This is a genomic window from Klebsiella sp. FDAARGOS_511, from assembly GCF_003812845.1.
Taxonomy (GTDB): domain Bacteria; phylum Pseudomonadota; class Gammaproteobacteria; order Enterobacterales; family Enterobacteriaceae; genus Klebsiella; species Klebsiella grimontii.
Map to the genome: position 1 here is coordinate 57,672 of NZ_CP033824.1, position 114,697 is coordinate 172,368.

106 protein-coding genes and 1 pseudogene (2 of these 107 only partly in view) are annotated in these 114,697 nt (G+C 57.3%); 47 read left to right on the forward strand and 60 right to left on the reverse strand.

The features are described 5' to 3' along the window. A protein-coding gene (gene fdxH / locus EGY08_RS01250) for a formate dehydrogenase subunit beta (RefSeq protein WP_004120647.1) crosses the window boundary here: on the reverse strand, positions 1-342 show its 5' end (the start). It extends 543 nt beyond the left edge of the window; 342 of the gene's 885 nt are visible here — the first part of the coding sequence; the start codon lies at positions 340-342; its stop codon lies beyond the left edge, outside the window. Between the two features lie 11 nt (positions 343-353). Next, entirely contained in the window at positions 354-3,401 is a 3,048-nt protein-coding gene (fdnG, locus tag EGY08_RS01255; RefSeq protein ID WP_087829376.1) for a formate dehydrogenase-N subunit alpha, read from the reverse strand. A 226-nt stretch (positions 3,402-3,627) separates the two neighbouring features. Here fdnG and yddG point away from each other — a divergent pair, with 226 nt between their 5' ends. Beyond that, complete coding sequence (gene yddG / locus EGY08_RS01260; protein WP_004120652.1) at positions 3,628-4,506, forward strand: aromatic amino acid DMT transporter YddG; 879 nt, start codon at positions 3,628-3,630, stop codon at positions 4,504-4,506. 120 nt (positions 4,507-4,626) lie between these two features. Here the strand turns inward: yddG and EGY08_RS01265 are convergent, their stop codons facing one another. Then, entirely contained in the window at positions 4,627-6,117 is a 1,491-nt protein-coding gene (locus EGY08_RS01265) for an MFS transporter (protein ID WP_004120658.1), read from the reverse strand. A 119-nt stretch (positions 6,118-6,236) separates the two neighbouring features. On the opposite strand from EGY08_RS01265, the gene EGY08_RS01270 reads away from it, so the two are divergent. The 6 genes from EGY08_RS01270 (at position 6,237) to narI (ending at position 15,154) form a co-directional block, all read left to right on the forward strand. Then, entirely contained in the window at positions 6,237-6,812 is a 576-nt protein-coding gene (locus EGY08_RS01270; protein WP_004120660.1) for a TetR family transcriptional regulator, read from the forward strand. Between the two features lie 189 nt (positions 6,813-7,001). Further along, positions 7,002-8,396: a NarK family nitrate/nitrite MFS transporter gene (locus tag EGY08_RS01275; RefSeq protein WP_004120662.1), complete on the forward strand. Its 1,395-nt coding sequence runs from the start codon at positions 7,002-7,004 to the stop codon at positions 8,394-8,396. Positions 8,397-8,500: 104 nt separating this feature from the next. Then, complete coding sequence (locus EGY08_RS01280; protein WP_004120664.1) at positions 8,501-12,241, forward strand: nitrate reductase subunit alpha; 3,741 nt, start codon at positions 8,501-8,503, stop codon at positions 12,239-12,241. After that, positions 12,238-13,782: a nitrate reductase subunit beta gene (gene narH, locus EGY08_RS01285; protein WP_087829382.1), complete on the forward strand. Its 1,545-nt coding sequence runs from the start codon at positions 12,238-12,240 to the stop codon at positions 13,780-13,782. The genes EGY08_RS01280 and narH overlap by 4 nt, the downstream gene beginning before the upstream one ends. Next, positions 13,782-14,477: a nitrate reductase molybdenum cofactor assembly chaperone gene (narW, locus tag EGY08_RS01290; protein WP_123828086.1), complete on the forward strand. Its 696-nt coding sequence runs from the start codon at positions 13,782-13,784 to the stop codon at positions 14,475-14,477. The genes narH and narW overlap by 1 nt, the downstream gene beginning before the upstream one ends. Continuing rightward, the gene (gene narI / locus EGY08_RS01295; RefSeq protein ID WP_123828087.1) at positions 14,474-15,154 is read left to right on the forward strand and encodes a respiratory nitrate reductase subunit gamma; all 681 of its coding nucleotides are present in this window, start codon (positions 14,474-14,476) and stop codon (positions 15,152-15,154) included. The genes narW and narI overlap by 4 nt, the downstream gene beginning before the upstream one ends. A gap of 145 nt (positions 15,155-15,299) precedes the next feature. Here the strand turns inward: narI and nhoA are convergent, their stop codons facing one another. The 4 genes from nhoA to EGY08_RS01315 all read right to left on the reverse strand — a co-directional run bounded on the left by nhoA (position 15,300) and on the right by EGY08_RS01315 (position 19,702). Next, positions 15,300-16,145, reverse strand: coding sequence for an N-hydroxyarylamine O-acetyltransferase (gene nhoA / locus EGY08_RS01300; protein WP_087829387.1), 846 nt, complete (start codon positions 16,143-16,145; stop codon positions 15,300-15,302). Positions 16,146-16,221: 76 nt separating this feature from the next. Then, positions 16,222-17,877, reverse strand: a complete 1,656-nt coding sequence (locus EGY08_RS01305; RefSeq protein WP_123828088.1) for an ABC transporter permease — start codon at positions 17,875-17,877, stop codon at positions 16,222-16,224. Positions 17,878-18,032: 155 nt separating this feature from the next. Then, positions 18,033-19,001 carry an ABC transporter substrate-binding protein gene (locus tag EGY08_RS01310; protein WP_049113766.1) on the reverse strand — a complete coding sequence of 323 codons (969 nt, stop codon included), beginning with the start codon at positions 18,999-19,001 and terminating at the stop codon, positions 18,033-18,035. Next, entirely contained in the window at positions 18,998-19,702 is a 705-nt protein-coding gene (locus tag EGY08_RS01315) for an ABC transporter ATP-binding protein (protein ID WP_162626014.1), read from the reverse strand. Before EGY08_RS01315 ends, EGY08_RS01310 begins: the two co-directional genes overlap by 4 nt. A 210-nt stretch (positions 19,703-19,912) precedes the next feature. Between EGY08_RS01315 and EGY08_RS01320 the strand changes: the two genes are divergently transcribed. The 3 genes from EGY08_RS01320 (at position 19,913) to EGY08_RS01330 (ending at position 21,636) form a co-directional block, all read left to right on the forward strand. Continuing rightward, entirely contained in the window at positions 19,913-20,494 is a 582-nt protein-coding gene (locus EGY08_RS01320; protein ID WP_004120679.1) for a flavin reductase family protein, read from the forward strand. A gap of 181 nt (positions 20,495-20,675) precedes the next feature. Then, a complete protein-coding gene (locus EGY08_RS01325) occupies positions 20,676-21,188 on the forward strand; it encodes a MarR family winged helix-turn-helix transcriptional regulator (protein ID WP_087829394.1) in 513 nt (170 codons plus the stop codon). Positions 21,189-21,303: 115 nt separating this feature from the next. After that, a complete protein-coding gene (locus EGY08_RS01330) occupies positions 21,304-21,636 on the forward strand; it encodes a DUF6616 family protein (RefSeq protein ID WP_004120683.1) in 333 nt (110 codons plus the stop codon). Positions 21,637-21,755: 119 nt separating this feature from the next. Here EGY08_RS01330 and EGY08_RS01335 read toward each other — a convergent pair whose 3' ends face one another. After that, entirely contained in the window at positions 21,756-22,577 is an 822-nt protein-coding gene (locus EGY08_RS01335) for a helix-turn-helix domain-containing protein (protein ID WP_004120685.1), read from the reverse strand. 203 nt (positions 22,578-22,780) lie between these two features. Between EGY08_RS01335 and EGY08_RS01340 the strand changes: the two genes are divergently transcribed. Genes EGY08_RS01340 through EGY08_RS01350 form a run of 3 tightly spaced genes read left to right on the forward strand, consistent with a single transcriptional unit; the run spans position 22,781 to position 27,409 of the window. Beyond that, on the forward strand, positions 22,781-24,352 hold the full coding sequence (locus EGY08_RS01340) for a family 78 glycoside hydrolase catalytic domain (protein WP_123828089.1): 1,572 nt from the start codon (positions 22,781-22,783) through the stop codon (positions 24,350-24,352). 26 nt (positions 24,353-24,378) lie between these two features. Beyond that, the gene (locus EGY08_RS01345) at positions 24,379-25,761 is read left to right on the forward strand and encodes a glycoside-pentoside-hexuronide (GPH):cation symporter (RefSeq protein ID WP_087829398.1); all 1,383 of its coding nucleotides are present in this window, start codon (positions 24,379-24,381) and stop codon (positions 25,759-25,761) included. Between the two features lie 43 nt (positions 25,762-25,804). Next, positions 25,805-27,409, forward strand: coding sequence for a carbohydrate porin (locus EGY08_RS01350; RefSeq protein ID WP_123828090.1), 1,605 nt, complete (start codon positions 25,805-25,807; stop codon positions 27,407-27,409). Positions 27,410-27,449: 40 nt separating this feature from the next. Here the strand turns inward: EGY08_RS01350 and EGY08_RS01355 are convergent, their stop codons facing one another. The 6 genes from EGY08_RS01355 to EGY08_RS01380 form a co-directional block, all read right to left on the reverse strand. Beyond that, the gene (locus EGY08_RS01355; protein ID WP_004120702.1) at positions 27,450-27,896 is read right to left on the reverse strand and encodes a hypothetical protein; all 447 of its coding nucleotides are present in this window, start codon (positions 27,894-27,896) and stop codon (positions 27,450-27,452) included. A gap of 79 nt (positions 27,897-27,975) precedes the next feature. Beyond that, positions 27,976-28,272: a NadS family protein gene (gene nadS, locus EGY08_RS01360; protein WP_004120704.1), complete on the reverse strand. Its 297-nt coding sequence runs from the start codon at positions 28,270-28,272 to the stop codon at positions 27,976-27,978. A 75-nt stretch (positions 28,273-28,347) separates the two neighbouring features. Continuing rightward, on the reverse strand, positions 28,348-28,665 hold the full coding sequence (locus EGY08_RS01365) for a type II toxin-antitoxin system RelE/ParE family toxin (protein WP_049114535.1): 318 nt from the start codon (positions 28,663-28,665) through the stop codon (positions 28,348-28,350). Positions 28,666-28,933: 268 nt separating this feature from the next. Next, entirely contained in the window at positions 28,934-29,161 is a 228-nt protein-coding gene (pptA, locus tag EGY08_RS01370; protein ID WP_004120709.1) for a tautomerase PptA, read from the reverse strand. 68 nt (positions 29,162-29,229) lie between these two features. After that, positions 29,230-29,847: a glutathione S-transferase family protein gene (locus EGY08_RS01375; RefSeq protein WP_123828091.1), complete on the reverse strand. Its 618-nt coding sequence runs from the start codon at positions 29,845-29,847 to the stop codon at positions 29,230-29,232. A gap of 125 nt (positions 29,848-29,972) precedes the next feature. Next, positions 29,973-30,977, reverse strand: coding sequence for a LacI family DNA-binding transcriptional regulator (locus EGY08_RS01380; RefSeq protein ID WP_004120714.1), 1,005 nt, complete (start codon positions 30,975-30,977; stop codon positions 29,973-29,975). 304 nt (positions 30,978-31,281) lie between these two features. Here EGY08_RS01380 and EGY08_RS01385 point away from each other — a divergent pair, with 304 nt between their 5' ends. Together EGY08_RS01385 and EGY08_RS01390 are read left to right on the forward strand one after the other, a co-directional pair. Continuing rightward, positions 31,282-32,478: an L-talarate/galactarate dehydratase gene (locus tag EGY08_RS01385; protein WP_004120716.1), complete on the forward strand. Its 1,197-nt coding sequence runs from the start codon at positions 31,282-31,284 to the stop codon at positions 32,476-32,478. 232 nt (positions 32,479-32,710) lie between these two features. Then, entirely contained in the window at positions 32,711-34,021 is a 1,311-nt protein-coding gene (locus tag EGY08_RS01390) for an MFS transporter (RefSeq protein ID WP_123828092.1), read from the forward strand. Positions 34,022-34,086: 65 nt separating this feature from the next. Here the strand turns inward: EGY08_RS01390 and EGY08_RS01395 are convergent, their stop codons facing one another. From EGY08_RS01395 to EGY08_RS01435, 8 genes and pseudogenes are all read right to left on the reverse strand, one after another. Next, complete coding sequence (locus tag EGY08_RS01395; protein ID WP_177447571.1) at positions 34,087-34,980, reverse strand: ABC transporter substrate-binding protein; 894 nt, start codon at positions 34,978-34,980, stop codon at positions 34,087-34,089. Next, a complete protein-coding gene (locus EGY08_RS01400; protein ID WP_123828093.1) occupies positions 34,977-35,756 on the reverse strand; it encodes an amino acid ABC transporter ATP-binding protein in 780 nt (259 codons plus the stop codon). Before EGY08_RS01400 ends, EGY08_RS01395 begins: the two co-directional genes overlap by 4 nt. Next, the gene (locus EGY08_RS01405) at positions 35,740-36,666 is read right to left on the reverse strand and encodes an amino acid ABC transporter permease (protein ID WP_004120726.1); all 927 of its coding nucleotides are present in this window, start codon (positions 36,664-36,666) and stop codon (positions 35,740-35,742) included. Before EGY08_RS01405 ends, EGY08_RS01400 begins: the two co-directional genes overlap by 17 nt. Before the next feature lie 9 nt (positions 36,667-36,675). Beyond that, positions 36,676-37,185 (reverse strand): GNAT family N-acetyltransferase, encoded by a 510-nt coding sequence (locus EGY08_RS01410; protein WP_049113757.1) that lies wholly within the window; start codon positions 37,183-37,185, stop codon positions 36,676-36,678. Between the two features lie 11 nt (positions 37,186-37,196). Beyond that, positions 37,197-39,470, reverse strand: a pseudogene (locus tag EGY08_RS30720) (NtaA/DmoA family FMN-dependent monooxygenase). A gap of 30 nt (positions 39,471-39,500) precedes the next feature. Next, positions 39,501-40,622, reverse strand: a complete 1,122-nt coding sequence (locus EGY08_RS01425; RefSeq protein ID WP_004120739.1) for an amidohydrolase — start codon at positions 40,620-40,622, stop codon at positions 39,501-39,503. After that, a complete protein-coding gene (locus tag EGY08_RS01430) occupies positions 40,619-41,620 on the reverse strand; it encodes an LLM class flavin-dependent oxidoreductase (protein WP_123828096.1) in 1,002 nt (333 codons plus the stop codon). The genes EGY08_RS01425 and EGY08_RS01430 overlap by 4 nt, the downstream gene beginning before the upstream one ends. Positions 41,621-41,951: 331 nt before the next feature. Next, on the reverse strand, positions 41,952-42,491 hold the full coding sequence (locus EGY08_RS01435; RefSeq protein WP_004120743.1) for an AAA family ATPase: 540 nt from the start codon (positions 42,489-42,491) through the stop codon (positions 41,952-41,954). A 267-nt stretch (positions 42,492-42,758) separates the two neighbouring features. Between EGY08_RS01435 and ansP the strand changes: the two genes are divergently transcribed. Next, a complete protein-coding gene (gene ansP, locus EGY08_RS01440; RefSeq protein WP_049123303.1) occupies positions 42,759-44,216 on the forward strand; it encodes an L-asparagine permease in 1,458 nt (485 codons plus the stop codon). Positions 44,217-44,265: 49 nt separating this feature from the next. On the opposite strand, the gene EGY08_RS01445 is transcribed toward ansP, so the two are convergent. Next, entirely contained in the window at positions 44,266-44,487 is a 222-nt protein-coding gene (locus EGY08_RS01445; RefSeq protein ID WP_123828097.1) for a YgdI/YgdR family lipoprotein, read from the reverse strand. A gap of 171 nt (positions 44,488-44,658) precedes the next feature. Next, on the reverse strand, positions 44,659-45,720 hold the full coding sequence (locus tag EGY08_RS01450; RefSeq protein WP_004120750.1) for a YncE family protein: 1,062 nt from the start codon (positions 45,718-45,720) through the stop codon (positions 44,659-44,661). 263 nt (positions 45,721-45,983) lie between these two features. Between EGY08_RS01450 and pqqU the strand changes: the two genes are divergently transcribed. Beyond that, a complete protein-coding gene (gene pqqU / locus EGY08_RS01455) occupies positions 45,984-48,095 on the forward strand; it encodes a TonB-dependent receptor PqqU (RefSeq protein ID WP_004120753.1) in 2,112 nt (703 codons plus the stop codon). A gap of 73 nt (positions 48,096-48,168) precedes the next feature. On the opposite strand, the gene EGY08_RS01460 is transcribed toward pqqU, so the two are convergent. Continuing rightward, entirely contained in the window at positions 48,169-48,468 is a 300-nt protein-coding gene (locus tag EGY08_RS01460; protein ID WP_087829418.1) for a DUF406 domain-containing protein, read from the reverse strand. 293 nt (positions 48,469-48,761) lie between these two features. On the opposite strand from EGY08_RS01460, the gene rihA reads away from it, so the two are divergent. After that, complete coding sequence (gene rihA, locus EGY08_RS01470; RefSeq protein WP_123828099.1) at positions 48,762-49,697, forward strand: pyrimidine-specific ribonucleoside hydrolase RihA; 936 nt, start codon at positions 48,762-48,764, stop codon at positions 49,695-49,697. Between the two features lie 44 nt (positions 49,698-49,741). Here rihA and EGY08_RS01475 read toward each other — a convergent pair whose 3' ends face one another. From EGY08_RS01475 to EGY08_RS01485, 3 genes are all read right to left on the reverse strand, one after another. Beyond that, the gene (locus EGY08_RS01475) at positions 49,742-50,779 is read right to left on the reverse strand and encodes an NADP-dependent oxidoreductase (protein WP_123828100.1); all 1,038 of its coding nucleotides are present in this window, start codon (positions 50,777-50,779) and stop codon (positions 49,742-49,744) included. Between the two features lie 65 nt (positions 50,780-50,844). Continuing rightward, positions 50,845-51,420: a helix-turn-helix domain-containing protein gene (locus tag EGY08_RS01480; RefSeq protein ID WP_004120763.1), complete on the reverse strand. Its 576-nt coding sequence runs from the start codon at positions 51,418-51,420 to the stop codon at positions 50,845-50,847. Positions 51,421-51,585: 165 nt separating this feature from the next. Beyond that, a complete protein-coding gene (locus EGY08_RS01485; RefSeq protein WP_049115477.1) occupies positions 51,586-52,881 on the reverse strand; it encodes a porin in 1,296 nt (431 codons plus the stop codon). Positions 52,882-53,393: 512 nt separating this feature from the next. Between EGY08_RS01485 and EGY08_RS01490 the strand changes: the two genes are divergently transcribed. Continuing rightward, the gene (locus EGY08_RS01490) at positions 53,394-53,912 is read left to right on the forward strand and encodes a GNAT family N-acetyltransferase (RefSeq protein WP_004120767.1); all 519 of its coding nucleotides are present in this window, start codon (positions 53,394-53,396) and stop codon (positions 53,910-53,912) included. After that, on the forward strand, positions 53,909-54,358 hold the full coding sequence (locus EGY08_RS01495) for a DMT family transporter (protein ID WP_004120768.1): 450 nt from the start codon (positions 53,909-53,911) through the stop codon (positions 54,356-54,358). The genes EGY08_RS01490 and EGY08_RS01495 overlap by 4 nt, the downstream gene beginning before the upstream one ends. An 8-nt stretch (positions 54,359-54,366) precedes the next feature. Here the strand turns inward: EGY08_RS01495 and EGY08_RS01500 are convergent, their stop codons facing one another. Both EGY08_RS01500 and EGY08_RS01505 read right to left on the reverse strand, forming a co-directional pair. After that, entirely contained in the window at positions 54,367-54,600 is a 234-nt protein-coding gene (locus EGY08_RS01500; RefSeq protein WP_004120770.1) for a YdcY family protein, read from the reverse strand. Between the two features lie 17 nt (positions 54,601-54,617). Beyond that, the gene (locus tag EGY08_RS01505) at positions 54,618-56,216 is read right to left on the reverse strand and encodes an ABC transporter substrate-binding protein (protein WP_123828101.1); all 1,599 of its coding nucleotides are present in this window, start codon (positions 56,214-56,216) and stop codon (positions 54,618-54,620) included. Positions 56,217-56,485: 269 nt separating this feature from the next. Here EGY08_RS01505 and EGY08_RS01510 point away from each other — a divergent pair, with 269 nt between their 5' ends. Then, positions 56,486-57,919 (forward strand): aldehyde dehydrogenase, encoded by a 1,434-nt coding sequence (locus EGY08_RS01510; RefSeq protein ID WP_123828102.1) that lies wholly within the window; start codon positions 56,486-56,488, stop codon positions 57,917-57,919. 3 nt (positions 57,920-57,922) lie between these two features. On the opposite strand, the gene EGY08_RS01515 is transcribed toward EGY08_RS01510, so the two are convergent. The 3 genes from EGY08_RS01515 to EGY08_RS01525 all read right to left on the reverse strand — a co-directional run bounded on the left by EGY08_RS01515 (position 57,923) and on the right by EGY08_RS01525 (position 60,277). After that, the gene (locus tag EGY08_RS01515; RefSeq protein WP_004120792.1) at positions 57,923-59,179 is read right to left on the reverse strand and encodes a putative acyl-CoA thioester hydrolase; all 1,257 of its coding nucleotides are present in this window, start codon (positions 59,177-59,179) and stop codon (positions 57,923-57,925) included. Between the two features lie 81 nt (positions 59,180-59,260). Continuing rightward, positions 59,261-60,031, reverse strand: a complete 771-nt coding sequence (locus tag EGY08_RS01520) for an alpha/beta fold hydrolase (protein WP_087829424.1) — start codon at positions 60,029-60,031, stop codon at positions 59,261-59,263. A gap of 72 nt (positions 60,032-60,103) precedes the next feature. Further along, positions 60,104-60,277, reverse strand: a complete 174-nt coding sequence (locus EGY08_RS01525; protein WP_004120798.1) for a GhoT/OrtT family toxin — start codon at positions 60,275-60,277, stop codon at positions 60,104-60,106. Between the two features lie 198 nt (positions 60,278-60,475). Here EGY08_RS01525 and yncL point away from each other — a divergent pair, with 198 nt between their 5' ends. Beyond that, positions 60,476-60,568 (forward strand): stress response membrane protein YncL, encoded by a 93-nt coding sequence (gene yncL / locus EGY08_RS01530; RefSeq protein WP_004101822.1) that lies wholly within the window; start codon positions 60,476-60,478, stop codon positions 60,566-60,568. Positions 60,569-60,620: 52 nt separating this feature from the next. Here the strand turns inward: yncL and EGY08_RS01535 are convergent, their stop codons facing one another. Next, positions 60,621-60,905, reverse strand: coding sequence for a hypothetical protein (locus EGY08_RS01535; RefSeq protein WP_117076109.1), 285 nt, complete (start codon positions 60,903-60,905; stop codon positions 60,621-60,623). A gap of 558 nt (positions 60,906-61,463) precedes the next feature. Between EGY08_RS01535 and EGY08_RS30625 the strand changes: the two genes are divergently transcribed. Continuing rightward, complete coding sequence (locus tag EGY08_RS30625) at positions 61,464-61,586, forward strand: small membrane protein (protein ID WP_004120802.1); 123 nt, start codon at positions 61,464-61,466, stop codon at positions 61,584-61,586. A gap of 360 nt (positions 61,587-61,946) precedes the next feature. On the opposite strand, the gene patD is transcribed toward EGY08_RS30625, so the two are convergent. The 6 genes from patD to EGY08_RS01565 all read right to left on the reverse strand — a co-directional run bounded on the left by patD (position 61,947) and on the right by EGY08_RS01565 (position 69,077). Further along, positions 61,947-63,374 carry an aminobutyraldehyde dehydrogenase gene (gene patD, locus EGY08_RS01540; RefSeq protein ID WP_123828103.1) on the reverse strand — a complete coding sequence of 476 codons (1,428 nt, stop codon included), beginning with the start codon at positions 63,372-63,374 and terminating at the stop codon, positions 61,947-61,949. A gap of 22 nt (positions 63,375-63,396) precedes the next feature. Continuing rightward, a complete protein-coding gene (locus EGY08_RS01545) occupies positions 63,397-64,203 on the reverse strand; it encodes an ABC transporter permease (RefSeq protein ID WP_004120806.1) in 807 nt (268 codons plus the stop codon). Next, positions 64,193-65,122 (reverse strand): ABC transporter permease, encoded by a 930-nt coding sequence (locus EGY08_RS01550; protein WP_004120810.1) that lies wholly within the window; start codon positions 65,120-65,122, stop codon positions 64,193-64,195. Before EGY08_RS01550 ends, EGY08_RS01545 begins: the two co-directional genes overlap by 11 nt. Before the next feature lies 1 nt (position 65,123). Further along, entirely contained in the window at positions 65,124-66,134 is a 1,011-nt protein-coding gene (locus tag EGY08_RS01555) for an ABC transporter ATP-binding protein (protein WP_123828104.1), read from the reverse strand. Between the two features lie 19 nt (positions 66,135-66,153). Then, positions 66,154-67,299: a putative ABC transporter substrate-binding protein YdcS gene (gene ydcS, locus EGY08_RS01560; RefSeq protein WP_004120816.1), complete on the reverse strand. Its 1,146-nt coding sequence runs from the start codon at positions 67,297-67,299 to the stop codon at positions 66,154-66,156. A 365-nt stretch (positions 67,300-67,664) separates the two neighbouring features. Beyond that, positions 67,665-69,077, reverse strand: coding sequence for a PLP-dependent aminotransferase family protein (locus EGY08_RS01565; protein WP_032742128.1), 1,413 nt, complete (start codon positions 69,075-69,077; stop codon positions 67,665-67,667). Positions 69,078-69,860: 783 nt separating this feature from the next. Here EGY08_RS01565 and EGY08_RS01570 point away from each other — a divergent pair. The 4 genes from EGY08_RS01570 to EGY08_RS01585 all read left to right on the forward strand — a co-directional run bounded on the left by EGY08_RS01570 (position 69,861) and on the right by EGY08_RS01585 (position 72,795). Then, positions 69,861-71,258: a cytochrome ubiquinol oxidase subunit I gene (locus EGY08_RS01570; RefSeq protein ID WP_049112700.1), complete on the forward strand. Its 1,398-nt coding sequence runs from the start codon at positions 69,861-69,863 to the stop codon at positions 71,256-71,258. After that, positions 71,258-72,268, forward strand: a complete 1,011-nt coding sequence (cydB, locus tag EGY08_RS01575; protein ID WP_087829435.1) for a cytochrome d ubiquinol oxidase subunit II — start codon at positions 71,258-71,260, stop codon at positions 72,266-72,268. Before EGY08_RS01570 ends, cydB begins: the two co-directional genes overlap by 1 nt. Next, the gene (locus EGY08_RS01580) at positions 72,268-72,393 is read left to right on the forward strand and encodes a DUF2474 domain-containing protein (RefSeq protein ID WP_004120829.1); all 126 of its coding nucleotides are present in this window, start codon (positions 72,268-72,270) and stop codon (positions 72,391-72,393) included. The genes cydB and EGY08_RS01580 overlap by 1 nt, the downstream gene beginning before the upstream one ends. A gap of 168 nt (positions 72,394-72,561) precedes the next feature. Beyond that, positions 72,562-72,795 (forward strand): DUF2554 family protein, encoded by a 234-nt coding sequence (locus EGY08_RS01585; protein WP_123828105.1) that lies wholly within the window; start codon positions 72,562-72,564, stop codon positions 72,793-72,795. A gap of 11 nt (positions 72,796-72,806) precedes the next feature. Here EGY08_RS01585 and EGY08_RS01590 read toward each other — a convergent pair whose 3' ends face one another. Together EGY08_RS01590 and EGY08_RS01595 are read right to left on the reverse strand one after the other, a co-directional pair. After that, the gene (locus tag EGY08_RS01590) at positions 72,807-74,771 is read right to left on the reverse strand and encodes a peptidase U32 family protein (protein ID WP_032741860.1); all 1,965 of its coding nucleotides are present in this window, start codon (positions 74,769-74,771) and stop codon (positions 72,807-72,809) included. A gap of 257 nt (positions 74,772-75,028) precedes the next feature. After that, positions 75,029-75,556 carry a helix-turn-helix domain-containing protein gene (locus EGY08_RS01595; RefSeq protein WP_004120839.1) on the reverse strand — a complete coding sequence of 176 codons (528 nt, stop codon included), beginning with the start codon at positions 75,554-75,556 and terminating at the stop codon, positions 75,029-75,031. Between the two features lie 180 nt (positions 75,557-75,736). Between EGY08_RS01595 and EGY08_RS01600 the strand changes: the two genes are divergently transcribed. Continuing rightward, positions 75,737-76,903, forward strand: a complete 1,167-nt coding sequence (locus EGY08_RS01600; RefSeq protein WP_123828106.1) for a benzoate/H(+) symporter BenE family transporter — start codon at positions 75,737-75,739, stop codon at positions 76,901-76,903. Here EGY08_RS01600 and EGY08_RS01605 read toward each other — a convergent pair. Then, positions 76,883-77,749, reverse strand: a complete 867-nt coding sequence (locus EGY08_RS01605) for a helix-turn-helix domain-containing protein (RefSeq protein WP_123828107.1) — start codon at positions 77,747-77,749, stop codon at positions 76,883-76,885. The genes EGY08_RS01600 and EGY08_RS01605 overlap by 21 nt on opposite strands. 183 nt (positions 77,750-77,932) lie before the next feature. Here EGY08_RS01605 and EGY08_RS01610 point away from each other — a divergent pair, with 183 nt between their 5' ends. Beyond that, positions 77,933-78,841, forward strand: coding sequence for a DMT family transporter (locus tag EGY08_RS01610; protein ID WP_123828108.1), 909 nt, complete (start codon positions 77,933-77,935; stop codon positions 78,839-78,841). Positions 78,842-78,918: 77 nt separating this feature from the next. Here EGY08_RS01610 and EGY08_RS01615 read toward each other — a convergent pair whose 3' ends face one another. Together EGY08_RS01615 and EGY08_RS01620 are read right to left on the reverse strand one after the other, a co-directional pair. Then, positions 78,919-79,587, reverse strand: a complete 669-nt coding sequence (locus tag EGY08_RS01615) for a DUF3313 domain-containing protein (protein ID WP_004120852.1) — start codon at positions 79,585-79,587, stop codon at positions 78,919-78,921. A 137-nt stretch (positions 79,588-79,724) separates the two neighbouring features. Beyond that, positions 79,725-81,317: an ABC transporter substrate-binding protein gene (locus tag EGY08_RS01620; RefSeq protein WP_185762661.1), complete on the reverse strand. Its 1,593-nt coding sequence runs from the start codon at positions 81,315-81,317 to the stop codon at positions 79,725-79,727. Between the two features lie 113 nt (positions 81,318-81,430). On the opposite strand from EGY08_RS01620, the gene pepT reads away from it, so the two are divergent. Continuing rightward, positions 81,431-82,660, forward strand: a complete 1,230-nt coding sequence (gene pepT, locus EGY08_RS01625; RefSeq protein ID WP_123828109.1) for a peptidase T — start codon at positions 81,431-81,433, stop codon at positions 82,658-82,660. Here pepT and tehB read toward each other — a convergent pair. Together tehB and tehA are read right to left on the reverse strand one after the other, a co-directional pair. Beyond that, entirely contained in the window at positions 82,657-83,253 is a 597-nt protein-coding gene (tehB, locus tag EGY08_RS01630; RefSeq protein WP_004120858.1) for a tellurite resistance methyltransferase TehB, read from the reverse strand. The two genes, pepT and tehB, sit on opposite strands and share 4 nt — an antisense overlap. A gap of 2 nt (positions 83,254-83,255) precedes the next feature. Next, complete coding sequence (gene tehA, locus EGY08_RS01635; protein ID WP_123828110.1) at positions 83,256-84,254, reverse strand: dicarboxylate transporter/tellurite-resistance protein TehA; 999 nt, start codon at positions 84,252-84,254, stop codon at positions 83,256-83,258. Positions 84,255-84,364: 110 nt separating this feature from the next. Between tehA and ydcK the strand changes: the two genes are divergently transcribed. Further along, positions 84,365-85,345: a YdcK family protein gene (gene ydcK, locus EGY08_RS01640; protein WP_112165173.1), complete on the forward strand. Its 981-nt coding sequence runs from the start codon at positions 84,365-84,367 to the stop codon at positions 85,343-85,345. A gap of 126 nt (positions 85,346-85,471) precedes the next feature. On the opposite strand, the gene rimL is transcribed toward ydcK, so the two are convergent. The 5 genes from rimL to EGY08_RS01665 form a co-directional block, all read right to left on the reverse strand. Beyond that, on the reverse strand, positions 85,472-86,056 hold the full coding sequence (gene rimL / locus EGY08_RS01645) for a 50S ribosomal protein L7/L12-serine acetyltransferase (protein ID WP_004120867.1): 585 nt from the start codon (positions 86,054-86,056) through the stop codon (positions 85,472-85,474). A gap of 75 nt (positions 86,057-86,131) precedes the next feature. Further along, positions 86,132-87,787, reverse strand: a complete 1,656-nt coding sequence (locus EGY08_RS01650) for a glucan biosynthesis protein D (protein WP_049114504.1) — start codon at positions 87,785-87,787, stop codon at positions 86,132-86,134. Between the two features lie 270 nt (positions 87,788-88,057). Next, on the reverse strand, positions 88,058-88,681 hold the full coding sequence (ycaC, locus tag EGY08_RS01655) for an isochorismate family cysteine hydrolase YcaC (RefSeq protein WP_004120873.1): 624 nt from the start codon (positions 88,679-88,681) through the stop codon (positions 88,058-88,060). A 172-nt stretch (positions 88,682-88,853) separates the two neighbouring features. After that, positions 88,854-90,362, reverse strand: a complete 1,509-nt coding sequence (locus tag EGY08_RS01660; protein ID WP_004120875.1) for a carboxylesterase/lipase family protein — start codon at positions 90,360-90,362, stop codon at positions 88,854-88,856. 42 nt (positions 90,363-90,404) lie between these two features. Then, positions 90,405-91,748 carry a VOC family protein gene (locus EGY08_RS01665; protein WP_049114505.1) on the reverse strand — a complete coding sequence of 448 codons (1,344 nt, stop codon included), beginning with the start codon at positions 91,746-91,748 and terminating at the stop codon, positions 90,405-90,407. Between the two features lie 239 nt (positions 91,749-91,987). Here EGY08_RS01665 and pcaH point away from each other — a divergent pair, with 239 nt between their 5' ends. The 5 genes from pcaH to EGY08_RS01695 all read left to right on the forward strand — a co-directional run bounded on the left by pcaH (position 91,988) and on the right by EGY08_RS01695 (position 97,518). Beyond that, a complete protein-coding gene (pcaH, locus tag EGY08_RS01670; protein WP_004120877.1) occupies positions 91,988-92,728 on the forward strand; it encodes a protocatechuate 3,4-dioxygenase subunit beta in 741 nt (246 codons plus the stop codon). Continuing rightward, on the forward strand, positions 92,725-93,345 hold the full coding sequence (pcaG, locus tag EGY08_RS01675; RefSeq protein WP_123828111.1) for a protocatechuate 3,4-dioxygenase subunit alpha: 621 nt from the start codon (positions 92,725-92,727) through the stop codon (positions 93,343-93,345). Before pcaH ends, pcaG begins: the two co-directional genes overlap by 4 nt. A gap of 174 nt (positions 93,346-93,519) precedes the next feature. Continuing rightward, positions 93,520-94,443, forward strand: a complete 924-nt coding sequence (locus EGY08_RS01680) for a LysR substrate-binding domain-containing protein (protein ID WP_004120879.1) — start codon at positions 93,520-93,522, stop codon at positions 94,441-94,443. A 292-nt stretch (positions 94,444-94,735) separates the two neighbouring features. Beyond that, on the forward strand, positions 94,736-97,108 hold the full coding sequence (locus EGY08_RS01690; RefSeq protein WP_004120881.1) for a membrane-bound PQQ-dependent dehydrogenase, glucose/quinate/shikimate family: 2,373 nt from the start codon (positions 94,736-94,738) through the stop codon (positions 97,106-97,108). A gap of 173 nt (positions 97,109-97,281) precedes the next feature. After that, positions 97,282-97,518 carry a hypothetical protein gene (locus EGY08_RS01695; protein ID WP_123828112.1) on the forward strand — a complete coding sequence of 79 codons (237 nt, stop codon included), beginning with the start codon at positions 97,282-97,284 and terminating at the stop codon, positions 97,516-97,518. Positions 97,519-97,611: 93 nt separating this feature from the next. Here EGY08_RS01695 and EGY08_RS01700 read toward each other — a convergent pair whose 3' ends face one another. The 3 genes from EGY08_RS01700 to cybB all read right to left on the reverse strand — a co-directional run bounded on the left by EGY08_RS01700 (position 97,612) and on the right by cybB (position 99,725). Further along, positions 97,612-98,730, reverse strand: a complete 1,119-nt coding sequence (locus tag EGY08_RS01700) for an S-(hydroxymethyl)glutathione dehydrogenase/class III alcohol dehydrogenase (protein WP_049115543.1) — start codon at positions 98,728-98,730, stop codon at positions 97,612-97,614. A gap of 22 nt (positions 98,731-98,752) precedes the next feature. Next, entirely contained in the window at positions 98,753-99,028 is a 276-nt protein-coding gene (locus EGY08_RS01705) for a metal/formaldehyde-sensitive transcriptional repressor (protein ID WP_004101746.1), read from the reverse strand. 169 nt (positions 99,029-99,197) lie between these two features. After that, positions 99,198-99,725, reverse strand: a complete 528-nt coding sequence (gene cybB, locus EGY08_RS01710; RefSeq protein ID WP_004120888.1) for a cytochrome b561 — start codon at positions 99,723-99,725, stop codon at positions 99,198-99,200. Positions 99,726-99,950: 225 nt separating this feature from the next. Between cybB and EGY08_RS01715 the strand changes: the two genes are divergently transcribed. Both EGY08_RS01715 and EGY08_RS30725 read left to right on the forward strand, forming a co-directional pair. Further along, complete coding sequence (locus EGY08_RS01715) at positions 99,951-100,193, forward strand: DinI-like family protein (protein WP_004120890.1); 243 nt, start codon at positions 99,951-99,953, stop codon at positions 100,191-100,193. A 21-nt stretch (positions 100,194-100,214) separates the two neighbouring features. After that, positions 100,215-100,379: a hypothetical protein gene (locus EGY08_RS30725; protein WP_004120892.1), complete on the forward strand. Its 165-nt coding sequence runs from the start codon at positions 100,215-100,217 to the stop codon at positions 100,377-100,379. Positions 100,380-100,531: 152 nt separating this feature from the next. Here the strand turns inward: EGY08_RS30725 and EGY08_RS01720 are convergent, their stop codons facing one another. Then, the gene (locus tag EGY08_RS01720) at positions 100,532-100,729 is read right to left on the reverse strand and encodes a hypothetical protein (protein ID WP_004120895.1); all 198 of its coding nucleotides are present in this window, start codon (positions 100,727-100,729) and stop codon (positions 100,532-100,534) included. 279 nt (positions 100,730-101,008) lie between these two features. Here EGY08_RS01720 and ydfZ point away from each other — a divergent pair, with 279 nt between their 5' ends. Next, on the forward strand, positions 101,009-101,212 hold the full coding sequence (gene ydfZ / locus EGY08_RS01725) for a putative selenium delivery protein YdfZ (RefSeq protein ID WP_004120898.1): 204 nt from the start codon (positions 101,009-101,011) through the stop codon (positions 101,210-101,212). A gap of 66 nt (positions 101,213-101,278) precedes the next feature. Here the strand turns inward: ydfZ and EGY08_RS01730 are convergent, their stop codons facing one another. Both EGY08_RS01730 and EGY08_RS01735 read right to left on the reverse strand, forming a co-directional pair. After that, positions 101,279-102,250 carry a sensor domain-containing diguanylate cyclase gene (locus EGY08_RS01730; protein ID WP_004120903.1) on the reverse strand — a complete coding sequence of 324 codons (972 nt, stop codon included), beginning with the start codon at positions 102,248-102,250 and terminating at the stop codon, positions 101,279-101,281. Positions 102,251-102,382: 132 nt separating this feature from the next. After that, positions 102,383-103,306: a LysR family transcriptional regulator gene (locus tag EGY08_RS01735; protein ID WP_162626016.1), complete on the reverse strand. Its 924-nt coding sequence runs from the start codon at positions 103,304-103,306 to the stop codon at positions 102,383-102,385. An 89-nt stretch (positions 103,307-103,395) separates the two neighbouring features. On the opposite strand from EGY08_RS01735, the gene EGY08_RS01740 reads away from it, so the two are divergent. Then, entirely contained in the window at positions 103,396-103,890 is a 495-nt protein-coding gene (locus EGY08_RS01740) for a GNAT family N-acetyltransferase (RefSeq protein WP_004120909.1), read from the forward strand. Between the two features lie 255 nt (positions 103,891-104,145). Continuing rightward, the gene (gene gap, locus EGY08_RS01745) at positions 104,146-105,144 is read left to right on the forward strand and encodes a type I glyceraldehyde-3-phosphate dehydrogenase (RefSeq protein ID WP_004120910.1); all 999 of its coding nucleotides are present in this window, start codon (positions 104,146-104,148) and stop codon (positions 105,142-105,144) included. Positions 105,145-105,385: 241 nt separating this feature from the next. Here the strand turns inward: gap and aldA are convergent, their stop codons facing one another. Beyond that, on the reverse strand, positions 105,386-106,825 hold the full coding sequence (aldA, locus tag EGY08_RS01750; protein ID WP_123828113.1) for an aldehyde dehydrogenase: 1,440 nt from the start codon (positions 106,823-106,825) through the stop codon (positions 105,386-105,388). Between the two features lie 276 nt (positions 106,826-107,101). Beyond that, the gene (locus EGY08_RS01755) at positions 107,102-107,893 is read right to left on the reverse strand and encodes a YdcF family protein (protein WP_123828114.1); all 792 of its coding nucleotides are present in this window, start codon (positions 107,891-107,893) and stop codon (positions 107,102-107,104) included. A gap of 410 nt (positions 107,894-108,303) precedes the next feature. Here EGY08_RS01755 and EGY08_RS01765 point away from each other — a divergent pair, with 410 nt between their 5' ends. The 6 genes from EGY08_RS01765 to EGY08_RS01790 form a co-directional block, all read left to right on the forward strand. Continuing rightward, complete coding sequence (locus EGY08_RS01765) at positions 108,304-109,578, forward strand: Glu/Leu/Phe/Val family dehydrogenase (protein WP_004120918.1); 1,275 nt, start codon at positions 108,304-108,306, stop codon at positions 109,576-109,578. 177 nt (positions 109,579-109,755) lie between these two features. After that, on the forward strand, positions 109,756-110,187 hold the full coding sequence (locus EGY08_RS01770) for a MarR family winged helix-turn-helix transcriptional regulator (RefSeq protein WP_004120921.1): 432 nt from the start codon (positions 109,756-109,758) through the stop codon (positions 110,185-110,187). After that, entirely contained in the window at positions 110,187-111,839 is a 1,653-nt protein-coding gene (locus EGY08_RS01775; RefSeq protein ID WP_087829463.1) for an MFS transporter, read from the forward strand. The genes EGY08_RS01770 and EGY08_RS01775 overlap by 1 nt, the downstream gene beginning before the upstream one ends. Positions 111,840-111,858: 19 nt before the next feature. Continuing rightward, positions 111,859-112,944 carry an HlyD family secretion protein gene (locus EGY08_RS01780; RefSeq protein ID WP_004120925.1) on the forward strand — a complete coding sequence of 362 codons (1,086 nt, stop codon included), beginning with the start codon at positions 111,859-111,861 and terminating at the stop codon, positions 112,942-112,944. Further along, on the forward strand, positions 112,941-114,320 hold the full coding sequence (locus EGY08_RS01785; RefSeq protein ID WP_123828115.1) for an efflux transporter outer membrane subunit: 1,380 nt from the start codon (positions 112,941-112,943) through the stop codon (positions 114,318-114,320). The genes EGY08_RS01780 and EGY08_RS01785 overlap by 4 nt, the downstream gene beginning before the upstream one ends. 15 nt (positions 114,321-114,335) lie before the next feature. Beyond that, positions 114,336-114,697, forward strand: partial view of an O-methyltransferase gene (locus EGY08_RS01790; protein WP_049115430.1) — the 5' portion only. It continues 298 nt past the right edge of the window; the window shows 362 of its 660 coding nt (coding positions 1-362); it begins with the start codon at positions 114,336-114,338; the stop codon falls past the right edge of the window.

The following is a 114,697-nucleotide window of genomic DNA, read 5'->3' on the forward strand; positions in this document are numbered from 1 at the left end:
GGACGGGCACGCCTTCAGGCAGCCAGGGTCCTCGCAGTGCATACAGCCGTCTTTTCGAATCAACCACTCCAGCCTGCCGTTCTGCTCGGTTTCGCTAAAGCGCATTACCGTCCAGGATTTGGCGCTCAGATCGGCGGGATTGTCGTATACCCCGACGCAGTGCCCGACTTCATCGCGGATATCGTTCCACTCGGAACAGGCCACCTGGCAGGCTTTACAGCCCACGCAGGAGGAGACATCAATCAGCTTCGCCACTTCCGCCTTAAAATCCCGCGCGCGCGGCGCGGGAGTTATCGGGTTGGTGGCGGAGCGTTTAATAATGTCCTGGGTTTCCATCGCCATTGATTCGCTCCTTACGCTTTCTCGATGTTGACCAGAAACGCCTTATACTCCGGCGTTTGCGAGTTGGAATCCCCCACGTTCGGCGTCAGGGTATTAGCGATGTAACCTTTGCGGGCTACGCCTTCAAAACCCCAGTGCAGCGGGATACCGACGGTTTCCACCTGCTGGCCGTTAACGTTAAGCGTGTGCAGACGACGCGTCACCACCGCCACCGCGCGAATAAAGCCGCGTTTGCTGCTGACCGTCACCCGATCGCCGTTGGCTATCCCCTTCGCTTTCGCCAGGCCTTCGCTGATTTCGACAAACTGTTCCGGCTGCGCGATGGCGTTGAGCAGCGCATGCTTGGTCCAGGTGTGAAAATGCTCGGTCAGGCGATAGGTGGTGCCGACGTAGGGGAATTGCGCCCTCTTGCCTAAACGCAGGGCATCCTCTTCGTACAACCGCACCACCGGGCTGGAGACCACGTTCGGATGCAACGGGTTGGTGCCAAGCGGCGTTTCCATCGGCTCGTAGTGTTCCGGGAACGGGCCTTCCGCCAGCTTATTCAGCGCAAACAGCCGCCCCATCCCTTCTTGCTGCATAATAAACGGCCCGGTATTGCTGCCCGGCGGGGCGTTATTAAAGTCCGGAATATCGTTACCGACCCACTTGCTGCCGTTCCAGCGGATCAGCATCCGCTTCGCATCCCATGGCTTGCCGTTGATATCCGCCGATGCGCGGTTATACAGCACCCGCCGGTTGAGCGGCCACGCCCACGCCCAGCCGAGCGTGTTGCCAAGACCTGACGGATCGGCGTTATCGCGGTTGGCCATCTGGTTGCCCTGCTCGGTCCAGCTGCCGGTATAGATCCAACAGGATGAAGCGGTGCTACCATCATCGCGCAGCAGCGCGAAGCTGTTCAGCAACTGGCCCTTCTTCGCCAGCAGCACACCGTTGGCGTCGTATAGTTCTTCCAGTGCATAGCCGTTGTTCTCTTTGGCGATTTCCTCAGATTCGGGATGATCCGGCTGCTTGTAATTCCAGCCCATCTTCAGCAGCGGCTCGACGCCTTTGCCACCCTCGGTGCGATACATCTCGCGCAGACGGTGATAGATCCCGGCAAGGATTTCGCCATCGTTACGCGCTTCCCCCGGCGCATCCTGACCTTTCCAGTGCCACTGCAGCCAGCGCCCCGAGTTGGCGATCGAACCATCCTCTTCGGCGAAGCAGGTAGACGGCAGACGGAAGACTTCGGTCTGAATCGCCGCCGGGTCGACATCATTCGACTCGCCGTGGTTTTGCCAGAAGGTCGACGTTTCGGTCACCAGCGGGTCGATCACCACCATGTACTTCAGCTTGCTCAGGCTACGGACCACCTTGTTTTTGTCCGGGAACGAAGCCACCGGATTGAAGCCCTGGCAGAGATATCCCGTCACCTTGCCGTTATCCATCATATTGAAGTACTTGATAACGTCGTAAGCCTGGTCCCACTTCGGCAGCCAGTTAAAGCCCCAGTCGTTCTCTTTTTGCGCCGCATCGCCGTAGAACGATTTCATCAGGCTGACGAAGAATTTCGGATAGTTGCTCCAGTAGTTCACCTGGTCCGCCAGCAGCGCTTTCGGCGTATTCGCCGTCAGATAGCTTTGCAGATCCGTCTGCTGTTCCGACGGCAGCGTCAGGTAGCCCGGCAGGCTGGTCGATAGCAGCCCTAAATCGGTAAGCCCCTGGATATTGGAGTGTCCGCGCAGCGCATTCACGCCGCCGCCCGCCATCCCCATATTGCCGAGCAGCAGTTGGATCATCGCCATGGTGCGGATGTTCTGCGCCCCGACGGTGTGCTGCGTCCAGCCCAGCGCGTAAAGGAAGGTGGTGGTCCGGTCCGCCGCGCTGGTTGAGGCCAGCACCGCGCACACCTTGAGGAAATCGGCCTTCGGCGTGCCGCAGATATTCTCCACTACCTCCGGCGTATAGCGCGAAACGTGCTGCCGGAGCAGATTCCATACGCAGCGCGGATGCTGCAGGGTTTCATCGCGCATGGCGTAGCCGTTTTCGTCGAACTGATAGTTCCACGACGATTTATCGTACTGACGCTTTTCGGCATCGTAGCCGCTGAACAGGCCGTCTTCGAAGGCAAAATCGTCGCGCACCAGCAGGCTGGCGTTAGTGTAATGCTTCACGTATTCAGCGTTGATTTTGTTATTTTCGATCAGGTACAGCAGCACGCCCGACAGAAAGGTAATGTCGGTGCCGGAACGAATCGGCGCATAGATATCGGCCACCGACGCCGTACGCGTAAAGCGCGGGTCGACGACGATAAGCAGAGCGTCGTTGTTGTTTTTCGCCTCCATCGCCCAGCGGAATCCCACCGGATGGGCTTCGGCGGCGTTACCGCCCATCACCACCACGACGTTGGCGTTTTTGATATCCACCCAGTGGTTGGTCATCGCACCGCGACCAAATGTTGGAGCAAGACTTGCTACCGTTGGTCCGTGTCAGACGCGCGCCTGGTTGTCTACCGCCAGCATACCGAGGGAACGCACAAACTTCTGCGTCAGCATGCCGGTCTCGTTGCTGGCTGCCGAGGCGCACAGCATCCCGGTGGTAAGCCAGCGGTTTACCGTGACGCCCTGCTCGTTTTTCTCCATAAAGTTGGCGTCGCGGTCGGCTTTCATCAGCCTGGCGATACGCTCAAACGCCTCATCCCAGGAGATGCGCTGCCACTTATCCGCACCCGGCGCGCGGTATTGCGGGTAGCGCAGGCGGTTATCACTGTGGACGTAGTCCAGCAGTCCGGCCCCTTTCGGGCACAGCGCGCCGCGGCTTACCGGATGATCCGGGTCCCCCTCGATGTGATAAAGCGCTTCTTTCGCGTTCTTCGCGCCGTCGCCCAGGCTATACATTAATAGCCCGCAGCCTACGGAGCAGTATGTGCAGGTGTTGCGGATCTCTTTAGCGCGCAGCAGCTTGTAATTGCGCGCCTGAGCCAGGGCCATTTTGGGCGCAAAACCCAAAGCAGCGGCTGTTGTTCCGGCCATACCGCCTGCGCAGATTTTAAAAAACTTTCTGCGGCTGACGTCCATTGTTCCCCTCCATGCGGGATGTTTATTCATCGCGGAGGGCAAAACTAACAGCAATATCCCTGTTTTGTTTGCGTCAAATCAATGTCGAAAACTGACGCCCCCTTAATAGTCAGCGGCGCCAATTTTTATTACTCCGATAGTATTAAGCATGGTGGAAAATATCCCCCCGACGGCAGTAAAAAGTGTTATAAAACCCGACTGCGTTTGAACCAACATCAGGTTAAATATGGAGAAAAAGAGAGCCACGCTCATTGGATTGGCCGCTATCGTACTCTGGAGCACTATGGTGGGGTTGATTCGTGGCGTCAGCGAAGGTCTTGGCCCGGTGGGCGGCGCGGCGATGCTCTACAGCCTGAGCGGCATGTTGCTGATCTTTACCGTCGGGTTCCCGCAAATACGCCAGATTCCCCGCCCTTATTTACTGGCGGGGAGCCTGCTGTTCGTCAGCTATGAAATTTGCCTGGCGCTGTCGGTTGGCTTTGCCGGTACCCGCCAGCAGGCTATTGAAGTGGGGATGGTCAATTATCTCTGGCCCAGCCTGACGATTTTATTCGCCATTCTGTTTAACGGCCAAAAAAGCAGCTGGCTGGTTATCCCCGGTTTATTACTCGCTATATTTGGCGTCACCTGGGTATTAGGCGGTGAGCATGGTCTGAATATAGACGAAATTATCAGCAACGTGATCTCCAGCCCGCTGAGCTATATTCTGGCGTTCATCGGGGCGTTTATCTGGGCGGCCTACTGCACGGTCACCGCGAAATACGCCAAAGGCAAAAACGGGATTACGCTGTTTGTTCTGCTCACCGCCCTGACCCTGTGGCTGAAATTCCTGTTCAGCGATCAGCCGCCGATGGTCTTTAGCTGGCCGGTGACGATCAAGCTGATCGCGCTATCCGTCGCCCTGGGGTTTGGCTACGCGGCGTGGAACGTCGGAATCCTGCACGGCAACGTTAGCCTGCTGGCCGCCGCCTCTTACTTTACCCCGGTGCTCTCATCGGCGCTGGCGGCGGTACTGCTCAGCGCCGCGCTATCGTGGTCGTTCTGGCAGGGCGCCGGAATGGTCTGCGCCGGTTCCCTGCTCTGCTGGCAGGCAACCCGGCGCTAAAGCGGAGGCGGCGAACGCCTTAATGGCCGACACGATCCGCGACTGACTTCAGTCCCATCCCTGATGGCAATTCCCGGGATGGGCACCTCTTCAATCATCTGGCTGCCGGCTGGCAAAGGGTTAGTTGAGCTCCGGCGCTTTTGCCAGGCTTCGCCAGATCCCCGCCGCCAGCAACAACAGCAGGACGCCAGCCGTGGCCAGCACGGTGCTGTGCGAGTGAATAAACGCCGTCTTCGCCGCCTCAAGCAGGCTTTGCGCCGGAATGGCGGGCAGCGACTGCGCCAGCTTAATCGCCTCGCTGATGGAGGAGGACGCCTGCTCCGCCGCCGCGCCCTCAATACCCCACGGCAGGACGATTGACGAAGTGTAGCTGCGGGTCAGGATCAGGCCAAACAGAGCAATGCCCAGGCCCGCGCCCAGTTCATAGGCCATGGTTTCGATGGCCCCCGCCGCCGCCGCTTTCTCCTTCGGCGCGGCGGCCATGATCGCCGAGCTGGAGGCCAGCAGCGCGCTGGCAACGCTGAAGCCCAGCAGCGTCATCAGTCCCCAGGCCTGCCACTGCTGCGTACTGAAATCGGTCATCGACAGGCCGAGGAAGCTCAGGGCGCTCAACAGCATTCCGCCGGTGGCGACCTCGCGCAGCCCCAGACGCGACACCAGCATGCCGGCAATCGGTCCGCTGAAACCGCTCGCTACCATCACCGGCAGCATAAACAGCCCGGCTTCAAAAGGCGTTTTGCTATGCACAAACTGCAGCTCCTGCGCCATCAGCAGCTCAAAACCCACTAGCGTAATCAGCGCGGTCATCGCCATCATCACCCCGCTTAAAATAATGCGATGGGTAAACAGACGCATATCGACCATCGGACGGGTTGCCGAGAGCTGTTTGCGCACGAACCAGAACAGCATCGCAGCGCCCGATAGCGCCACCAGCCCGGTTAACCACAGCGCCATTTGCCCTTTGAGCGCCGTCTTGGCGCTAAACACCAGCATCAGGATGGCGGCGATGAGGATCAGCGCCTGGAAAAAATTAAGCGGCTGCTCGCGCCGCGCGGGCTGGCGCGGCACCACTTTGGCGTTAATCGCCATCACCAACAGCACGATCGGCACGTTGATCAGGAATACCGAACCCCAGTAAAAGTGCTCCAGCAGCATGCCGCCAATCAGCGGGCCGAATGCCGCGCCGCCGGAACCGACCGCCGCCCATAGACCCAGCGCCATATTGCGCTGTTGCGCTTGCGAAAAGGTGCTGCGGATACCGGCAAGGGTCGCCGGGACGATCATCGCCGCCCCCACCGCCAGCAGCGCGCGGGAGGCAATCAGCGTCTCTGCGGTAGGGGAAAACGCCGCCGCCAGCGACGCCGAGCCAAAAATACCGCTGCCGAGCAGAAGCAGCCGTTTAAAGCCGATTTTATCGCCCAGCGCGCCCATAGGCAGTACCATGCCTGCCATGACCAGCGAATAAATATCAATAATCCACAGCAGCTCGTTGCCGCTGGTGCCCAGCGCTACGCTTAGCGTGGGCGCGGCCACGTGGAGAACGGTGGCGTCAATCGCCACCGGGATATAAACCAGCAAAATCGCCATCAGCGTCAACCATTGCCGAGACATACTACATTTCCTCAAAGTTAAATATTGGACAGCTGTCCAGGAAAGCGATCCTGCCGGAATGTTGAACGAGTGTCCAACTTTTTGTTACTATCGGCAAAAAAACCAGGGTCACAAACGTTATGAGCTACTTAAATCGCGATGCGCGTCGGGAAGTTATTGTGCAGGCGGCCATGCGCGTGGCGCTTCAGGGCGGGTTTAGCGCCATGACCGTTCGCAATATCGCCGCCGAAGCCGGCGTTTCCGCCGGCCAGCTGCACCACCATTTCACCTCCGCGGGTGAGTTAAAGGCCCATACCTTCGTGCGCCTGATTCGCGAAATGATGGATATGCCGCTGGTCGCCGACGATGCTACATGGCGCGAACGCCTGTTTTCTATGGTGGGCAGCGATGACGGCAGGCTTGAGCCCTACATTCGTTTATGGCGCGAAGCGCAGCTGCTGGCCGATAGCGATGCTGATATTAAAGGCGCGTATCTGCTGACGATGAGCATGTGGCATGAAGAGACGCTGAAGATAATCCAGCGCGGCACCGAAGCGGGTGAGTTCAGGCCAAGGGACCCTGCGGAAAGTATCGCCTGGCGGCTTATTGCCCTCGTCTGCGGTCTGGATGGTATTTACGCCCTGGGAATGAAGGAAATTGATGATGCCGCCTTTAATCAACATATCAATCATTATATTTCGATGGAATTATTTTAATCAGGGTTACACTTTGTAACAAATAATTCCCACCTATTCTCCGCGCGTCTCTTTTAGATGCGCTTTTCTTATCTATTCTTCATTCATTACAACAAATACATCCCCCATCCCCTGGTTTTATTTCTTTTATTAATTTGCTGTTTTACAAGTTTATTCTTTTTGACTGACGACTGTTCATTCGAGGGCAATATGCAGAGCAAAAATGAGAAAAAGAATCATTATCTTTTAAAAGAGTGGAAACCGGAAAACGCGGCATTTTGGGAGAATAAGGGAAAGAAAATAGCCCGCAGAAATCTTTGCATTTCCGTAGCTTGTCTGCTACTCGCTTTTTGCGTCTGGATGCTATTCAGCGCCGTCGCCGTTAATCTCAATAAGGTTGGTTTTAATTTTACCACCGATCAGCTTTTTTTATTAACCGCCCTGCCTTCGCTCTCTGGCGCAATATTACGCGTGCCCTACTCCTTTATGGTACCTATATTTGGCGGGCGCTACTGGACGGTATTAAGCACGATTATTCTGGTAGCGCCCTGTATCTGGTTGGGAATAGCCATACAGAATACCGCTACTCCTTTTTGGGTATTTATTACGATTGCATTACTCTGCGGTTTTGCCGGGGCGAACTTTGCTTCCAGCATGGGAAATATCAGTTTTTTCTTTCCTAAAGCGAAACAGGGCAGCGCTCTGGGCATCAACGGCGGCCTCGGTAATCTTGGCGTCAGCGTGATGCAGATGATCGCCCCGGCAGCGATTTTTGTGCCCATTTTCGCCTTTCTTGGCGTACACGGCGTGCCTCAGGAAGATGGTTCGATCCTCGCGCTAAGCAACGCCGCCCTTATTTGGGTTCCGCTGCTGGTGATTGCCACCTTCGCCGCCTGGGTAGGCATGAACGACATCGCCAGCTCGAAGGCATCCATTCGCGAACAGCTCCCGGTGCTTAAACGCCCGCACATGTGGCTGCTGAGCCTGCTCTACCTCGCCACCTTCGGCTCGTTTATCGGCTTTTCCGCCGGTTTTGCCATGCTGGCGAAAACCCAGTTTCCCGACGTTAACATCCTTAAGCTGGCCTTCTTCGGGCCGTTTATCGGCGCGCTGGCGCGATCGTTTGGCGGCATCATCTCCGACCGCCTCGGCGGCGTGCGGGTGACGCTGGTCAACTTTGTGTTGATGGCGCTGTTTACCGGCCTGCTGTTTCTCACCCTGCCCGGCACCGGCTCAGGCAGCTTTCTCGCCTTTTACGTGGTGTTTATGGGCCTGTTTCTGACCGCCGGTCTCGGCAGCGGTTCCACCTTCCAGATGATCGCCGTGATCTTCCGCCAAATCACTATCGACAGCGTGAAGAAACGCGGCGGCAGCGATGAGCAGGCTCAGCACGAAGCGGTGACCGATACCGCGGCGGCGCTCGGATTTATCTCCGCCATCGGCGCGATTGGCGGCTTCTTTATCCCGAAAGCCTTCGGCACCTCGCTGGCGATGACCGGCTCCCCGGTCGGGGCGATGAAGGTCTTCTTTGTATTCTACGTGGTCTGCGTGCTGGTGACCTGGCTGGTCTACGGCCGGCGGAAACCGACGGCGACAAGACAATAACAACATGTTCAACGCAGGTCGTCTCGCTACGCCGGGTGGCGCTGATACGCCTTACCCGGCCTGCGGGCGAACGCCCTGACAGTTTATGGATCAGGAGAAATGTCATGAGTAAACTACTGGATCGCTTTCGCTACTTTAAGCAAAAAGGCGAGAGCTTTGCCAACGGTCACGGCCAGGTGTACAACACCAACCGCGACTGGGAGGACAGCTACCGTCAGCGCTGGCAGTTCGACAAAATCGTCCGCTCAACGCACGGCGTGAACTGTACGGGCTCCTGCAGCTGGAAAATTTACGTCAAAAACGGGCTGGTGACCTGGGAAACCCAGCAAACCGACTATCCCCGCACCCGTCCTGACCTGCCGAACCACGAGCCCCGCGGCTGCCCGCGCGGCGCAAGCTACTCCTGGTACCTGTACAGCGCCAACCGTCTGAAGTATCCGCTGGCGCGTAAGCGGCTGATTGAGCTGTGGCGCGAAGCGCTGGCCCAGCATCCGGATCCGGTAGAGGCGTGGGACAGCATCATGCGCGACCCGGTCAAAACCCTTAGCTACAAGCAGGTTCGCGGCAAAGGCGGGTTTATCCGTTCAAGCTGGAAGGAGCTGAACCAGCTGATCGCCGCCGCCAACGTCTGGACCATCAAAAACTACGGCCCGGACCGGGTGGCGGGCTTTTCGCCGATCCCGGCGATGTCGATGGTCTCTTACGCCGCCGGTACCCGTTATCTGTCGCTGCTCGGCGGCACCTGCCTGAGCTTCTACGACTGGTACTGCGACCTTCCTCCCGCCTCGCCGATGACCTGGGGTGAACAGACCGACGTTCCCGAATCCGCCGACTGGTACAACTCCAGCTATATCATCGCCTGGGGCTCCAACGTCCCGCAGACCCGAACGCCGGACGCCCACTTTTTTACCGAAGTGCGCTACAAGGGCACCAAAACCATCGCGATTACCCCGGACTTTTCGGAAGTCGCCAAGCTTAGCGACCAGTGGCTGGCGCCGAAACAGGGTACCGACAGCGCGCTGGCCATGGCGATGGGCCATGTGATCCTCAAAACGTTTCACCTTGATACCCCGAGCGATTATTTCCTCAACTACTGCCGCACCTACACCGATATGCCGATGCTGGTGATGCTTGAGCGTCGCGAGGAGGGGTTCTACGTTCCCGGCAGGATGGTCCGCGCCGCCGATCTGGTTGACGATTTGGGCGAAAGCAACAACCCGGAGTGGAAAACCGTTGCCTATAACAGCGCTGGTGAACTGGTGGCGCCCAACGGTTCGATTGGCTTCCGCTGGGGGGAAAAAGGCAAATGGAACCTCGAACAGCAGGCCGCCGGGCAAACCATTGAACTCTCGCTGTCGCTGCTGGGTAGCCGTGACGACGTGGTGACGGTAGGTTTCCCCTACTTCGGCGGCAACGAAAACCCGCACTTCCGCAGCGTTAAGCAGGAGCCGGTGACCCTGCATCAGCTGCCGGTTAAACAGCTGCCGCTGGCCAACGGCGAAACCGGCCTGGTGGTCAGCGTCTATGATCTGATCCTCGCCAACTACGGACTCGATCGCGGTTTAGACGATCCCAATGCCGCGCAGGACTTCGGCGAGATAAAAGCCTATACCCCGGCGTGGGCCGAACAGATTACCGGCGTCCCGCGCCAGCACATCGAGCAGATCGCCCGCGAATTTGCCGATACCGCGCATAAAACCCACGGACGGTCGATGATTATCCTCGGCGCCGGCGTCAACCACTGGTACCACATGGATATGAACTACCGGGGGATGATCAATATGCTGGTGTTCTGCGGCTGCGTCGGCCAGAGCGGCGGCGGCTGGTCTCACTATGTCGGCCAGGAGAAACTGCGTCCGCAAACCGGCTGGCTGCCGCTGGCGTTCGCTCTTGACTGGAACCGCCCGCCGCGCCAGATGAACAGCACCTCCTTTTTTTACAATCACGCCAGCCAGTGGCGCTATGAAAAGCTGACCGCCCAGGAGCTGCTGTCGCCGCTGGCCGATGCCAGCCAATTCAGCGGCAGTCTGATCGACTTTAACGTACGCGCCGAGCGTATGGGCTGGCTGCCCTCCGCGCCGCAGCTTGGCGTCAACCCGCTGACGATTAAGGAACAGGCCGCCGCGGCCGGACTTACCCCTGCGGACTACACCGCCCGGGCGCTGAAGTCTGGTGAGATACGCTTCGCCTGCGAACAGCCGGATAACGGCAAAAACCATCCGCGTAATCTGTTTATCTGGCGCTCCAACCTGCTGGGCTCTTCCGGCAAGGGCCACGAGTATATGCTCAAATATCTGCTGGGTACCGACAGCGGCATTCAGGGCGATGAGCTGGGGGCTGCCGACGACGTGAAGCCCGAAGAGGTGGAGTGGCAGACCGCGGCCATCGAAGGCAAGCTCGACCTGCTGGTGACCCTCGATTTCCGCATGTCCAGTACCTGCCTGTTCTCCGATATCGTTCTGCCAACCGCCACCTGGTATGAAAAAGACGATATGAACACCTCAGATATGCATCCGTTTATCCACCCGCTTTCCGCCGCCGTTGACCCGGCGTGGGAATCGCGCAGCGACTGGGAAATCTACAAAGATATCGCCAAAACCTTCTCCGAGGTCTGCGTGGGCCACCTCGATAAAGAGACCGACGTGGTGCTGGTGCCGCTGCAGCACGACTCCCCGGCGGAACTGTCTCAACCCTTCGACGTGCTGGACTGGCGGAAAGGCGAATGCGAGCTGACGCCGGGTAAAACCGCGCCGTCGATCGCCGTGGTTGAGCGTGATTACCCGGCGACTTACGAGCGCTTCACCTCCCTTGGCCCGCTACTCGACAAGCTGGGCAATGGCGGCAAAGGCATTACGTGGAACACCCAGAGCGAAGTCGATTTCCTCGGCAAGCTTAACTACGTCAAGCTGGACGGCCCGGCGAAAGGCCGACCGCGCATCGACAGCGCCATCGACGCCTCGGAAGTGATCCTCGCCCTCGCCCCGGAAACCAACGGCCAGGTGGCGGTAAAAGCCTGGCAGGCGCTCGGCGAGTTTACCGGCCGCGAGCACACGCACCTGGCGCGCAATAAAGAGGATGAAAAAATCCGCTTCCGCGATATTCAGGCCCAGCCGCGCAAAATCATCTCCAGCCCGACCTGGTCCGGCCTCGAGAGCGAGCATGTCTCCTACAACGCCGGCTATACCAACGTCCACGAGCTGATCCCCTGGCGCACCCTTTCCGGCCGCCAACAGCTGTATCAGGATCATCCCTGGATGCGCGCCTTTGGCGAAAGCCTGGTGGTTTATCGTCCGCCGATTGACACCCGCAGCGTCAGCCAGATGAAAGCGATCCCGCCCAATGGCTTCCCGGAAAAAGCGCTCAACTTCCTGACGCCGCACCAGAAATGGGGCATCCACTCCACCTACAGCGAAAACCTGCTGATGCTGACCCTGTCGCGCGGCGGGCCAATAGTGTGGATCAGCGAAACCGACGCCCGCGAGCTGGGTATCGAAGATAACGACTGGATCGAGGCCTTCAACGCCAACGGCGCGCTCACCGCCCGCGCGGTGGTCAGCCAGCGCGTACCGCCGGGGATGACCATGATGTACCACGCCCAGGAGCGCCTGATGAATATTCCGGGCTCGGAAGTCACCGGACGGCGCGGCGGGATCCATAACTCGGTCACCCGCGTGTGCCCGAAACCGACCCATATGATTGGCGGCTACGCCCAACTGGCTTACGGTTTCAACTACTACGGTACCGTCGGCTCCAACCGCGACGAGTTCATCATGATCCGCAAAATGAAAAATATTGACTGGCTGGATGACGAAGGTCGCGATGGGGTACAGGAGGCGAAAAAATGAAAATACGTTCACAGGTCGGTATGGTTCTCAATCTCGACAAATGCATCGGCTGCCACACCTGTTCCGTCACCTGTAAAAACGTCTGGACCGGACGCGAAGGGATGGAATACGCCTGGTTTAACAACGTTGAAACCAAACCGGGCATCGGCTATCCGAAAAACTGGGAAGATCAGGAGGTGTGGGAAGGCGGCTGGGTGCGTGATGTTAATGGCAAAATACGCCCGCGTCTGGGCGGTAAAATGGGCGTCATTACCAAGATCTTCGCTAATCCGGTGATACCGCAGATTGACGACTACTATGAGCCGTTCACCTTTGATTATCAGCATCTGCACAATGCCCCCGAGGGCAAACACCTGCCCACCGCCCGTCCGCGTTCGCTTATCGACGGCAAGCGGATGGATAAAATCATCTGGGGGCCCAACTGGGAAGAGCTGCTCGGCGGCGAGTTTGAAAAGCGCGCCCGCGACCGTAACTTCGACAAGATTCAGAAGGAGATGTACGGGCAGTTTGAAAACACCTTCATGATGTATCTGCCGCGCCTGTGCGAGCACTGCCTGAACCCGAGCTGCGTCGCCACCTGCCCCAGCGGCGCCATCTACAAGCGTGAAGAAGACGGCATCGTGCTGATCGACCAGGATAAATGCCGCGGCTGGCGTCTGTGCATCAGCGGCTGCCCGTACAAAAAAATCTACTTCAACTGGAAAAGCGGCAAATCGGAAAAATGCATCTTCTGCTACCCGCGTATCGAATCCGGGCAGCCCACCGTCTGCTCGGAAACCTGCGTCGGGCGTATTCGCTATCTCGGGGTGCTGCTGTATGACGCTGACCGCATCGAAGAAGCGGCCAGCACCGAGCGCGAGACCGATCTCTACGAGCGGCAGTGCGAGGTGTTCCTCGACCCCCACGACCCGGCGGTGATTGAAGAAGCGCTGAAACAGGGGATCCCACAAAACGTGATTGATGCCGCCCAGCGCTCGCCGGTGTACAAAATGGCGATGGACTGGAAGCTGGCGCTGCCGCTGCATCCGGAATATCGCACCCTGCCAATGGTCTGGTACGTGCCGCCGCTATCGCCGATTCAGTCCTACGCCGACGCCGGCGGTCTGCCGAAAAGCGACGGTGTGCTTCCGGCCATCGAAAGCCTGCGTATTCCGGTGCAGTATCTCGCCAATATGCTCAGCGCGGGCGATACCGGCCCGGTACTGCGCGCGCTGAAGCGCATGATGGCGATGCGTCACTACATGCGCTCGCAAACGGTGGAGGGCGTTACCGATACCCGCGCCATCGAGGAGGTGGGCTTAAGCGTTGAGCAGGTCGAGGAGATGTACCGTTATCTGGCGATCGCCAACTACGAGGACCGCTTCGTGATCCCGACCAGCCACCGCGAAATGGCCCGCGACGCTTTCCCCGAGCGCAACGGCTGCGGCTTTACCTTCGGCGACGGCTGCCACGGCTCCGACAGCAAATTCAACCTGTTCAACAGTAGCCGCATTGACGCCATCAACATCACCGAAGTGCGCGATAAAGCGGAGGGAGAATAATGCGAATCCTCAAAGCGATCGCCCTGCTGCTGGAGTACCCGGATGAGTGTCTTTGGCAGTGCAAGGACGAGGTGCTGAGCATAGTACGTCACGACGCCCCCCTGCTCGACGACTTCGCCGCGGAGATGCTGAATGCCCCGCTGCTGGACAAGCAGGCCGAATGGTGCGAAGTGTTCGACCGGGGCCGCGCCACGTCGCTGCTGCTGTTCGAACACGTGCACGCAGAGTCCCGCGACCGCGGTCAGGCGATGGTCGACCTGCTCGCACAGTATGAAAAAGCGGGCCTGGTGCTCGACTGTCGCGAACTCCCCGACCACCTGCCGCTGTATCTGGAATACCTCAGCATATTGCCGGAAGCCGAAGCCCGCGAAGGCCTGCAAAACGTCGCGCCGATTCTGGCGCTGCTGGGCGGGCGGCTAAAGCAGCGCGGTGTCCCCTGGTATCAGTTGTTTGACGCCCTGCTCAGCCTGGGCGGGATCCCGCTATCAAGTGACAGTGTCACGCAGCAGGTCAACAACGAGTCCCGCGATGACACCCGGCAGGCGCTGGATGCGGTCTGGGAAGAAGAACAGGTGAAATTTGTCGAAGACAACGCTACGGCCTGTGACAGCTCACCGTTACAGCAATATCAACGACGCTTTAGCCAGGACGTGGCGCCGCAGTACGTCGACGTCAGCGCGGGAGGCCCGAAATGATACACTACCTGAACGTCTTTTTTTACGACATCTACCCCTACATCTGCGCGACGGTCTTTTTTCTCGGCAGCTGGCTGCGCTATGACTACGGTCAGTACACCTGGCGCGCTTCCTCCAGCCAGATGCTGGATAAACGCGGGATGGTGCTCTGGTCGAATCTGTTCCATATCGGCATACTCGGCATTTTCTTTGGCCATCTCTTCGGTATGCTAACGCCGCACTGGATGTATGCCTGGTTTTTGCCGATTGCGGTCAAGCAGCAGATGGCGATGGTGCTCGGCGGCGTGTGCGGCGTTCTGACGCTGATTGGCGGCGCGGGGTTGCTCTGGCGCCGTCTGACCAACCAGCGCGTGCGCGCCACCTCGACGATGCCGGACATTATCATCATAAGCATTCTGCTGATTCAGTGTCTGCTCGGGCTGAGCACGATTCCTTTCTCGGCGCAGTATCCGGACGGCAGTGAAATGATGAAGCTGGTTGGCTGGGCGCAGGGCATCGTAACGTTCCGCGGCGGCTCGTCAGAAATGCTCAGCGGCGTCGCCTTTGTCTTCCGCGTGCACCTGGTGTTGGGGATGACGATTTTCCTGCTGTTCCCGTTCACCCGACTGGTTCACGTCTGGAGCGCGCCGTTTGAATATTTCACCCGCCGCTACCAGGTGGTGCGTTCAAGACGCTGAGCAAAATCCGCAATCATCCCGGGTGGCGGCGTAAACGCCTTACCCGGGCTACAGGATCGCAGATAGCTGTGAAGCTGTAGCCCGGCTAAGCGTAGCGCAAGCCGGGAAACATCGACGTTTGACAGTAACGGTTCCTGAATGATATTTATTTTCCGGCCTCGGGATGGGTATCAAACGCCGCCATCACCGCCGCCAGCTCTGCTTCGCTGAAGCCGTATTTGGCATCATCGACCCCAAGACCAAAACGCGTTTTCAGCGCTTCATACAGCGCCGGAACATCCGCTAAATCCAGCTTTTCGACCACATGGTTTTTATCCCAATGGGTAAAGTGGAAATTGGTCAGCGTCATCTTGCCGCCGTCCGGTAAATGACGGCACATCAGCAGGTGGTGGCGAAAGTGCGACTGCGGCCAGTGCGCCGACCAGAAGTTGCCCATTACATAGTCGGCAGCGTACTGGCGACCTAAATCAAAATGGTACATCGACTGCCAGTGGCCGTGATGGCTAAACTGCAGCGCCCACTCATCCCCTTCGTTAATCAGGCGATACTCGCCGTGCGGCGTGGCTTGTTCAATATCCGCCAGCAGCTTAATCGGCGCGGTGAGGGTCTGGCCGCCGAAGCCGACATCAGCAATCCAGCGTTCCCCTTCCACCTCCACCAGCAGCAGCCGGTGGGTTCGCGGCGGCATATGCGGCGGATTGGCCAGCACCACGCGGCCCAGCAGGCTGCGCACGTTAAAACCGATCTCGCGCAGCGCCCTCTCCAGCAGGCCGTTTTGCTCAAAGCAATAGCCGCCGCGGCGACCATGAATCAGCTTCTCCTCAAGGGTACGATCGTCGAGATGAATCTCTCTGGGCAGCAGCACATCGAGATTCTCAAAGGGGATGGCGCCATTATGATGGATATGCAGTTCACGCAGGGTGTTCAGAGAAACATCCGGGGTACCCGCCCAGCCCAGGCGAGAAAAATAGGCGCTTAAAAATGGACTCATCAATGCCTCCAGCAATCGGTGTTCGACATTTATAGCCTTTTTTTGTCGCCTGATGGCGTATTTTGTGCGATCGGCGTTATTCGCGCGCGCCCCGCTGCATCAACGCCAGCGCGCTGAGCATCAGCCCCAAACCGGTAAATAGCGTCAGCGAGGCCATCGCCATGCCTTGTCCTGGGGATCCTTGCTCAAACTGACGCCAGATAAACACCGCCACGGTTTGCGTCCCGGCGGGGGCCAGCAGCAGCGAGGTCACCAGCTCGCGGGAGGCGATGGCAAACACCATCAGCATCGCCGCCAGCAGCGCCGGGAACACCAGCGGCAGGACGATCAGGCGCAGCGCCTGCAGGGGCGTCGCGCCGTGCACCCGCGCGGCGGGCTCAAGGTTATGACCAAGCTGGCGCAGCGCGCTGCCAACGTAGCGCACCGGCCACGGCAGCAGCAGACAGCAGTAGGAAAGCAGCAGCATAAACCAGGTGTTGTAAGGCGACACTGGCCAGAACGGCTGGTTCCACAGCAGAATCAGCCCGACGCCGACCACCACGCCCGGCAAAGCCGCCGGCATCAATGACAGCGCATCAACGATCGCGCTACCCTTTATTTTCTGCACCAGCACCAGCCACGCCGCCAGCAGGCCAATGACGCCGACAATCAGCGCCGAAGCCAGCGCCAGCGAAAGGCTGGTACCCAGCGCGGACAGCGCGTCGCCCTGCTGGGCAAACAGCGCCGTGAAATGGCGGAGGGTAAAGTTATCGCCATGAATACCGCCCGACAGGGTACCCATCAGGCTGGTCAGCACCATCGATGCTCCCGGCAGTATCACGGCCACACCCCCGACGCTCACCATTAACAGCGCCGCAGGAAGCGCCAGCCAGCCCAATTCCGCCCCGCTATTCTCCCCCGGTTTGCCGGTGACGCTGGTGACCTCTTTATCGCCAGTCAGCCGTTTTTGCAGCCACCAGGCCAGCAGCGCCACCGCCATCAACAACAGCGACAGCAGCGAGGCGCCGGGAAGATCGATAGGCCAGTCGGCGAGCTTTTTCTCGATTCCCACGGTGAGCATCAGCAGACCCGCGCGCGACCCGAGGGCCGCCGGAACGCCGTACTCTTCAATCGCCAGGGTAAACGCCAGCAGCATCCCCGCCGCCAGCGCCGGTGAAAGCATCGGTAGCGTAATGTGCCAGAACGCCCGCCAGGCGCTGGCCCCGTGCACCCGAGCGACGATCGCCAGCCGCTGACCGCTCGCCAGCAGGCTGCGCGAAACGGCAAAATAGACCACCGGGAAAATATTGAGCGTCATCACCAGCACGATCCCGCTGCGGCTAAACAGCAGATCGTTGAGATCCCAGCCGGTTAGCTGTTGCAGATAGCCGTTGCTTTGCAGCAGCAGCGTCCACGCCAGGGCAGCGATATAAGGTGGCGTAAGAAATGGGATCAGAAACAGCAAATCCCACAGCCGCGGCAACGGCAAATTAAACAACCCGCGCAACACGCCCAGCGGCAGGCCGATCAGCACGCTCATCAGCGCCAGGCCGCAGGCCACCCACAGGGTACCGCCGAGCATCATTGGCAGCTGCGGGTCGGCAATCAGCGCCGCCACGCCGCTAAACGCGCCCTCCAGCGACCCGGCGCTAAACCGGGGGAAAATCGCCTGCAGAATAATAAAGAGCAGCGGCAACGCCACCAGCACCAGCAGCGCCGCCAGCGTGCCAGCGGAAATCAGTTTCTGTTTCACGGTATTTTCCTGGATACGATCTTCCCCGGCTCGCGCTGCGCTTAGCCGGGCTACCGGTTCACAGCCGTCTGCGGTCCGGTAGCCCGGACAGGCGCGCCAGCGCCGCCTCCGGGGAGTGTGCCTGAGCAAACTTTCGCACCCCGTGGGATGTCGGTTTACTGGGCGAAAAGCGTATTAAAGCGGGACAGCACCGCGCTGCGTTCGCTCTTGCCATCGCTGACGGTTGGCAGAATTTTCAGCTCGTTGAGCAGCGGGCGCTTCGCCGGAACATCGCTGCGGGCAGGCATCAGCCAGGCGTCGGCGACCAGCGCCTGGCCTTCCGGCGACAGGACATAATCAACGAAGGCCTTAGCATCTTCGGCATGCTGGCTGGTTTTGAGGATCATCATCGGCCGCGGGGCAATGACCGTGCCGCTGGCCGGGAAAATCACCTTCAGCGCTTCGCCCTGATCGATATTGCCGTATGACACATAATCTACCGCGCCGAATACCGCCGCTTTCGCCCCCTGCATCACCGGCGTCACCGCCTGGGCATTCGGCCCGCTGACCACCATGCCATTCTTCTTTAAATCATCAAACAGCACCCAGGCTTTATCGCCCATGCCATTCTGTAACCCGATCAGCAAATCCAGCGATGCGCCGGAAAGCGCCGGGTCCGGCGTCGTCACTTTGCCTTTAAACGCCGCTTCGGTCAGGTCGCGCCACTCTTTTGGCTCCGGGGTGCCGCTTTTGGTATTCCAGACGATCCCCAGCGCCGAAATCCCCTGGGCAACGTAATCGGTGGATTTCAGGTTGGCCGGGACCTTATCGGCATTGACGCTCTGATACGGCAGCAGCCAGCCGCGGTGATGCAAATCTTCTGCGGTATCCCAGGAGGCGGAAATCAGCACATCCGCCTGCGGGTTAGCCTGTTCGGCCTCGAGACGCGCCATCACCTTACCGGTGGTGGCCTGGAAAATATTCACCTTAACGCCGGTTTTCTGCTCATAGCCGCTGGCGAGGCTTTTCGCCAGTGAGCCCGGACCGGCGGTATAAACGGTGAGCGCGTGGGCGCTGGAGATCATCGTGGCAGACAGCATCATCGCGAGCGCGGCTCCTTTCTTAACGGTCATAACGGTTTTCATACGGATTCCCCTGAGGTTGAAGTCACAGCACGGACGGCGGCAACGCAGCCCGCGGATAAATGCACAATCTTGTCGGCCAACAGTTCGGCTTCGCGACGGTCGTGGGTGACGTAGACGGCAGTGATGCCCAGTTGGCGCAGCAGGCGGCTCATTTCAATGCACAGCGACTCGCGCAGCTCGCTGTCGAGATTGGAGAGCGGCTCGTCGAACAACAGCACGCGCGGTTCGGCGACAATGGCGCGGGCCAGGGCAACGCGCTGCTGCTGGCCGCCGGAAAGCCCTGACGGTTTGCGGTCGGCAAAGCCGCTGAGGCCGACCATCGCCAACGCCTCCTCGACCCTTTGCTGACGTTGTTGACGCCCGACGCCGCGCATACGCAGCGGAAAAGCCACGTTCTGCGCTGCCGTCATATGCGGCCATAGAGCGTAATCCTGGAAGACCATACCGAGATCGCGCTGCTCCGGCGGCAAACCCCAACCGGTTTTCGCCACCAGGCGATCGCCAAAGTGAATACTGCCGCTGGCGGGTACGGTTAATCCGGCGAGCAGGCGCAGCAGCGTGCTTTTACCGCAGCCAGAAGGCCCCAGCAGCGCAACAATGCTGCCCGCATCAATTTGCAGATCGATCTGATTAAGCACGGTGTGGGCGCCGAAGGCGAAAGAGACGCCGTCGAGTTTAATGCTGGTCAGCGCGCGCATTATCGCCCTCCCGTTGGGAAAGCGAGGCTCTGCCCGCGGTCAACATCCGCCGGCGCGCGCTCACCTGTGATAAATTCAGGGGAGCTAACATATTGTTATCCTCTTTGGGACTTAGTGACGCCGACTATAGGGAGCCTTGATGACGTATTGATTACATTTTCATTGCGGATTAACGTGTTGTCTGGCATCAGACCCATTTACCAAGGAACGCATATGAGCCGTTTTCGCCACGTGGAACTCCAGTACGCCAGTCGCCTGCTCAACCATGGCCCGACCATTCTGATAACCAGCTATGACGCCCGGTCTCAACGCCGCAACGTGATGGCCGCCGCGTGGTCGATGCCGGTGGAGTTCGCCCCGCCGCGGCTGGCCATCGTGGTGGATAAAAGCGCCTGGACGCGGGAAATTATTGAGCGTAACGGCACCTTCGGCATCGTCGTCCCGGGCGTCGAGGCCGCCAGTTGGACCTACGCGGTCGGCAGCATCAGCGGGCGCGATGAAGATAAATTTAACGCTTACGGTATTCCGGTGGTGCAAGGCCCGGAGCTGGGATTACCGCTGATAGAAGAGAAGTGTCTGGCGTGGATGGAGTGCCGACTGCTGCCGGCAACGGCGGCTCAGGAGCAGTACGATACGCTGTTTGGCGAAGTGGTTTCCGCCGCCGCCGATGAGCGCGCCTTCGTCACCGGCCGCTGGCAGTTCGACGACGATAAAATTAATACCCTGCATCATCTCGGCACCGGCAATTTTGTCGCCAGCGGTCGCCACGTGCGCGCCAATACTCCGGAAGAGTAGAGCCCCTCGCCTGTGCGGGCCGGTTCTAAAGGCCTGCACAAAGTGCTGACCAGGAATTCACCAAAACGGCGTCGTCAGCTTGTTTGCATTCTCCACGGCGGGTTTCAAAACGCCTTTTGCGCTTGATCGCCTGTCGCTTTATGCATATAGTTAGGCACCATACTATATGTCGGAGGCCGCTATGGAACTTGAACAGAAATACCTTTCTCTACTGCAGGAGGCAGAGCGTCACCAACTTACCGACGTGGATAACATCCGTCTCTGTTTTCAGACCCTGTCGCTCGCCGCCGCCATCGATCGCGATTGTGCAACACTGCTGGCTCCGTGGGGATTATCCGAAGGGCGCTTCGTGCTGCTGTTTTTGCTTGATGCCGCGCCAGACGGCCTGGCCCCTAACGTGCTGGCGGAAAAAGCGGGCGTCACACGCGCCACCATTACCGGCCTGCTTAACGGCCTGGAGCGCGACCAGCTTATTGAGCGCCATGCCGACCCCCTTGATGGCCGGGCCATGAGCATTGCCTTAACCGCAGAAGGAAAACAGCTTATCACCCGCGTCTTCGCCCAGCATAGCCGCTGGATTGGCGGCTTATTCAGCCATCTCTCGGCGCAGGAGCGCGGCCAGCTGTCCGAACTGCTGACGAAGGTCGCCGCCGGGACGCTGGCAGGTAAAGGCGTTCCCCCTTGTGGCGGATAAGCCTGAAGCTATTTCGCAGGCGCTCTGCGCGCAAGGACTCACGGCGTCGCCTCCATCCACCACACATCGTATCTGCCAACGGGCGATACGAAATTTCACTTGAGGAGCAACAGATATGCCCCACTATTTAGTCGAACTTTATACGCCCAATGCAGCCTGGCGCGGCCTGTCCCCGGAGCACCGTCAGCAGTTTATCAGCGGCATTCAGGCGGCAATGGGCGGCCTCGCGGGATCCGGCATTGAACTATTGACGCTGGCGGAAACCGATACCGCTGTCGACCATACTACATCGCACCGCTTTTTGGGGATCTGGCGCTTTCCTGACGCACAGGCCCGCAATGCGCTGCTCGCCGGTATCGCCGCCAGCGGCTGGTATGATTATTTTGATCATATTAATGCCGCGGCAGCTACCGGCGGTATGGAAGAACATCTCCGCTCGCTGAGCTGACGCTTCAGTCCCGTCTTCTCCCCGGGGCGGCGCAGAGCGCCTTGCCCGCGCTACCGGACCGCGGACCGCTGCGGACCCATAGCCCGGACAGATGCGCAGTATCGCCTCCGGGGAGAGAACTACCGCTGCAAACGACGCCGGTCTTCGCTGGGGGTCAGGCCAAAGACCTTTTTATATAAGGTGGTAAAGTGATTACTGTTGGCAAAACCGCATAAATAAGCCACTTCGGTAATCGTCATATCGGTTTCGCGTAATTTTACGCGCGCCGAAACTAATCTCAGCCGCTTTAAATAATTATCCGGGGTCAGCCCCGTCGCCTCTTTAATATGACGAAAAGCGGTCCGCGTGGTCAGATGAAATTTATCCGCCAGCTGCTGCCAGTTATGTTCTTCAAAACAGTGCTCCTGCAGCCAGGTCAGCAGCTTATGCAGCTTATATTTGGTATTACTGTATTCGGCTTCAGTTTCCGCATGCAGAATCGTCGTCACCAGCTGGAAAAACGCGGCTTCCCTCAGGGCGATATTTCCCGGCTGCCGCAGCGGGTGTGAAAAGATTTTATCAACCAGATCCTTGCAGGTATGGCGAGTGTCCGGAGCCAGCCAACCGTAGCAGGACGCATTCTGCGCAGAGAAAGTCTGTAATAAGGTATCGAGAGGCTGTAAATATTGGAACTCAACCAGCGGGTTAATCAATATGTTAATTAACTTCAGCGTTCCCAGCTCATCATAATAATGTACATCGCCCGGCTGAACGTAAAAAACGTCCCCCTGTTGAATATATAATGGCCGGCCATTAATAACGTGTAAACCGTGTCCTTGCTCAACGATCACCAGTTCAGCAAATTCGTGACTGTGTTCATGGCTATTATCTTCCGGGTCACTGGCGTACATCCCCAGCTTATCCTGAGGATGGGTGAAATAATACTCAACGGTTAACATCATCGATCAAGTCCAAAACAACATACGGTGCATGGGCAAGATAATGCATTTCACCGGCGGCCACGAGTCAGATTTGTGGAATTGTGATCGCCAACCCGCCCACCCCATTATCAGTGCCATTTTGTCAAATGCATTGGCATTGCCAGAGTGGTTGCCGCGGGCGGCGGCGTCTTATGCTGCGGACAATTAAACACAGAGGACGCAGTATGTCACAGGCAATTCAGCATAATTCTCAGGTCACGATGACTCGCCACCCGCATTTTTTACGCATCGCCGAGGCGCTCCGGCCCGCGCTGCGCCGTGAGGCGCATCTGCCGAGCGCGGTGGTGGAAGCCCGCGCCGACACCGCGGCGCTCTTTGGCTGGCGCGCCGAGCCGGTGAGCACCCTGGCCGCGTTTTACCAGCGCGAGCTGACCAGCGGCGATAGCGTCATTATTGATTTTGGCAGCCATTACGTTGGCTACCTGCATTTTCTCTGCCGGAGCGCCGGGAGCCCGCCGGACGCTCCGGCCCATCTGCAATTCACCTTCGGCGAAACGCTGAGCGAAGTGTGCGAACCGTTCAGCGATTATCAAGGCTGGCTCAGCAGCAGCTGGCTGCAGCAGCAGGATCTGTGGCTTGATGTCCTGCCCGCCGAAGTTGACCTCCCGCGCCGCTACTGCTTCCGCTACCTGAAGGTGGAGGTCAAAGCCGTTTCGCGCAAGTTTCGTCTGCAGTTTGACCAGATCCAGGTTAATGCCGTTACCTCAGCCAGCGGCGCATGCCCGGCGGCGGCAACCTCCGACCCGCAGCTCCAGGCCATCGATAGCATTGCCGTTCTGACCCTACAAAACTGCATGCAGGAGGTGTTTGAAGATGGGCCCAAACGCGACCGCCGCCTGTGGCTCGGCGATTTACGCCTGCAGGCGCTGGTGAACGAGGTCACCTTCGCCCGCCACGATCTGGTGCGCCGCTGTCTGTACCTTTTCGCCGGGCATACTCGCGAGGACGGGATGGTGTCGGCTAATGTGTTCGTCCAGCCGGATATCGTTGCGGACGATACCTTTCTGTTTGATTATTCGTTGTTTTTTGTCGACGTTCTTTATAACCATTTGCAAAGCGCCGAGGACATTGAAACGGCGCGCGAGCTGTGGCCCACGGCGCGCCGTCAGGTAGAACTGGCGCTAAGCCGCTGCGGCCCCTCCGGTATTGTGCGCGATAGCGACGACTGGTGGGTGTTTATCGACTGGCAAGCGTCGCTGAATAAACAGGCGGCGGCGCAGGGGATACTGATTTACTGCCTGCAGCGCGCCGTCTGGCTGGCGGAGCGTTTCGAACCTGAGCTGGCCGCAAGCTATCGCCAGCGTTTACAGCAGCTTAAAGCGGCAGCGCTTGATTCGTTCTGGGACGAGCAGCAGGGCTTCTACGTCAGCGGCCCCCAGCGCCAGGTCTCCTGGGCATCGCAAATCTGGCTGGTGCTGGCAGAAATCGGCACGCCGCAGCAGCGACGGGAGATCATGCGCAACCTGGAGAAAAATCCCCCCGCCGTCGCCATGAACACGCCGTATCTGCGTCACCACTATATCGCCGCCCTACTGCAGTGCGGGCTGCGGGATGAAGCGATTGCGCAGCTCAAGGCCTACTGGGGCGCCATGGTCGACTACGGCGCCGATACTTTCTGGGAAATCTTCGACCCGGCGCATCCTGACTTTTCCCCTTATGGCAGCAAACTGATCAACAGTTACTGCCATGCGTGGAGCTGCACTCCGGCCTGGTTTATTCGCCAGTACGGACTTTAACAACAACGATAAGCGAGTGTATTTATATGGCAGAAACAACCTTTACCCTGTGGCGGCAGCGCCTTGGCTATGGCATCGCCGACCTCTCCTGCAACCTTGTGTGGCAGATGATCTCTCTTTATCTGATGTTCTTTTACACCGACGTGATGGGGCTGCCCGCCTATTACGTTGGCCTGATGTTCCTCGTTACGCGCCTGGTGGACGGCGTTGCCGATGTACTGATGGGGTTGGTTATCGACAATACCGCCACCCGTTGGGGACGCTGTCGTCCCTACCTGTTGATAGGCGCGGTTCCCTTCGGGCTGCTGTGTATTCTGGCCTTCTACGTGCCGGATTTCAGCACCATTGGTAAGCTGATCTACGCTTTTATCACCTACCTGTGCCTGTCGTTTCTCTACACCCTCGTCAACATTCCGTTCTGCGCCATGCTGCCGTTTCTGACGAACGACTCGCGGGAGCGCACCACGCTGTCGGCGGTGCGTATTCTGCTCGGCTCGCTCGGCGCGACTATTGTCGCGGTCGCCACTCTGCCGCTGGTTAGCGCGCTGGGGAAAGGCAATCAGCAGCACGGCTTCTTCTATACGGCGGTGGTTTTCGGCGTTATTGCCACCTTTTTCCTGCTGGTGAGCTTTCGTAATGTTAAAGAAAATATCAGCATTACGCAGGAGCGCATGACGTTAAAACGCGCGTGGGTTAGCCTGCGCGCCAACCGGCCGTGGTTCGTCTTCGCCATTAATATTTTCCTGATGTGGGGCGCGTTCTTCTTCCAGACCGGGGCGCTGGTCTACTTCTTCCACTACTACGTCGGCAATAGCGATCTCACGGCGATCGTCGCCGGGATCTCCACCTTCGTACCGCTGCTGGGTACCCTCACCGTACCGCTGCTCGCCAGCAGGATGAAAAAACGCCACGTCTACCTGGTGGCCAGCGCGATCAACCTGGTCGGCATGGGCATGATGATGGCGGCAGGCGTTAACAGCTGGGGTCTGGTTGCCGGAGCGGTCGTACTCTCGCTTGGCGCCGGACAGCGCACGGCAATTTACTTCTCTATGCAAGCCGATCCGGTGGATTACGGAGTATGGAAAACCGGCATCAATACCGCCGGCATTTTAACCTCCATCAACGGCTTTCTTGGCAAGGTGGCGATGGCGGGCGCGGGAGCCATTACCGGGGCCCTGCTCTCATCCGGCGGTTATATCGCTAACCAGACGCAAAGCGACAGCGCGATGCTGGCCATTAAAGCCTGCTACCTCTATATCCCGGCGCTGTTGATTGTCGCCTCGATGCTGTGGATAGGCCGTTTCTACCGCCTCGACGACCAGTACGAGCAGATCCGCGCCGACCTTGATACCGGACGTCGCGCGCCGTCGGATTCGTCATCAGTCGCCGGAGAAAACCACGCCCTGTAAGGCGCTGCATACCCTTCATACCTCTGAAAAAATAAGGATTACTATGCGTATCTCTTTGATTAGCGCAGCGGTTTGCTGCGCCCTTTTTTCGGCTTACGGCGCGAGTGCGGCCCCGCTCAGCGTTGAACAACGTCTGGCGCAGCTGGAGGCCCGGCTTAACCATGCGGAGCAGGAGGCCGGAGAGGCTAAACGTCGGGCGCAGCAGGCGGAGCTGCGCACCAGCGCGGCAGAACAGCGTGCGGCGGCGGCGGAAAAGCAGGTGCAGACCCTCAGTCAGCACACCGCAGCGACGGAGCAAAAACAGCAGGCTGCCGACAAACAGCTGGCGAAAACCCGCCTGAGCGATGGCTTTGAATTTAACGCCTACGCACGCTCCGGGATGCTGGTCAACAGCCACGGCAAAGGCGCGCGCGGCGGTCCGGGGATCTCGCCGGCCAGTTCGCTCAACGGCGATGCCCACGTTGGCCGTCTCGGCAATGAGAAAGATAACTACGTGGAGCTGAGCTTCGGCAAAAAAATGACCTTCAGCGACGGGTCGTGGGCGCACTTTAAAACCATGCTGGCCGACGGCGCGACCAACCCGGATCCGTGGGTGCAGGATAACGATAGCCACCATCTGAACGTACGCCAGCTGTACGTCGAGATGGGTAATTTCGCCGATTTTTCCGGGCCGTTCAGGAGCGCCTCCATCTGGGCGGGCAAGCGTTTCGACCGCGATAATTTCGATATCCATTTTACCGATAGCGATATTATGTTCCTCGGTGGTACCGGCGGCGGGATCAATGACGTCAACTGGAATAGCACGCTGCGCGGCGACTACTCGGTTTATGCGCGCAGCTTTGGCGACCTGGGTAGCGATAATTATGAAGATAACGATATCCAGAACCTGATGTTCACCTCCAACCACTTCTGGAACAACTGGCAGCTGATGACCACGGCGATGACCGCCCAGGGCAATGATGACCTGAAAGATAATACCTCGACCACCGGCAGTTACGCTCTGCGCAGCGATAATACGGCGAAAAACGGCTACTACGCGATGCTGGCGTATCACGACAAACAGCAATTCTATGGCCTCGCGCCGGGCGTATCGGAGAGCGCCCTGCAGTACGGCGGCGGGCTGGGCGCCGAGGCGCGCCAGCCGGGCAGCGACGGCGATCTTACTGAAAACGCCAAATCACTGCGCTTTGCGTCCTACGGTATTTTACCGCTGGGCAAAAACTGGCAGCTTGCGCCATCGGTTATCGCCCAGCATAGCGAAGATCGCTACCGCGATGGCGACCGCTACGATTGGGCAACCTTTAACCTGCGGGTTTCCCAGGGCATCACCCGCAACTTCGCCCTGCTGTACGAGGCGTCCTGGCAATATATGGACCTGAATCCCAACGGCCGAACCTATCGCTATGACAGCGGCGTGCATCAATACCAGGCGGTGAGCGGCGATTTTTACAAGCTGACCTTCGCCCCGACGTTTAAAGTGGGCGATGTGTTTGATATCAAAGCGAGGCCGGAGATACGTTTCTTTGTCACGTGGATGAATTGGGATAAAGACCTGGATCGTTATGCGATCAACGATGATTTCGGCAGTAAAGGATTTACTGCCGGAGGAAACTGGAACTTTGGCGTGCAGACGGAGATTTGGTTTTAAGAAGTCAGCCCGTCCGGGGCAAACGCCTGGACGGGTTTATTTAAATACACGCTGTAACTTTGTCACAATGCCAGTTCTGTATGAAGTAAAATAAACTAATAAAATAAAAACCATAACAGGCTATAAAGACAAAGGTTGTTTTTATAATTCCAATAAGTGACTTTCGTTTTTTCTCAACGATGAGAAGATCGTGAAACCTTTCTTGCTGTTGCTCTGGTGTTAAATTATTGAGTATTTTATTTTTTATATCATCGTGAATCTTTTTAAACGTTCGCTTTTCACCTGGAAAGCTACCGTGTAGAAGAAACAAAAAAATAATGAAGAGCATAATAAATGCCAGCATCCTAATATAGGGATCAGTTACTCCCCAGCATCCAAGCGTAGCAATAAAAAGCCAGATACCATGAGTATTTGCTCGCGATCTAAATCTATCGATATGAGCGCTGTATTTCTCGACTTCTGTCAAAATAGATTCATCAGTTTCCATACGTAATACTCTCCTTTTTAAAGACCCTCGATTACGAAAGAGGGCAAATTCTGCCATTTTCCTTTCGAAAAATAACGTTTCAAATAACCTTCAACAAGTTGATAATCAATGGATTGCCCTGAAGCAATAAAAGCAGCTTTCTGGATGCGCCGGTTGGATGACGTCGTTTCGTTTCCCAGCTTTTAACCAGCTCATAGCTAACGCCAACGGCGGCGGCGAAGTCCTGCTGTTTTAAACCGGTGGCTTCGCGTATCGCTTTCACATCAACTTCGCTGAAGGTATGAACGTGGTGCACCTTCGGCGTTAGTTCACCCTTCTCAATCCTGATCATCTCTTCTGCACTAGCCAGCAGATCGGCAAACAATTCGTCTTTCATATACACCTCAGTTGGCTCTCTGGCGCTATCGATGTTTCAATCATTAATAGCTCAGCCTCACTTTATGTTTCTTGGCTAGTTTAATAACTCAGCAACCTGCCTTAACATTTTTTTCTGCTCCTGGCTTAATTCATCCTGTTCACTTTTAGGATAGATGAGCGCCAGGTAAATTCTTCCCTTTATCGTTACATTATAGTAAATCACCCGCACGCCGCCGCGCTTGCCCGTTCCGGGACGACTCCAGCGGATTTTACGAAAACCTCCGGTTCCCGAAATGGTGTCACCTGCCTCAGGATCATTGATCAGGATTTCCTGAAAGGCCCGAAATTCATCATCCGGTAACAGCACCTGGCGTCGCTTACTGAAGCCTTGTAGTTCAATAAAAGTAAACATCTCATTCCCTGATGTCCTTACGACTTACCAGACAATATATATGTACTGTGTACAGTAATCAAAGGATTTCATGTACCCGGTACATTGTAACGCGTTGGTCCAGGACAAGACGTATCGCTCATGGCCTGGCTTCAGTGCCCCCGCTCCCGGGGGCGGCGCGATACGCCTGCCCGGGCTACCGGATAGCAGACCACTGAGAACGCGTAGCCCTGACAGATGCGCAGCATCGCCTCCGGGAATGCTGATCGCCTCCGGGGAAGAAACCGGGTTACATGCTATAGCCCGGTTTCTTAATCAACTGTTCCATCTGCGGGGCGATTTCGCTGTCCCACACCTGCTGCCAGTCGCTCGGCTCAACCTGCTTCAGGGCCACGCTCACTGAACTCTCTTTGCTGTTCAGATGGCGAATCAACACCTCGGTAATATCGGCGGCCAGCGCCGTTTTTTGTTCATCATTCAGCTCGCGGGGAAAACATTTTATATCAACGTGCGGCATAGCAGGCTCCTTATTGTCAGGACAATAAAGCTATCATAGCAGGCGACGTTCGGTTCTCATTTTGTGCTTTAAATCAGCTCGTTGCGATGCAGCACGGATTGGAGTTTGGGATGGCGATACACCGCATCCGCCACGGCGACGAATTTTGGCGTATGGGCCGCAAACCACTCCCGGCGCGGGCCCCAGGCGCACATCGCCGCAATATAGCAGTCCAACAGGGTTATCTCCGCGCCCAAGGCATACGGCGCGGCGGCAAGTTGCTCCTCCAGCCACAAATAGAGCGATTTGCGATATCTGATGCAGCTTTCCCGCAGCTGCTCTGGCGCATCGGCGGCCAAGCGTTCGGGGTAATCCGCAAAGGTAAAGGTGGGGTAGACGTTCGCCACCAGCCAGATCAGCAGACGCTGAAAGGCATGCCGCTGCGGCGATGCGCGCGCCGGGGCGAGATCCGGCCGTCTGTCGAGGATCATCAGGGCAATAGCGGCGGATTCGGTCATCACGCTGCCGTCTTCAAGCGTCAGGGTCGGCACCTGACACAGCGGGTTTATCTCTTTAAGGCGGTCGCGCTGCGGGCCCGGCTGGTCAAAGCCCTCAACGTTAACAAAATGGTACGGGATACCGGCCAGCGTCAGCATCAGTTCGCTAATTGTTGAGCCCCAGCCGGGTACGCCATAGACGGTGATCATATTCTGCGCCCTCGATGAATTTGCCGCTCAGGAACAGAGCGGCGACAGGTTTAGCAATTTTGCAGTATAGATTTGATTAGGCCATGCCGCTATTGAGGCCCCCTCGCACATGCTACACGGCAGAGCTACGCCGACTCGCGCGCCACCAGGTGAAAGCCGATATCAATAATCACGTCCCCTTCACCGCCGCCTTCGATGCGGTCGGCAAGCAGCGTGGCCGCCTGCTCGCCGATGGCGTGACGGTCGACGCTGACGGTGGTGATGGCCGGACGGTTGCTGGCGGCGAAGTCCAGATCGCCAAAACCGATCACCGCCAGATCCTGCGGCACGCGCAGACCCCGGCTTTCAGCTTCCATAATCGCCCCCTGGGCAAGGGTATCAGAGCTGCAGACGATAACGTCAAACTCGCCGCCAGCCACCAGCTCGGCCAGGCCGCGACGCCCCAGCGCCAGTGATGCCGGAAGCGGCACTACGACCTGCGGCGCATCGTCAAGGCCATTTTTGGCCAGCCGGGCGCAGAGTCCCTGCTTTCGCAACGTCGCGCGGGCGTCGCCGGCCCACAGCAGGCCCGGGCGACGGTAGCCTTTTTCCAGCAAATATTCGCCAATAGTTTCACCGACTTTTTCATGCGAAAAACCAACCAGCATATCCAGCGGCGTCGGGGTGAGATCCCAGATCTCCACTACCGGCGTAGCGGCGTTGAGAATCGTCTTCTTCAACGCCGGGGCGTGCTGAATGCCGGTCAACACCACGCCATCCGGACGCCGGGAGAGTAAGGTTGCTACCAGCTCGGCTTCGGTCTGTCGGCTGTAGCCCGCTACGCACAGCAGCATATGGTAGCCGCGCGCCGCCAGGGTATCGCTTAACGCCTGGATGGTATCGACAAACATATTGTTGTTGATTTGCGGCACCACTACCGCCACCAGCTTGCTGCGCCTGGAGGCCAGGCCGCCGGCCAGCGCGTTGGGAATGTAGCCCGTCGCCTGCACCGCCTGCATCACTTTCTCGACCGTTTTTGGCCGTACCAGCTGCGGCGTATTCAGCGCCCGACTGACCGTCATCGACGACAACCCGGCGCTACGGGCTACATCATCCAGCGTCGGCGCCCGCGTCGGTTTTCTGCTTTTCACGACTAAGCCCCTGTGTTGAGTCGTTTTCTGTGGGCATTATTGATGATGGCCCGCGCAATTGCCAGCGGCCACCACGACATCTTCAATAGAATCAACGATCTGAAAAATAAAATGTTATCGCTATCATTATTCTTTGTGAATTTTCACAAACCTATTTGGATCGTGACCTGCACTGCATAATTTTACCCTTTATAACCGCTAATTGTGATCATTTGTACAAATTAAAATCACTGTCGTAGCGCCAGGACAATTTCAAGATTAAAAATGTTAGCGCAAACATTTTATCACTAAAAGGGAACTAACTATGACCACGAGCGCTAATTCCGAGTCCGTGACCTACGCCAAAGCGTCTGGCGTCAAAACCGCCGCAGAGACCGGCGACCGCATTGAACACGTCAAACTGTCGCTGGCCTTTCTGCCGCTGGCGACCCCCGTTAGCGATGCAAAAGTTCTGACCGGTCGGCAAAAACCGCTTACCGAAGTAGCGATCATCATCGCCGAAATCCGCTCCCGGGACGGCTTTGAAGGCGTCGGCTTTAGCTATTCCAAGCGCGCGGGCGGCCAGGGCATTTACGCCCACGCCAAAGAGATCGCCGATAATCTGCTCGGCGAAGACCCCAACGATATCGACAAGATCTACACCAAACTTCTGTGGGCCGGTGCTTCCGTAGGCCGCAGCGGTATGGCGGTACAGGCCATCTCTCCTATCGATATTGCGCTGTGGGATATGAAAGCCAAACGCGCCGGACTCCCGCTGGCGAAGCTGCTCGGCTCGCACCGCGATTCCGTCCAGTGCTACAACACCTCTGGCGGCTTCCTGCATACGCCGCTGGATCAGGTGTTGAAAAACGTGGCTATCTCCCGTGAGAATGGGATTGGCGGGATTAAGCTGAAGGTCGGTCAGCCGAATACCACTGAGGATATTCGTCGCCTGACGGCAGTGCGCGAGGTGCTGGGCGATGATTTCCCGTTAATGGTCGACGCCAACCAGCAGTGGGATCGCGAAACCGCCATCCGCATGGGGCGCAAAATGGAGCAGTTCAACCTGATCTGGATTGAAGAACCCCTTGACGCCTACGACGTTGAAGGCCACGCGCAGCTCGCCGCCGCGCTGGATACGCCGATTGCCACCGGCGAGATGCTGACCAGCTTCCGCGAACATGAGCAGCTTATCCTCGGCAACGCCAGCGACTTTGTCCAGCCGGATGCGCCGCGCGTCGGCGGGATCTCCCCGTTCCTGAAGATTATGGATCTGGCGGCGAAGCACGGTCGCAAGCTGGCCCCGCACTTTGCGATGGAGGTACACCTGCATCTCGCCGCCGCCTACCCGCTCGAGCCGTGGCTGGAGCACTTCGAATGGCTGAACCCGCTGTTTAACGAACAGCTCGAGCTGCGCGACGGGCGGATGTGGGTTTCCGAACGCCACGGCCTGGGCTTTACCCTGAGCGAACAGGCCCGCCGCTGGACCCAGCAAAGCTGCGAGTTTGGTAAACGCCCTTAACCGAATTCCCCGGATGGCGGCGTAAACGCCTTATCCAGGCTACAGGCCCCGTAGCCCGCGCAAGGCGCGTCAAGCGCCGCCCCCAGGAGAATACCGCATTTTCCCGGAGGCGATGCAGCGCATCTGTCCGGGCTACCGGTCCGCAGACGACTGAAAACCTGTAGCCCTCCCGGGGAAATATCTCTTATTGCCTGTACCCACAATACACAACCCTGCAAAGGAGTTGATTAAAATGCAACAGCAATTAAAACGCAGCAACGTGCGTTACAGTATATTACTGTTTTTATTTCTGGCTACCGTATTTAATTACGCCGACCGGGCAACGCTGTCCGTCGTCGCGCCTATTATGAGCAAAGAGCTAGGCTTTGATCCCGAGGCAATGGGGCTGGCCTTTTCTGTTTTTGGTATCTCCTACGTCATTATGCAAATACCCGGCGGCTGGCTGCTGGATAAATATGGTTCGCGGCTGGTCTACGGCTGCGCGCTCATTGGTTGGTCGATCGTCACTATGTTCCAGGGCACCATCTATCTGTTCGCCAGCCCGCTGGTAGCGCTGGTTATTCTGCGCCTGATGATGGGGGCGATTGAAGCCCCAGCCTTCCCCGCCAACAGCCGTCTGAGCGTGCAATGGTTTCCCAATAAAGAGCGCGGATTCGTCACCTCGGTCTATCAGGCCGCGCAGTATATCTCTTTGGGGATTATTACGCCGCTGATGACCATTATTCTGCATAATTTAAGCTGGCATTACGTATTTTATTATATTGGCGCTATCGGGGTCGTACTCGGGATATTCTGGCTGGCAAAAGTGAAAGACCCGTCTAACCACCCGAATATTAATCAGCAGGAGCTCGACTATATTCGTGAAGGCGGCGGCGAGCCGGAATTAGGCACGAAAAAAACGCAGCAGAAATTAACCCTCGCGCAGATTAAAAGCGTCTGCGTCAATCGCATGATGATCGGGGTTTATATCGGCCAGTTCTGCGTGACGTCTATTACCTGGTTCTTCCTGACGTGGTTTCCCACCTATCTTTACCAGGCCAAAGGTATGTCGATCCTGAAAGTCGGCTTTGTCGCCAGTATCCCGGCCATTGCCGGATTTATCGGCGGCCTGCTCGGCGGCGTGTTCTCGGACTGGCTATTGAAACGCGGCTACAGCCTGACGACCGCCCGCAAGCTGCCGGTGATCTGCGGCATGCTGCTCTCCTGCGTGATTGTTGTCGCCAACTACACTACCTCGGAAGTGGTGGTGATCGCCGCCATGAGCGTGGCCTTCTTTGCTAAAGGTTTCGGTAACCTCGGCTGGTGCGTGCTGAGCGACACCTCGCCGAAGGAAATGCTCGGTATTGCCGGCGGCGTGTTCAACATGTGCGGCAACCTGGCGAGTATTATCACGCCGCTGGTCATCGGCGTGATCATCGCCGACACCCACTCGTTTGATTACGCCATCCTGTACGTCGGCTCCATGGGCGTACTGGGCCTGTTCTCTTATCTGTTTATCGTCGGGCCGCTGGATCGTTTAACGCTGACCCCGCGCGCCGCCTGATTTAACACCCTGGCGAGGATTCGCCCCCGCTGTTTCGCATCACACTCCTGCGAAACAGCGGTTTTTTAGTAGGTGATCCCCGGCGGGTTCACCGTCGATTGCGTCACCTCTTCGCCCTGCTCGCCCCAGCGCGCCAGCACCTTCTGGTATTCCCCGCGAGCAATCGCGCCATTCAGCGCCGCCTGCAGCGCCACCACCAGGCCGTTACCCTTTTTGGTCGTCGTGGCAACGTACGCTTTTTTCGGCCCCAGGCCGACGACTTTGGTTTTGCCGCTGAGCGCCGCTTTATAGGCTGCCACCGACTGCGGCCCAAAGAACACATCCGCGCGCCCGGACTGAATATAGAGGTTGCCCGAAGCGTCATCGGTCAGGTAGACCGGCAGCGCCGGTTGACGCCCGGCGGCTTCATTTTCGGCGTTCCAGCCGAGCAAAATCCGCTCCTGATTGGTCCCGGAACCGACGATCACCTTTTTACCCGCGAGATCCGCCGGTCCGTTGACGCTGGCAATATCACTGGTCGATTTCACGGAAAAGGCCAGCGAATCGACGCGATAGGTCGCAAAATCAAACTTCTCTTTTCGCTGCTCGGTCACCGCAATATTGACCAGCGCCACATCGTAGCGACCGGAAGTCACCCCCAGCGGCCAGTCCTCCCAGGCGGTGGGCACCAGCTTCAGCTTCAGCCCGAGGCTGCCGGCCAGCAGCCGGGCGATATCCGGGTCGCTGCCAATACGCGTGCGGTTATCGCTGGCCAACAGCGCCAGCGGCGGCGAGTTGAGCGCCGAAATCGCCACCGTTAAGGTGCCCGGCTCGACGAAAGCGTAATTTGTTGGGATCTTCGCGATCGCCTGCTCATCGCGGATCACCGGCAGCGGCTGCTCGTTGGCGCGCAGGTCGATAGCCGCCTGCGATGCCGCGGATAAAGACAATAATGTCAGGGCCAAAAGTCCGTTTCTCATGCCGCTAATACCCTCGATAAGAACTGCCGTGTCCGCGGGTGCTGCGGGTGGTTCAGCACGGCGTCGCTGCTGCCCTGCTCGACAATTTTGCCGTCGACCATAAACACCACCCGATCCGCCACCTCTTTCGCAAAGCCGATTTCATGGGTCACCACCACCAGGGTAGTGCCGGAGTGCGCCAGCTTTTTAATCACATCCAGCACTTCCCCCACCAGCTCAGGATCAAGCGCGGAGGTCGGTTCATCAAACAAAATCACCCGCGGGTTCAGCGCCAGCGCCCGGGCAATGGCGATGCGCTGCTGCTGTCCCCCGGACAGGTGTCGCGACCAGGCATCGGCTTTGTTGCGCAGTCCGACCACGTCCAGCAGGTCATACGCCCGCGCGATAGCCTCTTTGCGGGTCGCCTGTTTGTGGGCGATGGGCGCTTCAATCAGGTTTTCCAGCACCGTCAGATGCGGGAACAGATTGAAGTTCTGAAATACGTAGCCGACGTTGACCCGCTGGCGGAGGATCTCTTTCTCTTTCAGTTCGTACAGCTTGTCGCCTTTGCGGCGATAGCCGATATAGTCACCATCGATCTGGATAAAGCCTTCATCGACGCGCTCCAGGTGGTTAATTGCCCGCAGCAGCGTCGATTTTCCCGAGCCGGACGGCCCGAGGATCACCGTTACCGTGCCGGGTTCGATTTCCAGCGACACATCATCCAGCGCTTTATGCCGGCCAAAGTATTTGCTGACGCCGGTAATGGAGATATGACCGTTACGAGAGTGGGACATGGGCAGGCTCCTGCGGTTGTGGGCGGCGAACGGGTTCAGCGCGACGACTGCTGCGGGCGGTATTGACCGCCGAGCGGCGTTCGCTGCGGGCGAGGCCGCGTTCGACCAGATACTGAATCAACGACAGCACGCTGGTGATCACCAGATACCAGGCGGCGCCGACCATCAGCAGCGGAATGACTTCCTGGGTGCGGTTGTAGATCATCTGGATGGTGTAAAACAGCTCCGGCATCGCCAGCACGTAAACCATCGCCGTCCCCTTGGCGAGGCTGATAATTTCGTTAAAGCCCGCCGGTAAAATGGTGCGCAGCGCCTGCGGCAGGATAATGCGCAGGGTACGACGGCTGGCCGGAAGCCCCAGCGCCGCCGCCGCTTCATACTGACCGTGATCGACGCCAAGGAAGCCACCGCGGATAATTTCGGCGGTATAGGCGCTTTGCACGAGTGTCAGCCCGACAACGGCGGTGGAAAACTGCCCCAGCACGTTGATGGTCTCAAAGCTGGCCCAGCTAATGCCGGTGAACGGGATACCGATCGATAACCTGTCGTAGAGATAAGAGAAGTTGTAGAGAATAATCAGCACCACGATCAGCGGCAGCGAGCGGAACAACCAGATATAGCCCCAGGCCAAACTGCTCAGCAACCATGAGCTGGAGAGGCGGGCCAGCGCCAGCAGACCGCCGAGAATCACGCTCAGCGCCGTCGCCAGCAGGGTCAGCAGCAGCGTCTGCCCGAGGCCCTCGAGGATCACCGGGTCAAAGAACCAGCGGGCAAAAACGCCCCACTCCCAGCGCGGGTTAAAGGCGACGGACTGAATCACCACCGCCAGCGCCAGCAGCGCCAGCGCCGCGCCGACCGCCCGCAGCGGATAGCGTGCGGGAACAACCTTAATCGTTTCCGGGGTATGCATATTGACTCCTTAAGCGCTCTGGCTTAGCGCGCTGACCGCCAGCGCTTTCGTAAAGCGCAGTCGGCCATCGAACGGCGGCAGGCTGTACTCTTCCGGATCGCGGCTGAGGTCAAACTGAGCCTCGTAGCCCTGGCTGAGGTAGAGCCGCACCGCTTCCGGCTGCCGAAAACCGGTGGTCAAATAGATATGGCTGTAGCCGGCAAGCAGCGCCCGACGCTCCAGCTCCTGCACCACTTTCGCCGCCAGCCCCTGCTGGCGCAGACGACGATGGGTCCAGATACGTTTGATTTCCGCCGTATGGGCGTCTTTCGGTTTGTACGCGCCGGTGGCGATAATTTCGCCCTCGCGCTCCAGCACGATAAATAGCCCCTGCGGCGCCAGATACCACTCGGTCAGCTCGACTTCGGCATCGCGGGAAAAGTAATCGCCGTAGCGCGCGGCGTACTCGCCGAACAGGCTCTCAATAATCGGCTGCAGCTCCGGCGCTTCCGGAGAGACATCGCGGAATAGATCGCTCATCATGCCTCCTGTTAGTCGCCGAGTCCGGCCGGGTTAATTTCCGATTGCGGGATGCTCTCCACGCCTTCTCCCCAGCGGTTCAGCACCTTCGCGTAGTCGCCGCTGCGGATAGCGCCGTTCAGCGCCGTCTGTACCGGTTCAACCAGGCCGCTGCCTTTTTTCACCGTCACGGCAATATGCGCCGCCTTCGGCCAGCCGCCGTCAACGCTGCCCACCAGCTTCGTTTTACCCGTCAGCGCCGCTTTCCACGCGCCGATCACGTTGGGGCCGAAGAAGGCGTCGGCGCGCCCGGACTGCAGCGCCAGGGTCTGGGCGGCGTCATCTTTGGTATAAACCGGGGTAAACGGCTTCAGCCCCTTCTTGACGTTCTCGGCATTCCACGCCAGCAGAATGGCTTCCTGATTGGTACCGGAGCCGACGATAATCCGCAGCCCGGCGATATCCTCCGCTTTTTCAATTTTGCTCAGCGGACTGCTGCTCTTGACGTAGAAACCCAGTGAATCTTTGCGGTAGGTGGCGAAGTCAAACTTCTCTTTGCGCTCTTTGGTTACGGTGATATTGCTGACCGCCGCATCATATTTGCCGGAGGCGACGCCGAGCGGCCAGTCTTCCCATGAGGTCGGTACCACGTTCAGCTCAAGCCCAAGGCTGTCGGCCACCAGGCGGGCGATGTCCACTTCGCTGCCGAGCAGGGTTTTGTTATCGTCGGAAAACACGGTCAGCGGCGGCGAGTTCAGTGCGGCGACCGCGACGGTCAGTTTGCCCGGCACCGCCAGGTGAAGATCTTTGGGCAGCTGCGCGATAGCCTGCGGGTTTTTCGCCGTATGAATCGGCGTTTTATTAGCTTCAAGGCTCACGCCGGTGCCGTTGATCGTGACGTTCTGCGCCCAGGATGAGGCGCTAACTGCCAGCGCAAGCGCCAGGAGTAGCGATTTTTTCTGCGTTTTCTGCATAGCGGGTTTTCTCTATTGTTGTTTTTGGAATTGATTGACGGGCTCTGCCAGCCCTAAGCTTTCGCGCAGCGTGGCGCCGGGATATTCCTGGCGGAATAATCCGCGCTGCTGAAGAATGGGCACGACCTGATCCACAAAGCGCGGGAAGGTGTCCGGCGTGCCGCCCTGGATAATAAAACCGTCCGCCGCGCGCTGTTCAAACCACAGCTGCAAACCATCGGCCACTTCTTCGGCGGTGCCAGAGAAACGCGGTCGCGGGCTGGCCGCCTCCAGCGCCACCTGGCGCAGCGTCAGGCCGCGTTCGCGGGCGTTGCGTTTTATCTCATCGGTGGTGCTGCGAAAGCTGTTCTGCCCGAGATCGCCGATATCCGGGAACGCCTCATCCAGCGGATACTGGGCAAAGTCGTGATGCTCAAAATAGCGGCCAAGATAATTGAGCGCGTCGTCAATCGATACCAGCGCGGCGGTGGTCTGGTATTGCTGCTCTACATCCTCGGCGCTGTCGCCAACGATGACGCTGACGCCCTGGAAAATATGCAGTTCGTTGTCCCGGCGGCCATGCGCTTCCAGCTGGCTTTTGACGTCGCGATAAAAGGCCTGGGCTTCCGCCAGAGATTCCTGATGGGTAAAAATAGCGTCGGCGTGGCTCGCGGCTAATTTTTTGCCGTCATCGGATGCACCCGCCTGAAAGATAATCGGTCGCCCCTGCGGGGTGCGGGCAATATTTAGCGGACCGGCTACTTTAAAGAAATCGCCGTGATGATTAAGGGTATGCAGCTTATTTTTATCAAAGAACTGGCCGCTCTCTTTATTACGAATAAACGCGTCCTGCTCCCAGGAGTCCCACAGACCTTTGACAACCTGCAGATATTCATCGGCGATGCGGTAGCGCAGCGCATGGTCCGGATGCTGCGCGCGGGAGAAGTTTTTCGCCGAGCCCTCCAGCGGCGAGGTGACCACATTCCAGCCCGCGCGCCCGCCGCTCAGATGATCGAGGCTGGCAAACTGGCGGGCAGTGGTAAAGGGTTCGCTGTAGGAGGTCGATAGGGTGCCGACCAGGCCCAGACGCGAAGTTACTGCCGCCAGGGTGGATAATACGGTGAGCGGTTCAAAACGATTTAAAAAATGCGGGATCGATTTTTCATTAATATATAAGCCGTCGGCGACAAAAATAAAATCGAGCTTGCCCTCTTCCGCTTTTAACGCCGTCTGCTTAACGAACTCAAAGTTAATACTGGCGTCCGCCAGCGCGGCCGGATGGCGCCATGCCGACATATTTCCCGATGCGCCATGTAATATAGTGCCAATACGCAGTTGCCGTTGTTCAGACATCGTTAATCCTTAGTCTATGACCCTGAATAATTAAAGTTCTTTTAATGCCTGCTCTGCCAGATCGGCAAAATAGTGCGCCGCCGGCGCGATCAACCGCTCATCCGGGTTAAACGCCGGATGGTGAAGACCAAACTCGCTGGCGCTACCGATGCTGACGAAAGCGCCGGGTATATGCTGGAGATAAACGGCAAAATCTTCGCCACCGAGATGGAGATCCGCATGATGCGTGCGGTAGCCGGACTTATCGGCCACGTCGCTGGCGAATGTCGCCCAGCGCTCATCATTGACCAGCGCGGTCGGCCCGGCATACCAGAACACATCGATCTGCGCGCCGAAAGCGCTGGCGAACCCGGCGGCGATTTCGCTCACCCGCGCCTTTACCCGCTGCTGGACTTCGCTGCTGTGGGTGCGCAACGTCCCCTCCAGTTCGACGCTTTCCGGCAGGACATTCCAGGTATTACCGCCCTGAATCCGCGTCACGCTAAGCACCACGGAATCGAGGGTATTCACTTCGCGGCTGGCGACGCTTTGCAGCAGGGTCACCAGTTGGCTAGCCAGCAGAATGGCGTCCTTCCCTTCATGAGGCCGGGCGGCATGTGCGCCTTTACCGGTCACCTTGAAGACAAAGCGGTCGACGTTGGCGTAAAACGCGCCGCCGCGAGTAGCGAACTCGCCTACAGGCAGGCCCGGTTCATTATGCATACCAAAAATGGCGGAAACCCCCTCCAGAACCCCGGCGCGAATCAGGGTTTTCGCGCCGCCGAAACTCTCTTCCGCTGGCTGGAACAGAATGCGGACGCGTCCTGCAAGCTGCGCTTCGCGTTGTTTCAGCAGTAAGGCTGCGCCAAGGATCACGCTGGTATGAATATCATGCCCGCAGGCGTGCATCACGCCGGCATTCAGCGAGCGAAACGGCACGCTGGCCGCCTCTTCGATAGGTAGCGCATCGATATCGGCACGCAGGGCTATCACCTTATCGCCGCTGCCCACTTCGGCCACCGCGCCAGTTTTCAGTTCATAAGGCAGCAGGCTGATGCCGCCGCTCTGCAGCCAGTCGCGAATACGTGCCGTGGTGTCGACCTCCTGCAGCGAAAGTTCCGGGTACTGGTGCAGTTCGCGCCGCCAGCGTATTAGCTGTTCGGAAAGACTCATGGCTGCACCTCCGCGCTCAAATGCGCCTGAGCCAACAAACGCAGGGAGTTCAGACGTGCCGCGCCGTCGCTAATAGGCGTGTCGATTATAAATTCGTCGATGTTCAACGCCGACTGCAGGGCATCCAGCTGCGCTTTCACCTGCTCCGGGGTACCGAATAGCACCGCCGATTCCCGCCGGGCGATGCGCGTCGGCCTGCTACCCGCCTGGCGGGCAAACGCGGCCGCCTGAGCTTCGCTGCCGACGGTTACCCGCTGGCCGTTTTCCAGCTCAACGCCCCATACTTCCACGCCGTTTGCCAGATCGGCTGCGGTGGCAGAATCGTCGGCCACGATGACCTGGACGGCAATAATCGCGTCTCGACGGCTCAGTTCGCGCCAGCGGGTTAACACCTCGCGCAGCAGATGCTTATCGCCGTTGAGATGGGCGGCGAAGACGAAGTTCCAGTCCAGCTGCGCCGCCAGCTGCGCGCTTTCCAGGCTGGCACCGAGGAGAAAGCCGTCAGCGCGGCGCGGCGGGATCGGGGTTGCGCGGACGCTCTCTTCCCCGTCGGTTTCGGTCAACGACAGCCAGTTATCGAGTTGCGCCAGCTGGTCGGCAAAACTCCCTTTTTGCTGGGGATTAAGCCCCTGCTGCAGCGCGCGGGTGGAGAGCGGCAGGCCGCCGGGGGCTTTGCCCACGCCGAGGTCGATGCGGCCCGGCGCGAGGGAGGCCAACATATTGAAGTTTTCCGCCACTTTGTACGGGCTGTAGTGCTGGAGCATGACGCCGCCGGAACCGACACGAATCCGGCGGGTCTGGCCGAGGATCCAGGCGATCGCCAGTTCCGGCGACGGGCTGGCAAGCTGCTCGGTATTGTGGTGTTCGGCTATCCAGAAGCGATGATAGCCCCAGGCTTCCGCCTGTTGCGCGAGCGTTAATGTACGCGCCAGCGCCTGGGCGGCCGTTTCTCCGGCTGCCAGCGGGCTTTTATCCAGGATACTGATTCGATAAGACATTTCGCAGGCTCATGTGAATTAACATGTCTGCATTATTAAAAGCGGCTGCGGTCAGTGAGAAACAATTTATTTACATTTGCTCTGCCGGAAATTAGATATGCGGCGAGGAAACTGCCCCGGAGGCGATGCTGCGCATCTGTCCGGGCTACGGATTATCAGCAATCTGTGGCCCGGTAGCCCGGCTAAGCGCAGCGCAAAGCCGGGAAGAAGCCGCAGTAATGCCACGTCACGGCATATTCCCCGGGTTGCAGCGTAAACGCCTTACCCGGGCTACGGGTTACCGGCAACCTACGGTCCGGTAGCCCGGCTAAGCGCAGCGCGAGCCGGGGGATTATCGGCTATTTTGCCGAAGCTCGCGCACCAGCGCCTCGGTCTGCCGCTGGTTGCGCAGACGCACAAAGCGAATGTGTTGATACTGGGGATCGCGCATATCCGCCAGATAGCGCCGGCGATTGTTGCGCCAGGTTTTCAGCGTCCACAAAATAATGGAGTCCCGGCTAAAGAAAGAGCGGCGGAAGGTTTCGCAGTTGCCAGTGCCGGGCCACAGCTCCTGGCGCCGGCTTGCGCGTGAAGCCGCGCGCCAGACGGCCTGGCGAATCGTGCGCCAGAAACTGTAGTCCACCCACACCACCAGATCCACGTCGCGCCATTTTACCGGGCGGCTGCGGTTATAGTTACCGTCCAGCACCCAGCCGGGCGCGGCGAGCGCGGTGGCAAGTTTGGCGTAAAACTCATCGTCCGGCGTACCTTGCCATTCGGGCAGCCAGTAGAGCACATCCATTTCGATATAAGGCAGCGACAGTTCCTGAGCCAGCCGACGCGCGAGGGTAGATTTGCCGACGCCGCTGGTCCCTACTACGTTGATTTTCATCGTGGTCTCTCGGGCAAAAAGCGGGCTGAAAATAATAGCGCACGTTGGGCAAAATCGATCAGCGAAATTTCCAGGTGATTATCCCCCCGCAGAACGCGGCGATCTCATTGATATTTAAGCAAGTGCGGTCCGTAAATCTTTTACGTGCGTCCATTTTCCGATACGTGTAGGATTCTCCGCCATGCTCGCTTATCTCATTCCTCAGAATGATGAGAGAGCCAGCAGCACGAACCACTCATGGACTTTGACAGGAAAATAGCGACATCAATGAATACAAAACACTCTAGCGTGGCGGAGCAGCACGCTGCCAAACGCCATTGGCTGAATTCGCATGAGTCCGGCTACCACAAGGCGATGGGCAACCGTCAGGTACAGATGATTGCCATCGGCGGCGCCATCGGTACCGGCCTGTTTCTCGGCGCGGGCGCGCGCCTGCAGATGGCCGGACCGGCCCTGGCGCTGGTTTATCTGGTCTGCGGCCTCTTTTCGTTTTTTATCCTACGCGCGCTGGGCGAACTGGTGCTTCATCGCCCTTCGAGCGGCAGCTTCGTCTCCTACGCCCGCGAGTTCCTCGGTGAAAAAGCGGCTTACGTGGCGGGCTGGATGTACTTTGTCAACTGGGCGATGACCGGGATCGTCGATATCACCGCCGTGGCGCTGTATATGCACTACTGGGGCGCGTTCGGCGACGTCCCGCAGTGGGTCTTCGCCCTCGGCGCGCTGGCGATTGTCGGCACCATGAACATGATCGGCGTGAAATGGTTCGCCGAAATGGAGTTCTGGTTCGCGCTGGTGAAAGTTCTGGCGATCGTGGCGTTTCTGGTGGTCGGGACTATTTTTCTTGGCACCGGCAAGCCGCTGGATGGCAATGCCACCGGTTTCCACCTGATTACCGATAACGGCGGCCTGTTCCCGCATGGCCTGCTGCCGGCGCTGGTACTGGTACAGGGGGTGGTGTTCGCCTTCGCCTCTATCGAACTAGTGGGTACCGCCGCTGGCGAGTGTAAAGATCCGCAGACCATGGTGCCGCGCGCTATTAACAGCGTTATCTGGCGTATTGGTCTGTTCTACGTTGGCTCGGTATTGCTGCTGGTGCTGCTGCTGCCGTGGAATGCCTATCAGGCCGGGCAGAGCCCGTTCGTCACCTTCTTCTCGAAGCTGGGCGTGCCGTATATCGGCAGCGTGATGAATATCGTGGTGTTAACCGCCGCGCTCTCCAGCCTCAACTCCGGCCTCTACTGCACCGGGCGTATTCTGCGCTCCATGTCGATGGGCGGTTCCGCGCCGAAGTTTATGTCGAAAATGAGCCGCCACCACGTGCCCTACGCCGGGATTCTGGCGACGCTGGCGGTGTATGTCGTTGGGGTGTTCCTCAACTATCTGGTGCCTTCGCAGGTGTTTGAGATTGTCCTGAACGTCGCTTCGCTGGGGATTATCGCTTCGTGGGGCTTTATTGTGGTGTGCCAGATGCGCCTGCGTAAGGCGATTAAGGAAGGCAAAGCGGCGGACGTCAGCTTCAAGATGCCGGGAGCGCCCTTTACCTCCTGGCTGACCCTGCTGTTCCTGCTGAGCGTGTTGGTATTAATGGCTTTCGACTATCCGAATGGAACCTATACCATCGGTTCGATTCCGCTGATCGCCGTACTGCTGGTTGCCGGCTGGTTTGGCGTACGTAAGCGCGTGCATGATATTCACAGCACCGCGCCGAATATTGAAAAACCGTAACCCGTTCCTTTTGCGGTTTGCCCCACCGGGCAAACCGCAACTTCACAACTTAATTATCTTCCACCAGCTGAGCGACGTCGCGGCTGTTAATCTGGCGCTTATTGCCTGACTCATCGGTATAGCTGGTCATGCCGGTATCCTTATCCAGCTGCGGCTTGCCCTGCGTCACGATAGTCTGCCCGCTTTTCGTCGTCATCACATAGTTTGAGCTACAGCCCGCCAGAAGGGCCAGCATCGCGCCGGCACAAACGACCATAAATGATTTTTTCATCTTTTCTCCAGGATTAATGCCACCGTCCCGCTTGCGCAGGAAAGACGTCAGTTTATAGCCATTATATTTATCAGGCTAATAAGTGTTTGTAACAGAGGGTGATATCGCTGAAGGCGCCGGCCGCCGCCGGCGGACAGACTTTCAGGAGGGGTTACCCCCCTCCCGTCAGGATCACAGTGCGATGCGAATAACGTCATCCGGCTGGGTGGCCTCTTTCTGGCGTGTCGATTCCTGCTTCACGCTGACGTACAGCGTTTTGCCATCGGCGGAGAGGGTCAGGCTGTTCGGGTGAGTCGGGGTTTTAAAGGTCTTGACCACTTTGTAGGTCTTACCATCGATCACGCTCACTTCGCCGGCTTTACGGTGGGTCACGTAGGCTTCGTTGCGGGTCGGGTTAAACAGCACGGCCAGAGATTCCGGCGCGGCGATTTTCTCCAGCACTTTACCATCGCGAATATCGACCACCAGCACTTCCGGCTGTTTGCCATCGGTGATAAAAGCCCGGTGACCAGCGGTATCGAGGCTCAGGTTGAGGTAGAAGTGCTCTTTGCCGTCATCCTGCAGTTTCTTACGCGTCAGGATCTTATTGCTGGCGCTGTCGATGGTCACCAGTTCGCCATCGGCGTTGGTGGTGTAGATACGGTTCGCTTCCGCATCCACCGCCAGGCCCGTCGCCATCGCGCCGGTATTGGCAATAGTGTCTTTCAGCGTCAGCTTGTCGCCGTCCACCACCCAGATCACGCTCTCTTTACCCAGCCCGGTGATGTAGACAGTATTGGTTTTCTCGTTAACTGCCAGTTCGCGCGGGGCTAGCGGGCGCACGGTTTCGCTGCGCTGACGGGGATCGAGCACCAGACGCCCTTTCACCTTGCCGGTTTTTGCATCAATTGCCGTCACGCTGCTGTCGGTGGTGTTGCCAAACCACAGGGTCTGGGTAGCGTTGTTGATCGTCGCGCCGAACGGTTTTAGATCGTTATGAATAATCTGCGTCACTTCCAGCGTCGTCGGATCGAGACGGTAAACAATACCGCCCTTGTCCAGCGAACGGCTTTGCGAAGTCGCCACCCACAGCGCATTCTCCTGCTGGCTATAGGCCATTTCGTACGCGCCTTTACCAACAGCTTTGCGCAGCATTTCTTCCGCCGCGTGGGCGCTGAAGCTCCCCGCCAGCAGTAATGAAGTTAATAACAGTGAACGGCGCAGACGCGGCGCGGACAGATGACGTAATGACATGACGACTCCCTTTGATAAAACGAATATGTGCCTGCTCGACAGTGCTTCCGGGGCGCAAAATCATGGCTTTGCGCTACTCTTTGTAATGCGAATAGTAATCATTATTTATCGCAATGTGGAGAGTTAATTGCGTTTAGTCCATCCGGCATCACGCAATTCTTGCTATTTGTTAACTCAAATCCTGTTAAGTCTTTTCAAAAAATTTACAAAAGAGTTAACATATATACATATGTTCCGTTTGGTTCGTTTTGCGAGTAACTTTGATGAAAATCCTTTCCGTGCGCGCCGCCGCGCTCCCCGCACTGCTTCTGCCGCTTATATCCTCAGCGCCAACTGCCCACGCCGCTGAACAGACCATGGTGGTTACCGCCGCACCGTCGGCGGTTTCTGAACTCGATACTCCCGCCGCCGTAAGCGTGGTTAACGGCGACGAGATGCGCCAGGCCGCGCCGCGGGTCAATCTTTCCGAGTCGCTGGGCGCGGTACCGGGGCTACAGGTGCAAAACCGTCAGAACTATGCGCAAGATCTGCAGCTTTCGATTCGCGGCTTCGGCTCCCGCTCCACCTACGGCGTACGCGGGCTGCGCATATACGTCGACGGCATTCCGGCTACCATGCCCGATGGCCAGGGACAAACCTCGAATATTGATATTGGCAGCCTCGATTCGCTCGAAGTACTGCGTGGACCTTTTTCCGCCCTCTACGGCAACTCCTCCGGCGGGGTGATTAACGCCACCACCCAGACCGGCAGCCAGCCGCCCACTATCGAAGCCAGCAGCTACTACGGCAGCTTCGGTACCTGGCATTACGGTATGAAAGCGACCGGCGCGGTCGGCGACGGCAGCCATGCGGGCGACGTCGACTATGTGGTTTCCACCAACCGCTTCACTACCCACGGCTCCCGCGATCATAGCGGCGCGCGTAAGAATCTCGCCAACGCGAAGCTCGGCGTACGTATTAATGACGACAGCAAACTGACCCTGCTGTTTAATAGCGTGGATATTAAAGCCAATGACGCGGGCGGCCTGAGCTATGACGAATGGCAAAATAATCCCCGCCAGTCGCCAAGAGGCGATCAGTACAATACTCGCAAAACCATTAAACAGACCCAGGCCGGTTTGCGCTACGAGCGCCAACTGAGCGAGCAGGACGATCTGAGCGTGATGATGTACGCCGGCGAGCGTGAAACCACGCAATATCAGTCGATTCCTCGCGCTCCGCAGCTCAAACCCACCCATGCTGGCGGCGTGATTGACCTGACGCGTCACTATCAGGGGATTGATACCCGCTGGACCCATCGCGGCGAGCTGCTGGTGCCGGTCACTTTTACCACCGGACTTGATTATGAAACCATGACCGAGCGCCGTAAGGGTTATGAAAACTTTGTCATGAGCAACGGCGTGCCGCAGTACGGTGAAAAGGGCGACCTGCGCCGCAACGAACGCAATTTGATGTGGAACGTTGACCCCTATTTGCAAACCCAGTGGCAGCTCACCGAGAAACTCTCTCTTGACGCCGGCGTGCGCTACAGCTCGGTGTGGTTCGATTCCAACGATTATTACGTTACGCCGGGTAACGGCGATGACAGCGGCGAGGCCAGCTATCATAAATGGCTGCCGGCGGGCTCGCTGAAATACGCGGTAACCGATGCCTGGAACGTCTACATCTCCGCCGGCCGCGGTTTCGAAACGCCGACCATCAATGAGCTTTCCTATCGCTCCGGCGACCAGGGCGGGCTGAACTTTGGCCTGCAGCCTTCCACCAACGAAACCGTTGAAGTTGGCAGCAAAGCGCGAATCGGCAACGGCCTGTTGACCGCTGCGCTGTTCCAGACCGATACCGACAATGAGATTGTCGTCGACGCCAGCAGCGGCGGGCGCACCAGCTATAAAAACGCCGGTAAAACGCGCCGTCAGGGGATGGAGCTGGGGCTGGATCAGCAGTTCGGCGAGAGCTGGCGTTTAAAAGCGGCCTGGACCTGGCTGGATGCGACCTATCGCACCAACGTCTGTGACGATACCAGCTGTAAAGGCAATCGTATTCCGGGGATTGCCCGCAATATGGGCTACGCTTCCTTCGGCTATCAGCCCGAGAAAGGCTGGTACGCGGGCAGCGATATTCGCTATATGAGCGATATTATGGCTAACGATGAGAACACGGCCAAAGCGCCGTCCTGGACGGTGGTCGGCCTGACGACCGGCTATAAATGGAGCTACGGCAAGATGGATATGGATCTGTTTGGCCGGGTAGATAACTTGTTCGACCGCAGCTACGCGGGCTCGGTTATCGTGAATGAATCCAACGGCCGCTACTACGAACCGGCGCCGGGCCGTAACTACGGTATCGGGCTAAACCTGGCATGGCGGTTTGAGTAACGCTTGATCACGGCACCTCAACGGGATCGCGCGCAGGATCCTGTTGAGGCTGAGCCGTGGGCGCTCACTGACGTTAAATAACGTTTCTTAACGACAATTCGAAAATGATCTTTTCCGCCTGGCAGGAGAAGGCAATCGAAGCCTCAAGCTTTGCCTCATCACCGGCGGGCACGATGGTATAGTCGACCTGCGGCGGCTCGCTGGCGGGGGCGGCGGCAAGGGCACGTTCGCGGACCGCCGCGATGGTGGACTCAGCCTCTTCGCGGCTGGCGAAGTTTTTCTCAACCCGCCAGACGCAGTCCTCATTATCAATAATCGAGCCTACGTCGATGGCACAGCCTTTGGTACTGCATTTATCTACAACATCTTTCATTGCAATTATCTCCTGGAGTTTTCTTTAGAATAAGAATCCGCTGACGGAAAGCAAACCAGTAATATTCGTATGGTTGCGTCGTTTTATCATTATAGGCCTCCACGGGAAGCGACTTCTTGCGCCACCGCATGGCTACCTCCTGATTGCGCACAGATCAACCAGCTATGTTGGCTAAGCGTCGCGCGATGTCGGCGCTCAATCGTGCACGTCATCACACTATCCTGCGTTGAGCCTCGTTTATGTCGCTTTACGGCGTTACCCTTGTCACAAAACAACGCCAACAAGGAGCTGCCATGGCACTGCCAGTAATTATCGATTGCGATCCGGGTCATGATGACGCGATTGCCCTCGTTCTCGCCCTCGCCTCACCCGAACTTGATGTTAAAGCCGTGACGTCCTCCGCGGGAAACCAGACCCCGGACAAAACCCTGCGTAACGTACTGCGCATGCTCACCCTGCTTAAACGCCCGGATATCCCGGTAGCCGGCGGCGCGCTTAAGCCACTGATGCGGGAGCTGATTATCGCCGACAACGTGCATGGCGAGAGCGGTCTTGACGGCCCGGCGCTGCCGGAGCCGGGCTTTGCCGCGCAAAGCTGCACCGCCGTCGAGCTGATGGCTAATATCCTGCGCGACAGCGCCGAACCGGTTACGATCGTTGCCACCGGCCCGCAAACCAACGTCGCCATGTTACTCAACAGCCATCCGGAACTGCATGCCAAAATCGACCGTATTGTGATAATGGGCGGCGCAATGGTGCTGGGGAACTGGCAGCCGGCAGTCGAGTTTAATATCTACGTCGACCCTGAAGCCGCGGAGATCGTTTTCCAGTCCGGTATTCCGGTGGTGATGGCTGGGTTAGACGTCACCCATAAAGCGCAAATCCACGTTGAGGATATCGAGCGTTTCCGCCGTATCGGCAACCCGATATCCACCATCGTCGCCGAACTGCTCGACTTCTTCCTTGAGTACCATAAGGATGAGAAATGGGGCTTTGTCGGCGCGCCGTTGCACGACCCGTGCACCATTGCCTGGTTGCTGAAGCCGGAGATGTTTACCACCGTTGAACGCTGGGTCGGCGTGGAAACGCAGGGGAAATATACCCAGGGGATGACGGTCGTCGATTTTTACAATCTGACCGGTAAGCAGCCGAACGCAACGGTGATGCTCGATGTCGATCGCCAGGCGTTTGTTGACCTGCTGGCCGATCGGCTGGCGTTTTACGCGTAAATCATCATAAAACCCGGCGGGCGCGGCGCCTGCCGGGAAAGCGATTACTCATCCGGAGAGACGCGAACCACCACTTTACCGAAATTCTCGCCCTTCAGCAGACCGATGAGCGCCTGCGGTGCGTTCTCCAGGCCGTCAACAACCTGCTCGCGGTATTTGATTTTCCCTGCCTGCACCCAGCGCCCCATCTCCTGCTGGAACTCGGCAATCCGGTGACCATAATCCTGGCCGATAATAAAGCCCTGCATACGGATGCGTTTTTTGAGGATCGTCGCCATCAGCAGCGGCAAGCGATCCGGGCCGTCGGGTAGCGCGGTGGCGTTGTAGCCGCTGACCAGGCCGCAAACCGGCACGCGGGCCGAGGTGTTCAACAGCGGCAGCACTTCATCGAATACTTTGCCGCCGACGTTCTCATAGTAGATATCGATGCCCTGCGGGCAGGCTTCTAACAGCTTAACGGCAAAATCGGGCGCGCGGTGATCGATACAGACGTCGAAACCCAGCGTCTCTACGGCATAGCGGCACTTCTCGCTGCCGCCCGCAATGCCTACCGTACGGCAGCCTTTTAGCTTCGCTATCTGTCCGACCGTTGCGCCAACCGGCCCGGTGGCGGCGGCGACCACCAGCGTCTCGCCCGCTTTTGGCTGGCCGATATCGAGCAGCCCCATATAGGCGGTAAAGCCCGGCATACCGAGGATCCCCAGCGCCCACGAAGGGTGTCCAGGGCTGTCGCCTAACTTCACCAGCCCGCTGCCGTCGGAAAGTTCATAATCCTGCCAGCCGCCGTAGCCCAGCACCCAGTCGCCGGGCTGAAAATCGGCATGGTTCGATGTCACCACGCGGCTCACGGTGCCGCCAACCATCACCGCGCCAATGGCGACCGGCGGCGAATAGGAAGGCGCGTCGCTCATCCGCCCGCGCATATAGGGATCCAATGACAGAAAGACGGTGCGCAGCAACAGCTGCCCCGGCCCAGGAGACGCGACCTCGCCCTCTTCCAGGCGGAAGTTCTCCCCGGTTGGCTCGCCGTGCGGACGCGATGCCAGCAGCCAGCGGCGGTGGCGTTGCGGATTGAAAGCCATAACACACTCCTCTTTTGACAAGTCTGTATTGAGGCTAGCTGCTTTCCCGGCAGCGCGCATTGACATTATGAGGCAGATTGATTGAGTCGGACGACCAGATAGACGCAGGGCAGCGCGGTTTCATTAATAAAGCGGCAGTCGTTAGGCGGCCCGAGCTCCAGGCAGTCCCCCGCCTGCATCTCGTGGCGCGCATTGCCTTCGATAAACACCAGCTCGCCCTGCTGTAGCCAGATCAGCTGCCGGGCCTGGGCGTAGGATGACGCAGGCATTGGCACATCGCTGCCGGCCGGAAGCTCCACCTGCACCAGATCGATTGGCAGGTCGCTGCGCGGCGAAACGTGGCGCCGCAGATAGTGGCTCTGCGGATCGCGCCACACCGGCTGATGCGCAAAGCGCAGCAGCTTGCCTTCCTGCATCTCCGCCCTGGCGATCAGCGTCGACATACTCATGCCGAAGGCGCCGGATAACCGTCCCAGCATCGATGCCGTCGGGCTGCTTTCGCCGCGCTCGATCTTGTGGATCATCGCCCGCGACGCCCCCGCCCGCTCCGCCAGTTCGTTCAGCGACCAACCGCGAGATTCCCGCTCGATTCGGATACGTGCGCTGATGCGCTGGTTAAGGTTGTCTTCTATAGTATTCATAGCGTGACACTATAGTGTAGCCCGCCTGTTTGCACAACCAGACGCCCGGCGTCGGAAATGAAGATGAAAAAGCCCGGCGTATCATTGGCCGGGCAAACACAGAGAGTCATTCAATCCGTTAATTTGAACAGCATTACGGCAATAAATGAAAAGAAATTATCCCGCTTAGATAAAGACGCGCAGACCCACTGCGCCAAGATGGTCGTCAATATTCCACGCTTCATTATCGTTGCCCCAGGCTTTTTCGTAGCCATATTCAAGATAAGTGACCGCGTTTGCGCCGAGCCAGTAATCGGTACCCAATACCGTCGACTGGAAGTGCTGTCCCTCCATCGCATCGCCGCCCTGCGACCAGTTAAAATCAACGTACACGCCCCAGGCCGGGGTGATTTTAAACTGTGAGTCATATTCCAGACCGAGAACCGTTTCCTGGTCATCACCCTGCGGGTTATTATGTTCGTAATGGCCGCTGGTCGCCGCGTTAACATCATTCACTTTATTGAGGTAATAAGTCACTTCCGCGCCGTTATACCAGGCATGATCGCCAACGCTTGTCGTATATTTCGCGTTCATGCCCATGCTATAAGTATTGCCGTCATAGGCATCGCCGTTATTATCGGTGTAATTAAAACAGTGGCCATTCGGGCCAAAATTCTGGCAGCCGCTGACTGAACCGCTATTTACCGTGTAATTGTTATACGCCACCGCGCTGGAGACGGAAAAGCCGTTATCCCAACGGTACTGCGCGGCAACCGCCGCTCCGCCGTGAACGGTGGCTGACCCATCGCGGTAGGCGTCGTGCAGGTTGGGGCCATCGCCATAGGAAGCAAACCCGATGCTGTCGACGTTGTCATTGCCTTGTCCCATGACGCCAACAGTCATATTTTTATCACTGTAATAGTAGATCGCCGCAGAATTAATTATATCCGTCGACATCCCGGCGGTATCATGTTTCGCTTTACCGCCCCAGGCATAAGTCGTATCAATACCCAGTCCCCAGTCGGTAGGGGCGTATTGTTTGCCGAAGGTCACGACGCCATATTGATCGTTACCAATACCGGCATACGCCTGCCGCGTATAGACATCGTTGCCCTGATCATCGGTGGCGGAATCTAAACCATGAACACCGGTCTCATAATAACCGACGGCATAATTACTCAGGCCATTCAGGTCAAAATTATGGCGCAGGGCAATCCCCAGCCGCGAGTCATTATTCTGTATATTATGTTCCTGAGTATGAGCAGAATCCGTTTTGGCCATTAAACGTACGGATCCTAAAATACCGATTGCCGTATCGTCATTACTCCACAGCGTCTCCCCTTTGGTCTGCGTTGCGGTATAAGCCGGCGCAGCCTGTAGCGCAGAGGGTTCCGCCGCCATTGCGCTATTCGCGAATAGCGTACCGATGGATATTGCCAGTACTGAAGGCATGAATTTTTTCATATTTTGTGTCTGCGCCATCGCTTCACCCTTTTAGCAAATTTATTCCGTGCGTATAAATACGCACAATATTGTGAGTAGAATATGGTTATATAAAAACCAACAGAGCAGCGCGCTATATTAAATAGCGACCCGCGTACTCTGATTAATCACAATATATCCGCGAGGATTAGGTTATTTCTATTGGCTGAAATGCAAAAAAGGAATGCCATCACAACGAATCACACTATTATTAATAAAATCATGGAGTTACATTATTACTGGCACCATTGCCAGATGTCATTAAACAATAATAGCGGTAAATAAAAATGTGGAATGTTACGGCAAATTAATAGCAATATATTTAATGAATTATCGAATTAAAAATTATCGATGTGAGTGATGATTTTGCCGCCGGACCCGGCGACGCAATCCTCGTATCCTCCGACGCCGCTCAGCCGAGGAGAAAATTTCTGCCTAAAACAGATGACAGCCTTGCGTACATTATTGTAATAATATCGTACTACTATAGTGTACAAACCTTGAGGGTTACCATGACCATCCGCCATGCCAGCAAAGACGATTGCGCGGCAATCGCTGAAATCTACAACCATGCGGTACTGCATACCGCCGCTATCTGGAACGACAAGACCGTCGATACCGACAACCGTATTGCCTGGTTTGAGGCCCGACAGCTCGTCGGCTATCCGGTGCTGGTCAGCGAAGAAAACGGCGTGATTACCGGTTACTCCTCCTTCGGCGACTGGCGCGCCTTTGACGGCTTTCGCCATACCGTCGAGCATTCCGTCTATGTTCACCCCGATCATCAGGGTAAAGGGCTGGGCCGCAGCCTGCTGGTCGCCCTCATCGCCGAGGCGAAACGGTTAAATAAGCATGTTATGGTTGCCGGTATCGAGGCGCAAAATCAGGCTTCACTGCATCTGCATGATACCCTGGGCTTTATCACCACCGGGCAAATGCCGCAGGTAGGCACCAAATTTGGTCGCTGGCTGGATCTGACCTTTATGCAGCTGCAGCTTGACGATCGCCGCGATCCGGACGGCAGCGCATGAATCAAACCCTGACCCTCGCCTGTTTAGTGGCCGCCGGCGTCGGACTGGTACTGCAAAATACGCTGATGGTGCGCATTACCCAGTCCGCATCGACTATCCTGATCGCCATGCTGCTTAACTCGCTGGTCGGCATCGTGATTTTCGTGACCATATTGCTGCTTAAGCACGGCGCGGCGGGGTTTCAGGAGCTGGCGATTAGCGTAAAGTGGTGGACGCTCATTCCCGGCCTGCTGGGCTCGTTCTTCGTCTTTGCCAGCATCAGCGGTTATCAGAACGTCGGAGCGGCAACCACCATTGCGGTGTTGATTGCCAGCCAGCTGGTGGGGGGGTTAGTGATGGATCTGATTCGCGCGCACCACGTCCCGCTTCGCGCGCTGATTGGCCCGCTCTGCGGCGCGGTGATGCTGGTGGTCGGCGCCTGGCTGGTGGCCAGACGCCAGTTCTAGCCGCTAAGCTAGTGAATTTCGCCGCCGCGGGTCAGCTGCTCGCGGCGCGCCTCCTGCTCCTCGTGCTGCTGGCGGCCATGGTGGGCGATGGCAGTCCGCAAACGCTGCTGCTGAACGTAGCGCTCTTCCCGTCCCAGCTCCGCGTCATCGCTCAGCGCGATCAGCAGTTCATTCATGTGGGTAATGACGCTTTCGGCAATCGCGGCGTCCACGCGGGCGACGACCTCATCCAGATGCGACATGTTTTTCTCCTTGCGGCTTAGTTGAGTTTAACTTTGGAAAAATCGCTGCCCATCAGGCTCACGCTGTAGCCGCTGACGTTGCTGCGCGTCGCGTAGAAGGTCTTCCCGGTCGCCAGGGTGATCCAGGGGGCCTGCTGCTGAAAAATCGTCTGCGCCTCGCCGTATAGCTTAGCGCGCGCCTCAGGATCGCTGACCAGGATAGCCTTTTTCACCAGCGCATCGTAGGACTTATCGCACCAGCGGGCGACGTTAGAGCCGGTTTTGATGTTATCGCAGCTTAACAGGGTGCCGGCGAAGTTATCCGGATCGCCGTTATCGGACATCCAGCCAAACAGCGCGCTGTCGTGCTCGCCTTTACGCATTCCGGCGAGATATTCCCCCCACTCATAGGTGACGATTTTGGCTTTAATCCCGACCTTGCTCCAGTCATTCTGGATCATCTCAGCAATACGGCGCGAATTAGGGTTATAGGGACGCTGCACCGGCATCGACCACAGGGTCACTTCGGCCCCCTTCTCCAGTCCGGCCTGCTTGAGCAGGTCTTTCGCTTTTTGCGGATTGTAGTCGTAGTCCGGTAGATCTTTCTTATAGCCAAGCATATTGGCGGGGATCGGTGATTTCGCGACGCTGCCGGAGTCGAGGAACACCGCTTTTACGATCGCCTGCTTGTCGGTCGCGTAGTTCAGCGCCTGGCGCACCAGGACATTATCAAACGGTTTTTTCTCGGTATTGAACGCCAGATAACCAACGTTGAGCGCTTCTACCGAATGCAACGCCAGATCTTTATTGCCCTTAATCACCGGGAACTGTACCGGCGATGGCGCGGGAATAATCTGGCACTCATTGGTTTGCAGCTTCGCCAGTCGCGTCTCAACGTTCGGCGTGATCGAGAAGATCAGGTGTTTGGTTGGTACCTCGCCGTCCCAGTAGTGCGGATTGGCGATATAGCGGATCTGCGAATCCGCTTTATATTGTTGTAGCGCGTAAGGTCCGGTGCCGACAGGCCAGGTATCAACATACTCCGGGGTCCCTTTTTTCAGCATCGCATCGGCATATTCGGCAGAGAGTATCGACGCAAAATCCATGCCCCAGTCGGCGAGGAACGCTGCGTTGGGTTCGCTCAGCACAAACTGGACGTGGTAATCATCGACCTTTTTAACCTCTTTGATCAGCTTATCCAGCCCAACGTCGTGAAAGTATTCGTAATGTCCCTGGGAAACATTATGGTACGGATGGTTGGCATCTTTCTGCCGCAGCACCGAGAACAGCACGTCATCGGCGTTGAAATCGCGGGTAGGCTTAAAGAATTTGTTGCTGTTGAACTGCACGCCCTTGCGCAGGGTGAAAGTCCAGGTTTTGCCGTCCGGCGAGACGCTCCATTCGGTCGCCAGCGAAGGAATTGGCGTGTTTTTCACCGGATCGAAGTTTATCAGGCGGTTATAAAGCACCTGGGAACTGGCGACGAACGACGGGCCCGAGCTGGCAATCTGCGGGTTGAAAGATTCCGGTGAAGCTTCGGAGCAGTAGACCAGCGTATCGTTGCCCGCCGCCCAGGCGCTGGCCGCCGGAAAGAGTGCGCTCAACGCCAGCGCAAGCAGCGTTTTCCCTGTAGACATGGTTATAAGCCTTATGAATTTGTTATAAGTGCTTTAATAACAGCACAGGAGAATTCAACCGGCAAATAATCAATTGCTATCAGGTTATGCTAAAAACCGCATTTTCGCCGATAAATTCTACATCCGCTCATTTGACGTCATTGAATCCAGCAATAAATGTGAAGCGTACGGAAGGTTACGAAAAAAGCGGGCGATAACCGCCCGGCCGGCATCGCGCACCCGCACCACTCGGTAAACTCGGCAAATCGTAACGTCAGGAGAAGATAACAATGACCATAACCTGCAGCCTGTACACTAACGGCCAGTGGCATGATGCCGAAGGCCGCGCCACCTTTACCCGCAATAATCCGCTGACGCAAGAGACCGCCTCCGTTGCCAGCGCAGCCAGCCTGGCAGACGCTCGCCGCTGCGCCGATGCCGCGGGTGCGGCGTTCCCGCAGTGGCGCGACACAATCCCCGCCGAGCGTCGACGCCTCCTGCTGGAAGCCGCAGAAGAGATGCTGCGCCGCGAAGCCAAGTTCATTGCCGCGATGGCGGCAGAAACGGGGGCCACCGCGCACTGGGCCGGTTTTAACGTTCACCTGGCCGCCGATATTCTGCGTGAAGCCGCCGCGCTAACCACGCAAATCGAGGGACAGGTGATCCCCTCCAATGTGCCGGGAAATCTGGCGCTGGGCATCCGCCAGGGCGCGGGAGTCGTGCTCGGCATGGCGCCGTGGAATGCGCCATTGATCCTGGCGACCCGCGCTATCGCCACGCCGCTGGCCTGTGGAAATACGGTTATTCTCAAAGGCGCGGAGCTGTCACCGGCAACCCAGGGGTTGATCATTGATGCCCTGGCAGCGGCAGGCTTTCCCGCCGGGGTGGTCAATTATCTGACCTGTCCCCCCGCCGACGCGCCTGCGCTGGTGGAGTCTCTGATCGCCCACCCCGCCGTTCGCCGCATCAATTTCACCGGTTCGACGCCGGTGGGGCGGATAATCGCCCGCACCTGCGGTGAACATCTGAAACCCGCGGTACTGGAGCTGGGCGGCAAAGCGCCGCTGCTGGTACTGGATGACGCTGACCTCGAACAGGCCGCGGCAGGGGCAATTTTTGGCGCCTTCGCCAATGCCGGGCAAATCTGTATGTCAACCGAGCGCATCATCGTCGATGCCGCCGTCGCGGAACCGTTCGTGGCGCTGCTGGCCAAACGAGCCGCCGCCCTGCCCGCCAGCCTTCTCGGTCCGGTGGTGGAGATGAGAACCGTCGCCCGCTGCAACGCGCTAATAGAGGACGCGCTGGCGAAAGGCTCGCGCCTCCTCGCGGGCGGCATGTCGGACTCAACGCAGATGCGCGCCACCCTGCTCGATGGCGTAACCCGCGAGATGCGCATCTGGCATGAGGAGTCATTTGGCCCGGTGAAATCGATTATTCGCGTTCAGGATGAAGCCGAAGCGCTGGCCGTCGCCAATGAAAGCGAATATGGCCTCTCGTCGGCGATCTACAGCCGGGACAGCGCCCGGGCGTGGAACCTGGCGCAAAATTTGCAAACCGGCATTTGCCACATTAACGGCCCCACCGTGCATGATGAGGCGCAAATGCCGTTTGGCGGCTGCAAATCGTCGGGCTACGGCCGCTTTGGCGGACGCGCGGGGGTGGCGGAGTTTACCGAGCTGCGCTGGATAACGCTGCAAACGCTCCCGCGCGAGCTGCCGTTTTAAGCCTCAGGGCTGCCAGTGGTTATTGAATTCCCACAGGCGATTGAAGGCAACATCATCAAGCTGACGTTCTGCGGCGGTATTGCCGCGGAACGGCCGGGAGGTGGTGGCCGCAGCGCCCCAGGGGGAAAGCCGATCGTAGCTTTGATCGATAGTGCTGTTGGCGATAAGCGCCTGCCCGTTAGCGGTTTTTCCGGGTAAATAGCCGGTCTTGCCCGCCCCCTGGTCCCAGGCGCGGCCAAGCTTCGCCTTGAAGCCGCCCCGATAGCCGCTATCGCCGGTAAAACGGCTGTTGATCACCAGAAATCCACACGGGTTATCCGGCAGCGTATTCGGCGCAAGCACGTAAGCTTCGGGCGAGAGGCGCGTTGAGACGGTGTGAAAATGGACATTATCAAAAACCACGTTTGCCCGGCCAAAAACATAGTCCACATCGCCTTCTATGTAGCTGTCTTTGACATATACCCGGCTGATACGGTCGGTCACCGCCTCATTGCGCCGATTGCTGGTATTGACATAGAGCGTATCCTGGCGTCCCAGCAGACGGACGTTCTCCAGCTGCACCCGATCGCCATCGGTCCGCAGCGCCACGCCCTGATGGGTCCCACCATCGACGTTGTCCAGCAGGCTATTGACTACGCTGAGGTTCAGCAGCTGAAAATCCGCGCTTTGTGACCACATCACCGCCGCGCAGTTGGTGCCTATCGTCCTGGCGGTGCGTCCGGCGCAAAGCGCATACTGATACCAGGCCGGATCGCCTTCACGATACTGTTGCTGGCTATTCACCTGCTGGCGATAGCGCGTTACCGGGAATTGCGAGTCGATTGCCAGCTCTATTCTCACCGCTTCAGGGTTATCCCCGGCGCCGTAGAGGGTTATCGGCGGCGCCCCTTCTGGGATATAGACCGTCTCCCGATAGATACCCGGTTCAATGCGGATATAGATACGCCCATCACCGGCCGCGTGTTGGTTGATTGCCGCATTGACCGCCTGCTGAATGCGGGTGAACGGCGCGCCCGATGGCGCCACGCGCCACGCGCTTTCGGCCCGCGGGAGACGCGCAGGCGATGGCGACCAGGGGCCATCGGGGGCACTCAACGCGCCGCCTTGCGCAAAATAGCGTTCCATGGTGAAGGTTGCCGCTTCCGCCGCCGTAAGCTGTGGGCGGGAGGTTGTCCCGCGCGGATTTTGCGACACGCACCCTTGCAGAAGCAGCGGTGTACAGAGTAAAGCCGAGATACCCAAGATAGTGATTTTTCGCATTTCACGCTCGCCAAAAAAATAAAAAAACGGAATACCAAAATAAATGAAATATTGTTTCTTTTTGTGTATAGCGATCACGAATCAGGCTTCTGCGTCAATACCGGCGTAAAAATCGGCCAGCGTACGCGCCAGCGCTGAGGGGTTTTCCCACGCCATGGAATGCCCGGCCTGCGGGATCATCAGCAGCGGGATCCCGGCGGCTTCACTCTCCGTCGCTTCCTGGGCAGGCAGCGATAATGCTCCGTATATCAGCGCTCTGGGGCAGGATAAATTGACAAAGCGCGCGAACCAGGAGGGATTAGCACCCTTCACCAGACTGACCGCGCCGCGCCACACCGCCCAGGGGGCGCTGTTTTGCAGGCAGCCGGCCCATGGCGAGGTTTCGGCGGAAAGCATATCGGCGTAACCACGGGCAATAAAGCGTTCTTCCGTTTGCCCGGCGATGCGCCTGCTGTACATTCCGCCCCCGGGATAGAGATTGGGTTCGGCCACCAGCAGCGCCCGCACCCGTTCGGCAAGCCGCCCGGCCGCTTCAATCGCGACGCTGCCGCCCATGCTGTGACCAAATAAATAGCAGCGTTCAAGGGCTAAGCGATCCACCAGCTCGGCCACTACCGCTGCCTGATCGGCGATACGGTAGCTGAAGGATTCAGGTTTATCGCTATAGCCGAAGCCGGGTAAATCGACAAGGATCATTCGCCGCCCGGCCAGCGCCGGGTCGGCAGCAACGCGCGGATAATCATAGCTTGAGGCACAGCCCAGGCCGTGGATAAAGACAATGGGTTCGCCGCGACCGGGCAGATCGAGCCAGCGCACGGTGGCGCCAGCCTGAGAAGAATAAAAACCGTTCATCGAAAAGCCTCCATTTAATTACGCCTGTTTTTTTATACAGTCATAACATAAGGTGAGCTATCGATTTTTAAATCAAAACAGGGAGACCAGCAGCGCCATGGGAAAACTGAACGGCCAGGTCGCGCCAATCAGCAGCGCCGCCAGCAGTCGGATCCAGCGGCTCTCTTTGGTTAAGAACCAGCTTATTACCGCACAAACACAGCCCATAACTGCATAAAAAACCAGCATTTTCTGGTATAAAGTCATTTTTCTTCTTCCTTCCCTGACCGGCATTTACGCATATCGCGATGCCTTTTCGCATCCGCAGAGTGCGTCAGGGATTATGGCATTTTTAAAACACACAACAGGGTTAATTTCGGAAAAACGCCTGATTCATCTTTGTCCGATAGCGCAACCTTTAAGCTCGTACTATAACTGTAGAGGCTTATTCATAAAGGTGGCGTTATGGATGTTTCCAGCAAAACCGTCCTTCTGATAAATGTCGGCGCGGCACTCGCGCTTATCGGCCTGTTATCCGTTCGTTTTGGTTGGTTTTAAAGATTTTACTCAGCAGCGAAACCTAAAAAAGCAGCCTGGTCAGGCTGCTTTTTTACGATTTGAAAGACCCCGCCTCCGCTGCAGGCGCACGCTTTTGCGCGGCCATCAACCTTTGAACTTCTGGATTCCATGCCGGCAGCAGATCGACTTTTTCACTATCCCACGCGGCCGCCATGCAAATCGATTCCGCGCCCCCCTGCTTTTCACAGCCAATAATCTGTTTGGCCGGAAAATTGCCGTAAAGCATCGCCGTGGCGCAGGCCACAAAGAGAAAACACGCTATTTTTTTCAAAACAATATCAACTTCGAAGCAACAAATTGCGCCGAATGTTCGCATGAGCGGCTATAGAAAGTCAAACGCCCGGCGCGTCGCGTATTAGCCGTAATGACGCCCGTAAATTTAACAAAAATATTACATTCACCATCAGCTTATAGGTGAAGGCGGGGGATAAAATATCGTCAAAGTTAAATCGCTGCCGTCAGAGATATTAATCTCACCTGTCGCCGCAAATTCCACCATAAATAATAGGGTTAATATCAACCATAAATATGACTCCTGCGCTGTAATCCATACATAACGGTATTGCCGAAAGCGAATGCGCTTTTCATTGTACGGGGTAATTGTTCATTACTCTTTATACGCGCAGATTCGCGAGAGCATTTTGCGATCATCATTATTAGCAGGGTCAGCGGCAGCGAGGATTTCAGCAAAATGAACACACCAACAAAAAGAACAAATATATCAATATTTTACACTAGATCATGATAACCAAAAGCCTGCGAATTGTTTTAAATGATAAGAAATATCATTTGCGTTATTTAGCACAAAATCATACATTCATAATCACAAGTTATGCGAAGCTTGTTTTTTACTCATTTATTTTTGAGGTGGCACATGTCCGGAATCGCCGTTCTTATTGTGGCGTTAATTTTATTAGTTGCTGCAATTTATAATCTTTTTTCCTACGTTCGCGAGCGTCGCCAGGCGAGTTTACCGAGCAAAAAAACAAAACGTTAGCCTGATTATCATTTACCAAAAAATAGATGCCTTGATACGTAATAAATGCGCGACCGCATGACATCGGGCAAACTCGCAGTAACAAACCAGTAGCGTCTGAACAACAAAAAGCCCCTGCAGATGATGCAGGGGCCCGGGAATGAGTATCGTCATATCGCGGCATCCCGCTCAGGGCGCATCGCGCGCCCCGGGGAAGGATACCAGCCCCATCCGGCGCTTATCTCCGGCACTCATCATGGCTTAGCTCTTGAAGGGGCATAAGAATACTCTCATAAAACCCCGCTTCCGTTTTAACTTTTTCTGCTATCGCTAACTATTAGCAGGGTAATGTATCCACTCGGGGATTATCACGACTGTGCCCTACCCGTGTTTAATCATTACGTGCCGGATAGTGGTGTAATCCTCCAGGCCATACATCGACATATCTTTGCCATAGCCGGAAAGCTTCTGCCCGCCGTGCGGCATTTCGCTGACCAGCATGAAATGGGTGTTGACCCAGGTGCAGCCATACTGCAAACGCGCGCTAAGGCGATGCGCTCTGCCGACATCCCTGGTCCACACCGACGAGGCCAGACCATACTGTGAATCGTTAGCCCAGCTTAGCGCCTGCTCTTCATCAGTAAACGAGGTGACGCTGACGACCGGGCCGAATACCTCGCGTTGGACAATCGCATCTTCCTGCCTGGCTCCCGCCAGCAGCGTCGGCTGGTAATAGTAGCCGTTACCGGACGCTTTGTTGCCGCCGGCGATCACTTGAATATGCGGCAGCGCGCGGGCGGCATCGACGGCGGCGCTGACCCGGTCCAGATGTGCTTGTGAACTCAGCGGCCCCAGCTCGGTGGTCTCATCGTCCGGCGGGCCCATCTTCAGGCTGGCGACCGCGGCGCCGAGTTTTTCCACCAGTTGGTCATAAATCCCGGCCTGGGCGTAAATCCGGCAGGCGGCGGTGCAGTCCTGACCGGCGTTATAGAAACCAAAGGTCCGTACCCCCTCCACCACCGCATCGATATCCGCATCATCAAAGACGATAACCGGCGCTTTCCCGCCCAGTTCCATATGGGTACGCTTAATCGACGACGCGGTGTGGCCGATGATATGCGCGCCGGTGGCAATCGAACCGGTCAACGACACCATGCGCACCTTTGCATGGGCGGTGAGCGGATCGCCGACGGTAGCGCCGCGGCCAAACAGCACGTTAAGCACCCCGGCGGGAAAAACCTCTTTTGCCAGTTCGCCCAGCTTCAACGCGGTCAAAGGGGTAATCTCCGAGGGTTTGATCACCACGCAGTTGCCGGCGGCCAGCGCCGGTGCCAGCTTCCACGCCGCCATCATCAGCGGGTAGTTCCACGGCGCGATGGAGGCCACCACGCCAACCGGATCGCGGCGGATCATGGAGGTGTGGCCTTCGAGATACTCACCGGCCGCCATACCCGGCAGACAGCGCGCCGCCCCGGCAAAGAAGCGGAACACATCGGCGACCGCCGGCAGTTCATCGTTGATCACGCAGTGCAGAGGCTTGCCGCAGTTGAGCGATTCAAGCTTAGCCAGCGTCTGCGCATGTTCGTCAATCACGTCCGCCAGCGCCAGCAGGCATTCAGCGCGGCTCTTGGGCGTGGTCTGGCTCCAGTTGACAAAGGCCTGGTCTGCGGCCTCAACCGCGGCCTCAACCTGCGCCGGCGTAGCTTCGGCTATCGACACGATCTCTTCACCGGAGGCAGGATTAAACACCGGCACAGCCTCGCCTTCCCCAGCCACTAACTTACCGTTAATCAAAAGGTTATTTTGCATAGCATTATCCTGTATCGGTATTTTATTTTCCGTTTTCAGCGCTGATGTCGCCGTCACGGGTGAGCCACCATGCCCCCAGAATCGGAATCATCGTCACCACCATCACCAGCAGCGCAACCACGTTGGTTATCGGGACATCGCGCGGGCGTCCGAGCTGATTGAGCAGCCAGAGCGGCAGCGTACGCTCGTGTCCGGCGGTAAAGGTGGTAACGATAATTTCATCAAACGACAGGGCAAACGCCAGCATGCCTCCCGCCAGCAGCGCCGAACCCAGATTAGGCAGCACCACATAGCGAAAGGTCTGCCAGCCCGTTGCGCCTAAGTCCATCGACGCTTCGACGAGACTCCAGGAGGTCCGGCGAAAGCGGGCAATCACGTTGTTAAACACCACCACGACACAGAAGGTCGCGTGGCCTACGACTATCGTCAGCAGCCCCGGCTCAAGATTGACGGCCTTAAAGGCGGTGAGCAGCGCCAGTCCGGTAATAATGCCGGGCAGCGCTATCGGCAACAGCAGCAGCAACGACACGGCGTTCTTACCAAAAAACGCGCTGCGCCACAGCGCACCTGCAGCCAGCGTGCCAAGTACCAGGGCGATGGCGGTAGAAAGCGCGGCAACCTTAAGTGACAACGTCACGGATTCGATAATGTCGCCGCGCCCCGCAGCTTCGCTAAACCAGCGCAGCGTCAGGCCCTGCGGCGGAAAGCTGAAGGCGGCGTCTTCGGTATTAAACGCATAGAGGGCGATAATCAGTAGCGGGAAATGCAGGAAGATTACCCCGCCCCAGGTTGCCACCTTCAGGAGCAGCGGCGCGCGGTCAGAGTGCATCAAACGCTCCCAGACGTTTCACGAACGCCAGATAAAGGGCAATCAGCACGATTGGTACGAGGGTAAAGGCCGCCGCCATCGGCATATTGCCAATCGCTCCCTGCTGGGAATAGACCATATTGCCGATAAAGAACCCCGGCGGCCCCACCAGCTGCGGGACGATAAAATCGCCGAGCGTCAGGGAAAAGGTAAAAATCGATCCCGCGGCAATGCCGGGAATCGCCAACGGCAGAACCACGTAGCGGAATGTCTGGCGCGGACGGGCGCCAAGATCGGCGGAGGCCTGAAGCAACGACGGCGGCAGGCGTTCCAGCGCAGCCTGCACCGGCAGGATCATAAACGGCAGCCAGATATAGACGAACACCAGAAAGCGGCCCAAACCGGAAGTCGACAGCGTATTGCCGCCTACCGCGGGGATCGTCAGCACCAGACTCAGCAGGCTTTCCAGCCCCAAATGGCGCAGAAACCACTGCGCGACGCCATCTTTTGCCAGCAGCAGCGTCCAGGCATAGGCTTTGACGATATAGCTCGCCCACATCGGCAGCATTACGGCGATATAGAAAAACGCCTTCATCTTGCCGCGGGTGTAGCGGGCCATATACCAGGCCATAGGCAATGCCAGGATCGCGCTGGCGATCGTTACCGACAGCGCCATCATCAGAGTACGGAGAATGATGTCGTAGTTTGCCGGGTTAAACAACGCCCGCAAATTGGCCAGCGTCAGGTCCTGAGTCACTGACATGGTGAAATCATCGAAAGTGTAGAAGCTTTGCCATAGCAGGGTCAGCAACGATCCCAGATAGACAATGCCGAACCACATTAGCGGGCCAAGAAGAAGCAAAAACAGGGCCAGCGAGGGTTTACGCCAAAACAGCGCGGATAAGCGCCCGGGAGAAGCGGACGGAATCGCCATCGTCATATCAGCCCCCGCTCTCCAGCGGCACCATTGCCGCACGCGACCACGAAGCCAGCACCGTTTGTCCCACCGGCGGTGCGTTTAACGCGGCATGACCATCAACGTTCGCCTGACTCACCAACAGCTTCTCGCCATCGGCCAGCTTGAGTTCGACCCGAGTCGCGGCCCCCTGATACTGTACCGCCTGTACCACCCCCGCAATCTGGATCTCACCGGCGGTATTCAGACGAATATGCTCCGGACGCAGCGACCAGGATCCCGCCATCGCGCAGAGCCTATGCGCCCGTTCTCCGCTGAACACGTTGGCGGTACCGATAAAGCTGGCCACAAACGCCGTTTTCGGCCGCAGATAGAGGTCCTGGGGCGCATCAATCTGTTCGATTCGCCCATTATTAAACACAGCCACCCGATCGGACATCGACAGTGCTTCCCCCTGATCATGGGTAACAAAAATAAAGGTGATGCCCAGCGCCTGCTGCAGTTTTTTCAACTCCAGCTGCATCTGCTCACGCAGCTTTAAATCCAGCGCGCCGAGCGGCTCATCCAGCAGCAGGACCCGCGGCTGATTCACCAGCGCGCGGGCGATCGCTACCCGCTGACGCTGTCCGCCGGAAAGCTGTGATGGCCTTCGCGCGTGCACAAACGCGAGCGCGACCCTCTCCAGCGCCTCCATCGCGCGGGCGTGACGCTCCTTTTTGCCGATTCCTTTAACCATCAGACCGTAGGCGACGTTATCGAGCACCGACATATGAGGAAACAGCGCGTAATCCTGGAAAACGGTATTAACGTCGCGCTGCCACGGCGGCAGCTCGCTGGCCGGTTTACCAAAAATGCGAATCGCGCCGCCAGAGAGCTGTTCAAACCCGGCAATCAGGCGCAGGCAGGTGGTTTTGCCGGAGCCGGAGGGCCCCAGCATGGAGAAAAACTCACCGTCGCGAATGGCGATGCTGACGCCATCCACCGCCCGTACGTCGCCGTACAGCCGCGAGACATTATCGAACTCTACCGCGTGCATATTGTTCGCCTCCGGCGACTTAACGACCGCCCATAATCGCGATGTAATCCTGGGTCCAGCGGCTGTAGGGTACGAATTTCCCGCCTTCCGCGACCGGCGTTTTCCAGAACGCGATTTTGGTGAACTCGTTATAGCCGTTGGTCTCGCAGCCCTTATCTCCCAGTAGCGTACTGGCTTTGCACCCTTCAGGAACCACCGGCAGAGAACCAAACCAGGCAGCGACATCGCCCTGGACTTTCGGCGTCAGCGACCAGTTCATCCATTTATAGGCGCAGACCGGATGTTTTGCGTCGCTATGCAGCATGGTGGTATCCGCCCAGCCGGTAACCCCCTCTTTCGGGAAAACGGTAGCAATCGGCTGGCCTTCCGCTTTCAGGCCGTTGGCCTGATACGGCCAGGCGCTGGAGGCCACGACGCCTTCGTTTTTAAAATCACTCATCTGTACGGTGGTATCGTGCCAGTAGCGATGAATCAGGGCGTGCTGATCGCGCAGAACCTTGAGTACCGCCTGATATTGCGCTTCGGTGAGCTGATAGGGGTCGGTGATACCGAGCTGCGGCTGGGTGGCTTTGACAAAGAGCGCAGCATCGGCAATATAAATCGGCCCGTCATAGGCCTGCACCCGGCCCAGGTTGGTTTTGCCGTCCGGCAGATTTTGTTTGACGAACACCACGCTCCAGCTATCAGGCGGCGTCGGGAAGATTTTGCTGTTGTACATCAGCAGATTCGGCCCCCACTGGTACGGGGTGCCGTAAACCTTACCGTTGACGTTGAACCATGCGCCTTTTTCCACCCGCGGGTCGAGGGACTTCCAGTTGGCGATCAGCGAGGTGTCAATCGGCTGTACGCGCTTGCCCATAATCAGGCGCAGCGAAGCGTCGCCGGAGGCGGTGACCAGGTCATAACCGCCTTTCGCCATCAGGCTGACCATCTCGTCGGATGTGGCGGCGGTTTTAACATTGACCTGACAGCCCGATTCTTTTTCAAACTGGGTTACCCAGTCGTAGCTTTTATCGGTCTGTCCCCGTTCGATATATCCCGGCCAGGCGATAATATCGAGACGGCCTTCGCCTTTATCGAGAGAAGTCGGCGGCTCGGCGGCCTGCGCCGTCAGGAAAACCATACCCAGCACGCATAAGCTGCCGCGGGCAATTTTATTGCTCATCGGGTCTTACTCCTGTCACAAGAAAATGAGCGGCAGCCGTGCCGTAAAAATATCTCCCTTAATAACAGTAGACGGCGCGCTATAGCCCCCTGGGGAAAATTATTCAGGTTGTGACAAGGGGCGCATTACGCAAAAACGAGATACACGGGATAACTTTGTGGATTATAGACAAGGAGTTAGCGAGATAATACGACTATGCAAATTTCATATGGCTCATGCCGGTAAAATAATAACCGGCATGATAACTGAAAGACTAAGGCGGCTTATTTTTCGGCGAGGATAATCGCCGGATATAAACAAAACGACAGCATGGCGACCAACCTGTTTTAACCGCTGCCGTGCATGCCTGACGGGCGCAATTTTAGCTAGGCCAGCATCTCGCGAATCAGATCGCCCAGCCGCTTAACCCCCTGCTCCTCTCTTTCGCCCCAGCCCCACGCGGTGTTAAAGCGGAAAAATGCGGTCCAGCTGTCAGTGGTGGAGAACATTTTTCCCGGCGCAATGCTGATGTTATACGCTAGCGCGCGGGCGCTCAGCTCCCCCGCGTCGCTCCCGGCGGGGAGCTCAAGCCAGAGAAAATAGCCGCTATCGCTATGATGAATTTTTACTTCTGCCGGAAGATGGCGCAGCAGTGCCTGCCAGGCCAGCTGCTTGCGCTCGGCAAGCTGGCGGCGCAAACGCCGCAAATGGGCGTCGTAGCGCTTGGTCGAAAGGTAATCCACCAGCGCCAGCTGCATTGGCGAACTGGTAGAGAGCGTGCTCATCAGCTGTAGCTGCTGAATACGTCGGGCGTGCTTGCCCGCCGCCACCCAGCCAATGCGAAAGCCGGGGACCAGGCATTTCGAAAACGAGCTGCAGTGCAGCGTCATATCGTCGCGATCCCAGTACTTTGCCGGCAGCGGTTTCTCGCGGCCGAAATAGAGTTCGCTATATACGTCATCTTCAATCAGCATCACCTTGTAGCGCGCCAGCAGGGCAACAAGCTGCGCTTTTTTCTCTGCGCTGAGGGTAAAGCCGAGCGGGTTTTGCCCGTTGGTCATCAGCCAGCAGGCCTTAACCGGGTAATTCTGCAATGCCTGCTCCAGCGCGTCGAGGTCAATCCCCTCTTTGACGTCGGTCGCCACCGACAGCGCCTTCAGGCGCAGCCTTTCCAGTGCCTGCAGCGCCCCGTAGAAGCAGGGGTTTTCCACAACCACCCAATCGCCAGGTTCGGTGACGGCCTGCAGGCTAAGATTCAACGCCTCCAGCGCCCCGGCGGTAATGACAATTTCATCCGGCGAGATATTCATTCCCTGCAGCGCGTAGCGTCGGGCAATCGCGTGGCGTAGTTCATCATTCCCCGGCGGCAGGTTTTCAATCACGCTCATGGCGGTAGCGGTTTTGCTGACCTGCGCCAGGGATCGGTTGAGCTGCGGCAGCGGGAACAGGCGCGGGTCGGGAAAAGCGGAGGCAAAGGGCAGCATTGAGGCCTGGCGGCTGGCCTGCAGCACCTCGAAAATGTAGGTATTGATATCGACGGACTCGTCGCGCGTCACCTGCGGAGGCGGTTCCGGCTGGCGCTGTTTGAGCGGCTGCGGCGCGACATAATAACCGGACTGCGGGCGCGCGATAATCCGCCCCTGGCTTTCCAGCAACTGATAGGCGTGGCTGACGGTCATGAAGCTCATTCCGCTGCTCACTACCTGCTCACGCAGCGAAGGCAGTCTGTCGCCGGGTAACCACACTCCAAGCCCAATCTGTTCGGTGATCTGCTGCGCCAGCTGCTGGTACTTTTTCATAGAGATATCCGCAAGAAAATGTCTGCACGATTGTATATCAGTTAAAAAAATAGGCCAGTATTTATATACTGACCTATTTACAAAGATTGGCATCGGCGATAGCACGAATTACCTATCGCTAAGCTATTCGTTTATTGCTCATATATCTATTTGATACAGAACAAACTCAAGCGCTTAAACAACAAGCGTTTTTAAAATAACATAATGAATCCGCTAACAACGAATACCCAAAAAAAAGTCATAATTAACAAAACAGTACATAAACTGCGAAGTCCATTAGTTGACAAAATCACATCCTCTGTAAAATATAATCAATAAATACACTTTCCAATAACCAACCGCTTAAGATTACAGGCATATATTAAACATACGCTTAACTCAGAGTGCGTATCCCCTGAACCCAAATCCCAGAGTAAAATCCACAGCGCGCGAGACCAGCGTTAATGACGCAACGCGCGACCGGAGAGAAAACGGACAATTGTTTTATTATAGGATTAATACGCGTTTTATGATTTATTCAGCGAATCTATATTTAAAAAAAATATATAAATCTCGCTTACCCAAAGGAGCGTTGAAATACTGACAGGCAGCACTCACGTCTAATCAAAATAACATACTATCCCGGCGCGTTAAATAGTTTGCTTTTAGAAAAAAAGAGTTGAGACATCAAAAAAGAGCGCAAATCGACAACTGTTATAGATAAAAAATAGGTTTTTTGTTCCTGCTATCGGCCTGGGTGGAGGCCTAGAATTGCGCTGAATCAATTTTGTTGTGGAGTTCTGCATGTTTGGTCTTGATGCATTTCACCTGGCGCGGATCCAGTTCGCCTTCACCGTGTCATTTCATATCATCTTCCCCGCCATCACCATCGGCTTAGCCAGCTACCTGGCGGTGCTCGAAGGCTTATGGTTAAAAACGAAAAACCCGACCTGGCGCTCGCTGTACCACTTCTGGTCGAAAATCTTTGCCGTCAACTTCGGCATGGGGGTGGTCTCCGGTCTGGTGATGGCCTACCAGTTTGGCACCAACTGGAGCGGTTTCTCCGAATTTGCCGGGAGCATTACCGGCCCGCTGCTGACCTATGAAGTCCTGACCGCCTTCTTCCTGGAAGCCGGATTCCTCGGCGTCATGCTGTTCGGCTGGAACCGCGTCGGGCCGGGCCTGCACTTCTTCGCCACCTGTATGGTCGCGCTGGGGACGATTATCTCCACCTTCTGGATCCTCGCGTCCAACAGCTGGATGCAAACGCCGCAGGGGTTTGAGATCGTCAATGGTCAGGTGGTGCCGGTGGACTGGTTCGCGGTGATCTTTAACCCGTCATTCCCTTACCGCCTGCTGCATATGTCGGTGGCGGCCTTTCTCAGCAGCGCGCTGTTCGTCGGCGCCTCGGCGGCCTGGCACCTGCTGCGGGGTAATAATACGCCCGCCGTTCGCGCGATGTTCTCCATGGCGCTGTGGATGACGCTGATTGTCGCCCCCATTCAGGCAATGATTGGCGATATGCACGGGCTGAATACGCTCAAGCACCAGCCGGCGAAGATCGCGGCTATTGAAGGCCACTGGGAAAATATCCCCGGTGAGTCCACCCCGCTGCTGCTGTTCGGCTGGCCGGATATGCAGCAGGAACGTACCCGCTATGGTCTGGAAATCCCGGCCCTCGGCAGCCTGATCCTTACCCACAGCCTGGATAAACAGGTGCCCGCGTTGAAGGAGTTCGCCGCGGAAGATCGGCCTAACGCCACCATCGTATTCTGGTCCTTCCGCCTGATGGCCGGGCTAGGGATGCTGATGATCCTGCTCGGCGCGCTGGCGCTGTGGCTGCGCTACCGCGGCCGCCTGTATCATTCCAGACCCTTTTTACGCTTTGCGCTATGGATGGGGCCCTCGGGACTTATCGCCATTCTTGCAGGCTGGGTGACCACCGAGGTGGGCCGCCAGCCGTGGGTCGTCTACGGGGTACAACGTACCGCGGATGCCGTCTCCGCGCACGGCGACCTGCATATGTCGATCAGTCTGCTGACGTTTATCGTCGTCTACGGTTCGGTATTCGGCGTCGGCTATAGCTATATGCTGCGTCTGATTCGCAAAGGGCCGCAGGAAGCGCAGCCGCCCGCGTCAGGGACGCCAGCGCGCCCCCTTTCCGCCGCTACCGACCACGCACAGCAGAAGGAGTCCCATTAATGGGTATCGATTTATCGGTTATTTGGTTTGTCATTATCGTCTTCGCCACCCTGATGTATATCGTGATGGACGGCTTCGATCTGGGCATCGGCATTTTATTTGCTACCACGCGGGACGCTTCCGACCGCGACGTCATGGTGAACAGCGTCGCGCCGGTCTGGGATGGCAATGAGACCTGGCTGGTGCTCGGCGGCGCGGGCCTGTTCGGCGCGTTTCCGCTAGCCTATGCGGTGATTATCGACGCGCTAGCAATCCCGCTGACCCTGATGCTGATCGGGCTTATTTTCCGCGGCGTCGCTTTTGAATTCCGCTTTAACGCGACGCCATCGCACCGTCCGTTCTGGGATCGCGCCTTTATGGGCGGCTCCATTCTGGCCACCTTCACCCAGGGCATGGTGGTCGGCGCGGTGATCAACGGTTTCGCGGTCAGCGGCCGCAGCTTCAGCGGCGGAATGTTTGACTGGTTGACGCCGTTTACCCTGTTCTGCGGTTTAGGACTGTGTATTGCCTACGCGCTGCTGGGGGCCTGCTGGCTGGTCATGAAGAGCGAGAATGCGCTGCACCGCAATATGCGCGTCACCGCGCGTGGTTTACTGCTGGCGCTGCTGGCGGCAATCGTCGCCATCAGTATCTGGACGCCGCTGGCGCAGCCGGCCATCGCCGAACGCTGGTTTAGCTTGCCTAACCTGTTCTTCCTGCTGCCGGTGCCGCTGCTGGTCGCGGCGATAAGCGCCTGGCTATGGCGAGCGCTTCGCAACAACGACAGCCATCTGCTGCCGTTTGTTCTTACGTTGGGGCTGATCTTTCTCGGCTTTAGCGGACTGGGGATCAGTATCTGGCCGCATATTATTCCGCCGGGCATCACCCTTTGGCAGGCCGCCGCGCCGCCGCAAAGCCAGGGCTTTATGCTGGTCGGCGCGCTGCTGATTCTGCCGGTGATCCTCGGCTATACCTTCTGGAGCTACTACGTATTTCGCGGCAAAGTTCAACACGGCGAGGGGTATCACTGATGCAACGAGTATGGCTTAAGCGGACATTATGGATGGTCGCCCTGTGGGGAGGAAGCGTGCTGGCGCTGGCGGCGGTGAGCATGGGATTTCGGCTGCTGATGACGGCCGCCGGATTGAAAGCGTAATAGCGCGCTTACCGTTGTAAGTTCGGCCCGACGGCACGCCGTCGGGCTTTTTTTCACCATCCGTCAGGCGCCGCTGACAAAGGCTTTTCTCTTCTTTGATAACCGCAGAGATAAGCTCAACCAATTCCGGGCATAGTAGCCCCATTCGCCGATAGCATGGAAAAAGAGATGTTCAGGAGAAGCGTTTCGACGTTACTGCTGGTGTGCGCCCTGTTTTCCGGGCACGTACTGGCCCGCAAACAAGGGCACGATTTCTTCCCGGTACAGAGTCTCGAACAGCAATTGCAGCACGAAGCCGATAGCGATGAACTGCGCAGCCAGGCGGAAGACGCCGCCTCCGAGTTGCGCGAACATCACCACTGGCAGAATGCGCGAAAACCGAAAATGCATCACTACCAGTAGCGATTTCTTTATCAAGCGCCCTTGCGTTTTGGCAGCGTTTTCATCAGCTCATCGGGGCTCACGGACGCCACGATACTGCCCGGCAGCGGCATTTTCAGAATATGATTTTTTATCTTACCAACCACGTGCATTTCGCACGGCCGGCAATCGAACTTCAGCGTCAGCACTTCATCACCGTGGATGAGCTGCATCGGCGTCGCCTTCCAGCTCTTAATCGAGCCTTTGGCCTGTTTCGGACAGAGGTTGAAGGCAAAGCGCAGGCAGTGCTTGGTAATCATCACCGGCACATCGCCTTTCTCTTCGTGGGCTTCATAGGCGGCGTCGATCAGCTGTACGCCGTAACGTTGATAAAACTCGCGCGCTTTGTGGTTGTAAACGTTAGCCAGAAACGACAGATGCGTTTCCGGATACACCGGCGGTGGAACGGAAACCGGCTTGCGGCTGCCGCGCGCCACGGCCTTCAGGCGCGCATCATCGAGCATTTCAACCGTTTCACGGCGCAGCTGGTTAAGCAGGCTGTTTGGCACAAACAGCGCGCCGGGCAGGTTAATCTCGACGTTGCGCGAATAGTAAATGGTCTGGCCAAGCTTCGCCACACCATCGCGCAGGTTCGCCAGCGCTTTCTCCGCCTGGGTCGCCTCGGCAAACTCGCCATCCAGCGTGTGGGTGACGCTGACGCCCTCTTCGCTGGTCATCGTCAGGACCAGCTGCTCCTGCCAGCCGCTCAGTTCGATATCGACGGCGATGCGGCGCTCGCTGGAGGTTTTCAGCAGCGCCTGCTGCCAGTTATGATCGAGGTTGCGGTTTAACGGCTGGTGCGGACGCACTTTGTATAAATCCGCGGGCATCTCATTCGGCCATACGCGATAGCGATTTTCGCCGGTTTTTTCCACCGTGTTGGCGCGAAAGCCGACGATTTCACGTTTGATCATCACGTTCAGGCCGTCGCCGTTGGTCAGCGTTTCGCTCACCTCAACGTCGAGAAAGTCTTTGCCGACTTTCAGAACTTCACCCACCGGCAGGCCAATAAACTTTGGTGAATCAAAAGCGCCAATGTCGCCTTTGCGCGCATTGACAAAATAGTCGGTGCTGCCGCGATGGAAGGTCTTATCCGTCGACGGTACAAAAAAGTGTTCGGTTCGCCCCGATGAGGCGCGCGCCAGGTCGCCGCGATCGTCAATAATGGCGTCCAGCATCTGGCGATAATGTGCGGTGATGTTCTTCACATAGCTCATATCTTTGTAGCGACCTTCAATCTTGAAGGAGCGCACCCCGGCATCGATCAGCGCGGCCAGGTTGGCGGTCTGATCGTTGTCTTTCATCGATAGCAAATGCTTTTCATACGCCACCACGCGGCCCTGGTCATCTTTCAGAGTGTAGGGCAGACGGCAGGCCTGCGAGCAGTCGCCGCGGTTGGCGCTGCGCCCGGTCTGGGCATGGGAAATATTGCACTGCCCGGAATAGGCCACGCACAGCGCGCCGTGGATAAAGAATTCAATGGTCGCGTCGGTGTTATCGTAAATCGCTTTGATTTGCTGAAGATTCAGCTCGCGGGCAAGCACGATTTGGCTGAAGCCGACGTCGGAGAGAAACTTCGCTTTCTCTACGCTGCGGATATCGCACTGGGTGCTGGCGTGCAGCTCTATCGGAGGAATATCCAGCTCCATCACCCCCATATCCTGGACAATCAGCGCGTCCACCCCGGTTTCATACAGGTCGGTTATCAGGCGCTGCGCCGGTTCCAGTTCATCATCATGAAGAATGGTGTTCAGGGTCACGAACACTTTCGCGCCGTAGCGATGGGCAAACGGTACCAGACCGGCGATATCGCTCAGGCTATTGCTGGCGTTGTGGCGCGCGCCAAAGCCCGGCCCGCCGATGTAGACCGCATCCGCGCCGTGTAAAATCGCTTCACGGGCGATCCCGGCATCGCGGGCGGGACTCAGTAGTTCAAGATGATGGTTTTGCAGGCGCATACGCTCGTCGTTATCCATTATAGGGGGTCGAAATGGCGGCTATTGTAGTCAGAACTGGGCACAGACCAAAACATTTTCCATCGCCGCGGCGGGAGTAATTTTCAGTTTTTAGCAAAGCATTGAAGGAAAAGATATTTCCCAGAAAAAGCACCTAAGGATAGAGTCATCACGTATTCCGGATTTTCCTCGTCACGTTGTGATTTGCTGTCTCAGTCATTTGCCTGGCCGCGAGTTTGCTCGCGGCTTTTTTATTTCTCTTACGGATAGTGGATCAGCGAATGGAAATGAGTGGTATGCGACCCGCTATTGCGATAGGCGTGCGCTAAATCGCCGGCGAAGCGCCGCCCTTCTCCTGGCTGCAGCGTCAGCCACGCCCCCTGCAGGCAAAGATCCAGCACGCCGCTAATCACCACCACATGTTCGATAACCCCTTGCTCATGCGGCGTTGACTCGCTCAGCGCGCCGGGGGCAAGGGTAATGGAGAAGTGATCGAAGCGCAGCGCCGGGTCCCATGGGAAGAGCGGCGTCACCACCATGGCCTGCTGCTGGGGATCGAACGCCGTTGGTTGGGCGGCGTCATCGGCAACAATAAAGGCGGAAAACGGTACGTTAAGCCCGGTAGCGATTTTCCATAACGTCGCCACCGTCGGGCTGGATTCGTTACGTTCGATCTGCCCCAGCATCGCCTTCGATACGCCAGTCTCTTCCGCCAGGCGCGACAGGCTCCAGCCGCGCTGCTGTCGCAGCGTTTTTAACGTTGCCGACAGGTGTTGCGCAATATCCATTCAACCTCCTAATAATCTCTGCGGGAATTATACGCGCATGCGTCGGATTCTACAGGGGGAATGCAGTTTTAGCTTACCAGGTCCCAAAGCCTGTCGGGGTTCAGCACGCCAAAAGCCGGTTGTGCGTTATAGCGCACAATGCTAAATTATATCGACCGTTATAACGCACAAGGCACAACCATGCGCACTTTTACTCTCCCTCTCCCGACTCTGTTAGCCGGCTTCGTTGCCGTACTGGTCGGCTACGCCAGCTCTGCGGCGATCATCTGGCAGGCCGCCGCCGCGGCAGGCGCCGATGCTTCGCAAATCGCGGGCTGGATGACCGCCTTAGGCCTGGGGATGGGCGTCAGCACCCTGGCGCTCACCCTGTGGCGGAAGGTGCCTATCCTTACCGCGTGGTCGACGCCGGGCGCCGCGCTGCTGGTCACCGGCCTGCAGGGGGTCACGCTCTCCCAGGCGGTTGGCGTCTTTATTTTTGCCAATGCCTTAATCGTGCTTTGCGGCGCCACCGGCATCTTTGCCAGGCTAATGAAAATCATCCCTCATTCGCTGGCGGCGGCGATGCTGGCCGGGATTTTGCTGCGCTTCGGCATGCAGGCTTTCGCCAGCCTGCAGGGAAATTTGCTGCTCTGCGGCAGTATGTTAGCCGTCTGGCTACTGTGCAAAGCCTGGCTTCCCCGCTTCGCGGTAGTGGCTACCCTGCTGGCAGGCGCCGCGGTAGCCGGGTTTAGCGGGGATGTGACAACGTCACAAATAGGTTTGAGCTTCGTCGCCCCGTCCTGGATTGCGCCTGAATTTACGCCAGCACTGTTGCTCAGCGTCGGCGTGCCGTTTTTCCTCGTCACCATGGCGTCGCAAAACGCCCCTGGCTTCGCCACCCTTCAGGCCTCCGGCTATCGGGTCCCTGCTTCAACGCTGATTGTCGCCACCGGCGGCCTGGCGCTGCTGCTGTCGCCCTTTGGCGTCTACTCGATCTGCATCGCCGCCATTACGGCCGCGATTTGCCAGAGCCCGGATGCCCATCCGGACCCGCAAAAGCGCTGGCTCGCGGCGGCGGCGGCGGGCGTTTTTTATCTGTTGGCGGGGATATTTGGCGGCTCCATCACCTCGCTGATGTCAGCGCTACCAATGGCGTGGATCCAGATGCTTGCCGGGCTTGCGCTACTCGGCACCATCGGCGGCAGTCTGTTTCAGGCGTTGAATCAGGAGAGTGAGCGCGATGCGGCGGTGGTGACTTTTCTGGTCACCGCCAGCGGCGTGACGCTGGGCGGTGTCGGTTCTGCATTTTGGGGACTGGCTCTCGGCGGCGTCAGCTACGTTTTGCTCTCATCGCTGCGCCGCGCGTAGCTGCGAGGGCGTCAGGCCGGTGGCGCTTTTCACCCGATGACTAAAGTGGCTGGCCGTGCTAAAGCCGCAGGCCATCGCAATATCGGTTAACGACATCTGGCTACGGTATATCAGTTCCTGCGCTTTGACCATCCGGCGCTGCATCACGTACTGATGCGGCGCCATCTTCATCGACTGGCGAAACATCCGCGCAAAATGGTATTCACTCAGCGCCGCTTCCTGCGCCAGATCCGCGAGAGTTAACGGCCGGTCGAGGTTCTCCTCAATCCATGCCAGCAGATTACGCAAGACGTGCGGCGCCAGCCCGCCGGTCACCGTCGGTAGGCGCCACTGGACGTTTGAATAGCGCTGAATCAGGTGAGTGAGCAGCAGCGTGCTGGCCGAACTCAACGTCAGTTGATTCGCCTGCTGCTGCCAGTCGTTGTCGAGAAGAAACTGGCGATAGACAGCGGTGATTTTATCATCGCTGGAGAAGGTTTTTTCCTGCAGCGTGAACGAGGCCGGGCTGCGGTCCCAAATCTGCTCGCCTACCCGACGCAGGTGTTCATCGGTGCAGTAAAGATGCACAAAAGAGAGATCGCCGCGGATATCCCAGGTGCTCTCATCGCCTTTTGGCATCAGACAGAAACGGTCCGGCCCGCCGCCGTTTTTCCAGCCGTGGGGCGTTTTTTGGTAACTTTCGTAGCCATCGGCAATATACAGGCTCAGGGTATGGTGGTCGCTTTGTACCGTAATGGTATCAAGATTGTTATACCACGCGGCCAGCTGAATACCGGTGTTGAGCTGCACCGTCTCGCGCAGCACGGCATTTTTTTGACGCAATGTTTCGAAAGTCCCGTAAGCCATAACCCTTCACACTTCTGATTCCACAGATCTCTAGTCTATGAAGAGTCGCTGGCAGATACCAGCCTTCCCCTGCCGCAGGCTAAAAATAAGCGCAAGAATTTGCAAGTCGGCAACAAGCAGATGACAGCGCCGCGCGGTGCCAGGCCGCAAAATGATCGCGACAACACTCACAGGAGAGACATTTTGAACGCATTACTCTACGGGTTGGTCGTGGTTATCTGGGGCACGACATGGATTGCTATCTTTTTGCAGCAGGGGCCGGTTGCCGCGCCGGTGTCCATTTTCTGGCGCTTTGCCGTCGCCAGCGTCGCGATGCTGACCATTCTACTGGTTACCCGTCGCCTGCGCCCGCTGGCCGCGCGCGACCATGTCTTCTGCCTGCTGCAGGGCTGCTGCGTCTTCTGTTTTAATTTCTGGTGTTTTTATACCGCCGCCGCGTATATCAATACCGGCCTTGAATCGGTGATCTTCTCTATGGCGGTGCTGTTTAATGCGATCAACAGCTTTCTCTTCTATCGTCAGCAGCCTCCTGGCCGTTTCTGGCTGGCCGCCGCGCTGGGCCTGGCAGGGATCGTGACGCTATTCTGGGATGATCTCTGGGCCAGCGGCCTGAACGCCTCGCTGCTGCTGGGTATCGCCCTCAGCGCGCTGGGAACCTATGGCTTTTCACTCGGCAATATGCTCAGCATCCGCCACCAGCGCCGCGGCCTGGAGACCTTGACCACCAACAGCTGGGCCATGCTTTACGGCACCCTGGTCATGGGCGCCATCGCGCTGATACGCGGTGATAGCTTTGCCCCACAGTGGACGGTGAGCTATATGGGGGCGCTGCTGTATCTGGCCGTGTTTGGCTCGGTAATTGCTTTTGGCGCCTACTTCACCCTGGTGGGCCGCATCGGCGCAGGGAAAGCGGCATACAGCACCCTGCTGTTTCCACTCGTCGCCCTGACGATTTCCACCTTTTATGAAGGCTACGTCTGGCATAGCAACGCCGTGGCCGGGCTGGCGCTGATCCTGGTGGGAAATCTGGTGATGTTTGCTCGTCCGGAGCAGTGGCTGCTGCGCCGCAGGCTGGCCCAGGTTCGCTCATAACACCGCTGACGCTGCGTTGTGGCTAATAAAAAAGGCGCTATCAACGAATAGCGCCTTCATTTTACGATGAACCTTGCTTAGCGGTTATTCGGATCGAATTTCACCGCGTCAATCGCCATATCGTCTATCACCTGCTTCAGCGTCTCGACGGTGAGCGGGGTATTTTCGTTGGACAGATTTTTGCCTTCGCCTTTACGAACCACTTTGATGACCGGCTTTTTGGTCGCGGCATCAATCAGTTCACCTTCAAAGTACAGGTTGGTATCCATGGTACGGTGACCGGTTGCCGCCTGGGTACCGGCGATAATCATCGCGACCGGGATCACTTCGTAGAACTGCAGGCCTTCTTTGCTGGAATCCACGCCGGTAATGGCGCCGCGGAAGATCAGGCTGCGCTTACCTGCGGTGGTAGCCAGCGGTTTACGCTCGGAAATAGCCTGTTTCATCTCTTTATTGGTGTAACTCAGGATATCGTTGAGCGCCTTCTCGCCCACCTGAGTGGTCGGTTTCGGTACCGGGTAGTAGGTGATCGGATTATAAACAACGTTGTCATAGTTGCTCGGATTGTAATCCGGAGAAATCCAGCGCAGTTCCGGTTTGCCGGATGCCGAGGTGGTTTCTTTTAAGTTAGAGTAATCTTTTAAAAATCCCGAATATTGTTCCGGTTTAGCGATTTTAGATGAGCAGCCGGCCAATGCTAACAGGCCAGCGAGCGCGGCGACCTTAAAAAATAACTGAGTACGCATATAGGTTAATCCCTGTGAATACCATTTCGGCAAGAGTTATAGCAAATAACACGGGTAAGTTTTGTGACAAAAAGGGTGCTACGTCAAGTAGTGCAATAAAATAAACCCGCCGTTGCCGGCGGGCTATCTTTAGCCGTTTATCTGATATCAACCTGATAAAAAATATGCTTGCCAAAGGGGTCTATTTCGTAGCCGGAGACATTTTTACGCACCGGTTCAAATATTGTCGAGTGGGCAATCATTACTGCCGGCATCTGATCGTGCATCATCTGCTGCGCCTGAAGATAGAGCGCTTCGCGTTTTTGGTGATCGGTTATCGATTTTGCTTCGGCAATTATTTTATCAAATGGCTGATAGCACCATTTTGCCGAGTTCGATCCACCCTTCGCCGACTGGCAGGTAAATAATGGGCCGAAGAAGTTATCCGGGTCGCCGGTGGCGGTGGTCCAGCCCATCAGCGCCGCCTGATGTTCGCCATCCTTCACCCGCTTTAAGTATTCACCCCACTCATAGGTTGTAATGGTAGTTTGCACGCCGATTTTCGCCCAGTCGGCCTGAATCATCTCGGCCATACGTTTGGCGTTCGGGTTATAGGGTCGCTGCACCGGCATCGCCCACAGATCGATGGTAATGGGCCCCGCAACGCCCGATTCCGCCAGCAGCGCTTTGGCCTTCTGCGGATCGTATTCATAATCCTTAAGCTGGCTATCCGCGCTCCATACGCCCGGCGGCAGCAGGTTTTTCGCCACCGTACCGGTACCGTGGAATACCGCTTCAATAATCGCCGGTTTATTAATCGCCATCGCTAACGCCTGGCGCACCTTCACGTTGTCCAGCGGCGCTTTTTGGGTGTTAAAAGCAAGGAAGCCGGTGTTAAGACCCGCTTTGCTCATCAGGTTGATCGCATTGTTCTCTTTCATTCGCGGCAGATCGGCCGGATTAGGGAACGGCATCACCTGGCACTCGTTTTTCTCCAGCTTGGCGTAACGTACCGAGGCGTCCGGCGTGATGCTGAAAATGAGACGATCGATCTGCGCCTTCCCCTGCCAGTATTCCGGGAACGCGGTGAAAAGAATACGGGAATCTTTTTGATATTGCGCGAGCCTGAAAGGACCGGTACCAATCGGGTCCATATCCACACGCTCTGGCGTACCGGCTTTTAACATCGCATCGGCATATTCCGCCGATAAAATAGAGGCGAAATACCAGGCAAGATCGGCGACAAATGGCGCTTCGGCATGGGCCAGCGTGAAACGCACCGTATATTCATCAGGCTTATCAATCGCGGTAATTAACTGGCCAAATTCCAGGCTCTCAAAATTAGAATAATTGCCGCTGGAGATATTGTGATAAGGGTGTTGAGGATCCTTTTGCCGCATAAACGAAAAAATAACGTCGTCGGCATTAAAATCACGGCTGGGTTTAAAATATTTATTACTCTGGAATTTAACGCCTTTGCGTAAATGGAACGTATAAACTTTGCCATCCTCGCTGACTTCCCAGCTCTCAGCGAGGCTCGGCACCAGTTCCGTAGTGCCGACTTTAAAATCGACCAGCCGGTTATAAACAGGCACCGCGCTGGCGTCCACGCTGGTCCCGGAGGTGTAGAGTTGAGGGTTAAAATTTTCCGGCGATCCTTCTGAGCAGTAGACCAGCGTTTTTGCGCTAATGGCCGAGCTGGCCGTCAGGGCCGCTAACGCCAGAGCAAGCGTCGTTAATCTGCGTTGCATAGGTTTTCCTTTTTAATTTGTCAGCTAATGAATAGCTTGTTGTTTTCCCTTTCATACATAACACTAAAGTCTGATTGCAAACACCTGAAAACTCGAATAAAGAAGGAATCACTATGTCATCAGCCTTGGCCAGTCAATTAACCCAACGCTTCTTTCGCTACCTGGCGATAACCAGCCAAAGCGACCCGCGAGCCACGACTCTGCCCACCACCGCCGGGCAACACGCGATGGCGCAGGCGCTTGCGGATGAACTACGCCAGCTGGGGCTGGATGAGATTGTGATTGACCAACACGCAACCGTCACGGCAGTGAAAAAGGGAAATGTCGCAGGCGCCCCGCGGATTGGCTTTATTACCCACATCGATACCGTTGATGTCGGGCTGTCGCCGGATATTCATCCACAAATTTTGCGCTTTACTGGTGAAGATCTCTGTTTGAACAGGGAAAAAGATATCTGGCTGCGCGTTGCGGAACATCCGGAAATCCTCGCGTATCCTGATGAAGAGATTATTTTTAGCGACGGTACCAGCGTGCTCGGGGCGGATAACAAATCCGCCGTGACGGTAGTGATGACGCTGCTGGAGAACCTGACGCCGGAGCACCGCCACGGCGATATCGTAGTGGCGTTTGTGCCGGATGAGGAAGTGGGTCTGCGCGGTGCGAAAGCGCTGGATCTCGCGCGCTTTGCCGTCGATTTTGCCTGGACCATCGACTGCTGCGAGCTTGGGGAAATCGTCTATGAGAACTTTAACGCCGCCGCCGCGGAAATTCGCTTTACCGGCGTGACCGCCCACCCAATGTCGTCAAAAGGGGTGCTGGTGAATCCGCTGCTGATGGCCACCGATTACATAAGCTATTTCGATCGCCAGCAAACGCCGGAGCATACCGCCGGACGCGAGGGATACTTGTGGTTTAACGGCATCCAGGGCGATCAGAACAGTACCCTGCTGCAGGCCAGCATTCGCGATTTCGACCTTGAAAGCTTTACTCGCCGTAAGCAGCAGATTGGCGAGGTGGCGCAGCAAATCGCCGCGCAGTATCCTACGGGCCACGTGGAATACCAGGTGAGCGATATTTACAGCAATATCAGCAACGCCGTTGGCGAAGACCGCCGGGCTATTGACCTGCTATTTGAAGCGATGGAAAGCTTAGGCATCACGCCAAAACCGACGCCGATGCGCGGCGGCACCGACGGCGCGGCCCTGTCGGCAAAAGGCGTATTAACGCCCAATTTCTTTACCGGCGCGCACAACTTCCACTCGAAATTTGAGTTTCTGCCGCTGCGCGCCTTTGAGGCGTCTTATCAGACCGCGCTACAGCTCTGCCTGTTAGCGGCGCGTTAAGCCAGCTTTCGCGCCAGCATCGTGGCGAAACGCAGCTTAATCCGCTTACCGTTGGCGTCGGTGCGGTGGAGTTCACCGACGTCTTCGTTATATTTGAGCAACGTCCAGCCTGAATAATAGTTGCGCAGCTCTTCCGGTTTAAACGCGAACGGGAAGCCAACGGTGCACGGAAAATCGTCGGTATCCATGGCCGCAACAATCAGATTGTAGCCGCCGGGCCGGGTGCAGCGCTGCATGTTGGCAATCAGACCCGGGATGGTCTTCGCTTCCAGGAACATCATCACCACGGTCGAAAGAATAAAGTCATACTCGCCGTCAAAACTGAGGGCGTTAAGGTCCTTAATCGCCGTCCGCAGATTCTCCAGCCCTTCCGCCTGACGAATACGCTCAAGATTGCCGATGCTGGCCGGATTTTTATCCCATGCGGTGACGTCAAACCCGTTGGCCGCCAGGTAGAGGCTATTGCGCCCGTTGCCGCAGCCCAGATCCAGCGCCTTGCCCGGTGCAATCAGCGTGGCGGCGTGCAGTACCTCGGAGTGGGTGCGGGTCATTCCATATTTGTCGGTGAAGTAATTTTCGTCGCGAAGAGTCATGGTTAATCCTTGTTTTTTAATAACGTGTCGCGTTCGACGCGAATCAGCAGTTTACCGCGCATCAGCAGCAGGAAGGTACGAATCAGCAGCAGCCCAACGATCAGATTGGTAAAGAGAAACAGCGGGAGCGCGAGGGTGTGGAAAAAGCCGTCCGGATGCTGATGACCGAGATGCAGGCCGGTGGTCGCCAACGCGGAAACGCCGAATGAGAAGCTCCAGAACGAGGCGTTAAACGGCTGGCGCAGGTACCACGGCATCAGGCGCAGCATAAACAGCAGCTGAAGCAGACCATAGCCGAACAGCAGCTTAGCAAAGGTATCCGCCTCGCCGCCGTTCACGCTCAGCCAGGCGCTGCACGCCACCAGCGCCGGAGCCAGCTGAATGCCGAGCGATGTACGCATGGCCATCGGCAGTTCTCCGTCGCTACGCAGGCGTTGCAGAATCACCGGTTCAAGGCTAAGCCAGGAGAATAATCCGGCGCCAAGAAACACCAGTCCGGCGTCGGTAAAGCCCAGCGCGCCGCAGGCCATGGCGCTGATAAAGTTGTTTGCCACCGTCGGCAGATAGAGGCCCGGGGTGGTCGCCTCGTTGGGATGGCTCCCCCGCCATAGCCCGGCGCTCTGCCAGGCCGCATAGCTCAGTTGCAATACTACGCCAATGCTGAATAACACCAGAGACAGCGCACGCAGCCAGGGTACAAAACCGATAGCGACCAGCATCGTGGTGGCCGGAAACAGGCTGACAAAACTGCTGGCGACCGGATGGCGCATCTCCTGCACTACGCTGTGCGGGAAACGGACTGCCCGGCCGATAAAAGCCAGCGCCAGCAGCGCCCAGATGACCGTTGCCGTGACCACCAGACCGTCGCCGACGATCCGGCTCACCGGCAAGATCGTGCTGGCGTAGCGCCAGGCGAAGCCCATGCCGATAATGCCCAGAACCATACCAAAATAGCCCGCCGGAAGATTCAGCACCCGGCTCGCGCCCTGCTTTTTATTCATTTTGTTTAAACTTTCAATTTATCTTAAGTTGCATTCTAAAAGAACCTTCAAAAACGCGCTACGGCGTTTTTTGCTATGTTTATGTTAACCATATGTAATGAGTAAGGCCGATGCGCAAATATTCCCTCAGCGAACAGGTTCGCCCGTTTCACTACCAGACAGACGGCATTAAACATAGCGTAAATCTGCGGCAAATTATCGCCTTGCGGGATTTCGCCGACGTGAAAACCGGCGACGAAGGCGGCTGGATCGATGATGAGGCCGCCCTGAGCCATGACGGCGAGTGCTGGATTTATGACGCCAATAGCGCCGTTTTTGCCGGAGGGAAAATCGAGGGCAACGCGCGCTTAACCGGCGAGTGTATTATCAGCCTGGGGGCGATTATCAGCGATAATGTCCGACTGGATAGCGTACACGTTAGCCACTCCGCGCGAATAAGTGACAACGTCACCGTTTCGCATTCGCAGATTCGCGGATATTGTCACCTGGCCGACAATGCGCGCATTCTCCCCCACTGTCATATTATCGCCGCCCGGGGCCTGACCGCAGACAATGATAAAATCCTGCGGATTTATCAGCGGGCGACGGTCAGCGCATCGAGAATCGTTCACCAGGCGCAAATTTACGGCGATGCCTTTGTCGAACACGCGTTTGTTGAGCATCGGGCGGAAATCTTCGACCAGGCGCGGCTGGAGGGCAACGATGAGAACGACGTCTGGGTCTGCGATAACGCCAGGGTATACGGTAACGCGAAGATTATCGCCGGCCGTGAAGAGGACGCCATCCCCACCCTGCGCTACAGTTCGCAGGTGGCGGAGCATGCGGTGGTCGAAGGAAACTGCCTGCTGAAGCATCGGGCGATGGTCGGTGGACATGCGTACCTGCGCGGCGGGCCAATTCTGCTTGACGATAGCGTGTTAATTGAAGGCCATGCGGTCATTTGCGGCGATGTGGTGATTGAACATCAGGTGACGATCGGCGATCGGGCGCGAATTGAGGCCAGCGCAGGCGACGCCATTTATATCCGCGGGGAGAAAGTAATAAACGGAGACGAGCATTTTACCCGCACGCCCATTGTCGGCTTTCTGTGACCTTTGCTCCCGACCGCGTGGTTTATCAGCTTCAGGCCCCTGCGCGCTATTGCTATTCCCGGGGCCGGCGCTCAACGCGCCTTGCCCGGGCTGCATGTCCGTAAGGCCTGTAGCCCGGGTAAGGCGTCAGCCGCGACCCGGGAACTGCTCAGAGCGACAATCAATAATGCGCCCGTAGATATTCTGGTCATCATACGAACCGTTCAGATACTCGGCCTGCTTCAGGCACCCTTCGAGGGTGAAACCGTTACGCAGAGCGACCTGATTGCTTCTCTGGTTTGCTACCCGACATTTAATCACGAAGCGGCGAACCGTCCCGCTGCGGGCAAAAAAGTCCATCAGCGCCTGCAGCGCCTGAGAGAGCAGCCCCTGCCCCTGATGGCTCTCATCAATCCAGTAGCCGATATAGGCGGTCTTATTGATCGGCTCAATCTGGTTAAACGACAGCACGCCGACGATCTCTTCCTGCAGAAAGAGCAAAAACATTTTGGCGTAACCGCGCTGGTGCAGCATCACGTTGCCCTGCACGTGGCGGCGGGTTTCATCTTCGTGACTGACGTCAGCGGGCCAGCTCAGCGATTGCTGGAGCCAGCGCTGGTTTTTCATTACCAATTGGTGCAACTCCGTCACGTAGCGCTCATCCACCGCGCGCAGGGAGAGCGATGCCGTGACGGGAATGCGTTCGATCGAAGCGGTATTTTCGGCAGACATGGCGCACTCTGATTAATCGTCTGATAAAAAGAAAAACGCCCGCAGACTCACCTCGGCGGGCGGAGTGACGGGCTATTACTTCATGACCCGGTCATCGACATAGTTGCGTTTATCCGGCGCTGGCGGGAAGTACTGATACAGCCAGGTTTCACTGATCGCCTCACCCTGGCAGCGCAGGAACATGCGCATCTCGACCGGGTCGGTCGAATCAGAGGTCGGGTACCAGTCAAACTGGATACGATAACCATCAAACGGTTCCACGTAGAGAATCTCTATCTGCTTCGCTTCGCCGCTCGACAGGGTAATCACCGGCTCGATACCTCTTGGCGCAGCGGCCTTCAGGTCGCCGCCGACGAAATCGATGGCAAAACGACGGGTCCATTTATCCGGGTAGTGCTCACCCGGCGCCCAGCCTTCAGGGAAACCACCCATGCCGGTACGCGTCGCCAATACCCGCGCCAGCGGCGAACGGACCGGCGGCTGCGCGCTCCAGTAGAGTCGATAGCGGAAGTCCAGCTCATCCCCGGCTTTCACCGGCTTCTCGGGTTGCCAGAAGCAAACGATATTGTCCAGCGTTTCACCGGTCGTCGGGATCTCCATCAGGTTGACGGCCCCTTTGCCCCACTGGTTGCGCGGCTCCACCCACAGGCTTGGGCGTTTGTTATACCAGCCCATAATATCCTGATAGTGGGAGAAATCGCGGTCCAGCTGCAGTAGGCCAAAACCACGCGGATTCTTATCCTGGAAAGCGTTGAACTGCAGCTTCTGCGGGTTGTTCAGCGGACGGCACACCCACTCGCCGTTGCCCAGCCACATCGACAGGCGGTCGGAGTCGTGGATCTGCGGATGGATAGTGTCGCACATCCTTCGTTCGTTATTGCCGCAGCTAAACATACTGGTCATCGGCGCGATGCCCAGCTGTTTAATGTCTTTACGCGCGTAGATGTGGTTTTCCACATCCATAATCACCTGCGTATCCTGACAGTTCACGACGAACTTATAGGCCCCGGTGACGCTTGGGCTATCGAGCAGCGCATAGACGGTAAATACCGTAGCTCCCGGTTTAACGGTCTCAAACCAGAAAGAGGTGAAGTCAGGGAATTCTTCCGGCGTATCGGTAAAGGTATCGATCGCCAGACCGCGGGCTGACAGTCCGTACTGATACGTGCTGTCCACCGCGCGGAAATAACTCGCGCCGAGGAAGGCGACGATATCGCGACGCGCCAGCTCCGGCGCTTTAAACACGCGGAATCCGGCAAAGCCGAGATCGCTCTGGCCTTCTAGTTGTTTGGTGTCGACGCCGGCGTCATTATATTTAAACAGCTCAGGGCGGAAGTGAATTTCCCGCGCCTGCTGGGTTTGCGAATCCAGGGAGAACATCCGCACGCGGCGGCGAAACCCCATCCCCACGTGGAAGAACTGAATGTCCAGCTTGCGCTCTTCAATATTATTCCACAGCGAATGCGCAGCATCGTACTGAATGCTGTTGTAGGCCTGGGGGGTCAGGTTTGCCAGGGTTGGCGGCAGATCGCGCGGCGCGCCGCCCCAGGGCTGACGCGCAAGATCGTGGGCCATCGACTGGAGTACGGAGTAATCAAAGCGACGGGTCTGACCGTCGGCAATTCCTGAGTCCTCGGCGAATGCGGCTTTTGAAAATAGAGAGGCGACTCCTGACGTTCCGCATACGGCGGCAACAGCCATGGAAGATTTGAGAAAACGTCTGCGGTTCATGCCTGAGAGAGCATCCTTCTTCATATGTGAATTGAGACGCGACGTAACAAACCCATGCGTCGTGAATGTCGCTCACTCTAGACAAAAACGATTAATAATCCAATTGTTGACGGCAGAAATGCGTGAAAAAAATATGTCCACCGGACCAGACCGAATTGCTGATATTCACAGGGCGGCGATGATTTCGCCAGGCAGCGATGCTTCACACGAAAGACAGCGCCAGCGAAACGTGACGGGAAGCGGCCAGACGAACGCTGGCCGCGAGAACGACTATTTTTGCTGCAGAAGGTTAAAACTGGTCATCAGGTTGCGATAGTCCGGAATATGGTTAGAGAACAGCGTCCCTAGCCCTTCAACATCATTCCGCCAGTCGCGGTGCAGTTCGCAGGCAACGCCGAACCACGACATCAGCTGCACACCAGCCTGCGACATACGATCCCAGGCGGCATCGCGGGTAATTGGGTTAAAGGTACCGGAAGCATCGGTCACGACAAAGACATCAAAGCCCTCTTCGATGGCCGACAGCGCCGGAAATGCCACGCAGACTTCAGTCACCACCCCGGCGATGATCAGCTGCTTCTTACCCGTCGCCTTCACCGCCTTCACAAAATCTTCGTTATCCCAGGCGTTAATATTGCCCGGCCGCGCGATGTATGGCGCATCAGGGAACTGCGCTTTTAGTTCCGGCACCAGCGGACCGTTAGGGCCGTTCTCGAAGCTGGTGGTTAAGATGGTCGGCAGAGCGAAGTACTTCGCCAGGTCGCCGAGGGCAAGGACGTTGTTCTTGAATTTATCGGGATCGATATCGCGCACAAGAGAGAGCAATCCGGTCTGGTGATCGACCAGCAGCACGGCGGCATCATTTTTATCCAGACGAACATACGGTTTAGCCATGATTTCATCCTCATTTCAGCATCACATTTTCCGTCGGAACCCCGGTTCCGCGGATGTAGGGTTAACAGCACCGATCATAGTGTAATCACTGGCTGAGGATTAGCCGCCGAAAGTGGGACGCATCGTCCCATTTACAGAACACGCAGCGTCTCAAGGCATCTTCCGGGCAGCGTCAATCCAGGGTCACATGATGCTTCATCACCCGGCGAAACAGCGCCAGCCGCGCGCGCATAAAGCGGTTTTCCACCTTAAAACCGGCTCGTTTGTGCAGGCCAATACGCAACAAACGATCCCGACCGCGCACGCTGGCGGGCCAGCGCACCGCCCCTGGGAGATCGTGGCAGCCGTTACCGGCCACGCGGGCGAAGTTAGCCCAATAGTCGGCGACCTGGCCGGCAAAGGTCCGGTCGCGATCGTTAGCATACTGGCGTACCGGCTCGGCAAGATCGAGGTTGTCAAAAACGTATGCCACTTCATTCCCGTGCCATGCGCCGTGCGGATAGGTCTGGTGTTCCGCCTCGGCAACGTAGTCAAACCAGTAGCGCCAGCACGGTTGCCCTACCCGCTGCTGCGCCTGCATCACCACGTAGCCCAGGGTGGTGAACGCCATATCGCGGCAGACTTCACGCCCCAACGCTTCATCGCCTTTGACGCCGGGATACAGCAGTTTAATCAGCCCGAGACCCAAGCGCCGTTCGCGGCGAAGCTTCTGGATCTGTCCGGCGATATCGACGCCAAACACCGCCATCACGCTGGCCTCATCGCTGTTTGAACCAATCATCACCGGCAGCGGATGCTGACGCCCGCTAAAAAAGGTTTCCAGCATCGGCTGGGGCAGCACGGCATCGCCAACAATCGGCGCCGGGCCGATGGTAAGCGGCGCGGTCAGCGACCAGAACGCCTCTGCCGGAATCGCCCGCAGCTGTTCGGCGCTGGCCTGCGGTAAAGCGAAGTGTTCAGCGATAAGCTGCCCTTTGGCCAGCGCCTTTTCCCGCGGCAGATCCGGCAAGGTATAGCCGCTCTGGATAATCGCTTTATGGAACAGTCCCCGGGATTTCGGCGAAACCATGAGCGACAGCACGCTGCGCGCCCCGGCGGACTCGCCGAACAGCGTGACGTTAGCCGCATCGCCGCCAAAAGCGTGAATGTTATCCTGAACCCATTGCAGGGCGGCAATTTGGTCAAGAAGCGCGAAATTATAGATGCGCTCGCCCGCTTCCTCCTCCAGCGCCGGATGGGCAAAAAAGCCCAGGTGCCCCAGCCGGTAGTTGACCGTCACCACGACAACGTCACGGGAGGCTAAGGCTTTGCCATCATAGGGCGGTAAACTTCCCGCGCCGATGGTATAGCCGCCGCCGTGCAGCCAGACCATCACCGGCAGCGGTTGCGCGCGCGAAGCGGGTGACCAGACGTTAAGGTAGAGGCAATCTTCGGAAAAACTGCCGGGATCGCCGCCGCCGAGCTCACGACAGTACTCAATATCTTGCCAACTGGAGGCCGAGAAAGTCTCCGCCCGACGTACGCCCTGCCAGCGGGCGGCAGGCTGCGGCGCGCGCCAGCGAAGATCGCCGACGGGCGGCGCGGCATAGGGAATACCGCGCCAGATATGCATGTTCTCTTCAGAGGTGCCGGATAGTGTGCCCTGCCGGGTTTTCACCAGCGGGGTAGACGGATTCTGCATGGCCTGCTTCCTTTTACGACTCATTCCAGCAGAGTACTGATTTTACAGCAGACCGCAACGTCGTTTACTGCGCTCCTCCGCCTGCTGATAAAGGCCAAACTCATCGTAAACCGCACAGCCCAGCGCCTCCTCAAAGGCCTCGCGGCTGGCGTTGCCGTGGCTGCGGGCCTGTATCTCGTTACCCAGGTTGGACTGAAAAATCCCGGCGGCGCTGACCGGTAAAAAGTCTTCATAAATAATTGGTTGCGCGATAACCCAGCCGCGCTCAATCAGCCGCTGCGGATCGTCGCCCGGCCGAAAGGCCTGGCGGTGCGCCTCGCCTGCGGGCGTCAGGCGGTAACGAAAGTACGCCAGCCCCTGCTGACGCAGCAGGAATTCGCTGTCCGGGAACGGGCTAAACACCTCCTGCAGATGGCGCTGATGGTTAAGATTATCTTTGCCCACCCCCGCCTCGCTAAGCAGTCGGTCGTACAGAGCGCGGCCCTTCGGCGTCAAGGCGATGCCGCGCTGCTCTATTTCGCCAAAGCGGGCCGTATGGGTGCCGCGATGCTCCCCGGCAAACATCACCGGCTCTTCAAGGGCCTTAAAGCTGGTCTGGCGCAGCAAAATCGGCACATCGCGGCGCGGCGGGCCTTCTATTAACGCTTTCGGCGCGATACCGCATTCAGGCATCAGCGCCTGAACCCGGTCGATATCCAGCGTGCGCGGCGTCAGATGATTAATGTGACAGCCGGGGAAACAGACCACGTCGGCAATCAGCCGGTGCTCTTCGTGCAGGGCGTGATAGGTTTCCTCATCGACGGTGGCATGTCGATGCCAGCGAAAGGTTTCCAGCGCCTGCTGCACAAATTCACGCGCCTCCGCGGCGGTGAACTCCCCCTTCTGTTCATGAAGTGCGATCAGTTCGCGACAGCGCGGCGTGAAGATATCACGCCGGGCAAGAATTTCCGCCGCCCGCTTGCGCAGCGCCTCATTGGCGATCAGCTCAAGGCGCAGGAGCGAGGTAAAAACGCGAAACGGATTGCGCGCCAGCGCCGCGTCATCGATGGGGCGAAACGCAGTGGAGTGAACCGGTACGCCGGCCTGCGACAGATCGTAATAGCTAACGGGATACATGCCCATAATGGCAAACATGCGACGCAGGGTCGCCAGTTCCTCCGCCGTACCGACGCGGATCGCGCCGTGGCGTTCAACGTTCAGCCGCGCCAGCTCATCGGCGTTGGCCAGTTGTTCGTGCAGCGTCGGGTTATTTTCCAGTATCGCCAGATTAACGTCGGCTACCAGCTCCAGTAGCGTCCCGTACTGCGGAACTTCCTGCTGGTACATCGCCGACATCGCCTGCGAAAAGCTTTCCCGAATCTCATCAGCCGTGATGGTGTTCGCCATGATGTCTTACCTCCAGTGAATTCTCCCTGGAGTGTAGGAAAGCTGTCTGAAGACGGCGGGAAGAATTTACAAACTGTGATGCCGGTAGCTGGCCGGTTTCTTTTCATCCGCTCACTTCATAACCACCGGTTATGTTAAACACCCTTTAATTTCACTTTAAATTAACAAAGCATTTACACACACTGCATGTGGCGACATTACAACAACATGCCTCTCTACCGATAACACGGAGTCCCCTCATGAACGACAAATGGTCACCGCGCGAGGTCCTGCATCGCGACTACAGTAGCCATCCTCCCGCCTACGCGCCGGGCTACAAAACCAGCGTGCTGCGCTCGCCGCGCAATGCGCTCATTTCCCTGCAGAATTCACTTTCGGAGATCACCGGTCCGGTATTCAGCAGCGACGATCTCGGCGCACTTGATAACGACCTGATCCTGAACTACGCCAAAGACGGCCTGCCGATTGGTGAGCGGATTATCGTGCACGGCTACGTTCGCGATGGGTTTGGTCGGCCGATGAAAAATACGCTGGTCGAAGTCTGGCAGGCCAACGCGGGCGGCCGCTACCGGCATAAGAAAGATCAATATCTGGCGCCTATCGACCCGAACTTTGGCGGCTGCGGACGCGTGCTGACCGATGAGAACGGTTACTATTGTTTCCGCACCATCAAGCCCGGCCCCTATCCGTGGCGCAATCAGGTCAGCGACTGGCGTCCGGCGCATATTCACTTTTCGCTTTCCGGCGAAGCCTGGGCGCAGCGTCTTATCACCCAGATGTATTTCGAGGGCGACCCGCTGATTAAACAGTGCCCTATTGTCAAAACCATCAATAACGATGATGCCATCAGAACGCTGATCGCCGAGCTGGATACCCATGCCGCCGTCCCGCTGGACTCTCTGGCCTACCGTTTTGATCTCGTGCTGCGCGGTCATCGCGCAACGCTGTTTGAAAACCGCACGCAGGGGGCCGCCCGATGAGAGATTTTTTACCTGAAACCGCTTCGCAAACCGCTGGCCCTTATGTGCATATCGGCCTGGCGCCGGACGCCGCCGGCTTTCATATCTTTGAGAGAAACTTTGGTCCGACGCTGACGACGGCCGACACCGAGGGCGAACGCATTACTATTGAAGGTCGAGTCATCGACGGCTCCGGCACCCCGGTGCGCGATGTGCTGCTGGAAATATGGCAGGCCAACGCCGCCGGGCGCTATAACCATCCTGACGACCGACAGCAGGGTAAGAAGCTGGATACGGCATTTCGCGGCTGGGGACGCAGCTGCTCGGACTTCACCAGCGGCGTCTGGCGCTTTGAAACTATCAAACCCGGGGCCGTTGTTGGCCGCGATGGTCGCGCTATGGCGCCGCACGTCAATTTATGGGCGGTCGCCCGCGGGATTAATATTGGCCTCAACACGCGGATGTACTTCTCTGACGAACAGGACGCTAACCAGGCCGACCCGGTGCTGAATTTGATTGAGTGGGAAGTGCGCCGCCAGACCCTCATCGCCCAGCGCGAGGTGCGCGGGACGGAGATCGTTTACCGCTTCGATATTCATCTGCAGGGCGAAAACGAAACCGTCTTCTTCGATATCTGAATTTTCACTTCCTTTTTCCGCCCCTGCTGTCAAGGGGGCGGTACTTTAACGACAATGCCAATAAAATCAACTTGTAAAATAATAATATAAAATGTTAATAATATTTTGCTATGAAGTTAACAATTTTAAACGCCCTTACTTGTCATCGGTACACCTCTGTTTTTAACATTGATTATGCAAAAAAATGGTCTTTTCAGTCAGCGCATTCGCTTGCGCCATCTACATACCTTCGTGGCCGTCGCTCAACAGGGAACTCTTGGGCGCGCGGCTGAAACCCTTAATCTGAGCCAACCGGCCTTATCCAAAACGCTGAACGAACTGGAGCAGCTCACCGGCACGCGGCTGTTTGAGCGGGGGCGCCTGGGCGCGCAGCTTACGCTGGTCGGCGAACAGTTTCTCACCCATGCGGTCAAAGTGCTCGACGCGCTCAATACCGCTGGTCAGGCGCTAAATCGTAAAGAAGGCCTCAACAGCGATATCGTACGTATCGGAGCGCTCCCCACCGCCGCGCTGGGGATCCTGCCCTCGGTGATCGGCCAGTTCCATCAGCAGCAAAAAGATATCACCCTTCAGGTCGCCACCATGAATAACACCATGCTGCTGGCGGGGCTAAAATCGGGAGAAATCGATATCGGCATCGGGCGAATGTCCGATCCGGAATTAATGAGCGGATTGAACTATGAACTGCTGTTTCTCGAATCCCTGAAGCTGGTGGTTCGTCCGGGACACCCTCTGCTGCAGGAAACCGTCACGCTGAGTCGGGTCATGGAGTGGCCGGTGGTGGTTTCGCCTAAAGGCACGCTGCCGCGACAGAACGCCGAAACCCTGCTGCAAAGCCAGGGCTGCAAAATTCCCACTGGCTGCATCGAGACGCTGTCGGCTTCACTGTCTCGCCAGCTCACCGTCGACTACGACTACGTATGGTTTGTCCCCTCCGGCGCGGTTAAAGACGACCTGCGTCGTGGGCTGCTGGCCGCGCTGCCGGTGCCCACCCAGGGCGCGGGTGAACCAATAGGGATCCTCACCCGAGTGGACGCCACGCTCACTGCGGGTACGCAAACCCTGCTCAGCGCCATTCGCAAATCCATGCCCGTCTGATCGCGTTCTCCCCGGCTTCGCGCGTCGGGGAGAGATAATCCGCCCGTTTTCCCTGCTGCTGCCCGGAACTATTCACCACAATATTCAATTAGTGCGAAATCATTCATTAACAATTGCGTAAATTTCTTTAACAGATCTATCATATCCGCGATTTCACCAAATGGTTCACATGAAATCAATAACAGTAAAAATTACGCTTTTATGAAGGTTATCATTACTTCATTCAAAAGAGTTCACTTGAAAAATTGATCTATCTGGTTCGCACCTGTTCAGGGGTGGTGAAGGAGTAAAAATGGCAACTGACAACGCGCCGCGAGGGTTCCCCCGGATCCTACAGTGGCTTCTCGCCGGGCTGATGCTGATCATCGGCCTGGCTATCGGTATTCTTGGTGCGAAGCTCGCCTCCGTCGGCGGGACGTTCTATTTTGCGCTGATGGGCCTGGTGATGGTTATCGCCGCGGTGCTCATTTTCCGCAGCCGCCGCGGCGGTATCATGCTGTACGCCGTTGCGTTTGTCGCATCGATCGTCTGGGCGATTAGCGACGCGGGCTGGACCTACTGGCCGCTATTCTCCCGCCTGTTCGCCCTCGGCGTACTGGCCTTCCTTTGCGCGCTGGTCTGGCCGTTTCTTTCCCGCCAGCCGGCGAAAAAAGGGCCGGCATTTGGCCTGGCTGCGGTGCTCGCCGTGGTGCTGCTGGTCAGTTTCGCCTGGATGTTCAAATCCCAGCCGCTGGTCAGCGCCAGCGAGGCGGTGCCGGTTAAACCGGTCGCCGCAGGCGAGCAGCAGAAAAACTGGGCGCATTGGGGCAACACCACCCACGGCGACCGTTTTGCCGCCCTCGACCAGATTAACAAACAGAACGTCGACCAGCTGCAGGTCGCCTGGATCGCCCATACCGGCGATATTCCGCAGAGCAATGGCTCCGGCGCGGAAGACCAGAACACGCCGCTGCAGATTGGCGATACGCTTTACGTCTGTACGCCCTACAGCAAAGTGCTGGCGCTGGATGTCGATAGCGGCAAAGAGAAGTGGCGCTACGATTCAAAAGCCACCGCCCCCAACTGGCAGCGCTGCCGTGGTTTAGGCTATTACGAAGATAGCCAGGTTCAGGCTTCCCCTGCCGCCGACGCGCAGCCGGCCGCCTGCTCCCGTCGCCTGTTCCTGCCTACTACCGATGCCCGCCTGATCGCTATCGATGCCGACAACGGCAAACTGTGCGACGCCTTTGGCGACCACGGTATCGTTGATCTGAGCATTGGCATGGGCGAGATCAAAGCGGGTTACTACCAGCAAACCTCCACGCCGCTGGTGGCGGGTAATGTCGTGGTCGTTGGCGGTCGTGTGGCGGATAACTTCTCCACCGGCGAGCCTCCGGGCGTCGTTCGTGCCTATGACGTCCACACCGGGAAACTGGCGTGGGCATGGGATCCGGGCAACCCGGCGCTGACCGGAGAACCGCCGGCAGGCCAGACCTATACGCGCGGCACGCCGAACGTCTGGTCCGCCATGTCCTACGACGCGAAGCTGAATCTGATTTATCTGCCGACCGGTAACGCGACGCCGGACTTCTTTGGCGGCGAACGTACCGCGCTTGACGATAAATACAGTTCATCCATCGTGGCCGTTGACGCCACGACCGGCCAGGTCCGCTGGCATTATCAAACCACCCATCACGATCTGTGGGACTTCGACCTGCCTTCCCAGCCGCTGCTGTACGATCTGCCTGACGGTAAAGGCGGCACCACGCCGGTGCTGGTGCAAACCAGTAAGCAGGGCATGATCTTTATGCTTAACCGCGCCACCGGTGAACCGGTCGCTAAAGTCGAAGAACGTCCGGTTCCGGCCGGCAACGTTAAAGGCGAGCGCTACTCGCCTACCCAGCCTTACTCCGTCGGTATGCCGATGATTGGCAACGAGACGCTCACCGAGTCGGATATGTGGGGCGCGACGCCTGTCGACCTGCTGCTGTGCCGCATCCAGTTTAAAGAGATGCGCCACCAGGGCGTCTTCACCCCGCCGGGCGAGGACCGTTCGCTGCAGTATCCCGGCTCGCTGGGCGGGATGAACTGGGGCAGTGTATCGGTTGATCCGAATAACAGTCTGATATTCGTCAACGATATGCGCCTTGGCCTCGCCAACTATATGGTGCCGCGCGCCAAAGTGGCGAAGGACGCCAGCGGTATCGAAATGGGGATCGTGCCGATGGAAGGCACGCCGTTCGGCGCCATGCGCGAGCGTTTCCTGTCGCCGCTGGGTATTCCATGCCAGAAACCACCGTTCGGCACCATGTCAGCGGTTGATTTGAAAACCGGCAAACTGGTGTGGCAGGTTCCGGTAGGCACCGTTGAGGACACCGGCCCGCTGGGGATCCGCATGCATATGCCAATCCCCATCGGCATGCCGACGCTGGGTGCGTCGTTATCCACCCAGTCCGGTCTGCTGTTCTTTGCGGGCACTCAGGACTTCTACCTGCGCGCGTTTGATACCGCCAACGGGAAAGAGATCTGGAAATCGCGTCTGCCGGTCGGCAGCCAGTCCGGCCCGATGACCTACGTATCGCCGAAAACCGGTAAACAGTACATCATCATCAACGCGGGCGGCGCTCGCCAGTCGCCGGATCGCGGCGATTACATCATCGCCTACGCGCTCCCGGAGCAGAAGTAACCCTCAGGGCCCCCAATCAGGGCCCTTTTTGCTGGCAAAGTACCTAGTCTGGGTTTTGCCCGGTGGCGCGATAGCAAAATCGTCTGCGCATCTCCCCCCAGCAAGCCATTCTTATTCCGTCATGTTATTATTGCGAATGGTTATCAATAATAAATACTGAACAAGGATAATGGATGAAGCGTTCAACCTGCCGCCTGCTCGCAGGCGGCATCATGTCGATAGCGGCCGCCTCGGCTCAGGCGTTAAAAGCCCCGGAAGTGGACCTGCGCGATCCGACGATTTGGCAAGAGAAAGCGGTATCTCCGCTCACCGCTCACCCACAGCCCTGCGAGGTGTTCAGCGGCCCGCACTGCGCGGTCTGGGAAGATGAGAAATCGGATATTCAACGTGTACGGGAGCGCCGGGAATAGCGGCGCTGGCAGAATGGTTATGAAAACCTGCGGCGGGAATAATCCCGCTAAAACGATAACCCGGGCACGCCCGGGTTATTTATTACCTGAAAATCAATTCTCGCCGAAATGAATAACGGTACGAATGGATTTACCTTCGTGCATCAGGTCAAAGGCTTCGTTGATGCGATCCAGCGGCATGCGGTGGGTAATAAACGGATCGAGACGAATTTTCCCCGCCATCGCCTCTTCAACCATTCCCGGCAGCTGCGTGCGCCCTTTCACGCCGCCGAACGCGGAGCCGCGCCAGACGCGCCCGGTCACCAGCTGGAATGGACGGGTTTTAATCTCCTGACCCGCGCCAGCGACGCCGATAATCACGCTTTCGCCCCAGCCTTTGTGGCAGCACTCCAGCGCCGCGCGCATCACGTTGACGTTACCGATACACTCGAAGCTAAAGTCGACCCCGCCGTCGGTGAGTTCAACAATCACATCCTGAACCGGCTTATCGTAATCATGCGGGTTGATAAAGTCGGTCGCGCCCATCTCTTTCGCGAGGGTGAATTTTTCCGGGTTGGTATCCACCGCCAGAATGCGCCCGGCTTTCGCCTGTACCGCACCCTGGATCACCGCCAGGCCGATCCCGCCGAGGCCGAAGACGGCGACGGTATCGCCCTCTTTTACTTTCGCCGTATTGTGCACCGCGCCGATACCGGTCGTGACGCCGCAGCCCAGCAGACATACTTTATCCAGCGGCGCCTGCGGATTCACTTTTGCCAGCGAAATTTCGGCCACCACGGTGTATTCGCTGAAGGTGCTGGTGCCCATATAGTGATAAATCGGTTCGCCGTTGTAGGAGAAACGCGTGGTGCCGTCCGGCATCAGGCCCTTACCCTGGGTGGCGCGGACCGCCTGGCAGAGGTTGGTTTTGCCTGATTTACAGAACTTACATTCGCGGCATTCGGCGGTATACAAAGGAATAACGTGGTCGCCCGGCTGCAGACTGGTCACGCCTTCCCCGACTTCGACGACAATCCCGCCGCCTTCATGGCCCAGCACCGCCGGGAAAACGCCTTCCGGATCGTCGCCTGAGAGGGTAAAGGCATCGGTGTGGCATACGCCGGTATGGGTGATCTTGACCAGCACTTCGCCTTTTTTCGGCGGCGCGACGTCAATCTCAACGATTGAAAGCGGCTGGCCCGGGCCAAACGCGACGGCTGCACGTGATTTCATATCTCTCTTCCTCGTGGTGATTTTATTTTAAATAGGATCGTAGCAGATGCCCGACTTCCGCCATTCTGGCGGCGCGCTGATCGGGCGTCGTTTCGCCGCTGACCAGTTCGTCCTGTAGGTGAATTTCCACCATCTCCCCCATCAGTCCGTTAGCGGCGCCGCGTATTGAGGCGATTTGTTGCAGAATAGTCATACAGGGTTCGCCGGATTCAAGCGCCCGCTCAAGCGCTTCAACCTGGCCACGAATGCGCCGCACCCGGCTGAGGGCACGCTTTTTATCTTCAGGTGAATGTGGCATGGTTTCGCCCTCCATATCATATAGGGGGGTATACTATATTTATTATTGCCTTGAGGCAAATGGCTTCGCCGCTTTAACCGTAGCATAGCGGCGAGAATTTGCGCTTAGCTGAAGTTGAGGATCCCGAAGAAAGAGACAAAAAAACCCGCCGAAGCGGGTTTATCGAGGTTTAACGCCTGCGCGGCATCATCCGCAGCAGCGTGTTATCTTTCCACAAATAGTGGTGCATCAGCGCCGCCAGCGCGTGCAGGCCGATAATAAAGTAGCCGGTATTGGCCAGCACCTCATGCCACTCTTTCAGGGTATCCACCAGCTCAAAGTTGCTTTCCGCCGCGTGCGGCATGGTCAGGCCAAAAGCAAACCAGGGGTTGCCGCGGTAGTACATCATGACCATGCCGATGGCCGGCAGCGCGATAAACAGCAGATAGATAACCAGATGCCCAAGATGCGCGAAGCCGGTCATCATCGGTGACGGTTTAGGCACAATCGGCGGCGCCGGAGATTTGAGGCGCACCAACAGACGCACCACCATCAGAACAAAAATAGAAATCCCGCAGGAGACGTGGATCATATTAAAAACGGGCCGCTCGCTGCGGGGGAAAAAGCCCCGCAGCTCCATCGCCGCGTAAGCGCCAATCACTAAAAAAAAGACCAGCCAGTGGATACCTATTTGTAGACCAGTGTATTTATCGCGCATGAGAAACCCTTAATAAAACGGTGATATCGCCAACATAAACACCTTTTATTAAAAATTCATTAACTTTTACGTACTTATAAAAAAACAATTGCCGGTTTCGCGCAGATAAAGCAAAAGCAGCGGGTTACCTGCGGCGCAGTAGTACGAGGAACGTATACCGCAACCTTGACGCTGTATATAATCACAGTACAATACGGTTTGCTATTACCATCAATGGGATAAAAAATGTTCGTAGAGCTGATTTATGACAAGAGAAATTTCGAAGGATTAGCCGGCGCTAAAGAGATCATTCTGACGGAATTGACGAAGCGAGTGCATCGCATTTTTCCCGATGCCGACGTTCGCGTTAAACCGATGATGACGCTGGCCTCCATCAATACCGACGCCAGCAAGCACGAGAAAGAACAGATCAGCCGCGCCGTGCAGGAAATGTTCGAAGAAGCCGACATGTGGATGCAGGAAGATTAACGGGCGATATTCGAGGACAAAATGAATACCTTCACCATTATAGCCATCCCCTTCTTCGCCGCAGCGATCGTCATGCTGACATTGGGGACAACCAGGAAAAGTCGTGCCTGCGCTATCGTGGGCGGCGTTTTGCTGGCCGCGACCGTGGTCAACGCGGTGACGGGCATGGCGCTACAGGGCGGGTAACAGAATGAGTTTTGTTTGGTACATGGCGCTGATATGCGTTGCGATCGCCTATCTCATGATGCGCTTTCTCCCTGTTTAACCCCGGGTTTTCGCATACCCGGGCTTCATTTCGCATACCCAGGCTTCATATAGCGTTCTTTTTACCGGCGGGATCATAACCCCTTACGCACCAGCGTCGCCGCCTGTTTAAAAATCTCGTCCTCGACGCCGTCCCCCTTCTGTCTTCCCAATCTCACCAGTTCTTCGACAATACTTTCCCGGTTAATAGGCTTCTGCCCAGAAACCAGGCCAATCACCGCCGCGCCGATGGCAAGACCAATCAGCCCCGTTTGTTCGTCTTTGTTCTTCATCGTTCCGCTCCGTTATGCCCGAAAAAAGTTTAGCAGCCGCACTCGCGACTGCAACCCGAGCATCCGCAGGCTTTGGCGCCAGCTAAAGCGACTTCAGAGGCCATACGGATGCAGGATCAGGCAAAGCCAGCCTCAGGCGCGTTAGCCTGCTGCGGGACGCTAAAAAGTGTGAAGTTGATCAAAAACAACAAAATGACGGTCTGAGAGGCGTATTTGTATTACCGCCGCGCCGGGACAGCCCGGAGCGTGACGACACGATGATGAAAAGGAGAAATAACCATGATCACATACGATCGTAACCGCAATCCTATTACCAACGGCAGCCAGGTGATGATTAATGGGACGGGCAAAACCGGTAAAATTATCGCTATCCATTCTACGGATTTAACCCCAGCCCAGCTGCGTCGAACTAAGACCGTTGAAGTTGAAGGGGCTGAAGGGAAGTTTGAACCGGTTGAACTGATCCGCCTTGGCCTCCACTAAGGAGGCGACAGCCGCTGCGGCATCGCCCAAACGCCGGCTATCGGCTGGCGATGCCCGGCAGTTTTACTACCGACGTTCCGCGCCATGGCTGCTCTTCGCCTGATACATGCGTCGGTCCGCCACCGCAACAATCTCATTGAGGCTATGATGCGCATCGGGATCGTATTCAACGCAGCCCCATGAGAACGCCAGCTGCCACGGATTGCCCGCCTGCTGATTGTACTCCGCGACGTTCTTGCTAAGCTGCTCCATCGCCTGGCCAGCGGCGTGCTGCGAGGTATTGGCAAGCAGGATGATAAATTCGTCGCCACCCTGCCTGGCAATTAAATCCGACTCTCTGAAGGTGGCCTTCATCAAATCAGCAATCGCCCTCAGGGCTTTATCTCCCTGTTCATGACCCCAGGTATCGTTAATCAGTTTAAAGCGATCGAGATCGATAAAGATGAGGCTCGCTGGTTCATTCCGCCGTCTGGCGGTCAGCAACGCGTACTCCGCTAACGACATAAAGCCCCGGCGGTTAAATAGCCCCGTCAGCTCGTCAGCGGTCGCCGCATCCAGCACCTTGAATTCATCTTCAACGATGGCGGCCAGGTCGCTTAAGATTTGTATTTCATGAACGGAGAAAGCGCGCGGCTTGTGATCCATCAGACAGAACGCGCCGACCGTCGCGCCGTCAGGCAGCTGCACCGGGTATCCGGCATAAAAGCGGATAAAAGGCGCTTCGGTGACCAGCGGGTTATCGTGAAAGCGCAGGTCCTGCTGCAGGTCGTTGACGATTAAAGGATCGGTTTGCAGGATAGTATGCGCGCAGAATGTGATATCCCTCGGCAGGGTATCCACATCAAGTCCGGCGCAGGATTTTACGTGCAGGGTGTTTTCCCCCACGAGGCTAATCGAAGCCACCGGCAGATCGTAGAGCGTACGTGCAAGCCTGGTCAGGCGATCGAAACGCTCTTCTTTTCCGCTGTTTAATAATCCGGATGTCCGCAGCGATTGCAGACGGCGCAGTTCATCTGGATGAAGTCCGGCTAATTTCAATTTTTCTCTCTTACGTTATCAGGATAAATGACGCAGCGCTTACCAATGAAACGCGCATCAGGCTGTTAACAAACGATTCACATGTGTTATCTGATGAGTTAAGCATATATCGCTGGCTCGTCAAACGAGACATCAGGCGCGTTCTGCAGCAGCCCACTCCCTCAGCTTCGCTTTCAGCCACTGGCTCGCGCCGCGCTGCCCGCTCCGCTTATGTGAATAGATTTTCACTTCGAATGGCGGAACCTCAAACGGTAATTCAAAAACCTTCAGCTTCGCCGCGCCGAGCATTTTTTCCGCTGCGGAGCGCGGTATCGCCATAAGCAGTTCACTTTGCGCAATAATGAAGGGCGCGCTCAGCATAGAGGGTGTTTTGATGGTGATATGCCGCGCAAACCCCATTTTCGCGAGCTGTACGTCGAGAACCCCCTGGCTTTCATTCCACGGGGTGACCACCAGATGCTGGGCTGCCAGGTAATCCGCCAGCGTTAGCCGGGACCGGCTGGCGTGGCTTATTGCAACATAATCATCTTTTAGCCAGCAGATCTCATCCAGCTCCGGATGCTCTGCTTCATGCAGGGCGCTAAATCCCAGCGCTAAATCCACCTCGCCGGCCAGCAGTTCCGTCAGCGCCGGGCTGTGCGGCAGATAGCGCAGCTCGAAACGCAGGCCTGGCGCCTGTTGCTGCAGCCTGGGCATCAGCGTCGGGAAAACGCACTGCGCGGTAAAATCCGTGATCGCTATCTGTAAGCAGTCGGTACTGGCCGAGGCGACAAACTTCGGCTGCGGGGTCAACTCCTGATCTAAAAACTTTAACGCCGAGGCAATAGAAGGCGCGAGCTGGGTGGCGAACACGCTGGGGCACATACGATGCCCTTCGCGATAGAAAAGCGGGTCATTGAGCGCGGCGCGCAGCCTGGACAGCGCGTGGCTTAACGCCGAGGTGCTCATCGCCAGCTCTTCCGCCGCCAGGCGTACCGAACGATAACGGTAGACCGCCTCGAATACCGGGAGCAGATTCAAATCAAGACGACGCAGAGCTGGATGCATAATATTCATCATTGCGTGATTTCATTGCACTTAATTCTTCTAACCTTAACGTTTATGCTTTGCGGTATCAAACTTACGATGGCACAACAGGTACTCCAATGAATATGACCATTCGTCAGGCCAGCCCGGCGGACGCAAAAGCAATTTATGACATGATTTACGAGCTGGCGGTGTATGAAAAGGCGCCGGAACAGGTGGTCACCACGGTTGAAGAAATCCAGGCATCGCTTTTCGCCAGCGACAGTAAAACGGAAGCGCTAATCTGCGAGATTGACAGTAAGATCGCCGGTTACGCGGTGTTCTTTACCAGCTATTCCACCTGGCTCGGCCGCAACGGCATCTATATGGAAGATCTCTACGTCACTCCCGAGTTTCGCGGCCGCGGCGCAGGAAAAGCGCTGCTGAAAACCATCGCTCAGTTGGCGGTAAAAAGAGAGTGCGGTCGCCTGGAGTGGAGCGTGCTCGACTGGAACCAGCCGGCCATTGATTTTTATCTGAGCATTGGTGCCGTTGCGCAAAGTGAGTGGGTTCGCTATCGCCTTGACGGCGCCGCGCTTGCCGCTTTTGCTGAACTGGGCGGGAACGCCAAATAATCGGCCACCAGGTGGGCCCTTCCTGGGCCCACCTTTTCAATCCCTTGCCAATATGCCCGTGGCGTATAAAGCTGAAACAAAAAATTATTAACCGCTAACACCCCGCCCGCAACCCACCGAATTTATTCACTTTTCCGTTCGCGTTTTTATCAGCATTTAACGGCGCCGCAAAAATCGTTGGTTGCCCTATTCCGGCAGCTGAACTAAGCCTGGAGAAGTTTTTACCTGACAGTTCAACTGACCTGGAGATTCTTCATGAGTAAACTCGGGATTAATGGATTTGGGCGTATTGGACGTTTAGTGCTGCGCCGGTTACTGGAGGTTAACAGCCCTTTAGAGGTCGTGGCGATTAACGACCTGACATCACCTAAAGTGCTGGCCTACCTGTTAAAGCATGATTCAAACTACGGGCCTTTCCCATGGAGCGTAGATTTTACTGAAGATGCGCTGATCGTTGATGGCAAAAAAATTACCGTTTTTGCGGAAAAAGAGGCTCAGCATATTCCGTGGAAAGCGGTAGGCGCCGAGCTGATTGTCGAGTGTACGGGTTTTTATACCTCCGCGGAAAAAGCGCAGGCGCATCTGACCGCCGGCGCGAAAAAAGTACTGATCTCCGCGCCCGCTGGCGATATGAAAACCATTGTCTATAACGTTAACGACGACACGCTGGACGCCAACGATACAATTATTTCCGTGGCCTCCTGCACCACCAACTGCCTGGCGCCGATGGCGAAAGTGCTCCATGACGCATTTGGCATTAAAGTGGGGACCATGACCACTATTCACGCCTATACCGGTACGCAATCGCTGGTTGACGGCCCGCGCGGCAAAGATCTACGCGCTTCCCGAGCGGCGGCGGAAAATATCATTCCGCATACTACCGGGGCGGCGAAAGCCATTGGGCTGGTTATTCCAGCGCTGAGCGGCAAGCTGAAGGGCCACGCCCAGCGCGTACCGACCAAAACAGGGTCGGTGACTGAGCTGGTGTCAGTGCTGGAGAAAAAGGTCTCCGCCGAAGAAGTCAATCAGGCGATGAAAAATGCGGCGGCGAACAATGAATCATTCGGTTATACCGAAGAAGAGATCGTTTCATCGGACGTCATCGGCAGCCATTTCGGTTCAATTTACGATGCCACGCAGCTGGAGATTGCTGAGGTTGGCGATCTGCAACTGGTGAAAACCGTGGCCTGGTACGATAACGAGTATGGCTTCGTTACCCAGCTTATCCGGGTGCTGGATAAATTCGCGAAGTAAGTCGCAGACGGTTCGGCACGCGTAGCCCGGACAGATGCGCAGCATCGCCTCCGGGAAATGATGCCATCCTGCGCTCTGTTCCCCGGGCGGCGCAGAGCGCCTGCCCGGGCTACGGGTACGTGCGCCTGCGTTTGGGTAGTTTAGGTAGCCCGGGTAAGGCGTCAGCCGCGACCCGGGGGAGATCTGCGGGCTGGACAGCCCGGAAAGATGCGCAGTATCGCCACCGGGAGACGCTGCCGACTCAGGCCTGCAGATAGACCACCTGGGTTTGCAGATACTCATTCAGACCGTGACGTCCGTCGGCGCCGCCAATGCCCGATTTACGCCATCCGGCATGGAAACCCTGCATCGCTTCGAAGTTTTCGCGGTTAATATAGGTTTCGCCAAATTTTAGCCCCTTGATCGCCTTCATCGCGACGTTCAGGTCGCGGGTATAGATCGACGACGTCAGCCCATAATCGCTATCGTTGGCCATCGCCAGCGCCTCTTCAAGGGTATCAAACCCCACCACCGGCAGCACCGGACCGAATGTCTCTTCATGCACGATATCCATCTCCTGGCGCACATCCAGCAGCAGCGTTGGCGGATAAAAATAGCCCCTCCCCGTCACCGCTTTACCGCCAAGGGCGACGCGCGCGCCCTGGGCAACCGCTTTTGCCACCTTCTGCTCAACGCGCTCCAGCGCGGCGGCGTTAATCAACGGCCCCATCGCGATATCGTCGCGTGCCGCCGGATCGCCAAACTGTACCGCCTTCAGCGCTTCGCCAAGGCGATTAACAAAGCGATCGTAAATGCCCTTTTGCACGTATACGCGCTCGACGCAGTTGCACACCTGCCCGCTATTGATGACCCGAGAATCCACCACCGCCTTAACCGCCAGCTCAAGATCCGCATCATCCATCACGATAGCAGGTGCTTTCCCGCCCAGCTCCAGACACACTTTAGTGATGTTTTTCGCCGCCGCGGCCATAATCTTCTCGCCTGCAGCGACGCTGCCGGTCATGCTGACCATCGCTACTTTCGGATTGCCCGCCAGCTCCTGGCCTACGGTTTCGCCGCGGCCCAGCACCAGGTTAAAGACCCCTTTCGGCAGACCAATATCATGGACGATTTGCGCAAAAACGATGGCGTTATTCGGCGTAAATTCACTCGGTTTAATGACGATGGTATTACCGGTAATCAGTGCCGGCGCCAGCTTGCGGGCAATCAGGAAGAACGGAAAATTCCACGGCAGGATACCGGTCGTCACGCCCAGCGCGCGCTTGAATACCAGAATGTTCTCCCCCGGGCGGTCGCTCTGCACAATTTCACCTTCATAACGGCGCGCCCACTCGGCCATATAATCAAGATAATCAGCGGTAAAAGAGACCTCCACCGCCGCCAGCTGCTGGATTTTTCCGCCCTCGGCGACGATAAGCGCGGCGATCTCTTCCGCACGTTGGCGGATACCGGCGGCGATTTTGCGTAACCATCCCGCGCGCTCAATCGCCGGCAGGGCTTCCCAGCCAGGCTGCGCGCGCTCGGCGGCGAGAATCGCTCGCCTTGCATCTTCCGCGCTGCCGTCGGGGATCCGCGAAAGCAGCGCTTCCGTCGCCGGGTTGATCACATCAATCCACGCATCACCGCGGCCGGGTTCAAACTGGCCGTCAATATACATAGGGTGTTGAACGGGTGCTGTCATGGTGTGCTCCTAAGGATTATTGTTTTTAACAGGTGAACTAGATGTTAAAAACTATCGTCCATAAGGCAAAGAGACAGCATGAGGGCTTGTTTTTGTGAGATATTTCATAAAAACAGATGAAGCTAACGCGCAAAAAATCACAATTCAATAACACGAGCTGCCCGTTTGCGATACCGCCAACGCAAACGGGCAAATTTCCCGACGCCGGCGACCATGCCAGGCGTCTATAGGAGGAAGAAACGCGAACCAACAGCGATGAAAAGCGCTTATGGCTACCTAAGCCAGCTGCCGCGCGCTTAGCGCATCGGAGAGCAGACGGTCGTCGTGCAGCGTCTGCCACGCCTGAGCAATGTGCGGCGGAATATCCACATGGGCGATAAAATCCTTGCCTAACGGGCCGTAGCCCTGCGGGTTATCCGCCAGCCGCGGCGGTTCGCCGAGGATCAGCGCCAGATAGCGCCCCACCGGCCACAAACCCGCATCTTTCCCGCTAAAAGTGACACCGTCACTCCCGTTACATAATACCGGCGCGCACCCCGGCGTGCTGTACCACGTTGGCGCTCGCGGATCGTCTTGCCAGACGCGGGCAAACGTCGCCATCGTTCTGCGCTGCATGGTCGGATCCTGAATCACCACCCCTGTACGATGGGCAATGCCCCTCTCCTCAAGCATTTCCCGGGTAAAGCGCGCGTTCTCTCCGCAGTTGGTGGAGCGATCCTCCACCACGATGTGTTGGCGCGGAATTGCCCAGAACTGATGGGCGATGTCGGCCAGGATATGCGCTTCGGCGCGATCCTTTACCGCGATGGCGCGGTAGCGCGGGTCGTTTAACACCGACTGGTATAAAAACGAAGTGGAGTGACCGATACCGCCGCTGATCAGCAGCGGAACCGCGTGCTGCGCCGCCAGCCGGCAGGCGAAATCGATGGTCGGGATCACTGCGTTGCCAGCCAGCACCACCACCTCTATTTGCGGATCAACGGGCAAATCATCCTGCGCCAGCCAGGCTCCCAGCTGGTTCGCCGCGGCCAGTACCGATTCGGGTAGCGATGGAAAATGTTCTGACATGTTTTCTCCTGTTAACACTCTCAGCCGTAGATTAGCGGCCACCATCTTAGACGCTGGCGCGAACTTTGGGTAATAAAGCGCGAATAGCGCACCCACGCCTCTTAAGCAACAAAGTCAACACATCTGAATAGCGTTTTATTCACTTTTTGAAGAGGGTCAAGAATCTAATAAATAGGGAGAAAAGGTCACAACTACGGCTTTAATGCACAAAAATGCATATTCATCCATGAAGAGCGTTATTTTACGTTTTTTTATTCACAAAAAGCTGAATCCCAGCCGCAACGACAGCATATTCTGCATTTTTGCCAAATACCGTCCCATTAAATTGGTGATAACATTCTCGTTACAGAGTTTATAGCTGTACCTTTCCACGGTTAACAAAATAATTATCACTGCGAAACAGGACTCTTATGGAAAAGTTATCTTACGCTTCTGAAAGTAGTACATCTCCATGGACCACCTACCTGCGCCAAATCGATCGCGTCGCGCCCTACCTCGGCGATCTCGCTTTCTGGATTGAAACCCTGCGCCATCCGAAACGCGCGCTAATCGTTGATATCCCTGTGCAAATGGACGACGGTACTATCCGCCACTTCGAAGGTTACCGCGTTCAGCACAACCTCTCGCGCGGACCGGGTAAAGGCGGCGTGCGCTACCATCCTGATGTTGATCTCAATGAAGTTATGGCGCTTTCAGCCTGGATGACCATCAAGTGTGCGGCAGTTAATATTCCCTACGGCGGCGCCAAAGGCGGCATCCGCGTCGACCCGTTCTCATTGTCGGAAGGTGAACTGGAGCGTTTGACCCGTCGCTATACCAGCGAGATCGGCATTATTATCGGGCCGCAAAAAGACATTCCGGCGCCGGACGTCGGCACCAACGGCAAAGTGATGGCCTGGATGATGGATACCTACTCCATGAACCACGGCACCACCATCACCGGCGTGGTCACCGGCAAGCCTATTCACCTGGGCGGTTCGCTGGGCCGTGAAAAAGCCACCGGCCGCGGCGTATTCGTCACCGGTCGCGAAGTAGCTCGCCGCAGCGGTATCGAAATCGAGGGCGCAAAAGTCGCGCTACAGGGTTTTGGTAACGTAGGTAGCGAAGCGGCCCGCTTGTTCGCAGGCGTCGGCGCACGGATTGTGGTGATTCAGGACCACACCGCCACCCTATATAACGAGGGCGGTATTGATATGGCCGCGCTGACCGCATGGCAGGCCGAGAACAAGCAAATCGCCGGTTTCCCTGGCGCCCGCGAAATTGCCAAAGAAGCGTTCTGGACGACGCCGATGGATATTCTGATCCCGGCGGCGCTGGAAGGCCAGATTACGCGCGAGCGCGCCGAAACCCTCAGCTGCAAACTGGTGCTCGAAGGCGCTAACGGCCCGACCTACCCGGAAGCGGATGATGTGCTGGCCGAGCGCGGCATCGTGGTGGTGCCGGACGTTATCTGTAACGCCGGCGGCGTCACCGTGAGCTACTTCGAATGGGTGCAGGATATGGCCAGCTTCTTCTGGAGCGAAGAAGAGATCAACGCCAAAATGGACCGTATCATGACCGATGCGATCGTTCACGTTTACGAAAAAGCGGTGGAAAAAGCGTGCTCTTTACGCACCGCCGCCTATATCGTGGCCTGTGAGCGGATCCTGATGGCGCGTAAAGATCGCGGTATTTATCCGGGATAATCCCTCTTCTCAGCCCGGTTAATGCCGGGCTTGAGACCAGCCCCCTCCTTTGCCCTTCGCAAGTCTTATTCCACATTAAACGCACATACCGTTAACCTGTTTTTACCAAACGGGCTTGAATTCTCGTTCTGGTCAGGCAAAAATCATTAGAGCTCTAACGATATTGCAGACTGATCTATGGATAACCGACAGCTTAACTTTTCCCATCTTTTATATCTGACCGCCCACCACTGGCGCCTGGCGGTCAACCGCCGCCTCAAGGACCTTGGCATGAGCCAGGCCAGCTGGGTCGCCGTTTCCGCCATCGCGCGCAACGAAAAGCCGCTATCGCAAAGCGAGCTGGCCCAGGAGCTGGGCGTCGAAAGCGCAACCCTCGTACCGCTGCTCAACCGGCTGGTCGATCTCGGTCTGGTCGAGCGGGTGAAAACCGAGCGCGATAAACGCAAACGGCTGCTGATTGCCACCGCCAAAGGCCTTGAAGTGTACCAGCAGGTGAAAACGGTGGCCGATGATTTGCGGGAGGAGATCCTTACCGCCATTACCCCCGAAGAGCAGCAGCAGACGCAGCAGGTACTGGAGAAGCTGCTGCGCGAGGTCGAGAAAAAATAATGCCTCGCCGACACGCCAATCCCTATATTCCTCACGACTGGGCCCCGCACGAAAAACCAGCGATCCTCGGCTCGCCGTCGACCCCGATCCACAGTACGCCAAAACGCATTGCCTACGGGATCGTCGGGCTGCTGGTATGCCTGACCGGCGCGTTGGGCAATGCGGTGGTGACCGCCAATCTACAGCTGTTGCAGGGTACTTTTGCCGCCTGGTCGACGGAGATTGCCTGGCTCCCGGCAGTCTACGTAATGACCAACGTGTCCATTAACCTGCTGCTGGTGAAGTTCCGCCAGCAGTTCGGCCTGCGCGCTTTTACCGAAGGTTTTCTCGTACTCTACGTGCTGGTGACCTTCTTCCACCTGTTCGTCAACGACCTGAGTTCCGCGCTGATGGTCCGCGCCGCCCACGGCATGGTGGCCGCGGCGCTAAGCTCGCTGGGGATTTATTATCAGGTGCAGGCCTGGCCCGCCCGCCATCGGCTCAAAGCGCTGACCATCGGCATCACCGGTTCATCGCTGGCGATCCCGCTGGCGCGCCTGTTCTCCACCGAGCTGCTGCAAATCGACGAGTGGCGCGGGCTGTACTTCTTTGAACTGGGGCTGGCGCTGGTGTCGCTGGCCTGTGTGATCGCCCTCAAGCTGCCGCCAAGCGATCGGAAAAAGGTATTTGAGAAAAAAGATTTCATCACCTTCTTTCTGCTGGCGCCAGGGATGGCGCTGGTCACTGCGGTGCTGTCGCTGGGGCGGCTGGACTGGTGGTTCGAAGCGTCGTGGATCGGCTGGGCGCTGGCGGGCGCTGTGGTGCTGATTGTCTCCGCGATTGCTTTTGAGCATAACCGCAGCAACCCGCTGCTCAATATCAAATGGCTCTCCAGCGGCAGTATTCTGCGTCTCGGGCTGATTATGCTGCTGATCCGTATCGTGCTGGCGGAGCAGAATACCGGCGTCATCGGCTGGCTGCAGTACGTCGGCCTGCAGAACGAACAGATGACCAACCTGGCGTGGTCGATTTTCGCCGGGATCCTCTGCGGTATTGTCGCCAGCTGTCTGACGCTCAACCCGCAGCGCCTCTACTGGCCCACCGCCACCGCGCTGGCGTTAATTATGGTTGGATCGCTGCTCGACAGCCAGTCGACGATCCTGACCCGCCCGGAGCAGCTGATGTTCAGTCAGTTTCTGCTGGGTTTCGGCAGCGCTTTCTTCCTCGCCCCGGCGATGCTGGCGGGGATTGGCGGGGTCATTGCCGACCAGCGCAACCTGGTGAGCTTCTCGGTACTGTTCGGCATGAGTCAGAATATCGGCGGCCTGCTGGGCTCCGCCATTCTCGGTACTTTCCAGACCTGGCGGGAGAAGTTTCACTCCAGCCAGCTCGCCGACCAGCTCACCACGCTCAATCCGCTGATTACCGAGCGTATACAGCAGTATAGCCAGATGTATCAAAGCCAGATTGGCGACAGCACCCTGCTCAATGTTCAGGCCACCATGCTGTTGCAAAACGCCGCCACGCTGCAGGCCAATATTCTCGCTTACAATGATACCTATCTGCTGACGGCGGCGATTTCAGCCGCCACGCTGGTATGGGTTTTCTGGCGCTTAATAAGATTACGTATTACCGCCCGTATCGCGCTGAAACGCGCAACGGGAAGTAAATAAAATTCACTCTGGAGTCATTATGAGTCAGCAGGATGCGGCCAAACAGCAGGCCAACACCCGAAATAATATTCGCATCGTCTCGATTTTCACCGCCGCCGCCATTGGCATCGTTGGCGTACTGGTTATTCTCTATGCCTGGCAGCTGCCGCCGTTTACCCGTGAAAGCCAGTTTACCGATAACGCCTACGTTCGCGGGCAAACCACGTTTATCAGCCCGCAGGTCAACGGTTATATCACCGAGGTTAAGGTTCAGGATTTTAATCAGGTGAAAGCCGGCGACGTGCTGTTCCAGATTGACGAGCGCATCTATAAGCAGCGCGTCCATCAGGCGCAAGCAACGCTGGCGATGAAAGAGGCGGCGCTGAAGAACAATCAGCAACAGCGCAGAAGCGCCGAGGCGGTCATCGCACGTAACGAAGCGGCGCTGCAGAACGCCCGCGCGCAGAATCTGAAAACCCAGGCCGATTTAAAACGCGTTCAGGAGCTGACCGCTGACGGCTCGCTATCGATTCGCGAACGTGATTCCGCCCGCGCCAGCGCGGCGCAAGGTACCGCGGATATCGAGCAGGCCAAAGCAACGCTGGAGATGTCACGCCAGGACCTGCAATCCACCATCGTTAACCGCGATTCGCTGCTCGCCGACGTCGCCAGCGCAAAAGCAGCGCTGGAGCTGGCGCAGATCGACCTGCAAAACACCCGGATTATCGCGCCGACTGACGGTCAGCTCGGGCAAATCTCGGTTCGCCTTGGCGCCTACGTGACCGCTGGGACGCATCTCACCTCGCTGGTGCCGCCGCAGCACTGGCTGATCGCGAATCTCAAAGAGACCCAGCTGGCGCAGGTGCGCGTCGGGCAACCGGTGACCTTTACCGTTGATGCGCTGAACAGCGAGAAATTCACCGGCACGGTGCAGAGCATCTCTCCGGCGACCGGCGTCGAGTTCAGCGCCATTTCCCCGGATAACGCCACCGGTAACTTCGTGAAAATCGCCCAGCGCATTCCGGTACGCATCGCCATTGATGAGGGGCAGAAGAACGGCCAGCGTCTGCGGCCGGGGATGTCGGTGCAGGTCACCATTGATACCCGCGCGGAGAAACAGCAATGATTCGTCCGCTCGCTCTCACCGTTATCCTTGCGCTGGTCGGTTGCCAGTCCGCGGACGTTCAGCAGGCCGCGCCCGGTTTACAGATCCCTGCCGCCTGGCGGGCGGATGTCGGTCCGTCCAGCCCCGTTGAGGGCGTGTGGTGGCGCAATTTTCATGACAGCACGCTCAACCAGTATGTCGACCAGGCGTTGCGCTATAACAGCGACGTGCTGCTCGCTCGCGAACGGGTCAACGAGTACCAGGCCCGGGCCTACGCCGCCGATAGCAGCCTGTTTCCCTCGCTCGACGCCGGGTTGACCGGCACCCGCGCGCGGTCCCAGTCGGCGGCTACCGGGCTGCCCGTTCACAGTACGGTGTATAAAGGCGCGCTGACCGCCAGCTACGATGTTGATCTCTGGGGCGCAAACCGCAGCGCCGCCAGCGCGGCGCAAGCCAGCCTGGAAGCGCAAAAAGCTGCGGCCGCCGCGGCGAACCTGACCGTCGCCTCTTCGGTGGCGGTCGGTTACATCACCCTACTATCGTTGGATGAACAGCTGCGGGTGACGCAACAAACGCTAAAATCACGCGAAGACGCTTTCAACCTGGCGAAACGCCAGTTTGAAACCGGCTATACCTCGCGCCTGGAGCTGATGCAGGCGGACTCCGAACTGCGCTCCACGCGCGCGCAAATTCCGCCGCTGCGCCATCAAATCGCCCAGCAGGAAAATGCGCTCAGCCTTTTGCTCGGCGCCAATCCGGGCACCGTTAAGCGCAACGCGTTCGCGCAGCTTTCGCCGCTATCGCTACCTTCCCAGCTGCCGTCAACCCTGCTCAACCGCCGACCGGATATCGTTCAGGCCCAGCGTCAACTGGTGGCCGCCGACGCCACCCTGGCGTCATCGCAGGCGCAGCTGCTGCCGTCCATCAACCTTACCGCCACCGGCAGCCTGCAGGATCGCACCCTGCCCGACCTGCTGGATAATCCGCTACGCTTATGGAGCCTCGGCGGCAGCATTCTGGCGCCGTTGCTCAACCGCCAGGCGCTGAATGCTCAGGTCGACGTATCGATGGCCCAGCGCAATCAGGCGCTGTATAGCTATGAAAAAACGGTGCGCGCCGCGTTTAAAGAGGTGAACGACAGCCTCGATGCCATTAATCGCTACAGCGATCAGTTGGCGGAGCTACTTGAACAGGAGAACGTTGCTAAGGAGACGCTACGTATCGCCCAGAACCGCTATCGCAACGGCTACTCATCCTATCTGGATGTACTCGACGCCCAGCGCACGCTGTTTTCCACCCAGCTCAGCGTGGTACAGGTGAAAAACAACCTGCTGCTGGCGCAAGTTGATTTGTACCGGTCGCTGGGAGGCGGCTGGTCTGATTCATCAGGGATGTAATACGGGAAATCTGACATGCAACAACAGTGGTCGGCAGTAGATAATTATCTCGTGACAGCGTTAATCCCCACCGATCCGCTCCTCAGCCAGGTTCTGGCGAATAATCAGCACGCCGGGCTTCCGGCGATCGACGTCGCCGCCAATCAGGGGCAGTTCCTGGCCCTGCTGGTGCGCATGACGGGCGCCAAACGCATCCTCGAGATCGGCACGCTCGGCGGCTACAGCACGATCTGGATGGCCAGGGAGTTGCCCGTCGATGGTGAATTGCTCACCCTGGAGGCCGACGCGCATCATGCCGCCGTCGCGCGCGAGAACCTCCGTCTGGCAGGCGTGAACGATCGCGTTGCGGTGCTGGAAGGCCCGGCGCTGACCAGCCT

Bases quoted from the DNA above. Each gene is read 5' to 3' on its own strand.
- tehA (WP_123828110.1), bottom strand. From the start codon at position 84,254: ATGAATAAAAAGCAGGGCGCGAGCCGGGTGCTGAATCTTCCGGCGGGC.
- EGY08_RS01405 (WP_004120726.1), bottom strand. From the start codon at position 36,666: ATGCATACCCCGGAAACGATTAAGGTTGTTCCCGCACGCTATCCGCTG.
- nadS (WP_004120704.1), bottom strand. From the start codon at position 28,272: ATGAAAGACGAATTGTTTGCCGATCTGCTGGCTAGTGCAGAAGAGATG.
- gap (WP_004120910.1), top strand. From the start codon at position 104,146: ATGAGTAAACTCGGGATTAATGGATTTGGGCGTATTGGACGTTTAGTG.
- EGY08_RS01350 (WP_123828090.1), top strand. From the start codon at position 25,805: ATGCGTATCTCTTTGATTAGCGCAGCGGTTTGCTGCGCCCTTTTTTCG.
- EGY08_RS01265 (WP_004120658.1), bottom strand. From the start codon at position 6,117: ATGTCTCGGCAATGGTTGACGCTGATGGCGATTTTGCTGGTTTATATC.
- EGY08_RS01460 (WP_087829418.1), bottom strand. From the start codon at position 48,468: ATGAAAGATGTTGTAGATAAATGCAGTACCAAAGGCTGTGCCATCGAC.
- EGY08_RS01555 (WP_123828104.1), bottom strand. From the start codon at position 66,134: ATGCACGCGGTAGAGTTCGATAATGTCTCGCGGCTGTACGGCGACGTA.
- EGY08_RS01700 (WP_049115543.1), bottom strand. From the start codon at position 98,730: ATGAAATCACGTGCAGCCGTCGCGTTTGGCCCGGGCCAGCCGCTTTCA.
- EGY08_RS01580 (WP_004120829.1), top strand. From the start codon at position 72,268: ATGCAACGAGTATGGCTTAAGCGGACATTATGGATGGTCGCCCTGTGG.
- EGY08_RS30625 (WP_004120802.1), top strand. From the start codon at position 61,464: ATGTCCGGAATCGCCGTTCTTATTGTGGCGTTAATTTTATTAGTTGCT.
- EGY08_RS01495 (WP_004120768.1), top strand. From the start codon at position 53,909: ATGAATCAAACCCTGACCCTCGCCTGTTTAGTGGCCGCCGGCGTCGGA.
- EGY08_RS01775 (WP_087829463.1), top strand. From the start codon at position 110,187: ATGCCTCGCCGACACGCCAATCCCTATATTCCTCACGACTGGGCCCCG.
- EGY08_RS01400 (WP_123828093.1), bottom strand. From the start codon at position 35,756: ATGTCCCACTCTCGTAACGGTCATATCTCCATTACCGGCGTCAGCAAA.
- EGY08_RS01425 (WP_004120739.1), bottom strand. From the start codon at position 40,622: ATGAGTCTTTCCGAACAGCTAATACGCTGGCGGCGCGAACTGCACCAG.
- EGY08_RS01695 (WP_123828112.1), top strand. From the start codon at position 97,282: ATGAAGCGTTCAACCTGCCGCCTGCTCGCAGGCGGCATCATGTCGATA.
- EGY08_RS01335 (WP_004120685.1), bottom strand. From the start codon at position 22,577: ATGATGTTAACCGTTGAGTATTATTTCACCCATCCTCAGGATAAGCTG.
- EGY08_RS01270 (WP_004120660.1), top strand. From the start codon at position 6,237: ATGAGCTACTTAAATCGCGATGCGCGTCGGGAAGTTATTGTGCAGGCG.
- EGY08_RS01620 (WP_185762661.1), bottom strand. From the start codon at position 81,317: ATGCAACGCAGATTAACGACGCTTGCTCTGGCGTTAGCGGCCCTGACG.
- narI (WP_123828087.1), top strand. From the start codon at position 14,474: ATGATACACTACCTGAACGTCTTTTTTTACGACATCTACCCCTACATC.
- yddG (WP_004120652.1), top strand. From the start codon at position 3,628: ATGGAGAAAAAGAGAGCCACGCTCATTGGATTGGCCGCTATCGTACTC.
- EGY08_RS01365 (WP_049114535.1), bottom strand. From the start codon at position 28,665: ATGTTTACTTTTATTGAACTACAAGGCTTCAGTAAGCGACGCCAGGTG.
- EGY08_RS01490 (WP_004120767.1), top strand. From the start codon at position 53,394: ATGACCATCCGCCATGCCAGCAAAGACGATTGCGCGGCAATCGCTGAA.
- EGY08_RS01565 (WP_032742128.1), bottom strand. From the start codon at position 69,077: ATGAAAAAGTACCAGCAGCTGGCGCAGCAGATCACCGAACAGATTGGG.
- EGY08_RS01390 (WP_123828092.1), top strand. From the start codon at position 32,711: ATGCAACAGCAATTAAAACGCAGCAACGTGCGTTACAGTATATTACTG.
- EGY08_RS01545 (WP_004120806.1), bottom strand. From the start codon at position 64,203: ATGCACTCTGACCGCGCGCCGCTGCTCCTGAAGGTGGCAACCTGGGGC.
- EGY08_RS01605 (WP_123828107.1), bottom strand. From the start codon at position 77,749: ATGGCTTACGGGACTTTCGAAACATTGCGTCAAAAAAATGCCGTGCTG.
- EGY08_RS01665 (WP_049114505.1), bottom strand. From the start codon at position 91,748: ATGGCGAACACCATCACGGCTGATGAGATTCGGGAAAGCTTTTCGCAG.
- EGY08_RS01410 (WP_049113757.1), bottom strand. From the start codon at position 37,185: ATGAGCGATCTATTCCGCGATGTCTCTCCGGAAGCGCCGGAGCTGCAG.
- nhoA (WP_087829387.1), bottom strand. From the start codon at position 16,145: ATGAGTCCATTTTTAAGCGCCTATTTTTCTCGCCTGGGCTGGGCGGGT.
- EGY08_RS01520 (WP_087829424.1), bottom strand. From the start codon at position 60,031: ATGAACGGTTTTTATTCTTCTCAGGCTGGCGCCACCGTGCGCTGGCTC.
- pptA (WP_004120709.1), bottom strand. From the start codon at position 29,161: ATGCCGCACGTTGATATAAAATGTTTTCCCCGCGAGCTGAATGATGAA.
- EGY08_RS01770 (WP_004120921.1), top strand. From the start codon at position 109,756: ATGGATAACCGACAGCTTAACTTTTCCCATCTTTTATATCTGACCGCC.
- aldA (WP_123828113.1), bottom strand. From the start codon at position 106,825: ATGACAGCACCCGTTCAACACCCTATGTATATTGACGGCCAGTTTGAA.
- EGY08_RS01765 (WP_004120918.1), top strand. From the start codon at position 108,304: ATGGAAAAGTTATCTTACGCTTCTGAAAGTAGTACATCTCCATGGACC.
- EGY08_RS01650 (WP_049114504.1), bottom strand. From the start codon at position 87,787: ATGAACCGCAGACGTTTTCTCAAATCTTCCATGGCTGTTGCCGCCGTA.
- pepT (WP_123828109.1), top strand. From the start codon at position 81,431: ATGTCATCAGCCTTGGCCAGTCAATTAACCCAACGCTTCTTTCGCTAC.
- pqqU (WP_004120753.1), top strand. From the start codon at position 45,984: ATGAAAATCCTTTCCGTGCGCGCCGCCGCGCTCCCCGCACTGCTTCTG.
- rimL (WP_004120867.1), bottom strand. From the start codon at position 86,056: ATGTCTGCCGAAAATACCGCTTCGATCGAACGCATTCCCGTCACGGCA.
- EGY08_RS01715 (WP_004120890.1), top strand. From the start codon at position 99,951: ATGTTCGTAGAGCTGATTTATGACAAGAGAAATTTCGAAGGATTAGCC.
- EGY08_RS01435 (WP_004120743.1), bottom strand. From the start codon at position 42,491: ATGAAAATCAACGTAGTAGGGACCAGCGGCGTCGGCAAATCTACCCTC.
- EGY08_RS01780 (WP_004120925.1), top strand. From the start codon at position 111,859: ATGAGTCAGCAGGATGCGGCCAAACAGCAGGCCAACACCCGAAATAAT.
- cybB (WP_004120888.1), bottom strand. From the start codon at position 99,725: ATGCGCGATAAATACACTGGTCTACAAATAGGTATCCACTGGCTGGTC.
- EGY08_RS01600 (WP_123828106.1), top strand. From the start codon at position 75,737: ATGCGCACTTTTACTCTCCCTCTCCCGACTCTGTTAGCCGGCTTCGTT.
- EGY08_RS01450 (WP_004120750.1), bottom strand. From the start codon at position 45,720: ATGTCATTACGTCATCTGTCCGCGCCGCGTCTGCGCCGTTCACTGTTA.
- EGY08_RS01385 (WP_004120716.1), top strand. From the start codon at position 31,282: ATGACCACGAGCGCTAATTCCGAGTCCGTGACCTACGCCAAAGCGTCT.
- cydB (WP_087829435.1), top strand. From the start codon at position 71,258: ATGGGTATCGATTTATCGGTTATTTGGTTTGTCATTATCGTCTTCGCC.
- EGY08_RS01740 (WP_004120909.1), top strand. From the start codon at position 103,396: ATGAATATGACCATTCGTCAGGCCAGCCCGGCGGACGCAAAAGCAATT.
- EGY08_RS01480 (WP_004120763.1), bottom strand. From the start codon at position 51,420: ATGAATACTATAGAAGACAACCTTAACCAGCGCATCAGCGCACGTATC.
- ydcS (WP_004120816.1), bottom strand. From the start codon at position 67,299: ATGAGCAATAAAATTGCCCGCGGCAGCTTATGCGTGCTGGGTATGGTT.
- EGY08_RS01720 (WP_004120895.1), bottom strand. From the start codon at position 100,729: ATGAAGAACAAAGACGAACAAACGGGGCTGATTGGTCTTGCCATCGGC.
- EGY08_RS01275 (WP_004120662.1), top strand. From the start codon at position 7,002: ATGCAGAGCAAAAATGAGAAAAAGAATCATTATCTTTTAAAAGAGTGG.
- EGY08_RS01375 (WP_123828091.1), bottom strand. From the start codon at position 29,847: ATGATCACCGTCTATGGCGTACCCGGCTGGGGCTCAACAATTAGCGAA.
- EGY08_RS01475 (WP_123828100.1), bottom strand. From the start codon at position 50,779: ATGGCTTTCAATCCGCAACGCCACCGCCGCTGGCTGCTGGCATCGCGT.
- EGY08_RS01515 (WP_004120792.1), bottom strand. From the start codon at position 59,179: ATGCGAAAAATCACTATCTTGGGTATCTCGGCTTTACTCTGTACACCG.
- EGY08_RS01445 (WP_123828097.1), bottom strand. From the start codon at position 44,487: ATGAAAAAATCATTTATGGTCGTTTGTGCCGGCGCGATGCTGGCCCTT.
- EGY08_RS01280 (WP_004120664.1), top strand. From the start codon at position 8,501: ATGAGTAAACTACTGGATCGCTTTCGCTACTTTAAGCAAAAAGGCGAG.
- EGY08_RS01310 (WP_049113766.1), bottom strand. From the start codon at position 19,001: ATGAAAACCGTTATGACCGTTAAGAAAGGAGCCGCGCTCGCGATGATG.
- EGY08_RS01660 (WP_004120875.1), bottom strand. From the start codon at position 90,362: ATGCAGAATCCGTCTACCCCGCTGGTGAAAACCCGGCAGGGCACACTA.
- EGY08_RS01535 (WP_117076109.1), bottom strand. From the start codon at position 60,905: ATGCGAACATTCGGCGCAATTTGTTGCTTCGAAGTTGATATTGTTTTG.
- EGY08_RS01325 (WP_087829394.1), top strand. From the start codon at position 20,676: ATGGAACTTGAACAGAAATACCTTTCTCTACTGCAGGAGGCAGAGCGT.
- EGY08_RS01705 (WP_004101746.1), bottom strand. From the start codon at position 99,028: ATGCCACATTCACCTGAAGATAAAAAGCGTGCCCTCAGCCGGGTGCGG.
- narW (WP_123828086.1), top strand. From the start codon at position 13,782: ATGCGAATCCTCAAAGCGATCGCCCTGCTGCTGGAGTACCCGGATGAG.
- patD (WP_123828103.1), bottom strand. From the start codon at position 63,374: ATGCAAAATAACCTTTTGATTAACGGTAAGTTAGTGGCTGGGGAAGGC.
- ycaC (WP_004120873.1), bottom strand. From the start codon at position 88,681: ATGGCTAAACCGTATGTTCGTCTGGATAAAAATGATGCCGCCGTGCTG.
- EGY08_RS01430 (WP_123828096.1), bottom strand. From the start codon at position 41,620: ATGTCTTATCGAATCAGTATCCTGGATAAAAGCCCGCTGGCAGCCGGA.
- EGY08_RS01525 (WP_004120798.1), bottom strand. From the start codon at position 60,277: ATGACTTTATACCAGAAAATGCTGGTTTTTTATGCAGTTATGGGCTGT.
- EGY08_RS01590 (WP_032741860.1), bottom strand. From the start codon at position 74,771: ATGCGCCTGCAAAACCATCATCTTGAACTACTGAGTCCCGCCCGCGAT.
- EGY08_RS30725 (WP_004120892.1), top strand. From the start codon at position 100,215: ATGAATACCTTCACCATTATAGCCATCCCCTTCTTCGCCGCAGCGATC.
- EGY08_RS01505 (WP_123828101.1), bottom strand. From the start codon at position 56,216: ATGTCTACAGGGAAAACGCTGCTTGCGCTGGCGTTGAGCGCACTCTTT.
- EGY08_RS01690 (WP_004120881.1), top strand. From the start codon at position 94,736: ATGGCAACTGACAACGCGCCGCGAGGGTTCCCCCGGATCCTACAGTGG.
- EGY08_RS01570 (WP_049112700.1), top strand. From the start codon at position 69,861: ATGTTTGGTCTTGATGCATTTCACCTGGCGCGGATCCAGTTCGCCTTC.
- EGY08_RS01500 (WP_004120770.1), bottom strand. From the start codon at position 54,600: ATGTCGCATCTGGATGAGGTCGTCGCCCGCGTGGACGCCGCGATTGCC.
- tehB (WP_004120858.1), bottom strand. From the start codon at position 83,253: ATGACTCTTCGCGACGAAAATTACTTCACCGACAAATATGGAATGACC.
- pcaG (WP_123828111.1), top strand. From the start codon at position 92,725: ATGAGAGATTTTTTACCTGAAACCGCTTCGCAAACCGCTGGCCCTTAT.
- rihA (WP_123828099.1), top strand. From the start codon at position 48,762: ATGGCACTGCCAGTAATTATCGATTGCGATCCGGGTCATGATGACGCG.
- EGY08_RS01550 (WP_004120810.1), bottom strand. From the start codon at position 65,122: ATGACGATGGCGATTCCGTCCGCTTCTCCCGGGCGCTTATCCGCGCTG.
- narH (WP_087829382.1), top strand. From the start codon at position 12,238: ATGAAAATACGTTCACAGGTCGGTATGGTTCTCAATCTCGACAAATGC.
- EGY08_RS01755 (WP_123828114.1), bottom strand. From the start codon at position 107,893: ATGTCAGAACATTTTCCATCGCTACCCGAATCGGTACTGGCCGCGGCG.
- yncL (WP_004101822.1), top strand. From the start codon at position 60,476: ATGGATGTTTCCAGCAAAACCGTCCTTCTGATAAATGTCGGCGCGGCA.
- EGY08_RS01615 (WP_004120852.1), bottom strand. From the start codon at position 79,587: ATGCGTACTCAGTTATTTTTTAAGGTCGCCGCGCTCGCTGGCCTGTTA.
- EGY08_RS01785 (WP_123828115.1), top strand. From the start codon at position 112,941: ATGATTCGTCCGCTCGCTCTCACCGTTATCCTTGCGCTGGTCGGTTGC.
- ydcK (WP_112165173.1), top strand. From the start codon at position 84,365: ATGCGCAAATATTCCCTCAGCGAACAGGTTCGCCCGTTTCACTACCAG.
- EGY08_RS01345 (WP_087829398.1), top strand. From the start codon at position 24,379: ATGGCAGAAACAACCTTTACCCTGTGGCGGCAGCGCCTTGGCTATGGC.
- EGY08_RS01340 (WP_123828089.1), top strand. From the start codon at position 22,781: ATGTCACAGGCAATTCAGCATAATTCTCAGGTCACGATGACTCGCCAC.
- EGY08_RS01330 (WP_004120683.1), top strand. From the start codon at position 21,304: ATGCCCCACTATTTAGTCGAACTTTATACGCCCAATGCAGCCTGGCGC.
- EGY08_RS01735 (WP_162626016.1), bottom strand. From the start codon at position 103,306: ATGAATATTATGCATCCAGCTCTGCGTCGTCTTGATTTGAATCTGCTC.
- EGY08_RS01485 (WP_049115477.1), bottom strand. From the start codon at position 52,881: ATGGCGCAGACACAAAATATGAAAAAATTCATGCCTTCAGTACTGGCA.
- EGY08_RS01320 (WP_004120679.1), top strand. From the start codon at position 19,913: ATGAGCCGTTTTCGCCACGTGGAACTCCAGTACGCCAGTCGCCTGCTC.
- EGY08_RS01595 (WP_004120839.1), bottom strand. From the start codon at position 75,556: ATGGATATTGCGCAACACCTGTCGGCAACGTTAAAAACGCTGCGACAG.
- EGY08_RS01510 (WP_123828102.1), top strand. From the start codon at position 56,486: ATGACCATAACCTGCAGCCTGTACACTAACGGCCAGTGGCATGATGCC.
- EGY08_RS01680 (WP_004120879.1), top strand. From the start codon at position 93,520: ATGCAAAAAAATGGTCTTTTCAGTCAGCGCATTCGCTTGCGCCATCTA.
- EGY08_RS01395 (WP_177447571.1), bottom strand. From the start codon at position 34,980: ATGAGAAACGGACTTTTGGCCCTGACATTATTGTCTTTATCCGCGGCA.
- EGY08_RS01585 (WP_123828105.1), top strand. From the start codon at position 72,562: ATGTTCAGGAGAAGCGTTTCGACGTTACTGCTGGTGTGCGCCCTGTTT.
- ansP (WP_049123303.1), top strand. From the start codon at position 42,759: ATGAATACAAAACACTCTAGCGTGGCGGAGCAGCACGCTGCCAAACGC.
- EGY08_RS01355 (WP_004120702.1), bottom strand. From the start codon at position 27,896: ATGGAAACTGATGAATCTATTTTGACAGAAGTCGAGAAATACAGCGCT.
- pcaH (WP_004120877.1), top strand. From the start codon at position 91,988: ATGAACGACAAATGGTCACCGCGCGAGGTCCTGCATCGCGACTACAGT.
- ydfZ (WP_004120898.1), top strand. From the start codon at position 101,009: ATGATCACATACGATCGTAACCGCAATCCTATTACCAACGGCAGCCAG.